At 49.8% G+C, this 115343-nt stretch carries 96 protein-coding genes and 1 tRNA gene (2 of these 97 cut by a window edge); 40 read left to right on the forward strand and 57 right to left on the reverse strand.

What is annotated here, in order from left to right; all coding sequences use genetic code 11:
* A protein-coding gene (locus ACN0YR_RS09785) for a PSD1 and planctomycete cytochrome C domain-containing protein (RefSeq protein WP_417849030.1) crosses the window boundary here: on the reverse strand, nt 1-615 show its beginning. It extends 2427 nt beyond the left edge of the window; 615 of the gene's 3042 nt are visible here — the first part of the coding sequence; it begins with the start codon at nt 613-615; its stop codon lies off the left edge, out of view.
* 543 nt (nt 616-1158) lie between these two features.
* On the opposite strand from ACN0YR_RS09785, the gene ACN0YR_RS09790 reads away from it, so the two are divergent.
* Together ACN0YR_RS09790 and ACN0YR_RS09795 are read left to right on the forward strand one after the other, a co-directional pair.
* Nucleotides 1159-1542 (forward strand): hypothetical protein, encoded by a 384-nt coding sequence (locus tag ACN0YR_RS09790; protein WP_417849031.1) that lies wholly within the window; start codon nt 1159-1161, stop codon nt 1540-1542.
* Nucleotides 1543-1695: 153 nt separating this feature from the next.
* A complete protein-coding gene (locus ACN0YR_RS09795) occupies nt 1696-3249 on the forward strand; it encodes a hypothetical protein (RefSeq protein WP_417849032.1) in 1554 nt (517 codons plus the stop codon).
* 103 nt (nt 3250-3352) lie between these two features.
* On the opposite strand, the gene ACN0YR_RS09800 is transcribed toward ACN0YR_RS09795, so the two are convergent.
* From ACN0YR_RS09800 to ACN0YR_RS09810, 3 genes are all read right to left on the reverse strand, one after another.
* Nucleotides 3353-4174 carry a polysaccharide deacetylase family protein gene (locus tag ACN0YR_RS09800; RefSeq protein ID WP_417849033.1) on the reverse strand — a complete coding sequence of 274 codons (822 nt, stop codon included), beginning with the start codon at nt 4172-4174 and terminating at the stop codon, nt 3353-3355.
* 148 nt (nt 4175-4322) lie between these two features.
* Complete coding sequence (locus ACN0YR_RS09805) at nt 4323-5213, reverse strand: sugar phosphate isomerase/epimerase family protein (protein WP_417849034.1); 891 nt, start codon at nt 5211-5213, stop codon at nt 4323-4325.
* Between the two features lie 144 nt (nt 5214-5357).
* A complete protein-coding gene (locus tag ACN0YR_RS09810) occupies nt 5358-7448 on the reverse strand; it encodes a spermidine synthase (RefSeq protein ID WP_417849035.1) in 2091 nt (696 codons plus the stop codon).
* Nucleotides 7449-8130: 682 nt separating this feature from the next.
* Between ACN0YR_RS09810 and tsf the strand changes: the two genes are divergently transcribed.
* Nucleotides 8131-8964 carry a translation elongation factor Ts gene (gene tsf, locus ACN0YR_RS09815; RefSeq protein WP_417849036.1) on the forward strand — a complete coding sequence of 278 codons (834 nt, stop codon included), beginning with the start codon at nt 8131-8133 and terminating at the stop codon, nt 8962-8964.
* A 279-nt stretch (nt 8965-9243) separates the two neighbouring features.
* Entirely contained in the window at nt 9244-9597 is a 354-nt protein-coding gene (locus ACN0YR_RS09820; RefSeq protein ID WP_417849037.1) for a Rieske (2Fe-2S) protein, read from the forward strand.
* A 100-nt stretch (nt 9598-9697) separates the two neighbouring features.
* Here ACN0YR_RS09820 and ACN0YR_RS09825 read toward each other — a convergent pair whose 3' ends face one another.
* Nucleotides 9698-10069 (reverse strand): STAS domain-containing protein, encoded by a 372-nt coding sequence (locus ACN0YR_RS09825; protein ID WP_417849038.1) that lies wholly within the window; start codon nt 10067-10069, stop codon nt 9698-9700.
* Nucleotides 10070-10413: 344 nt separating this feature from the next.
* A tRNA-His gene (locus tag ACN0YR_RS09830) sits at nt 10414-10487 on the reverse strand.
* Between the two features lie 73 nt (nt 10488-10560).
* On the opposite strand from ACN0YR_RS09830, the gene ACN0YR_RS09835 reads away from it, so the two are divergent.
* Nucleotides 10561-11250 carry a TrmH family RNA methyltransferase gene (locus ACN0YR_RS09835; RefSeq protein WP_417849039.1) on the forward strand — a complete coding sequence of 230 codons (690 nt, stop codon included), beginning with the start codon at nt 10561-10563 and terminating at the stop codon, nt 11248-11250.
* A 534-nt stretch (nt 11251-11784) separates the two neighbouring features.
* Here the strand turns inward: ACN0YR_RS09835 and ACN0YR_RS09840 are convergent.
* Nucleotides 11785-12273: a division/cell wall cluster transcriptional repressor MraZ gene (locus ACN0YR_RS09840; protein ID WP_417849040.1), complete on the reverse strand. Its 489-nt coding sequence runs from the start codon at nt 12271-12273 to the stop codon at nt 11785-11787.
* A 248-nt stretch (nt 12274-12521) separates the two neighbouring features.
* Between ACN0YR_RS09840 and ACN0YR_RS09845 the strand changes: the two genes are divergently transcribed.
* A complete protein-coding gene (locus ACN0YR_RS09845; protein WP_417849041.1) occupies nt 12522-13910 on the forward strand; it encodes a phage portal protein in 1389 nt (462 codons plus the stop codon).
* A 346-nt stretch (nt 13911-14256) separates the two neighbouring features.
* Here ACN0YR_RS09845 and ACN0YR_RS09850 read toward each other — a convergent pair whose 3' ends face one another.
* Nucleotides 14257-16197: an SHD1 domain-containing protein gene (locus ACN0YR_RS09850; protein WP_417849042.1), complete on the reverse strand. Its 1941-nt coding sequence runs from the start codon at nt 16195-16197 to the stop codon at nt 14257-14259.
* A 602-nt stretch (nt 16198-16799) separates the two neighbouring features.
* On the opposite strand from ACN0YR_RS09850, the gene ACN0YR_RS09855 reads away from it, so the two are divergent.
* Complete coding sequence (locus ACN0YR_RS09855) at nt 16800-17324, forward strand: hypothetical protein (RefSeq protein WP_417849043.1); 525 nt, start codon at nt 16800-16802, stop codon at nt 17322-17324.
* Nucleotides 17325-17575: 251 nt separating this feature from the next.
* Here the strand turns inward: ACN0YR_RS09855 and ACN0YR_RS09860 are convergent, their stop codons facing one another.
* The 3 genes from ACN0YR_RS09860 to ACN0YR_RS09870 form a co-directional block, all read right to left on the reverse strand.
* A complete protein-coding gene (locus tag ACN0YR_RS09860; RefSeq protein WP_417849044.1) occupies nt 17576-18571 on the reverse strand; it encodes a hypothetical protein in 996 nt (331 codons plus the stop codon).
* 181 nt (nt 18572-18752) lie between these two features.
* Nucleotides 18753-19310: a CinA family protein gene (locus ACN0YR_RS09865; RefSeq protein WP_417849045.1), complete on the reverse strand. Its 558-nt coding sequence runs from the start codon at nt 19308-19310 to the stop codon at nt 18753-18755.
* Nucleotides 19311-19497: 187 nt separating this feature from the next.
* Nucleotides 19498-20604, reverse strand: coding sequence for a DUF444 family protein (locus ACN0YR_RS09870; RefSeq protein ID WP_417849046.1), 1107 nt, complete (start codon nt 20602-20604; stop codon nt 19498-19500).
* 684 nt (nt 20605-21288) lie between these two features.
* Here ACN0YR_RS09870 and floA point away from each other — a divergent pair.
* The 5 genes from floA (at nt 21289) to mobA (ending at nt 26575) form a co-directional block, all read left to right on the forward strand.
* Nucleotides 21289-22200: a flotillin-like protein FloA gene (gene floA / locus ACN0YR_RS09875; RefSeq protein ID WP_417849144.1), complete on the forward strand. Its 912-nt coding sequence runs from the start codon at nt 21289-21291 to the stop codon at nt 22198-22200.
* A gap of 194 nt (nt 22201-22394) precedes the next feature.
* Nucleotides 22395-22613 carry a hypothetical protein gene (locus ACN0YR_RS09880; RefSeq protein ID WP_417849047.1) on the forward strand — a complete coding sequence of 73 codons (219 nt, stop codon included), beginning with the start codon at nt 22395-22397 and terminating at the stop codon, nt 22611-22613.
* Nucleotides 22614-23254: 641 nt separating this feature from the next.
* On the forward strand, nt 23255-24307 hold the full coding sequence (locus tag ACN0YR_RS09885) for a 3-oxoacyl-ACP synthase III (protein ID WP_417849048.1): 1053 nt from the start codon (nt 23255-23257) through the stop codon (nt 24305-24307).
* A 377-nt stretch (nt 24308-24684) separates the two neighbouring features.
* On the forward strand, nt 24685-25800 hold the full coding sequence (locus ACN0YR_RS09890) for an SPFH domain-containing protein (RefSeq protein WP_417849049.1): 1116 nt from the start codon (nt 24685-24687) through the stop codon (nt 25798-25800).
* Between the two features lie 127 nt (nt 25801-25927).
* The gene (mobA, locus tag ACN0YR_RS09895; RefSeq protein WP_417849050.1) at nt 25928-26575 is read left to right on the forward strand and encodes a molybdenum cofactor guanylyltransferase; all 648 of its coding nucleotides are present in this window, start codon (nt 25928-25930) and stop codon (nt 26573-26575) included.
* On the opposite strand, the gene ACN0YR_RS09900 is transcribed toward mobA, so the two are convergent.
* The 22 genes from ACN0YR_RS09900 to truD all read right to left on the reverse strand — a co-directional run bounded on the left by ACN0YR_RS09900 (nt 26544) and on the right by truD (nt 50730).
* Entirely contained in the window at nt 26544-28055 is a 1512-nt protein-coding gene (locus ACN0YR_RS09900) for a BBP7 family outer membrane beta-barrel protein (RefSeq protein ID WP_417849051.1), read from the reverse strand. The two genes, mobA and ACN0YR_RS09900, sit on opposite strands and share 32 nt — an antisense overlap.
* 322 nt (nt 28056-28377) lie before the next feature.
* Nucleotides 28378-29436, reverse strand: coding sequence for a hypothetical protein (locus tag ACN0YR_RS09905; protein ID WP_417849052.1), 1059 nt, complete (start codon nt 29434-29436; stop codon nt 28378-28380).
* A 148-nt stretch (nt 29437-29584) separates the two neighbouring features.
* A complete protein-coding gene (locus tag ACN0YR_RS09910; protein ID WP_417849053.1) occupies nt 29585-31546 on the reverse strand; it encodes a hypothetical protein in 1962 nt (653 codons plus the stop codon).
* A 156-nt stretch (nt 31547-31702) separates the two neighbouring features.
* A complete protein-coding gene (locus ACN0YR_RS09915; RefSeq protein ID WP_417849054.1) occupies nt 31703-32152 on the reverse strand; it encodes a hypothetical protein in 450 nt (149 codons plus the stop codon).
* Nucleotides 32153-32276: 124 nt separating this feature from the next.
* Nucleotides 32277-33140, reverse strand: a complete 864-nt coding sequence (locus tag ACN0YR_RS09920; protein ID WP_417849055.1) for a hypothetical protein — start codon at nt 33138-33140, stop codon at nt 32277-32279.
* A gap of 45 nt (nt 33141-33185) precedes the next feature.
* Nucleotides 33186-33689 carry a hypothetical protein gene (locus ACN0YR_RS09925; protein ID WP_417849056.1) on the reverse strand — a complete coding sequence of 168 codons (504 nt, stop codon included), beginning with the start codon at nt 33687-33689 and terminating at the stop codon, nt 33186-33188.
* A 63-nt stretch (nt 33690-33752) separates the two neighbouring features.
* On the reverse strand, nt 33753-34196 hold the full coding sequence (locus ACN0YR_RS09930; protein ID WP_417849057.1) for a hypothetical protein: 444 nt from the start codon (nt 34194-34196) through the stop codon (nt 33753-33755).
* A gap of 43 nt (nt 34197-34239) precedes the next feature.
* On the reverse strand, nt 34240-34662 hold the full coding sequence (locus ACN0YR_RS09935; protein WP_417849058.1) for a hypothetical protein: 423 nt from the start codon (nt 34660-34662) through the stop codon (nt 34240-34242).
* A 142-nt stretch (nt 34663-34804) separates the two neighbouring features.
* Nucleotides 34805-35164: a hypothetical protein gene (locus ACN0YR_RS09940; protein ID WP_417849059.1), complete on the reverse strand. Its 360-nt coding sequence runs from the start codon at nt 35162-35164 to the stop codon at nt 34805-34807.
* Nucleotides 35165-35241: 77 nt separating this feature from the next.
* Nucleotides 35242-35469, reverse strand: a complete 228-nt coding sequence (locus ACN0YR_RS09945; RefSeq protein WP_417849060.1) for a hypothetical protein — start codon at nt 35467-35469, stop codon at nt 35242-35244.
* Between the two features lie 162 nt (nt 35470-35631).
* The gene (locus tag ACN0YR_RS09950; protein WP_417849061.1) at nt 35632-35904 is read right to left on the reverse strand and encodes a hypothetical protein; all 273 of its coding nucleotides are present in this window, start codon (nt 35902-35904) and stop codon (nt 35632-35634) included.
* Nucleotides 35905-36083: 179 nt separating this feature from the next.
* Nucleotides 36084-36626: a hypothetical protein gene (locus tag ACN0YR_RS09955; protein ID WP_417849062.1), complete on the reverse strand. Its 543-nt coding sequence runs from the start codon at nt 36624-36626 to the stop codon at nt 36084-36086.
* 295 nt (nt 36627-36921) lie between these two features.
* Nucleotides 36922-38388 carry a tripartite tricarboxylate transporter permease gene (locus tag ACN0YR_RS09960; RefSeq protein ID WP_417849063.1) on the reverse strand — a complete coding sequence of 489 codons (1467 nt, stop codon included), beginning with the start codon at nt 38386-38388 and terminating at the stop codon, nt 36922-36924.
* Nucleotides 38389-38409: 21 nt separating this feature from the next.
* Nucleotides 38410-38925 carry a tripartite tricarboxylate transporter TctB family protein gene (locus tag ACN0YR_RS09965; protein ID WP_417849064.1) on the reverse strand — a complete coding sequence of 172 codons (516 nt, stop codon included), beginning with the start codon at nt 38923-38925 and terminating at the stop codon, nt 38410-38412.
* The gene (locus ACN0YR_RS09970) at nt 38922-39920 is read right to left on the reverse strand and encodes a tripartite tricarboxylate transporter substrate binding protein (protein WP_417849065.1); all 999 of its coding nucleotides are present in this window, start codon (nt 39918-39920) and stop codon (nt 38922-38924) included. Before ACN0YR_RS09970 ends, ACN0YR_RS09965 begins: the two co-directional genes overlap by 4 nt.
* Nucleotides 39921-40046: 126 nt before the next feature.
* Nucleotides 40047-41363, reverse strand: a complete 1317-nt coding sequence (locus tag ACN0YR_RS09975; RefSeq protein ID WP_417849066.1) for a DUF1552 domain-containing protein — start codon at nt 41361-41363, stop codon at nt 40047-40049.
* Nucleotides 41364-41396: 33 nt separating this feature from the next.
* Entirely contained in the window at nt 41397-43826 is a 2430-nt protein-coding gene (locus ACN0YR_RS09980; protein WP_417849067.1) for a DUF1592 domain-containing protein, read from the reverse strand.
* 189 nt (nt 43827-44015) lie between these two features.
* A complete protein-coding gene (locus tag ACN0YR_RS09985) occupies nt 44016-45383 on the reverse strand; it encodes a hypothetical protein (RefSeq protein WP_417849068.1) in 1368 nt (455 codons plus the stop codon).
* A gap of 156 nt (nt 45384-45539) precedes the next feature.
* Nucleotides 45540-45719, reverse strand: coding sequence for a hypothetical protein (locus tag ACN0YR_RS09990; protein WP_417849069.1), 180 nt, complete (start codon nt 45717-45719; stop codon nt 45540-45542).
* A 496-nt stretch (nt 45720-46215) separates the two neighbouring features.
* Nucleotides 46216-47202, reverse strand: a complete 987-nt coding sequence (locus tag ACN0YR_RS09995) for a prenyltransferase/squalene oxidase repeat-containing protein (protein ID WP_417849070.1) — start codon at nt 47200-47202, stop codon at nt 46216-46218.
* Nucleotides 47203-47499: 297 nt separating this feature from the next.
* Entirely contained in the window at nt 47500-49338 is a 1839-nt protein-coding gene (locus tag ACN0YR_RS10000; RefSeq protein WP_417849071.1) for a C45 family autoproteolytic acyltransferase/hydolase, read from the reverse strand.
* Nucleotides 49339-49647: 309 nt separating this feature from the next.
* Nucleotides 49648-50730 carry a tRNA pseudouridine(13) synthase TruD gene (truD, locus tag ACN0YR_RS10005; protein ID WP_417849072.1) on the reverse strand — a complete coding sequence of 361 codons (1083 nt, stop codon included), beginning with the start codon at nt 50728-50730 and terminating at the stop codon, nt 49648-49650.
* 500 nt (nt 50731-51230) lie between these two features.
* On the opposite strand from truD, the gene ACN0YR_RS10010 reads away from it, so the two are divergent.
* Nucleotides 51231-52412, forward strand: a complete 1182-nt coding sequence (locus ACN0YR_RS10010) for a hypothetical protein (RefSeq protein ID WP_417849073.1) — start codon at nt 51231-51233, stop codon at nt 52410-52412.
* Nucleotides 52413-52562: 150 nt separating this feature from the next.
* Here ACN0YR_RS10010 and ACN0YR_RS10015 read toward each other — a convergent pair whose 3' ends face one another.
* The 3 genes from ACN0YR_RS10015 to ACN0YR_RS10025 all read right to left on the reverse strand — a co-directional run bounded on the left by ACN0YR_RS10015 (nt 52563) and on the right by ACN0YR_RS10025 (nt 55014).
* Nucleotides 52563-53390, reverse strand: coding sequence for a PDZ domain-containing protein (locus tag ACN0YR_RS10015; protein ID WP_417849074.1), 828 nt, complete (start codon nt 53388-53390; stop codon nt 52563-52565).
* 323 nt (nt 53391-53713) lie between these two features.
* On the reverse strand, nt 53714-54460 hold the full coding sequence (locus ACN0YR_RS10020) for a hypothetical protein (RefSeq protein WP_417849075.1): 747 nt from the start codon (nt 54458-54460) through the stop codon (nt 53714-53716).
* Nucleotides 54457-55014, reverse strand: coding sequence for an RNA polymerase sigma factor (locus ACN0YR_RS10025; protein WP_417849076.1), 558 nt, complete (start codon nt 55012-55014; stop codon nt 54457-54459). Before ACN0YR_RS10025 ends, ACN0YR_RS10020 begins: the two co-directional genes overlap by 4 nt.
* Nucleotides 55015-55487: 473 nt before the next feature.
* Here ACN0YR_RS10025 and ACN0YR_RS10030 point away from each other — a divergent pair, with 473 nt between their 5' ends.
* The 5 genes from ACN0YR_RS10030 (at nt 55488) to ACN0YR_RS10050 (ending at nt 62066) form a co-directional block, all read left to right on the forward strand.
* Nucleotides 55488-57050, forward strand: coding sequence for a type II and III secretion system protein family protein (locus tag ACN0YR_RS10030; protein ID WP_417849077.1), 1563 nt, complete (start codon nt 55488-55490; stop codon nt 57048-57050).
* Between the two features lie 101 nt (nt 57051-57151).
* On the forward strand, nt 57152-57730 hold the full coding sequence (locus ACN0YR_RS10035) for a hypothetical protein (protein ID WP_417849078.1): 579 nt from the start codon (nt 57152-57154) through the stop codon (nt 57728-57730).
* Between the two features lie 125 nt (nt 57731-57855).
* Nucleotides 57856-58590 carry a tetratricopeptide repeat protein gene (locus ACN0YR_RS10040; protein WP_417849079.1) on the forward strand — a complete coding sequence of 245 codons (735 nt, stop codon included), beginning with the start codon at nt 57856-57858 and terminating at the stop codon, nt 58588-58590.
* 801 nt (nt 58591-59391) lie between these two features.
* On the forward strand, nt 59392-60396 hold the full coding sequence (nadA, locus tag ACN0YR_RS10045; RefSeq protein WP_417849080.1) for a quinolinate synthase NadA: 1005 nt from the start codon (nt 59392-59394) through the stop codon (nt 60394-60396).
* A gap of 386 nt (nt 60397-60782) precedes the next feature.
* Complete coding sequence (locus ACN0YR_RS10050) at nt 60783-62066, forward strand: citrate synthase (protein WP_417849081.1); 1284 nt, start codon at nt 60783-60785, stop codon at nt 62064-62066.
* 219 nt (nt 62067-62285) lie between these two features.
* On the opposite strand, the gene ACN0YR_RS10055 is transcribed toward ACN0YR_RS10050, so the two are convergent.
* The gene (locus ACN0YR_RS10055) at nt 62286-62684 is read right to left on the reverse strand and encodes a hypothetical protein (protein ID WP_417849082.1); all 399 of its coding nucleotides are present in this window, start codon (nt 62682-62684) and stop codon (nt 62286-62288) included.
* Between the two features lie 272 nt (nt 62685-62956).
* Here ACN0YR_RS10055 and ACN0YR_RS10060 point away from each other — a divergent pair, with 272 nt between their 5' ends.
* Nucleotides 62957-64936 (forward strand): AAA family ATPase, encoded by a 1980-nt coding sequence (locus ACN0YR_RS10060; RefSeq protein WP_417849083.1) that lies wholly within the window; start codon nt 62957-62959, stop codon nt 64934-64936.
* Nucleotides 64937-65208: 272 nt separating this feature from the next.
* Here the strand turns inward: ACN0YR_RS10060 and ACN0YR_RS10065 are convergent, their stop codons facing one another.
* On the reverse strand, nt 65209-65607 hold the full coding sequence (locus ACN0YR_RS10065; RefSeq protein WP_417849084.1) for a response regulator: 399 nt from the start codon (nt 65605-65607) through the stop codon (nt 65209-65211).
* Between the two features lie 491 nt (nt 65608-66098).
* On the opposite strand from ACN0YR_RS10065, the gene ACN0YR_RS10070 reads away from it, so the two are divergent.
* On the forward strand, nt 66099-67682 hold the full coding sequence (locus tag ACN0YR_RS10070; RefSeq protein ID WP_417849085.1) for an HD-GYP domain-containing protein: 1584 nt from the start codon (nt 66099-66101) through the stop codon (nt 67680-67682).
* Between the two features lie 156 nt (nt 67683-67838).
* On the opposite strand, the gene ACN0YR_RS10075 is transcribed toward ACN0YR_RS10070, so the two are convergent.
* From ACN0YR_RS10075 to ACN0YR_RS10090, 4 genes are all read right to left on the reverse strand, one after another.
* Nucleotides 67839-68276, reverse strand: a complete 438-nt coding sequence (locus ACN0YR_RS10075) for a GNAT family N-acetyltransferase (RefSeq protein WP_417849086.1) — start codon at nt 68274-68276, stop codon at nt 67839-67841.
* Nucleotides 68277-68461: 185 nt separating this feature from the next.
* Entirely contained in the window at nt 68462-72016 is a 3555-nt protein-coding gene (locus ACN0YR_RS10080; RefSeq protein WP_417849087.1) for a hypothetical protein, read from the reverse strand.
* Between the two features lie 145 nt (nt 72017-72161).
* Nucleotides 72162-73940 carry an Hsp70 family protein gene (locus ACN0YR_RS10085; protein ID WP_417849088.1) on the reverse strand — a complete coding sequence of 593 codons (1779 nt, stop codon included), beginning with the start codon at nt 73938-73940 and terminating at the stop codon, nt 72162-72164.
* A gap of 182 nt (nt 73941-74122) precedes the next feature.
* Nucleotides 74123-74665 carry a DUF2760 domain-containing protein gene (locus ACN0YR_RS10090; protein ID WP_417849089.1) on the reverse strand — a complete coding sequence of 181 codons (543 nt, stop codon included), beginning with the start codon at nt 74663-74665 and terminating at the stop codon, nt 74123-74125.
* A 145-nt stretch (nt 74666-74810) separates the two neighbouring features.
* Here ACN0YR_RS10090 and ACN0YR_RS10095 point away from each other — a divergent pair, with 145 nt between their 5' ends.
* From ACN0YR_RS10095 to ACN0YR_RS10105, 3 genes are all read left to right on the forward strand, one after another.
* Complete coding sequence (locus tag ACN0YR_RS10095) at nt 74811-75053, forward strand: hypothetical protein (protein ID WP_417849090.1); 243 nt, start codon at nt 74811-74813, stop codon at nt 75051-75053.
* A 604-nt stretch (nt 75054-75657) separates the two neighbouring features.
* Entirely contained in the window at nt 75658-76092 is a 435-nt protein-coding gene (locus ACN0YR_RS10100; protein WP_417849091.1) for an STAS domain-containing protein, read from the forward strand.
* Nucleotides 76093-76175: 83 nt separating this feature from the next.
* Entirely contained in the window at nt 76176-77462 is a 1287-nt protein-coding gene (locus ACN0YR_RS10105) for a GspE/PulE family protein (RefSeq protein WP_417849092.1), read from the forward strand.
* A gap of 141 nt (nt 77463-77603) precedes the next feature.
* On the opposite strand, the gene ACN0YR_RS10110 is transcribed toward ACN0YR_RS10105, so the two are convergent.
* Entirely contained in the window at nt 77604-80975 is a 3372-nt protein-coding gene (locus ACN0YR_RS10110; RefSeq protein ID WP_417849093.1) for a hypothetical protein, read from the reverse strand.
* A gap of 123 nt (nt 80976-81098) precedes the next feature.
* A complete protein-coding gene (locus ACN0YR_RS10115) occupies nt 81099-82367 on the reverse strand; it encodes an ArnT family glycosyltransferase (protein ID WP_417849094.1) in 1269 nt (422 codons plus the stop codon).
* 233 nt (nt 82368-82600) lie between these two features.
* Here ACN0YR_RS10115 and ACN0YR_RS10120 point away from each other — a divergent pair, with 233 nt between their 5' ends.
* The 4 genes from ACN0YR_RS10120 to queC all read left to right on the forward strand — a co-directional run bounded on the left by ACN0YR_RS10120 (nt 82601) and on the right by queC (nt 86600).
* Entirely contained in the window at nt 82601-83590 is a 990-nt protein-coding gene (locus ACN0YR_RS10120; RefSeq protein WP_417849095.1) for a malate dehydrogenase, read from the forward strand.
* Nucleotides 83591-83756: 166 nt separating this feature from the next.
* Nucleotides 83757-84755 (forward strand): YhdH/YhfP family quinone oxidoreductase, encoded by a 999-nt coding sequence (locus ACN0YR_RS10125; RefSeq protein WP_417849096.1) that lies wholly within the window; start codon nt 83757-83759, stop codon nt 84753-84755.
* Nucleotides 84756-84798: 43 nt separating this feature from the next.
* Complete coding sequence (locus ACN0YR_RS10130) at nt 84799-85821, forward strand: SMP-30/gluconolactonase/LRE family protein (RefSeq protein WP_417849097.1); 1023 nt, start codon at nt 84799-84801, stop codon at nt 85819-85821.
* Nucleotides 85822-85901: 80 nt separating this feature from the next.
* Nucleotides 85902-86600: a 7-cyano-7-deazaguanine synthase QueC gene (gene queC, locus ACN0YR_RS10135; protein WP_417849145.1), complete on the forward strand. Its 699-nt coding sequence runs from the start codon at nt 85902-85904 to the stop codon at nt 86598-86600.
* A gap of 64 nt (nt 86601-86664) precedes the next feature.
* Here queC and ACN0YR_RS10140 read toward each other — a convergent pair whose 3' ends face one another.
* Genes ACN0YR_RS10140 through ACN0YR_RS10155 form a run of 4 tightly spaced genes read right to left on the reverse strand, consistent with a single transcriptional unit; the run spans nt 86665 to nt 90657 of the window.
* Nucleotides 86665-87135 carry a hypothetical protein gene (locus ACN0YR_RS10140; protein WP_417849098.1) on the reverse strand — a complete coding sequence of 157 codons (471 nt, stop codon included), beginning with the start codon at nt 87133-87135 and terminating at the stop codon, nt 86665-86667.
* 29 nt (nt 87136-87164) lie between these two features.
* Complete coding sequence (locus tag ACN0YR_RS10145) at nt 87165-87956, reverse strand: hypothetical protein (RefSeq protein WP_417849099.1); 792 nt, start codon at nt 87954-87956, stop codon at nt 87165-87167.
* Nucleotides 87953-90376 carry a molybdopterin-dependent oxidoreductase gene (locus ACN0YR_RS10150; protein WP_417849100.1) on the reverse strand — a complete coding sequence of 808 codons (2424 nt, stop codon included), beginning with the start codon at nt 90374-90376 and terminating at the stop codon, nt 87953-87955. The genes ACN0YR_RS10145 and ACN0YR_RS10150 overlap by 4 nt, the downstream gene beginning before the upstream one ends.
* Complete coding sequence (locus tag ACN0YR_RS10155) at nt 90373-90657, reverse strand: chaperone NapD (protein WP_417849101.1); 285 nt, start codon at nt 90655-90657, stop codon at nt 90373-90375. The genes ACN0YR_RS10150 and ACN0YR_RS10155 overlap by 4 nt, the downstream gene beginning before the upstream one ends.
* Nucleotides 90658-90855: 198 nt before the next feature.
* On the opposite strand from ACN0YR_RS10155, the gene ACN0YR_RS10160 reads away from it, so the two are divergent.
* The 5 genes from ACN0YR_RS10160 (at nt 90856) to ACN0YR_RS10180 (ending at nt 95209) form a co-directional block, all read left to right on the forward strand.
* Nucleotides 90856-91260 (forward strand): RrF2 family transcriptional regulator, encoded by a 405-nt coding sequence (locus ACN0YR_RS10160; protein WP_417849102.1) that lies wholly within the window; start codon nt 90856-90858, stop codon nt 91258-91260.
* A gap of 143 nt (nt 91261-91403) precedes the next feature.
* Entirely contained in the window at nt 91404-92006 is a 603-nt protein-coding gene (locus ACN0YR_RS10165; protein WP_417849103.1) for a hypothetical protein, read from the forward strand.
* A complete protein-coding gene (locus ACN0YR_RS10170) occupies nt 92003-92977 on the forward strand; it encodes a 4Fe-4S dicluster domain-containing protein (RefSeq protein ID WP_417849104.1) in 975 nt (324 codons plus the stop codon). Before ACN0YR_RS10165 ends, ACN0YR_RS10170 begins: the two co-directional genes overlap by 4 nt.
* 2 nt (nt 92978-92979) lie before the next feature.
* Nucleotides 92980-94251: a sulfate reduction electron transfer complex DsrMKJOP subunit DsrP gene (gene dsrP / locus ACN0YR_RS10175; protein WP_417849105.1), complete on the forward strand. Its 1272-nt coding sequence runs from the start codon at nt 92980-92982 to the stop codon at nt 94249-94251.
* Between the two features lie 373 nt (nt 94252-94624).
* The gene (locus ACN0YR_RS10180; RefSeq protein WP_417849106.1) at nt 94625-95209 is read left to right on the forward strand and encodes a hypothetical protein; all 585 of its coding nucleotides are present in this window, start codon (nt 94625-94627) and stop codon (nt 95207-95209) included.
* A 40-nt stretch (nt 95210-95249) separates the two neighbouring features.
* Here ACN0YR_RS10180 and ACN0YR_RS10185 read toward each other — a convergent pair whose 3' ends face one another.
* The 3 genes from ACN0YR_RS10185 to ACN0YR_RS10195 all read right to left on the reverse strand — a co-directional run bounded on the left by ACN0YR_RS10185 (nt 95250) and on the right by ACN0YR_RS10195 (nt 96864).
* Nucleotides 95250-95759, reverse strand: a complete 510-nt coding sequence (locus ACN0YR_RS10185; RefSeq protein WP_417849107.1) for a phosphatidylglycerophosphatase A — start codon at nt 95757-95759, stop codon at nt 95250-95252.
* The gene (locus ACN0YR_RS10190) at nt 95756-96064 is read right to left on the reverse strand and encodes a Rieske (2Fe-2S) protein (protein ID WP_145200334.1); all 309 of its coding nucleotides are present in this window, start codon (nt 96062-96064) and stop codon (nt 95756-95758) included. Before ACN0YR_RS10190 ends, ACN0YR_RS10185 begins: the two co-directional genes overlap by 4 nt.
* Nucleotides 96065-96282: 218 nt before the next feature.
* Nucleotides 96283-96864 carry a glycosyltransferase family 2 protein gene (locus tag ACN0YR_RS10195; protein WP_417849108.1) on the reverse strand — a complete coding sequence of 194 codons (582 nt, stop codon included), beginning with the start codon at nt 96862-96864 and terminating at the stop codon, nt 96283-96285.
* 246 nt (nt 96865-97110) lie between these two features.
* Here ACN0YR_RS10195 and tdh point away from each other — a divergent pair, with 246 nt between their 5' ends.
* Both tdh and ACN0YR_RS10205 read left to right on the forward strand, forming a co-directional pair.
* Nucleotides 97111-98142 (forward strand): L-threonine 3-dehydrogenase, encoded by a 1032-nt coding sequence (tdh, locus tag ACN0YR_RS10200; RefSeq protein ID WP_417849109.1) that lies wholly within the window; start codon nt 97111-97113, stop codon nt 98140-98142.
* 141 nt (nt 98143-98283) lie between these two features.
* Nucleotides 98284-99309, forward strand: coding sequence for a threonine ammonia-lyase (locus ACN0YR_RS10205; protein WP_417849110.1), 1026 nt, complete (start codon nt 98284-98286; stop codon nt 99307-99309).
* An 82-nt stretch (nt 99310-99391) separates the two neighbouring features.
* Here ACN0YR_RS10205 and ACN0YR_RS10210 read toward each other — a convergent pair whose 3' ends face one another.
* Nucleotides 99392-100795 carry an MFS transporter gene (locus tag ACN0YR_RS10210; RefSeq protein WP_417849111.1) on the reverse strand — a complete coding sequence of 468 codons (1404 nt, stop codon included), beginning with the start codon at nt 100793-100795 and terminating at the stop codon, nt 99392-99394.
* A gap of 290 nt (nt 100796-101085) precedes the next feature.
* On the opposite strand from ACN0YR_RS10210, the gene ACN0YR_RS10215 reads away from it, so the two are divergent.
* The 3 genes from ACN0YR_RS10215 (at nt 101086) to ACN0YR_RS10225 (ending at nt 103773) form a co-directional block, all read left to right on the forward strand.
* Complete coding sequence (locus ACN0YR_RS10215) at nt 101086-102435, forward strand: ammonium transporter (protein ID WP_417849112.1); 1350 nt, start codon at nt 101086-101088, stop codon at nt 102433-102435.
* A gap of 201 nt (nt 102436-102636) precedes the next feature.
* A complete protein-coding gene (locus ACN0YR_RS10220; RefSeq protein ID WP_417849113.1) occupies nt 102637-102975 on the forward strand; it encodes a P-II family nitrogen regulator in 339 nt (112 codons plus the stop codon).
* Between the two features lie 459 nt (nt 102976-103434).
* Complete coding sequence (locus ACN0YR_RS10225; protein WP_417849114.1) at nt 103435-103773, forward strand: P-II family nitrogen regulator; 339 nt, start codon at nt 103435-103437, stop codon at nt 103771-103773.
* Between the two features lie 286 nt (nt 103774-104059).
* Here the strand turns inward: ACN0YR_RS10225 and trpS are convergent, their stop codons facing one another.
* The 3 genes from trpS to ACN0YR_RS10240 all read right to left on the reverse strand — a co-directional run bounded on the left by trpS (nt 104060) and on the right by ACN0YR_RS10240 (nt 107497).
* Nucleotides 104060-105022: a tryptophan--tRNA ligase gene (gene trpS / locus ACN0YR_RS10230; RefSeq protein ID WP_417849115.1), complete on the reverse strand. Its 963-nt coding sequence runs from the start codon at nt 105020-105022 to the stop codon at nt 104060-104062.
* A 77-nt stretch (nt 105023-105099) separates the two neighbouring features.
* A complete protein-coding gene (locus ACN0YR_RS10235) occupies nt 105100-106008 on the reverse strand; it encodes a dihydroorotate dehydrogenase (RefSeq protein ID WP_417849116.1) in 909 nt (302 codons plus the stop codon).
* 367 nt (nt 106009-106375) lie between these two features.
* Nucleotides 106376-107497 (reverse strand): mandelate racemase/muconate lactonizing enzyme family protein, encoded by a 1122-nt coding sequence (locus ACN0YR_RS10240; protein WP_417849117.1) that lies wholly within the window; start codon nt 107495-107497, stop codon nt 106376-106378.
* 76 nt (nt 107498-107573) lie between these two features.
* Here ACN0YR_RS10240 and ACN0YR_RS10245 point away from each other — a divergent pair, with 76 nt between their 5' ends.
* From ACN0YR_RS10245 to ACN0YR_RS10255, 3 genes are all read left to right on the forward strand, one after another.
* Nucleotides 107574-108923: a hypothetical protein gene (locus ACN0YR_RS10245; RefSeq protein ID WP_417849118.1), complete on the forward strand. Its 1350-nt coding sequence runs from the start codon at nt 107574-107576 to the stop codon at nt 108921-108923.
* 203 nt (nt 108924-109126) lie between these two features.
* Entirely contained in the window at nt 109127-110470 is a 1344-nt protein-coding gene (locus ACN0YR_RS10250) for an MFS transporter (protein ID WP_417849119.1), read from the forward strand.
* A gap of 74 nt (nt 110471-110544) precedes the next feature.
* Nucleotides 110545-111690 carry a succinylglutamate desuccinylase/aspartoacylase family protein gene (locus ACN0YR_RS10255; protein WP_417849120.1) on the forward strand — a complete coding sequence of 382 codons (1146 nt, stop codon included), beginning with the start codon at nt 110545-110547 and terminating at the stop codon, nt 111688-111690.
* A gap of 99 nt (nt 111691-111789) precedes the next feature.
* Here the strand turns inward: ACN0YR_RS10255 and ACN0YR_RS10260 are convergent, their stop codons facing one another.
* Nucleotides 111790-113196, reverse strand: coding sequence for a DUF1501 domain-containing protein (locus ACN0YR_RS10260; RefSeq protein ID WP_417849121.1), 1407 nt, complete (start codon nt 113194-113196; stop codon nt 111790-111792).
* A gap of 263 nt (nt 113197-113459) precedes the next feature.
* Nucleotides 113460-115343, reverse strand: partial view of a DUF1553 domain-containing protein gene (locus ACN0YR_RS10265; RefSeq protein ID WP_417849122.1) — the final stretch only. The gene runs 2133 nt beyond the window's last position; 1884 of the gene's 4017 nt are visible here — the last part of the coding sequence; its start codon lies beyond the right edge, outside the window; the stop codon is at nt 113460-113462.

Here is a 115343-nt window from a genome sequence, read left to right on the forward strand (position 1 = left end):
ATCCACCAGTTTTTCGTACGCATCTGGAGATTTATCGTTGAGAAACTCTTCAACTTCCTGTGGAGCTGGTGGAAGACCTGTGAGGTCCAAAGTGACACGCCTGATCAGCGTCGTCTTCTTCGCTTCGGGAGATGGAGTCAACTTCTCTTGTTCAAGCTTGCGACGAATAAAGGCATCGATCGCATTTCGAACCGGAATCTCAGCGAGGTCATCAACCTTCGGGACTTCTGGCGAGACAATCGGAGTCCATGACCAATGCCGCCCCCATTTTGCCCCTTGATCGATCCATTTCCCCAGACGTTCAATTTGCTCTGGTGTCAATTTCCGATTGGAATCAACAGGTGGCATCCTCAGGTCGTCGTCTCGCGAATTCACACGTACGAACAATTCGCTCTCATCGCGATCTCCGACAATGATCGATGACAATGCACCGTCGTGCTCATCCAATCGCAAATCCGCCTGCCGTTGTTCGGCGTCGGGACCGTGACAATGAAAGCAGTTTTCGGAAAGAATCGGCCGAATGTCACGATTAAAATCAACAACATCGTCAGCCACAACTGAGGGATCGTTGTTGGCAGCCATCGCGACGAACAGAAAACAGAAAAGCCAACGCATTTGCAAATCCGAAACGGGGAAGTTTTGTTCGAGTCTCGCAGCCAGTTTGCGATCCTCAAATTCGATGGAGTGTGTCTTATGGGATGCCTACGGAAGGAATGAAATTGTACCAGACAAGCTGAATAAGACGAAGAGAACTCGAAATCCGCCCAATGCTCTGGGACTCATTTCGAATTCAGGCTCTTATCGATACCACTCATTTTCTCTTATTAAATCATCAGAGGAACGCGGAGCGGATTCGTCAATTCGAAACTCATCTTGCGGCACGAGCGACGATTCAATCTATTGTATCCCTCCATCGATGCCGTTGTTGAATTAGAGACGTTGAATCAGAGTTCGCATCCGTATCATGAATGGTGCATTTCATCGAAAGCGGTAAAAGAAAGTCTTGCACCACTCGAAACTTCTGGCATGATAGCACGAACATCGATATCGAGTTGACGGTGAAGCTGACCTCGCAATTTCAATCAGCCTCAGCGAGTCCGGTTCAGATATTACAGCTAGCAAAAATCAATACACTCAGAATTTCAAAGAGATCAACAGATGACTAAACAAGTCAAGTTCATAATTCCCCTGATGGTGCTCCTCTCGATGTTAACGGTTCAGCTGACAGCCACAGGTCCGGCACTCGGGGCTGATGACGATTTGAACATCAAGAAGATCATGAAAGTCGCTTTCAAAGGTGATCTCGTCCGCAAGGTCGGGACAAATAAAGCGACAGCTCAAGAGAAAGAAGAGCTGTTGAAACTGGTCAAAGCGATGCAAGGTATGAAGCCTCCCAAAGGTGACTCGGAAAGCTGGACAGAAAAGTCTAAAGCCCTGGTTGATGCAGTTCAGGCTTCAGTCGATGGCAAAGAAGATGCAGCGATGTTACTGAAAAAAAGCACCAATTGTGCTGCATGCCATAAATCACACAAGCCAGAATAGAGCAGCACTTCTTCACGGGCACAGACTTCGCGGGGAATGAAGCGGACAAAGATTCTCAAAGCTGAAGCCATATGTGGAAAGCCTGAGAAACAGGAATTGCAGCAGCAAGCAGCTGGTTAACAGAGAATACTTGATACGAAAACGGAGTTGGTGATGAAGACTGTTCTAGCTTTTTGTTTGCTCACTTTGGTTTGCGCCAGTGCGGATGCACAGTCAAATCGAGACCAGAGAAAAGATTTCGTCGAAGGACTCCTGAAGTCTCTCATTGATTCTCAACTTGACAGGGGACGACCGAGCCCCGATCGCACTCCTCCGAATCTCCCGCCAAACGCTGACTTGCAGCAGGCTCAGGTCTTTCTGGATGCTCTCACAAATCAATCGGCACAATTAGTGAACCTGTTGAGAGTTGAAGAGCGGAGTATGCCGCAATTGCGTCCCCTGCTGGCCGATGCACTTACGATCCATGCGGATGCAAGAATGCTTCGTGATGATTCACGCTCCGTTCGTGATCAGAGAGCTTTGACGAACTCCGTTCGTGAATTTGATCGGAAGTGGCGGACACTCGCCCATCGCCTCAAGCAAATCCCGGAGCTGGGCCGAGCGAGCCTGCGTACAATCGATTCGATCACCGACCTTAACACCTCCCTGTCTCAACTTCTTGGAATCGATCCGCAGTTTGACCGAAATTCACTGCTGAGGTTGAGTTCGTCAGTCTCAACTTCGATGGGTCACTTGAATCAGGAACTCCGATACCAACTCCATCGAAACCCGATCCGGGATCAAATTCTCACTCAAGGATACCAACTCAGTTTGCAGGCCAGTCAGCTTGTCTCACTCGTGGATCGCTCAGACTATAAATCGATCGTTGCGAGCACGCAAAGTTTTCAGCAAGCGTGGAAAGTCTTTGCGGTCAGATTGCGTGAACTCAACTCCGAGAGAATTCAACGCGACATGCTTGAAATCGAACAATCCCTTCGCGACATCTCTGAAATTCTGTGGCTGACGGCTCCGATCGATAAAGCTCAGATTGTGCAACTCACACAAACCATTGAGCGTGAGTTCGATCTGTTTCTCGATAATGTTTCTCTCGCGCAGCTTATTCGGCTCAATCAAACGCAAAATTTGATTAAACAGTCGACACAGTTTCATGCGTCAGCTCATCTGTTTGCGGAAACTGCGGAACGGTCGCAAAATCTCAACGATTTATCTTGGGACTTTCAAGTTTTGGAAGTCGAGTGGAAGGAATTTCTTGTTGAAGCCAGAAGAGTCAATCTCCCTGCTGCTCAACAGCAAATTCAGATGATTCAGCGATCAATGAACATTCTTCAGAACATGCTAAATCTGCGTCCGCAACTCGATCGACGTGAGCTCCTTCCAGTTGTCGCCTCCGCTGATGATTTGAGTGACCGCTTACTCGGCACCGGAAAACGGATCATCGGCAATTCAGGAGCTTATCCAGGAACCTTCCGCATCAAATTTCTCAACGAACTGAATGAACTGCACGACTCAGCCCACCAGCTTCATGACGGGCTGATCCAAACGAAATCCGAAAGTGAGCTGCAGCGTGATGCGGAACACCTCATCGAGCACTGGAACGGGGTGAAGCAACTGGTGCCGCAACTTCGCCAACAGGACCAGCAGCAGATCATGCAAATCATGGCACAACTTGAACCGAACATGGTGAAGCTGCAAGTCATCTTTTACTGATTGTCCCCCGCACACACGCGAACAGACTCACAAACTGACCGTAGTTCCACACCACGTCCTGCACCACAGATCCACACCAAGATGTGGGGTTTGACACCAGAACTCACTTGAACAAGCCCCGTCTCCCTCCCCGCATTCGCATCGAAAATCCTAGCAAACCTTCAGTGCCGGAAACTTTGATGCGCGGGACTTGAAAAGGATCTGCGTAGGGACGTTTCGCAATCCCGGACTCAGTTGTCACAGCTCCCTGATACTCCGCTGCGGCAACCATTTGCAAATGTCTGGATTCATAAATTCCAAATGGGTATGCAAATGTTTGCGAATTGACCTGGAACTCAGCGTCTAATTCTTTCTTTGCTGCTGCGATTTCGTGCGTTGCTGCCTGATCTTCGATCGTCGCTAAATTTGCATGAGTGATGGTGTGCCCACCTAATTCCCAGCGGCCGGTCTTCACCATGCTGTGAATCTGTCCATCGGTCAGCTTCGGCTCCTCTTGAAGCTCATCATCCTTGTGATGTGCTTTCTTCTTGCTCGACCATCCGCCGTCTCGCTGAGTAACTAAATAAAGCGTGGCACAGGCTCCGTATTTCTCAAGCAGTGGGTCGGCGTTGGTCCAATTGTCTTCATACCCATCGTCGAACGTCAGGCAAACTGACCGTTCAGGGAGAGGTCCACTAGAAAAGAGTTGACTGGCAAACACGAAATGAAAGTCGCGAGCTTTCAGCCAGGCGAGTTGTTTCTCCAACTGTTCCGGTGGGACACGTAATTTATTAAATCGCGTGCCGGGACGATGCGAACGGACCATGTGATACATGAGCACTCGCGGTGCTGACCAGTCTACAACGGGACGCCACCAAGCGTATTGAGCACTGAAGTACCCCACGCCTCCCAAACAAAGACCGACTCCCAAAGCTTCGGCAATCATAATTCCTCTACAGCACTTTTCGAGTTGATGCCTTCACAAGCTCTCGAATGCCTCGATAGAAGCTCAGCGGTAAACATTCTCGAAAGATTCAGGATTGCGAGACTTATTTGTGCATTTCGCTTATCAGAGACACTCACTCACATTCCATTTACAGGTCGAGGAGTTGGTCCATCAGCTGGACAGTATCCTCCAATGATTTGTCGCCCCCTTCACGGGTCGCCCAGCCAGTGAACTTGATTTCGGCCAGTGCTTTGCGAACTTCCGGCCAATCAACATCCCCTTCACCAAGTCGGCAGAATCCGTTCGCTTGGCCCCAATCTTTCACATCGAGCTTCACGATACGATTGCCAAGCATGCGGATCCAGTCTTCCGGTTTTCCGAACTTGCGGACGTTGCCGATGTCGAAATAAGCCCCGACCCACTCACTATCAATCGCATCGATATAGTCGCGATATTCTTCAGGAGTTTCGCAGAACCCGTTCCAGACGTTCTCGATCAAAATTTTAACTTGATGCTTCTTAGCAACCGGAATCACTTTTCGGATTTCGATGATCGAGCGATTCCAAACATCATCATGAGTCTCTTCCGGACCAGTCACTCGCCCCGGAACCAAGAGGACCGATGTTCCTCCAATTTTTTTTGCATCTTTGACAGCTTGAGTCAAAGCAGCACGACCAATTTCCCGAACCGCTGGGTCTGGAGAGGAGAGTCGCTCCTTCCAATGGACCATGTCGACAACACCGTGCACAGGGAGATCGACCTGCTTAATGGCTTTATTCAATGCATCGAGATCGGGAATTCCGGGGCTGGCTCCTTCGATTCCATCAAAGCCAAGAGTTTTATACTGCTCAAGCTTGGTGACCATTCCGTCCAGGTCTTTGCCAATTCTGCCACCTTTATTCGCTTTGAAAATCTTCCCTTTGTTTTTGCGTTCTCGTGTTGCAGGTTCCGCTGCCAGAGTCCACTCCGCGCCAGAAATGGCAACTCCGGTAACGGCGGCCGCTGTTCCTAGAAACTGCCGACGTGACTGCTTCGACATCACCCTCTCCATCAATATTGCTGAACAACACAAGATCTTTCAGGACACAGGATGGACGATTGAAGGGGAAACATCAATGAACAGATGTCTGCATCTGTACTGCTGAATTCATCTCCGTCGAACAGGTTTCAATGAAAGAGCCAGTTACTTCAGCACCGAGTAGAGGTTACTGAAATCGTCGGTCCAGAGGACACGATCCTTCGGGGCGGTAATTGTCAGCTCAAGAAGCCCAGGATCGTCGAGGATGTCCTTGTCATGACTGGCAATCATCCAAAGACTTGAGACCTGCGATGTTGCGTCGTCACCATAGAATTTCGTGAGTCGAAATTCCATTCCAACCTGATCTGCCAGCGCTGTGGTCACCGAGGCCAAATCGAGGTGCAGATTTGAAACATGAAATGCAAGAACTCCCCGTTCGTTCAGATGGCTCATGTAAATCTTGACAGCCTCTTTGGTGAGCAAGTGGGTTGGCACAGAATCACCGGAGAAGGCGTCCAGAACCAGCAAGTCGTAACCTTGTGGGTCTTCCCGCTCAAGAACAAGTCTGGCATCGCCAACGATTGTTTCAGTTTTCGACGGGGAGCCTGAAAGAAAACGAAAGTTGTCTCGGGCAATCCGAACGACTGCCTCATTGATTTCGTAGTAACGGAAATGGTCGGATTTGCGACCGTATCCAGAGAGTGTCCCGATCCCCAAACCAACAACCCCCACTTTGATGGAAGGTCGAGACTCGTTGAGGGCTGAAAACGTGCGACCGATTCCGGAATCTGGTCCGAAATAAGTTGTTGGAATCATCATTTTCTCAGGCGACTGATATTGCACACCATGCAAAATCCGCCCGTGCCTCAAATTGAGAGTATGCTCCTCTGGATCGTGAGGGGACTGATCTTCAATACGTAAAACACCGTAGAAATTTCGTTCGATTCTTGTGGAATTTCGGATCGTCCCACGCGCTTGCGATTGCAAACTGATGGCAGTCACGATGACTGCGGCATATGCTCCGTAGTGAACCCACGCAGGAATTTGATTGGCCTCAGATCGTTTCCCGTTTTCATTGAGATAGACTCCGATTGCCAACGCAGAACAAAGGACGAGTGCAAAGTGCATCTCCAGGAGGAGCGGAAAGAAAGCTGGAGCAATGACGCCGACAAACACTCCACCACTGGCTCCACCGGCGGCCATAATGAGATAGAACGAAGTCAACCGAGCCGGTTCCGGCTTCAGCCGTGCCAATTCGCCGTGACAAATCATGCATACTGCAAAGAGAGCGGAAAAATAGATGAGAACCTCAACCACAAGTCCGATTGAAGGTGGCTGAGTCATGAGAAATGTCACCAGTGCCAGTGAGAAAGCACCACCGAGACCGAACCCCAAACGTGAATACCATTGTTCGCCATCGAAGCAAAGGATGAAGGACAATAGGTATAACGAAAGTGGAATCACCCACAAAAATGGGACGACTGCAACATCCTGGCATACCTGATTTGTACATGCTAACAGCATCACTGATGCCATCATCGATAAGCTAAACCATTGCCACCAGCTTCCAGCGGACTTCTCAACATTTGCCTCAACGTTCGTCTCTTGGGAAATGGGTTGCGAAGATTCAGCCGGTGTGGCATTTTCTGCTTCAGTTTGAAAGAAGACGGAGACCCATCCACAGAGACCGCACAGCAACGCCAGACCAAAAAATCCGATTGACCAGATCGAGGACTGCTGAGACATTCCGATTACTGGCTCGAAGAGAAACGGATAACTGACCAGCGCCAGCAGCGATCCGATATTCGACAACGCATACAATCGGTATGGTGAACGTCCGGGGAATGTTCTGCCGAACCACGACTGCAAGAGTGGTCCAGTTGTAGATAACACGAAGTACGGAAGTCCAACAGTGACTAGTAACAGCCCCAAAATTCGAATGACTGGTGCCTCATCTCCGGTCGGCTTCCAAGTTGCATCAGGCAAGATGCTGATGGTCGCCACAGCAGCGATCAGTAGCACAGAATGCACAGTCGCCTGCCAGCGTGGAGTCAATTTGCTTGTCAGCAAATGGGCATAAACATATCCACCGAACAGGACTGTCTGAAAAAAGAGCAGGCAGGTGGTCCAGACATTCGGAGTTCCCCCGAACCAGGGCAAAATCGCCTTGCTGATCAGCGGTTGAATCTGAAAAAGCAGAAACGCACTCACAAACACAGAAACTGCAAACAGAACTGAGACAAGTCGATTTTTCATGAGTGGCGGTCGAGGTTAGAGAACATCCGGGAAGCTGACATAATTCATCCAGAGGAACGTTAGCTCAAGCAAACCTGCATGTCGCCAAAAAGCAACAATATGTGAAGAGTCCCCACCCCGGTTATGACGTCTGTACGAAAACTGTTAGATCGCGCAATGGTTTTACCTTTTCGCCCCCTTTAAGATTTGTGCTCGAACCTCCTCACTGATTCACCTGTCCAGTTGTGCACAAAGGTGATTTTTCAGAGGCACGTAGAAAGATTCTCAGTTTTTGCTGAGTCGATCGATTCTGGTTGTGGTTCGATCCAATTTTCGCAACAATACCGCCGATGGAGCATTGATCTGCTTGAAAAGGCTGGTATGGAGATCGGTGACCGCGACAAAATCGCTGTCTTGTCCGTTCATTCGTGTCACCAAAGGGTTTCGATCCCCAATTTGCATAAGAACAACTGACGCGAAACGGGTTGAGGAGGCTTTCCTCAATAAAAAACCAATTTCAACAAGCTGATGGTTCAACAGGCTGAAGGTACTCAACTACTAAAAAGTTGAACCGACTCCATGGGCGATGAATCGCAATATCAAACAATGTGATGGTGAGGTGCCATCAAACGGCTGGCGAGTATTCCAGCAGATACGTAGACAAGAAAAACGACTTCAACTGGATTGAGAGAGGACTTCGGAGATGGCCGAAATTACAGCCGCAGCAGTCAAAGCATTGCGGGAAAAAACAGATTTGCCCATGATGGATTGCAAAAAAGCACTCGTGGCAGCAGACGGCGATGAAAATAAAGCCATCGAAATCTTGCGCGAGCAGTTCGAAAAAGTCATGGTCAAACGTGCCGACAACGCAACTGCCGAAGGTCGCATCTTCACGAAAACATCTGAAGATGGAGCGACCTCAGCTGCTGTCGTGATGCTTTGCGAATCTGCACCAGTTGCTGGCAGCGAAGGTCTCGCCGCTATCGGAAATGCCGCTGTTGAGCAACTCCTCACCGGTCCAGGAGCTGATTCTGGCGAAGCACTACTTCAACAAGACAATCCAGCTGGTGGAACGCTGAAAGACTTGTACGAAGAAACAATCAACAAAATTCGCGAGAAAATCGTCATCGGACAAGTTGCCAAAGTAACTGGTCCAGTCGGAATTTACGTTCACCACGATGGCAAAACAGGTGTTCTCTTCGAAGCTGAAGGCGAAGCCAAGAACGCTGATATTCTTCGTGATATCGCGATGCACATCGCTGCGATGCGACCTACAGTCGCGACCGTTGATAATGTCGACCCAGCTTTGGTCCAGGCTGAGCGAGATCGACTCACTGAAGAAGCCAAAGCGAGTGGTAAGCCAGACAATATCATCGAAAAAATTGTCGACGGCCGAATGAGCGTCTTCTACCGCGAAGAAGCTGGCGTTCTAACTGAACAACCATTCGCCAAAGATGATTCAAAAACTGTCAGTCAGGTTCTGGCAGAAAACGGATTAAAAGCGAAACGATTCACCCTGCTGACTGTTGGGAACTAATCGATTTCGTTCGAGTCAACGCTCGCGGCTGGTTCAGTCGCGAGCGTATTTTTTTATAGAACAGATCCTGCTTGAAGTCGTTCACTCCAGCTGAATTGCTGCAAAGTGATTGCTGCACTTAGTGACAATAGTGACACTTAATGAGTCGTCAACAGGTCTTCGACCTGGCGAGAGACGCGCTCCACGGACGCAGCCATTCGTAATGACACCTGTGACATCAGCGAATGTCAACGATTTCAGCAACACGGTTCTTGTAAGTGTCCCTTAGAGAAGAGTGGTATGTCAGAGTTTATTGCTGTGGCGAAAGTCGGCGACATCCCCGAAGGTGAAGGCCGCGCTTTTCCAGTCAACGGGCAAATGGTCGGGCTCTTTCTGGTGGATGGAGAATACCTGGCGATCAACGATTTCTGCCCGCACATGGGAGCATCCCTTTCTGCGGGATACGTCGAAGATGGGGCTGTCAGCTGCCCTTGGCACGCATGGCGATTTTGCTTGAAAGATGGTTCCTGGCTCGATAACCCGAAATCGAAATTAAAGACGGATTCGTACGAAGTCCAGATCCAAGGAGACGAAATCCTCGTCAAGGTTCCTGACCGACCAGATCTGACCGCTCCTGAGTCTCCAGCTGAATAAAACCTCAAACAGGTCAACGCCAAGCAAATGCCTGTTCGATGCACAGAATCCTGACCGGCGGCAACACATTGCGGAGTCTATCTTGATAGAGGGTCAGGATTTACGACTTATTCTCAGCTGAAGAAATCGCAGCGACCGCAGCATCAACATCGTCATAGATGGCCCAAATTGAGTCGAGGTTGGTCATCTGCAGGATTTCTCTACAGTAAGTTTGCAACCCCGTGATTCCGAACGCTCCGTTTTCACTACTCTTAATTCGATTCCAAATCCGGAAGAGTGTCTCAATAAATGAAGAGCCGTAGAATTCCACATATTGCATATTGATCACAATTTGCGGTGGGATGCTGGCAGCCAAATCAAAAAGTTTCTGGCTGATCTCTTCCAGATTCAGTTCATCGATGCTGAGAGCCTCGGTGCCAATAGTGAGCACTTGCACACCGTTGATTTCTTCATGTGTCACTGAAATTGCCATCGTCATCACCACATCTCAAGGCCGCACTGACACTCCGGTACTCGCCATCCAGAATATACTACTTATATCCTAATCGGCACTGGAGCGTTGTCAATTCGCTGTAACTCATTGAATCTATTGAATTTCAGCATCGTCGCAGCACGACTGAATGAACGGAGTGGGTGACGAGTTCTAGAAGAAAATCCCGCCTGCCAACCTGATCTCCGAAACGCCGATGAGCCGTACACAACCAACTTATTGTATTTCGACAGTTGCATGAAAAAAGCCAAACCAATAAGTATCGGTTTGGCATTTCGTTTTTAAATGGAGTTCCTTGATAGCCTTTTTGACTGTCTTTCGGAAAGGGTGAGTAACGGGATTTGAACCCGCGACCTCCTGGACCACAACCAGGCGCTCTAACCAACTGAGCTATACCCACCATCTATTCGCTCTCCAGTTTTGGTTTGCGAACGGAAAGAATAATCGACTTCACGCATTGAGACAAGCGTCCCATGACAGAATACGAACGAGCACTCCAGGAACACCTCCAACAGTTCCTGACACCAGAGCGTCAAGCGAAGTTCACAGCTACTTTAAGCAACCGAACTCGCCAGATCACAGTGGTACTCGTTGATCTATATCAGGAGCATAACGCGAGCGCAATTTTGAGAAGTTGCGAGGCTTTTGGCGTGCAGGATGTCTACGTAGTTGAATCGACGCATAAATTCTCTACGAAAAGAGATATCGCCATGGGAACGGATCGCTGGCTCACGCTGCACCGCTTCGAAGGAGAAAATAGTCTTGATCGGTGTTTTGCAGAACTTAGAGACCGCAATTTCCGCACAGCCGCAACAGTAGTGAATGAAAAAAGTCTTCCGGTCTCATCAATCGAGTTTCAGCAGGAAAAACCATTGGCTCTTTTTTTTGGTACAGAAAAAGAGGGGCTTCCCCCCGAAGTCATTGAGCGCGTTGATATTTGCACACACATCCCAATGTTTGGTTTCGTCGAGAGTTTTAACGTTTCTGTCGCTGCGGCACTCTCTCTGCACATTCTGACCGAGAAACTCAAACAGTCCGGAATCGAGTGGGAACTCCGCCCAAATGAGCTCGAAGACCTCTACCTGGAATGGACTAGAAAATCCGTCTCTAACTGTGCAGCCATCGAAAAACGCTTCAAAAGAGAATTGGAAGCGTCGAGTTAAGAACGGAGCAACGCTGGGCCACTCGCTCAGAGGGCATGCTCAAAATATGGTTGAGCCATCAGGTTTCGCTGGCAAAGGGACATCTTCGAAGCCCCGCAAAATTTGGGACTAGAGCAGTTTGCTCTACCGTTTGCCCGTGAAGAACGCATTTGTCTAGGAAAATGCTGTTCGCCACGAGGCAGAACCTGCAAACCAATTCGAAAGATGCTCCAATTCGCCAACAGCGGTTCTTTGACCTGGATTTATCAGTACGAACCTGGTCGACACTGATTTCTTCGACTGAGCTGAGTCGGAGCAGATTTCTTGATCATGCTCAATATGTTTGATTGCAAAAAAAATCGCATGTCCGGCAGTTGTGAGAAAGTGGCGTCCATGCCGAGTTTTCCATCCCTGAGAGCCTTGTGTGGGGGCTCCTGCAGCGTTGTTGAGTAGCTTTTCTTTCTCCCGCCCGCCAGACATGCGTTCAGGTTTGTGTGGGGATCTTAATTCTCTCGTTGTTGACGACCATGTCTTGAACTTTCTGATGAGAACGGTTTACCCGGAAAGGCTATTAAAGAGCTCACCAAATCCAGGCATATCTGCTCGAAGCTGTTCCAACCAAGCGTCGGGCCTCCAGATTTCAACACAAACGACAGCTCCCACGATCATCACATCGCCTCCCTTGTCCACTCCGAGAAATTCTCGGAAGCCTTCCGGGATTAAAACGCGAGACCGATTCGCAAGTTTAACTTCGGCAGAACGTGTCGACAAAAGCCGACCGAGCCGCTGGACCTCGGTCCATCTCTGTTCCATACGGCCGGTGCGGATCTTCTCGCGGAGTAAAGACAATCCGTCATCTACTCGCACTTGCCAGTCAGCTGCTTTCCACAAACTTAGACAACCATCGCGTTCCTTCGCGAGGATTGTCTGACCGGCACTGTCCGTCACTGAAGAAGCAAACTCAGCAGGTAGAGTCAGTCGAAATCGATCATCCATCGCCCTCCGGAATTCTCCAGTAATAAAGGCTTCAGGAGGAGTTGACATGATCAGATGACTCAGTGTTGGTAAACGTGAAACCAAATCCTAATGGGTTAATTCCCCACATGCAATCAAATTTTAAAAGATCTTTTGGGCGTGTTTCCCACAAAGAGGATACTAGTAGACAAATCTGGCCGGTCAATACGATTGTGCCGGTTTTATGGAAAATTTCATTGAACCACCGAGTCCGCGCAACTTGCTGAAGAGCATTTAAAGGGACCAGAGAACCTTCCATTCTTCATCAGGAACAGACAATGTGGCGTTACTTCCGCGATAAACTCTCGACCGCTCAGCTTCGAGCAAAGTACGAAAAGATTGTCCACGAGCGACTCGTCGAACTGACCGAGACGACACATGCTCAACCGGTTGCAAACGATCCGGGGGAATGGGCCCTCGTGGGGGGATCGAAGTTTTTGGGCACCGAGCCAGAGCGAACATCGACTCGTGACAAAGTGAGAAAGCTGGTGCTTGAAAATCCACACGCCTGTAACATTCTGCGGCTGATGGAAGCGTACGTCACAGGTCCAGGACTTCACTTGAGTCACAAGCTGCTCGACGGGCGAGAGGATGCATCACATCATGAAGACTTGATTCAAACAGCGAACCTGCTTTGGAAACAGTTTCGCACGAAGAACGCGTTGCATTATTCGTACAACGAACATGCCCGCAGAAGCTGGCGCGACGGAGAGGCCTTCATTCGTAAATTTTCCGGAGGTCACTGGCCACCTCATGTTCGCTTTGTCGACCCGGAAACAATCACGGCGACTGCTGAAGCTCCCGACTCGCAGGGAATCATCACCGCTCCACATGATGTTGAAACTCCGGTTGAGTATCTGCATTTGATTGCGCCGGGAACGAATCAGGTTGAACGGATTCCGACAGAAGAGATGTTGCAAACCCGAATCGGTGTCGACTCCAATGAAAAGCGAGGCATCTCGATCTTTGCTCCAATTGTGGGACCGCTGAACTGCTACGAACGCTGGCTGGAAACCGAACTCATGGCCCGTAAGCTGCAGTCTTCAATCGTACTCTGGCGGAAGGTTCAGGGTTCTCCGCAGATGGCAGAGACAGCTGCTAACCGAGCCGGAGATGGGACTGGGATCGGAGGAGCCCGACGGGAAAAGTTTGCCCCGGGGACGATCCTCACGACCAACCACGGAACGGACATTCAATTCTTACAGCCAAACACAAACTTCGGCGATGCAGTTTCTTTAGGAAGAATGCTGCTGCTCTCCATTGCTGCCGGGGCAGGTCTCCCCGAATTCATGCTTACTTCCGATGCATCGAATTCCAATTTTGCTTCGACGATGGTCGCGGAAGGGCCAGCTGTCAAATTCTTTCAGAGCGAACAAGAACGATTCGCAGACGAATTCACGCGGCTCTGGAAGTGGGTCATGCAAGATGCGATCGACCATGAACTGCTTCCGCAAGACTTCTTTGAACAGATCGATATCAAATGGTCGTTCCCACCACTCGTCAACCGCGACCGTTCTAAAGAACGCCTTGCGGATGCCCGACTAGTTGAGTCAGGGATTCTCTCCAGAGCAGAAGTTGCTCGCAGGGATGGCGTTGATCCAGAGATGATGAAGCGAGAGCGACAGGAAGAAGCTTCGGTGACAGCCCCTCAGCAATCCGAACGTTGATTACGTCGCGATCACGCCGCGAGCTCAACACCAGTATCCAGACATAAAAAGAGGCCGCCGAGTCATGCTCGGCGGCCTCTTTCACTGTTTAGAGCATCTTTCGAATTGGTTTGCAGGTTCTGCCTAGTGGCGAACAGCATTTTCACTATAGAAATGCGTTCTTCACGGGCACACGGTAGAGCAAACTGCTCTAGAACTGATCCTGAAACTTGAAATTGCTCTCTCAAACGTTGAGGAAAGCGGCTATTCCAGAGGTTTTCGGACTGGTTCTATAGCAAACGCAGTTCTCAGCAGGAGCACGTTTCAGTAGATGTTGTCCTCACAAGCTTTGGTATCGTGTGCATTGTTATCGGGGGCGTCCTGTGGGACGACGGCGCGTCGAGGTTGTCGGAACGACCTTGGAGCTACCAATTGTTTGTCCACCGGGTGCAGCGTTCAACTTGACGTCGCCAATCGGCTTTTGCACAAACTTTGGAAGGGCAACGTTATCATAGAATTGATAGGCAGGCTGCTTCGAAGCTTTGCTGAGGATGTCACCCAGATTTTCATTCGATCGAATATGTACGAAGTGTGGAATGTTGGTCCCAGTCTTCTTCCAGATTGTTTTCCCCTGGTAGATCAATTCGACAGTTGTTGTATAAATTTGAACGGTATAAGAACCGGAGCGAGTATAGGTCATTTCTTGTTGTTTCGGGCCGGAGACAGACGCCTTCAAAGTAACCGGTGCGGAGTCATCAACAGTAATTTCCAACTCGCTGAGTTTGTTTCTCAGACTCGCTTCGACTTTGGCCTGATGCGAACCGGGGATCTGTGATGCGTCGAGTTGAACATTCACTCCCTTGCGGAAAATGAACAGATCCGGTTCGTTCAGTGCTGCGTTCAACGCTTCACGAGCACCTTCATGAGGGAGCAAAGTTGGCATCAGGGCGCCAGGGGAGTTTTGGGGGCTCACCGAAAAGTAAGTTGTCCCGTCGATGGCCTGTACATCTTCTGCACCATGATAATCCCACAACTTAATCATACTCTCGAGTTCGACCAGATACCGTTTTCCTAGCAGCACGAAATTGTCATGTGAGTATTCCACTCCGGAGTTCAGAACAATTCCTTCAGGCACAAAGTCACGATAGATCTCTCCGGTTTCGAGTTCCCAAACCAGCAGGGAGTCAAAAGCAGTGCAGGCAAGCCTTTCTCCGGAAGGGCTAAAAGCAAAATTCGTGAAGTTGAGGCGACGAGGTGCCTTCTGAATCGCGATGACTTCATGCGATTTGGTCCCAAAGAGGCCAATGCGTTCATCTTTATAAAACGCGAGCATACTGCCGTCTGCGGACAAAGCGGGACGGCAGTTACCATCGATGGAAAAATGACAGACAGGCTGCAAAGTGGAGAGATCCCAAATGCTTACTAAGCCGCTTGAGTCTTTCAGCACGAACGAATTTTCATCGAGAAACTGTGCAAATTGAACTTCAGGGCTTCCGAATGTTCCTTCGCGAATTGGAGCAAATGTACGCTCTCGGGAGATTTGGTTGTTCGGCATTCTCCAGAGTTCTAAATTCGGTGAACCACGCTTCAGGTTCTTCATCAACAACAATTCACCATCCGGATGCAATGCCAGCGGAGCCATTTCAGCATACACAACCCCTTCCCCTCGCTCACGACCGGTCTTCAAATCGGACAGCACAAGGCGTGTTTGTGGAGCTTTGTTTTTCACTCCAAAATTCCACATATATCCCGCCACGGCTCGCTGAGCTTTCGGATGAATCACGACCCTCTGCAACTTCTCGAAAAAGTCGACTCGTTTCGGCAGCGACGCCGCTTTGGGGACGTAATCGAGTTCTTCAGGTGCAACGGGTACCACGTCCCACCCATCGCCATAAGAACTGATGTCAACCTCGCTGGAACGCCCCCAATCCACGTCCTGAGTGGCTCCCGGGTTTGCAGCCCCATTGCCGGAGCCAGCCTCTTTCTTTGCAGACATCCCCTCTTTCTTCGCAGGCATTGTCCCTTTGTCGTCATCATCCGTAGTCTTGAATGGATTGAGCTCAAGTTCTTTCAGATACTTCTGGTCTGCCTCACTCAACTTCGAGATGTCGATTTCAACAGACTTGCCGTCGGTTCGCTCCAGTTTGACTTTGCCATCTTTCTGGGAAACGAGCTTCGCCTCAATTTTGAATCGTCCGGTTGCGTCCGACCAGGTTCGAGCATCGTCGGCATCAGCAACCGCCCCAAGAGCCACCAGCAAAGCGAATGTGATGATGGGGAAAATATTCGAGTGGCGTATCAAGCTCATGAGGCTTCCTTTCGATGTCAACCGGTCTTAGTCATAAGTCCGCAATCATATGTACGGGGACTACTAACTTTCAATCGTAAGACTCGATAAGTGGGCTGTCAACCAGTTTCCCTTCAGAATGAACGTCCATCCGAGTCCGCTGTCATCGTTCATTTTCAGCATTTTGAGACGTCGGTTTCTCAAGCTTCTCTCGCAATGGCTGAAGCAGAATGTTATCCTTTTGTTTCACCTTCGAATCCGATTCACCAGTATAATTCGACTGTAGAGAGATCCCCTAAGACTCAGGAACTGAGACAGCAGAGACTGAGCAGCCTCGCAAAATGAGTCTGCTCATCGCGCAGCCGAAAACCTGGATTGATCTCTTATGAAGAGACAGAGACAATCCTTCATGATGGAGTTTTTCGGGGACTGATGAAATTCACTACAACACACAACGGAGCAGGTTCACTATTCAGCAAGTGGGTCAAAGACTTGATGTCCCAGTAAAGTCAACGTTAGCAATCTCAACATTGGTCTTCACGTTCAGCCTTGTGGCGAGCAGTCTATGAGGTCACGAAAGTGATCTTCACAGGCATGACAAGCATTCTGTTTTTGGAATGGCAATGAACTGTTACGACACTATCGATCACATTTTGTCGAACGATCACAAAGAGAGTTCGATCTCAAAGCTTGATGAGCATCTCCAGGCATGCCCCCGCTGTCGATCACTCGTCGAAGTGATTTCGCCGATGCTGAATGCGTCACTCGTCACAGAATCGAACGATGAGCGAGTTTCTGTCCCCACATGGTCTCCGCAAGAACTGACCGGGGGCGAGTCTGAAATCGCAATCGAATTCGCTCAGAAATCAGCAATGAGACTGGCACTCGCCACAAAGACACAAGGCGAGTCAAAGCTATCCCGACTCATCTCGCGTGAATCACGCTTCATGAACAAACTCAAATTCGCAGCAGCGTTTCTTGCTGGCGTTGCTGCCTCGTTCGGTGGGATTGCAGTGCTGCGTTCAGAGTCTGTGCCAAATGAAGCGCATATGAACTCGACCTGCTTACTCGGTTCCGACTTCGATGACTCAACATCTTCGGAAAAGCTGGTGCGATCGTGCATGGCATGTCACATCGCGTCGAACTAGAACCAGTCCGAAAATTTCTGGGATAGGCGTTTTCTCAACGCTTGAGAGAGAAATTTCAAGTTTCAGAATCAGTTCTAAAAACAGCAGCTGAGACGAGAGCGATTGTCCACTTCCTGAATGGTCATGGGCTCAAATTGCGAGAGAGCGAATTAGAGCATCTTTCGAATTGGTTTGCAGGTTCTGCCTCGTGCCGAAAAGCGTTTTTATTGATCAAACGCGTTCTTCACGGAGACACGGTAGAGCAAACTGCTCTAATCTTGCGATGACGACCTCAAGGCAAGTTCAATGAACTTATCAAGTCGATCTCCATCCTCTTTATTCCCGATCACTTCCTGAGCAAGAGCACCTAACCCTCCGCCCATTCGCTTGACCTCTTTCTCAAGGTGCTGTTTTACCTGAGCCAGTTTTGCCCGCTCGCGAGTCAACATGGCACGCTCTAACGAGACGGAAAGTTGGGCCTGTCGTAACTGATCTTCGAGTTGATCATGCAGTTCAACAAGCTTAGCGACAAGATCAGATGGAGCATTCGAGAGTTCACTCCAATCGACTGGTGGATAAGCTGCAGCTTCGGCATTCCTCAATCTTGAAATCAAGTACACGATATAAGAGTCACGATCAGTGACCGCTTCCAGCAACACAACGGGATCGTCAAACTCCACCAAAGGAGCTGGCATGTCCGCCAGTTCAGGCTCTTCATACCGAGGCCGTTCGTTTGACTGCGAATGTTTCTGGCCTGGAGAAAATCCAGCAGGAGTCACCGAATCCGATGATTCATTTGTTTCTGATTCGGATTGATCATTCGCAGCGGCTTCATCACCTAAAAGGCGAGCTTTGGTCGCTGCCCAGAAATCGTCATCGTTCGAGGAGTTCGTACTTTTTGAGGCGGGAGCGGACGACGCATCATTGCTGGATGTCGTTTTGGATTCAGCTTGCGAATTCGACGGCGAGGCGAAGTCGCCCGATGAAAGCATTTCGAGGATTTGTTCAATCCCCAACTCGATCCTCGTGAAATGGTCTTCAGGATCGAGCTCAGTGTAGGTTTCTAGAGCTTTCTCAACGTGATGAGCCAAACTCAATAGCGGTCGCGCTTGCGCGTCTCCAGGTTTCACCCCGGACCGCTTCAAGCGATCTAACTGGTCTGCCGTTCCTTCTAGACGTTCCGTCAGCGCAGCAATGATTTCGTTCTTGCTGGTGAGTTCTCGCTGAAGGGACTTCAGATTCAAATTGTCGTCCGTGGTATCACTCATCGGATCTTCATGTTCCGTGCCCAAGAATACATTTCCAAAGCTATGTCATGTAAACTTAGTTCACAATTTGCAACGTGACGGCAAAACGTAAAAGATTTAACAAGTTTCACGGAATCCATTTGAGCAGAAAGACTTACGCCGACTCAGTGAGAGTCCTCCCCACTATCAGTGAGGATTTCGTTCAACAATCGGCAGCCTGCCCAGAGCAAAGCGAGCTGTGAGTGAGAGCATTTCGCATCACCTGCAAAGCAGCATCAAACTGCCGGGTCTGTCGCAGACTGAGTCCCGCTTCGGGCTCTGAACGAAGCTCAAACTTGGTGACACTCGTCGAATCTGCACTTCGGGCTGCGATCCCAGAAAAAGCGATACCATCCCACTGCGGAGGAGCATCAGGTCCCAGATGTCCCGTCACTGAGACTGCAAGGTCCGCTTCGGGCGTTTTGTGAAGTGCTCCTTGTGCCATCTGGCGAGCTACGGTCTCCGAGACCGGACCAACTTCGGGAGCAGCGAGGTCTTCGTCCGACACCCCTAACCAAGAACTTTTCGAATCGTTTCGATAGGTAACGAACGAGCCACACAAAGAATTTGAGACTCCAGGAATTTTCGAAAGCGTGGCAGCCAGCAAACCCGAGGTGCAACTTTCCGCAAAAACAATTTTCACAGAACGTTTCCTCAGAGCTGAAACAAACATCTCAGCTGTCTCCTGCAACTCATCTTCCAGACTCAGCTGCTCACTCATCCCTGTCTCACAAGTTTCAATGAAATTTCTTCACGGGTACGGCAAGGACTGAAAACCTTCCTGGCTGATAGAATGGAAGATAGGGTTCCCCCCGGCTTCTTTGTCACTTCGCCCCACTTCTCTGCTAATTTCGCGGACGCCTGATCTGCTCAAGCGAATCACTTAACACTTTTTCATAGCCGTTAGCTTAGCGTCCTTTGCCAAGAAAAGTTTTAATGGAATCGTAGATCCCTTCCTTACTTTCGATTTCACTCAGGACCAGGTTCTCAAAATCAGCTTCAAGTTTTCGCAAGTCCTTAATGAACTCTCCGCTTCCGTATGGGCTTCGAACCTGACCGTAGCAGAAGAGGTTACAAACCTGTAACAAGTTCTCAACGAGGTAACGCGTCGACTCTTGGCTATCCTCTCCCCAGTTGTCCCCATCGGAAAATTGAAAGATATAGATGTTCCATTCAGCTGGCGGGAACTCACGCGAAATAATGGAGACCGCTTTTTCGTACGCCGACGAAATCCGAGTCCCACCCGACTCTCGAACCCGGTAAAAAGTATCTTCGTCAACTTCATGAGCAACGGCATCGTGAACAACGTACCGCCGTTGTACTCCCTGATACTGGCTGCGTAGCCATGTATCGATCCAAAAAGATTCGATGCGGACCAGTTCTTTTTGTTCATCCGTCATCGATCCGGAAACATCCATGATGTAGATAATCGCGGCGTTCGCTTGAGGCATCGGAACGGAAGTCCAGCTGCGGTAGCGTTCATCTTCGCGATCCGGGATGATCATCGGTCGATCCGGATTGTACGTCCCGCTTGAGATTTGTCTTTTGAGAGCCTGCTTGTAAGTCCTCTTGAAATGTCGGAGCGATCCAGGCCCCGTTCGCGAGATGGTGTTGTACTTGTCCTTCTTGGATAGAATCGAATCCTGGCCTTTGGGAAGAATGTTCGGCAATTCGAGTTCGGCACCGAGCATCTCCGCCAGTTCGTCTAGTGAAACTTCGACTTCACGAATGTGTCGCCCAGGCTCACTCCCAGCGATCCCGTGGCCATCCCCTTCATCTTGCCCACTCCCAATAGGTTGACCGACTTCCCCTTCGCCCTGCCCCGTTCCTCCCGACCCTTTGGAACCATGCTGGAAGTGAGGGATATCGATGTTCGGAACCGGAATGCTGACCGTCTCGCCGCCTTTGCGGCCCAGCATTTCACCGTGATTGACGTAGCGCTTCAAATCCTTGCGAATCCGACCGCGGACAATTTCATTGAAGCGTCGCAGGTTTCGTTCGATCACACGAGCCATGTCAACTCCTTTGGGGATTGATCCCTTTCTGGAATTCTATGACGAATACAACGAATAAGTCACCAGCGATTTTTTAGAACTGATCCTGAAACTTGAAATTGCTCTCTCTCACAAGGTTGAGAAAGCGGAGATGGTAGAACTGGTCTCAAAACTTTCTGTTCACTTATCTGGTATAGAGAAAGGTCGGATTCAAGAGGATTTGAGACTGCTTCCAGAAGTTTTCGGACTGGTTGACATTTCGGCCTCTGCGAAGGTCTCTGATGTGCGAATCATGCCTGCCAATCCTGGAATTCTCTCGACTTATTTCGAAGAAGTTCGGAAAGAAGAGTAGTCTGAGTGATCCGGGACATCTTTGAATTCGTTGCTTGAAGAGACTCAATGATGTTCACTCCTGAAATTGATTCCCGGAACCATTCTTTGAGTTGAATTTGCAATTTCGCTGTACAAGATTACAATCTCAACGGGTGTTTACACGTTTAGAGATAATGACTTAGGAACAAAGACGACAATCATTTCCCAGTGAAGGCTCATCGGGAAAACGCGATTGAACTTTGTTGCCTCTCAAATGACGACCTCCGTTTTAGAATTAATCCCCACGGGAGATCCCCAGTGAGACAACTCGAATTAGATGGAGTCTTCCTTCTTGCTCAAGAAGATGTTCCAGATCCTTGGGCTGTTGCGATAATGGTTGGCATCTTCCTGGTTGTGGTTCTAGGGCTGATTTCAATCTTTCTGCTCGGCAAATATTTCAATCTTTGGATTCGTGCTTTTGTCACACGTGCAAAAATTGATCCGTTCACGCTCGTGTTCATGTCGCTGAGAAAGGTCAATCCAAATACGATAGTGGATGCCAAAATCAGTGCTGTCCAGGCAGGCCTGACGGACATCCCAACACGCTCTTACGAGGCCCATTATCTTGCTGGAGGGAATATCCAGCGTGTTGTTCGCGCACTGATTGCTGCACACAGAGCCCGCATCGACCTCGATTGGGACACTGCTTCCGCGATTGATCTTGCTGGTCGCGATGTGCTTGAAGCTGTACGGACCAGTGTCGACCCGAAAGTGATCGATTGCCCAGATCCACGCCACGGTCGCACAACTTTAGATGGTGTTTCTAAAGACGGAATTCAACTGAAAGCCCGTGCTCGCGTCACCGTTCGAATGAATCTGAGCCAACTCGTCGGCGGAGCGACTGAAGAAACGGTCATTGCCCGTGTTGGGGAAGGGATCGTTTCTGCGATTGGATCATGCGACTCCCATACTCAAGTCCTTGCAAATCCAACGCTGATTGCCCAGACTGTACTGCGAAAAAGCTTGGATTCACAAACAGCATACGAAATTGTGTCCATTGACATTGCAGACATCGATGTTGGAGACAACATCGGAGCACGTCTTCAAGGAGATCAAGCTGAGGCAGATGTCCGTGTCGCGCGGGCGAAAGCCGAAAAACGTCGCGCCGAAGCTGTCGCATGGGAACAGGAAATGCAGTCAAAAACGCAAGAGAACCGTGCATTGGTTGTTCTTGCTGAAGCAGAGATTCCCAAAGCAATGGCTGAGGCATATCTGAATGGATCACTTAGAGCAAAAAATACATGACGGCAGGATTTGCCGGTTAGTTCGATTGCAAGTCGAAAACAAAAGATTGGAAAGGAAGCCCCTCAGTTATTACGATGTAGAAAGTGGCAACGCTGTCCAAACGTAGACGGACATTGCCTCACAATCAGCTGCTCACAACTTCTCGTGAAATCAGGGACGACGAATCGATATTTGTGTTGTGTAGCAGGATAACAATGAGCCCTGAAACTATGTCTGAACTCAATATTCAACTGACTCGAAAACAACAAGAGATGCTGCTCCGTGGATTGCGATATGTCCGCAGCTCCATCGCTTTGGACGCTCAAAACTGGAGCGAACAACTTGAAGAAGAGCGACATCAAAAGTATAGCGAAATCGCTGAACTTGAATCGCTCTTAAACGGCGCCAAAATTGTCGAAGCTGCCACAATTTAACAGCGCTGGTTAAGATCACTGACATATTCGGTATATGAACATGTCTTCCGAATTCGCCGTGATTCACTGAAACGATCGTTCTTCCAAATTTTGATAGAACGAACTGATCGCTTTGGAAAAATCAAGAGACTGCATAACACCCCGTGACAGGAATTTGATTCGTGTCACGGGGTGTTTATATTGCTCGATCGAGCATTGAGAGTCTTGATATTTTCGCGACAGACAATATCAGTCTCGTCAGAGAATTTTCAATGTTTGTTGTGGCTGCGATTGATGTGACAATGAAGTTCACTTTCATAACTTCGTGATCTGCTTGCCACGACACAGAACGTAAAGACCAATTTTGGATTTACTCTCGAATCACCAGAGCAGTTTGCTCTACCGCGTGCCCGTGAAAAACGCATTTCTCTAGAGGTGGTCCTGAAACTTGAAATTGCTCTCTCAAACGTTGAGAAAAGCGGCGATTTCAGAGGTTTTCGGACTGGTTCTAGTATAAATGCTGTTCGCCACGAGGCAGGTCCTGCAAACCAATTCGAAAGATGCTCTAAATCCCAATGAGATCCGAACAGCCAATCTCTCAACGATTCATCGTAGTCCTGATCCCTGAAATTCAATCCGCTTGAGATTCAAGCGAAAGCCTTATGCGTTATCAACATGTTTGCCTGGAAGCGATCGTCACCAATCCTCCCGAAGAGGTGGTGACCTCTGTAGAAATCGAATCGCGACTCGCTCCTGTCTATGAAAAACTTCGATTGCCGGAAGGCCGACTCGAACTCATGACAGGTATCCGGGAACGTCGGTTCTACCAGCGAGGGACCCTTCCAGGAACAATCAGCGCAGCCACTGTTCAAAAGGGACTCAACGCTGCCAAGATCGACCCCGAATTGTGTCAGGCATTAATTCACGGATCCGTTTGTCGTGATCAAATGGAACCAGCAACTGCAGCGGCTGTCCATGCTGCGGCAGGGTTGCCTAAAAATTCATTAGTGATTGACGTTAGCAATGCTTGCCTGGGCATCTTGAATGGAGCTGTGATCATTGCTGACATGATCGAGCTAGGGCGCATCAAAGCTGGAATTGTCGTCGGAACAGAAATTGGTCGACCACTTGTAGAAGCGACGATCGACAAACTCAACAACGATCCAAGCGTGACCCGAAAATCATTCAAACTTGATTTCGCATCATTAACAATCGGTTCAGGCTCCGCTGCGATTGTTTTGTGCCATGACTCCATCAGCAAAACGGGAAATCGGCTTCTAGGAGGAGCCTGCCGGGCTGACACGTCTCACGCCAACCTGTGTGAAGGAGGAGTCGATGCCGGTGAAACAAACGATCACCGGCCTCTGATGAGTACCGATTCCGAAGCACTCCTTTATGCAGGTGTCGATCTCGCCCAAGAGACGTGGGAAAAGACGAAATCTGTTCTCGGTTGGACGAACGACGACGTCACAAAAACATTTACTCACCAGGTTGGAAAAGCTCACCGTTCGCTGCTGCTGGAGAAACTGAACCTCTCTCCCGAACTCGACTTTCCAACCGTCGAGGTGATGGGAAATACGGGCTCTGCTGCCCTGCCCACAGCTGCTGCACTCGGGATTGAAGCAGGCTTTGTTTCTGCCGGAGACCGCATCGCATTACTCGGAATTGGCAGTGGCTTAAATTCGATCATGCTTGGCGTCGAGTGGAACTCATGAGGATCGCTGAGTTTTCTTGAAGTTTCTTTTCGGAAGGATTTTCTTTTGATCCGGTCTGAGTAGTTGAACGTTCGTTCCCTCAGAGGGTAGGATCAACTTCTGTCATTTGCTCCTCTCATACTCAGAATTGATGCAAAAAACAGGATGACATCTCTCAATCCCGGAGAGGCTCATTTCATGGTTTTCAGAGATGTACATTGCACCACAAACAAGGTTTCTAAAATCGTTCTGATTCACTGAAATTTCGAACACTGATTCAGTTTGTGTTAGAACCAGCCCGGAAACTTGTGGAATGAAGACTTCCCTCAGTGTTTGACAGAGCATATTCAGGTTTCAGGATCAGTTCTAAAGTTAGTTAATTCATAAAGGATCGTTGCATGGGACTCTTTGACAAACTCCGCGCCGAGTTAATTGACATTATCGAGTGGGTCGATGACTCTCGTCATACGATCGCCTGGCGTTTTCCTCGCTATCAGAATGAAATTAAAAACGGCGCACAGCTGATTGTCCGCCCCGGTCAGATGGCAGTCTTTGTTCATCGTGGGGAATTGGCGGACACATTTGGCCCCGGACACTATGAATTAAAAACTGACAACCTGCCTATCTTAAGTACGCTGGCAGGATGGAAGCATGGCTTCAACAGTGCGTACAAGGCGGAAGTTTACTTCGTCAACACGCGACAAATCACAGATCTGAAATGGGGAACTCCCAACCCGATCATGCTCCGCGATGCAGACTTCGGTCCAATTCGCCTGCGAGCTTTCGGAACGTACACGATGCAGGCTGTCGATCCGAAAGCATTGCTCAAAGAGCTGATCGGCACAGATTCGAGTTTTGAAATTGATGAAATCAACGAACTGATGCGTTCGATGATCGCCTCAACGTTTGCCGACATCATTGGCGAATCGAAGATCAGCGCACTCGACCTGGCTGCCAATTATCGCGAACTTTCTGAGGATTTGCGACAAAGTGTCGTCGAAAAAGTTGATGACGAATATGGGCTGAACCTCCCGCAATTATTTATTGTCAATGTCTCGCTTCCTGAGGAAGTCGAAAAAGCGATGGACACCCGCACAAGCATGGGTGTGATCGGAGACATGGGGCGCTTCCAGCAATTCCAGATGGGCAAAGCCATGACAGCCGCTGCCGAGAACCCGGCAGGTGGAGGAGCTTCCGAAGGAATGGGGCTGGGAATGGGCTTCGCAATGGCAAACCAGATGGTTCATGGCATGGGACAAGCTGCCGGTGCAGGTGGTGCAGCACCACCACCGCCTCCGATGGCAGCGACTTGGTACGTGGCTGTCAACGGAAAGTCTGAAGGCCCGTTTGACCTCAACCAGATGTCACAAGGAGCACAAGCAGGTCAGGTCAAGAAAGAGACGCTCGTCTGGTCTCAGGCAATCGGCGACTGGCAACCAGCTGGACAGGTTGGTGCGTTAGGAATGATCTTCGGGCCACCAACCCCTCCACCACTTCCACCAAGTGGATCATAACTCTCACTTTAAGAATCATGAGCACAGCCTCGTTCCCGCAAGTCTGCTTGCTGTGACGAGGCTGTTTGCATTCCCGAACTGTGCCAACTTGCATCCATGCATTGTGCCAACTTGCGAGCCCTGACTGATGACAACTTCCATTGAACTTGGTGCCATCGTGCTGTGCGGAGGAAAGAGTTCGCGCATGGGACAGCCGAAGCATCTTTTACCATTCGGGGATGAGCTTGTCCTACAACGAGTGGTTCGAAAGCTCAGCGACATCACCACAAAAATTGTGATCGTCGCAGCTCCCGATCAAGCGATCCCCGAGTTACCAGTAGAGTGTCAACTCGTCAGAGACAAGGTCACCTATCAGGGCCCGCTGTCTGGACTGATGTATGGCATGCAAGCACTGGAAGGTGATGTCGAAGCAGTCTATCTCTCAGGATGTGATGTTCCGCTGCTCAAGTCGGAATTTGTCAAAGAGATGGTTCGACAATTGAACACAGCAGAGATCGCGGTCCCGTACGAAGAGAAATTTCTACATCCGCTGGCGAGCGTCTATCGAACCGCATTACGAGTGCGAGTCGAAGAACTGATAGCAGCAGGAGAGCGTCGCCCCAGGCAACTGATCGAATCGTCAACAACACACCTCGTTTCAGTCGAGGACTTAAGGAGCGTCGATCAGAACCTGGATTCGCTTCGCAATATGAATACTCCAGAAGCCTATGCCGAGCTTCTGGAGATTGCTGGAATTTCAGCAATTACGGAAAGACGATTTCCCCACCCACAGTGAACGCCGAGACGTATCGACTGTTGACATTTTGATTGACTCCGAAGTCGAGCTGGCTCGGTGACATTGTCGGATCAGCTGCTGAAATCGAGTTGTAACGGATACTTGTATCCGCCGAGCCGAGTCGGCCCATCCAGGTCAAATTGTAACCGACTTTGAATTTGAGCCATTCCGTCACATCGTATTTGGCGTACAGATTCAATTCAGCAGAGGGAGCAAAGTCGAGTTCACGGTCGAAAGAGGTCGTTGAAGCTGGGTCATCAATCACCAGGTTTGGATCTCCCAGAAGGACCGAGAGATCGCCCGGTTCACGAGCGTTTTCTGTGTTTACTCGTGAACGGATCAAACCGACACCCAAAGCGACTTTTGGTTCCACGCCGACTGTGAATCGGTTTTGCTTCACTTCTGAACGGAATCCGAACTGAAGTGCATGTCGGAAGTTGTGAACCTTCGATTCGATGCGATTCGACTGTGGAGTCGTCAGCGGTCCAGTGATGGTGACATCATCGGTCGCATAGCCAGAGTTGTTGTTAAACGAGCCACCAAAGGAGAGGTTTTCCGAATACTCTTCATGTCGCCACCCGACAATCGATTGCAGAGACCAACCGTCGTGTGGAATTCTTAGGTCATAGACATAGTTCACATCCGCAGACCACAAATTCACTGAGTATTCGCTGAAGAAACTTTCGTCATACACAATCAATGGAACTGGAATCCCGTCGGGAGGCGTGTTCACCGCAACATCCCCAAGATTCCCCGGCTGATTGTCAATTGTGTAAGGGATCACGATAAACTGAATGGGTGGTCCGTAGAAGCCGTCGTTTAAGCTGGTTGGAGGGATCGACGGAACTCGCAACGACTCTGCTTGCTCTTGCAGTGACCAGACGGAGCCTTCCAACCACGAACGTGTGTCGATTGGAATCCCGAAGCTCCCTTTGATGCCGTTGTTGTCGTCCCAATCAACATTGTCGGTTGTCGGAGCAACTGCCGCTCCAGCAATCCCGGTCGTTGAATTCGGGTCAACCGAAGGGAGATCAAATCGCTCGCTGGTATTATCAATCAAATTTCCATTGATATCACCAATCGATGTTCCAAGAGACCGACCACCTCGGTGACCGATTTTCGCATGCCAGTATTCGAGTCGAATCCAGCTGTCCGGTAAGTGCGGAGCTACAGCTGTATGGAGAGGCATCCCCCCCGCAAACGGGTTGAAATTCTCTTCAGGGATGAGCTCTGCATAAACTCCCGAACCAGGCTGACATCCATAAAATCCTTCTTGTGGAGGAGAAGAATGCGGAGCTGGTAACGGTGGCCAGGGTTGAGCATTCACCTGCGTCGCCATTAAGGAAAACGCAAGAACGAAAAGCGACCATGCTGTCCGCTTTCCGGAAAGCATGGCAAGTCGATCACGTTTCGTCACAACAGCTTCGAACTTCTTGAGTCCTCGCATGCAATAACGAACAAGCAGTGCCTGCGTGTCCATGGATTCCCTTCCACCTTCATCTGTCGGCAATTTTCGCACTTGCCTCAACAATTAAGGCTCCACTCAGGAAGTCTCAGTATTGAGGCAATGCAATGGTCATCACGCGCAATATGTGCGGTATGAGATGTATCGGTCAGAAGGGGGTGTGAATCTGGGGAAAAAGTAACAATTCGTCCGTTTTTGCGGTTTCTAGCTATTCTGACGAACATTCCAAAAGGCTGAGTACCTTTTGAATTCAGCAAAAATGGCTCATTTTCATGAAAACACCCCACTCAAAGCAGGGCAGCCTGAATCAGGGCTGGAATTGCTGTCCCATCGAGACTTATGGATTTTCACGAAGATTCACTGGAATCTCCGGAAGCAGAAGTGGATTCGGTTTTCTGGCGGATTGAGCCTGAGTTCGGTCTGGCAGGTTGGCTGCATCTGACTTCCAGAAGTGCGGGCGGAAATCACGCATTGGACCGAGTCCCGGAGGAGTACGGTGATTTTGTTCCGAATAAAGTCCGCGAGTCCCCTCGCTCGCAGGACAACCAACATTCTCAAGAATCGACTTCGCTGCACTTTCAGCAGTCTGATAAGCGAAGAAATCATTCAGACGACTTTTCGGAGTCACGCTGATCAACTCCAAACCAGCCAATGAAATAGATTGTCGAGAGAGTCTCAAATACTGCGCGACTCGAAAGTAGTGAAAATCTGTTTGAATTGCTGAGTCGAAGGATTTTGATTCATCAAAGTGATACTGCGGTCCCAATGCAATCTCCCGGATCTCCTGCTTGCTGATCCCATGCTTTTCACAGCGTTTCAAAAATTCTCCAAGCAGCTCATTTTCAGAATATTCGAGTCCACACTCCCTGGCTCGTTGCAGAAATAACTTCGAAGGAGAAATCCCCATCTCACATCCAGCGAGATACAGTTTCCGGAAACCGAGTCGATAAGCGATGTGAATTGCCTGAATCATCGAATCTTGCCAGTCGGTGATGCGTGGCAAGCTCGCATCAGGAAACCCGGAGAATCCGGCGTCGCGGTTTCTGTCAAAAAAGATCGTAGAGGGAGACTCACAAACTTTATACGCTGATTCAGGAACAAGATTCATGGATCGGCAACGATGAACGAATTTGATCACCGAAGGGTCCATATAAATGGATCGATGAAAACGGGCCGTTGGATCGTAACTTGTCCAGAATGTGGGCCGTAGCAGTTGGCTGCCTGCCAGATTGATAGCAAATTTGGGAGACGGAGAGTTTTGAATCGCGTCAATCGGCAGCGAATTTAAAGAAGGACCACCACCGATAATCCAGCAGGAGCTTGATGTCGGCCCGGCATACATGTTTTGAATGTTGATCGAAACCTGAGTTCCATCTGTCTGTAAGCGAAAAAACATGCTTCATTCCCAAATCATATAACCAGAGATGTGTAAAGAACCCAGAAGAAAACTCAGTTCGTCATTTCATTCAGAGCGTCAACGTCCCCGATGAAATGCTGATTCTCCCGATCAAGGAGACAGTTCCCGAAGAGATTCACAGCGATTTTCACGGATCAGAACTCAGGTCAATAGTGCTCTCCCAGAACTCAGCTTCACTTGTGAACTCTGATTGCCCAGCGCCGCTCCACGATTCGAGCAGACCGGTCGTTGCCCCATCCGAACTCGATATCTCCGGCTCCCGCTCTGTCCCATTACTTCCAGAATTTGAAATTCCGGACTCCCCGCTCATCGACAATGCTCCTCCCAATGAGGATGTACTACCTTGAGACGAGGTTGATTGCTCACTTCTTGAAACCGAACTCGACATCGATGAAGCGCTCTGCTGTGATACTCCTGATTCTGTACCTGACAGGCTCTCCTCATTCTGCCCGCTTGAGGTAGAAGATTGTTGAGTATTTTCATTGAGACTTTGTTCACTTCCCGGTTCCGAATAGGACGAAGAGTTTCCATCAGATGTCTCGCCAAGGCTTTCCTGCGAACTCCAACCATTTGAAGTGCCTTGAGAGGAATACATCTCTGATGAAACTGGAGTCGAACTCTCTGAAGACTCAGCGACCGAAGAAGCCGAAACCGTAGAAGCGGAAATCGAATCACTCCCCAAAACCTCTCCGCTCTCTGATTCCGAATCTGAAGATGCACGACTCCAACCAGATGACGTGAAGTCGGAACTCGCCACTTCGGAGGAGTCGATATCGCTCGAATCGAGACTTGCTGAAATGAACGATGAAAGATAAGAGTCAGTCGGAGATGGGTGAACCGGCGGTTGAGGCGGAGGAGGATCACCCACTGGAATTGATGGTGGCAATGTGACGTCACCACCAGCTGAAGGCATTTGGTCTGGCAATTCCCATCGCTCATCATGTGGAGGCTCCGCCCAGAGCTCACGTGGATGAATCGGCCCAAGCTCCATTCGCATCCGTGGGGTGCCGTCAAAATAAACCCTCACTGTCTCTGCGTATGAAAACGTCAAGAGATCCCCTGATTGATCATAAACTGCGTATCGGCCTTCCCAAGGTTTGGAGAGTTGAGCAACGTTTGTTGTTTCAATCATGTAGCGGCTTTGTGGCTGCGAATAGGTCCGAAAGAATTCTTTCGCAAACGAGAATGAATCGTGTTGAGTCCGCATCCAGGGAAGCCAGATGCGAAAACGCCGCTCACCATGGGCTGCCCGGCTGATCGGTTCTACAAAGTTGCCACGCCACCGAAATGATCGGCGGGCAATTTCCTCCGATTGATCACGCTGATCATAGATGTAGTCGCCAGTCAGCAAGAGCCGATTGAAGAGGTGCTCGCGATCTCGAATCTCAATCAGCGAAGTAAGATCGACTCCTTCCCGGAATTGTGCGAGAGGTGTGTCGCGGCGGCGGAGAAAGAAAAACTCCCCCTGCTCATCAACGCCCCATGATGCCGATTGAGCGCGAACAGCAAGCTCTTTCAAAACGCTACGAACTGATTCTTCGCCACGGAACTTCAGGCTCGTCGCAGCCGCATTCTGCTCGGGGTATTCAACTTGCACGGGATGATACGTGATGTGAGTTTGGGGAGCGACGTATTGCTGCATGAGCAATTTCACGAGATCCACAGCGTCAGCAATGGAGTCGTATGTTTCCTGATCACGGTCAGGGTCATGCTGAAAAAGATCAGTGTTGGCATAACGATGTGGCTTCTGACCGTCCGCCCCCTCCCCGAATCCTCCCGGAAAAACTTCATTCAGTTCAATCGACATGCCTTCAAGTCGAAATCGTGTTTGAGCGGGACTCTCCGCCACACGTTCTTCAACACGCCCAAGATACCAGCGTTCGGAAGCTTTGTATTCAAAGCTGATCCAATCTCCGACATCGACCTGGTCGCGGTCAAAGAATTCATTCGCAAGTATCAGTTCCGCTGCTCCGCATCCTCCTTGCCGATTCAGTTCGAACCAGCATTTCTTCAATGCCTGCAGCGAAAGGACCACTGGAGTTCCAGCAGGAGTCGGACCGTGATGAAGGATTCGTCGTTCGAATGTCATGGTGAGTCTTCACATTTCACTAGAGCATCTTTCGAATTGGTGTACAGGGTCTGCCTCGTGGCGAACAGCAACTTTATTGATGGAACGCGTTCTTCACGGGCACACGGTAGAGCGAACTGCTCTAGCAAACCGATTCGTGCAGGACCGGGGTGATATTTATTCTGGCAACAGACCGGAATACAAATGCGGATCAGCGGCATGGATCATTGCAGAGAACGAATACAGGTGCTGATTCGAAAGATCGAATTCGAATTTCGTCGTCGTGCATGCCTTGAAGTATCGGTGATCTGGCGAGGAGTCATCTGCGAAGACAACGAGCGAGAAGGTCCCCACAGTTGCATTGACAGAAAGTGCGTCTCGCAACGTTTCCAGCACGGCAAACATCTCCGGTTCCGACACTTTGAGAGAACCTGAGTGTTGTCCAATTTGCCCCTCGATTGCGATGTCTGCCCCTTGCCGGGAGTGTCCCGTCAACTGGTCACCATCTCGCAAAGGGACTTTCATTTTTTCAAAATCCCAGGCATCACGAACTCGAAAGACCAGAATCGGACGCGGAAGCTCAACCTTGATTCCGCCTCTGGCAATCGCTGGATGAAACATCAACATGATTAACTTGCCTTCGTGAATTGATTTAAAAGGATGCGAGAAAAAAAATCTGCGGCGACAGAGTGAAGCCTCGTAGACTCGCGCTGCTTGATGCTCTGGGATCGTTGCCTTCAATCCGGGTGACTCACCCCTGGCGAATACGCCGCCCAATCCCCTGAAGCTCCAGATTGCGTAACAATGCCTCCGACTCAGCTGCTTCAGAGACCTCGATGGTGATGCCGCCAAAGTGGTTATTCGTCATTGAAGTTTGACTGAAGTCACGAGACTCGACTCTGCTTCTTACTCGACCCTGGATTTGTCCGTCACGACGTGTCGGCTTTGTTTGTGGACCTTGCAGGCTTGAGAGCGAAGAAGATGACTCTCGATGACCAAGACCAGCAACTTGCGGAGCGCCGCTACCAATAAATTCATTCCCATCGATTCGCACTCGATTCGGGACAGAGTTCAAAGCCTCCAGGAATCCAAGACCAAGGGCTTCAACAGCGGAACGATTGATGACATATTCCCCCGAGGTCAAGTTCGCTGGAACGCGATCAATTCCAGAACGCCCAGAGACGAGCCCCCCGCTCGCCATTCTTCGAGGCGTCTGACTGGGGACTCTTCCACCTCCCGGAAACGGAAGTGGAAGAGAGGCGGGACCGACTGAGGGAACCGAAGGAATCGCCTGAATGGCAGCGGCGGTTCGCTGTGCAGCTTGAGTTAATTGCTGCAGAGACTGCATTGCAGAGCTCACATTCAAAGTGATGGGTCGCTGAGAAATCGATTGTAATTGCTGACCGATTCTTGCGATGAGGTTGCTCACCTGCTGCAACGGTCCAATGGCCTGAGAGAGTCGGCTGAACGATGAACTGAACTGGCGCGCGGAGTTAGTCGACTCCGAAATCCGGCTCTTCAGATCATCGAATCGATTCAAGACAGAGTCGAGTTCGTGCTGAAGTTCTGAACTGTCACCCAGAATTCGAACCGTGAGAGACTCAGAAAAAGACATTGAACGACCTCACCAGAAAAGGGAAAAGAATAACTTCAATGACGCCTACAGCCGCGAAATTGTCGGTGCGGTTTGAAAGGCCTTGCCTGTAAAGGAAATGAGGTTTGTGTCATCACCTTCCGACATACTGAGTGATTCCCGATAGACTTTTTCGAAAACAACTTTCTCGCTGGCCACTCCGGCAGGATCAAGAATCGTGAACTCAAAGGTGAGAGTTTGTTGCTCACCAACGGCTGAAGTGCTACCAAGCCCAGCGTTCGGGTGGAAAGTCAATGTCTCATACAGTTGCAACGGATCAGCGGCATTGATTGCAGCTCCCAAAAGCTGAGTCCATTTTGCTGTGAACGAAATGGAAACCGATTCGTCGTCCCCGCTGCGGGTATGCCCCTTTGCAATTGACCCGCGGTCTTTCACTTCAATGGTGTTCTGTCGCTGAGTCCAGGTGAGATCGCCTTCATCAAGAAGAACGGTTAGAGCTCCAGCGAGTCCATTATCTTTAATCACAAGTTCGCCATCACGAAGATTTCGAGTGAGGTTTGAAACTGCCATGGAAAATTCCTGTCTGTCTGATTTGGGGAAGTGATGTTGGGAGAAAATTCTGAAAATCGTCGGCTATTCGCTAAGACCGATGGCGCGTGCGTGATAGGAGAGCAGCAAGTGCTGCATCGTGTTTACATCCCCGACGGTTTCAGAACGCGATAAATCACGCACAATCGGTTCCGAGAACCGTATCTTGCCAACGTCAGTTTCTAATGACGTTGAGACATAAATCGGGATTGATGCTGCCTGAAAAGTTTTCCGTACTGTGTCGGCAAGTTCGTTGATGGATCGCTTATTTCGCTCGCGAGAAAAGAGATGAACATCCACCAGAAGTTCGATTTGAACTGGAGCATCCGGCCGCCTGGGTCTCTCTTTGATTTGCCCGATCCAAAATTCCATCCAACGCTCTTGTTGGGAGACGTCGAGAGTCGTCCCAGAAAAGAGCGTGACCACTCCTTCAGGCCCATTCGCTGACCAAAATTTTTGCAGCGATGCTGTAAGATCGGAAATGTTCATTCGGAAATATCTCTCTGCGAAATGGGTGACGAGGCTTCTCTTATCAGGAGAGGTGAAACATGCTGCGGATACGCCCCAAGACTCCTGCCAGTGATTCACGCAGCATCGAGAATGGAGCCATGCGAGATGTGCCATATTCCAGATGAGTGATGTAAGGGACGTTGTTCGCGGCAGTCACAAGACTTGTCGTTCTGTCGCTGGCTGATGTCGCAGTCCCTTCACCGGAAGAGCCCCCCATCCCAGAGCTATGAGTGACTCCCGTAGATGTCCCAGAAACTTGTTCAGCGGCAGCTTCCCACCCGGAGCGACTGCGTCCGGTGTCGACCGGATTGCGTTGAGCTGTGTTCGCCAACACATCTTGAGCAATCTGTTGGACCATCTCTTGCCTGGCCTGAAGGATCGTTGACTCATTCAAGTCGCGAAGTTTCTGGCTAACAGTGTCTGTAATTTCAATTCGCATCGGCATGTGTCGAGGTCGATTTCAGGGGGAATAGGTCTTTAAACCTGATCTACGATTCGCGCTCTCAAACATTGAGAAAAGCGGCGATTCCAATCATTTTTCGGACCGGTTTTAATTCAGAGAGATACAACAGGACTTGAAAAGAATTTCAGAAGCCATCGGAAAAACATTCGAGAGCAACCGTCCCCGGCAGATGCGAATGAGAAATCAGCTCGACTTTGTAGGTCGATTCATCAAAGATCACGCGAGCAGTGTTCAAGTTGACGTTCAAAGGAAAATCATCGACTGCAACGATGAGGATCAATTTTTGAGTCGGAGCAATCGCCGCAGTGGCGGGTGAATGCCTAGACTGAACCTCGCCAGCGAGAACCGTAAGCGCGGAAGTAACGACCGACTCTTCCATCTGAGCCGTCTCAGGATCGTAATAGGACTGCACCTCTTCCAGAGTCGCTGCGACTCCCCAGTCTTTGAAAATTTGCAGAGTGTCCGATTTGAGAATGTCTAGCATGAGAGGCTCGTCAGTTCATGAAAATGAAGTAAGCAAAAAGGCACAACACCTGAAAAAATGGTCATGACTAAGCAGCGCTATGAGATCACCTTTCCGACAGCGACACTAAAAATGGCACCAAGAACAAAAGTCAGAACAGCGATGACAGGAGTCAGGTTATGTTTCCAGACTTCGATCTTTCGCAGACGCGTTTCATGATCTCCGAGAAGATCATTCATCGACGTCACGGAAACTCGCAGACTTTCGAGACTAATCTGAATTTGACAAAGTGATTCGAGAATGCGGTCAAGACTATCGTCGTGCATTATTAGCGACTCATACATTGGTGGAGTGACTCGAACATTTTGATTACCCGCCATGCCCTGAAGACCGTATTCACGGCTTCATAAAGTGGTTGCGGATTCCAGCGATTTCTCTGGTGAAATGCGTTTCAAACGGACACATGAACACAGGGAAAGAAAACTGCCCTAGTCGGTGAGCACCGCCTGCGAAGTGGACCAGGCGGGCAATGTGTTCAGAAGGTGTTGATAATGTGCTCGGGCAGTAAGCAACGCATTGAGATTCGCTGCACGGTCTGTCGATTGTCCAGCTTTCCCAGGGACTGAGTATTTCAGTGCAGAAAGTTTGCCTTCGCGAACAAGGTTAGTGATATCGAGATCAATTTGCTTCAGGATTCCTTGAATTTGTTGCGAGGTCAATTCGCTTCCTGAAACGGAATCAAGGTTGGTTAAGTCGGTCATAGCTTATCCTGATGTCACTTCGCAGTTCGATTCTTCGTAGAGTCGTATCGAATTAAACGCGAGTAAAGAAAGTTGATGAGAGTAGCCAAGCTCGTGAAACTGACTCGGCTCGATCCCGAATCGTTCACAGGTTCGCAGCACCCAGAATTCAATCGTGCGAGGCTGTTGCCAGTTCTTGTTCAGCTCGAACTGTTGACCGGCAGCGAAGAAAAATTTGCTTGCGCTTCCCGCAAATGACCATCCAGCATGTTGCTGATTCGACAAATTTCATTACAGAATGAAATAAGATCTCCAGGAGTAAACCCCGCTTGTTCGAGTTCTTGAAAGACAGTATCTGCGAAATCCCCCCAGCTGAGTCCGTTCGTTTCACCCACTTCTGGAGGGACGGTTGCAAAGCAGACACTGCTGTCGTTACGAAGAGCTTCAACGACAGCAAGAACAGCGACCCGTTGATGATAGAGTTCAGAATCGGAGAGGAACTCTGCGGAGTTTAAATCAGAATGAGTAACGACTTGCCCTGCGTGGTCTCGTATCGGTTTTCCAGTTGAATCACGAGAAATCTTGACTGGCGGAGCCGGGGGAATAATCCCTTTGTCGCGAAGTTTTTTCTGAAACCCGAGTGGGAGCGGGCTTAGTTGAAACGTCCAGTCTCTTCCATCTGGACGTTTCAACGAAAATGGTTGAAGAAATTTAAGTTCGAGGTCCTGGCCAAGAAGTTTCATCTGCGTCGTCTCGATATGTTAAAAACATGTTTGCAACGTATTCGCTCTAACTTCACCTGAATCCGAGTGGCATCGATGGAGAACATTTCTCAGCACATCGGTTTGCAAGTAGGCGATTAACCAAGACGAGCTGGTTGCGCAATCTGTTCAACGAGAGAGTTCTCCCAGGCCTTTTGTGCCCGTAAACTCGAAACGAGAGCATCTTTCGAATTGGTTTGCAGGTTCTGCCTCGTGGCGAACTGCAATTTTATTAGAGAAACGCGTTCTTCACGGGCACACGGTAGAGCAAACTGCTCTAGCGAGGCTGTTTTTTGAGCAGAGACCAGAGCGGTCGCAAAACAAAAGCAAGAACGAGCAGCAAAACGAGCGTGAGTGAGATCGGTCTTGTGAAGAACGGGACAATGCTGCCCTCACTCGCGATGAGCCCAGCGCGAAGTTTTTCTTCAACGAGTGGACCAAGAATCAGACCAAGAATCATTGGGACAACAGGGACTTTGCAAGCCTCTAAAAAGAATCCAATCACCCCGAAAGCGAGCATCACATAGACATCAAACATGCTGTTGTTGATCGCATAAGCTCCTACAGTAGAAAAGACGAGCACACCCGCCAGGACGATTCTTTTTGGGAGTTTTTGAATCAGGCCAAAAGCTCGAATCCCTGCCCATCCGCAGGGAACCAGCATGAATTGAGTCACAATCGCGATGGTGAAAATCGCGTTGACTTGCTCGCTTCCGTTCTCGAAAAGAAAGGGTCCGGGCTTAATTCCGTGAACCATTAAAACGCCGAGAACAATAGCAGTCACGGCATCGCCGGGAACTCCGAAGACAAGTGCGGGAATCCACGCCCCGGCGACAGCAGCATTATTGGCGCTCGTTGGAGCGACAACGCCTTCAGTCGTCCCCTTGCCAAAGTCTTCAGGATTCTTTGATGACGACTTGGCAATTCCATACGCCCCCCAGGCAGCGACGTCGGCTCCGGCTCCGGGTAAAGCTCCGATCAATGTTCCGACAAGAGCGGAGCGAAAGACGTTCCATTTCTGTCTCCAAACTTCCGGGAGAACAGAGAAAAATGTCGAGGTATCAGCCTGAGCGGACGGCTTACTCAGAGAGTTTTGCTGTCCCACATTTCTGAGAACTTCAGCAACGCCAAAGAGTCCAATCATCACTGGGATAAAATGAAGGCCGGCAAGCACGTCTACATTTCCAAACGTGTATCGTTGAGCGTTACTGACCACATCCTGACCGACTGCCGAAATAAAGACCCCCAGCGTGGCAGCTAGCAGTGCTTTGGAAGTTTTCCCCATGGTGACCATGGCACTCATCGAAAGCCCGAAAACTCCCAGCCAAAAATATTCATAATCGCCAAACATGAGTGCAAATCTAGCGAGTTGCGGTGCGATGAGTATGAGGGTCACCACGCCAATCACTCCGCCGATTGAGCTGCAAACCAGGTCGAGACCGAGTGCGTAATTTCCCTTCCCTTTTTTTGCCAGCTGAAAGCCATCGAGCGTCGCAGCGGCACTTGCGGGAGTCCCGGGAATGCGGAGCCAGGTAGCCGGAATATCACCGGCGAAGATCGCAGTAAAACTGACTCCGATAATCATCGCCAGTCCGGCATTTGCGGACATGTGAAAGCTGATCGGAACTATCAAGGCAACCGCCATCGTGGCGGTTAATCCCGGAGTTGCCCCAACAAAAATTCCCAGCAACATCGCCAGAAACCAGGGAATCAATACCGATGGCTGACAAAGTTCAACAAACACAAACGTGGACCTGGTTACTGATCAAAAGAGACTCCCCGCAGGCAGGGAGACCTGAAAGACCAATTGAAACAACACGTATACAAAGATAACGATAGCAGCAGCCGAAACGATCGCTTCGCCCCAACGACTTCCGAACAGTTTCAGAAGCGCAAGCAGAAATACCGTTGTGGATACGATGAACCCGACATAACTGAGGCTGATTACATAGAAGACAAGAGCGCATAAAGTGATTGCGACTCGCTTCGGAGATGCTGTCTCCGTCTCGGAATGAGTCTCTGTTTTTTTTGAAATCTGTTGAAGCAAATTCTCTTTGAAGATGGCTGCGAAAATTTGTGCAATCCCGCCCAGCAACAAGATGATTCCAGTCGCGACAGGAATCGCTTTGGGACCGGGATCATGGTTCCCGAAGTCGAAAGTTTCAATCTGTGTTGAAAAACACAAAATCGCTCCGCCCAGAACGAGAAGAAATATTCCAAATGCGGCAGTGCCAAAAGGAGTCAACTCCGATTGCTGGTCTTCGGTTTGTTCTGAACTCATTGTTTGGCATACCCAGCGAGTTCAATGACAGGCGTCCATAGCGATTCTTGCTCATCAAGAAACTTCGTGAACTCATCGGGGCCGCGGACCACGATGGCAAATCCGTTTTTGTTCATGAAATCCTTGAACTCATTAGAGGCCGCAATCGTTTCACATTCGCTGAGAAGTTTCTGAACAATTTCTGGGGGAGTCTCTTTGGGGACTGCAAGCCCACGCCAACCAACGGCAGACCAGTCGTACCCCTCCTCCTTCAGGGTCGGGATGTCGGGGAAGTCTGGGTGTCGCTGCTCATCCATGACTGTCAGTAGTCGAAGTTCACCAGCTTGAATTTGCGGCATCGCTTCAGGGACGCTGACAACAACGCCATCAATGTGCCCCCCCATCAACTGAACGAGTGCTGGCGCAGATCCTTTCGAAGGTACCCAAGTCACTAAATGATGCTCAATTCCAGCAGCGTTAAGCATCCCGACTCGGGCAAGATCCCAGATTCCCCCGCTCGCTGTTCCTGACATTTTCAGTTTCTCGTCAGAGGTCTTCACGTCAGCTAGAAACTCTTTGATGTTATTCCAGGGAGCATCTTTGCGCACGACGACAGCTGCCGAATCAGCGTTGATCTGCATTAAGCACTGATAGTCACGGTATGTTAAATCGCTGATTCCCATTTGCTTCATCATGCTGAGTTCAACGGTGATCATCCCAAGGGTATACCCGTCTGCTTTTGCACGTGAGACCGTTGAATGCCCAATCGCTCCACTGCCACCAGTGCGGTTCATGACGACAAATGGGTTATCAAACTTGGATTGTAATTGCTCTGCCCAAAATCTGGCACAACGATCCGTCCCCCCTCCAGCCGACCAGGGGCAAATCACAGTCGCTGTTTTATTGGGGTAGTCGTCAATGAGTGCCTGAGGATCTTTGGGACAACCTGAGCAGAGAAGAACTGCTGGGAGGGTCACACAAAGAACAACCCATCGATAATGAGATAGAATAGACAATCGACAACCTCTTGACGGAACGCAACGAGAATTCACAAATCTTTGAGAAAGCATCTTCTCAAGATGATGAAATTGTGCAAGAGACTGAATTGCGAAACTCGAACTCAACAAGCTTAATCAGTAATCTCAAACTGACTCCAGCCCTCGAATTCCAGCCCCAGTGCTACTACCAAAAGATTCAATTTCAATCCCCATTTGCTGAGCAAACGTAACGAGCATGTTCGCCATTGGCGTATTGTCATTGGCATCGTGAGCCGTATAAGCACCATGCTTGAATCCACCACCAGCAACGAGAATTGGAAGATTTTGTGCGCTGTGGCTGCTGGCATTTCCAAGATTGGAACCGAACATGACTGTCGTGTGATCGAGGAGCGATTTTCCTTTTTCACTGACGTTTCGGAGATTCGATAGAAAGCGATTAAAAGCCTCGAATTCAGCTTTCTCGATGATTTTCAGTTCGTCTATTTTTGCAGGATCTTTGCCGTGATGCGAAAGATTGTGCCAATCGTTCTGGACTCCCGGTATTTTGGGAACGGCATTCATTCCACTGATTTGAAAGGTGATCGTTCTCGTGGAATCCGACTGAAGAGCCAGACCAATCATGTCGTACATTAAATTTTGTCGGGCAATCGCATCTGTTTTCTCGGCAATATCTTTCGGTGGTACTGCTTCAGTTTCGGGTTTTGGTTTAGTCGCCCAACTGGAAGATTGTTTGAATCGGAATTCGAGATCACGAATCGCAGAGAAATATTCGTCGAGCTTTTCCTGATCGCGTTTCCCAAGTTTTCGATTGAGTTTTTTCGCTTCACCTTGAACAGTGTCGAGAATGCTCAGCCCTCGTTGCAGCCCGCGAACCTCATCAGCGATTTGATTTTTGGTGCCATCAATGAAGAGAGCTTTGAAAATTTCCGAGGGGCGGGTCTCTCCAGGAATTTCAACCCCGTTTGCATTCCACGACATCGAACGCCCACTTGTTGAGAGCGCAAGATAGGGAAAACGGGTATGAATCCCAACTTGCTCAGCGATGAGTTGATCGATCGATATTGTATTCTTGAAACCTGCCAAACCGGGACGTTGTGCAGATGTCAGCCAGGTCAATTCAGAGGCATGCCCATTGTTGCCCTGCTGCTCTGGATGTGAGAGCCCAGACAGAATCGTCAATTGATCTCGATGCTCTTTGAGGGTTTCCAGATAAGGGGTAAGCTCGTAATCGGAACCTTCCTTTTCAGGAAAGAGCGCGGGAGTATGCAATCCAAGCGTTGTGCAAGTTGCCAGAAATCGGTGTGGAGATTCGTCCGCTTTAGTTCCGTCAGCGAAGAGCCTGCTTCCAAAGCAGGGGAGCATTGCATCAAGAAACGGCAACGAGAGAGCAACTGCTCCGGTTCCCCTTAACAGATGACGGCGGTTGAGCGGCTTCGTTGAGGAGAAGAAAATTCTTTTCATGATGCTCTCTTTAGGTGAAGCGATGACTCGACATTATTTGTTTCTGAAAATTTCGCTTTGAATCACATCGTGGATGAGATCTCGAATTCCGTGCTGCTCTTTGATTGCCGTCTCAACGATTATCGCAATTTCGTTACGGTCTGAAAATCCGAGTTCTCGACCAGTCGCGAAGACGAGCAATTTCTTAACGAACGATTCCGTCAGTATGTACTCATCCTGGGCAAGATGATCTCTGAATTCCTGAAAACCAACGAACTTACGCCCATCACTGAATTCTCCACTGGCATCAACTTCAAGACCGACTCGGTATTGCGTCTTTCGACCGTGAACAATGAGATTCACTTTCTCACCATTTCCGATGCTGCGAAAGTTGTCTCGCCATCCACCAATCGGGTTGAAGCTCTCCAGAGCAAACCCGGGCGGGTCAATCATTTCATGACAAGTTCGGCAACTCTCGGAATTGCGATGCTTGGCAAGAATTTCACGAAGTGTGGACGCTCCACGAATGTCTGGTTCTACGCCTGATATTCCGGGAGGTGGCGGAGGAGCGTGCTTTCCCATGATTCTCTCAAGCACCCAGACTCCGCGAACAATGGGTGATGTATTCGTCCCATTTGCCGAGACCTTATGGATAGAGGCCTGCGAGAGGAAACCGCCACGAACGTGCCCAGGTGGAAGTTTGACTTTACGAATTTCCGGACCATGCACTCCATCGATTTGATAGTGATCAGCCAGGCGATTATTCAGCATGGCGAAATCGGACTTCACGATGGTTTCGATGGGCAGATTATTCTTGATTTGCTCAGCGAAGTAAGCACGGGTTTCCTTGATCATGGAGTCGAGGAGAAACGCATCGTACTCCGGAAAGAGATTTCGATCGGGTGTCGTAAAATCAATATCACGAAGATTCAGCCAGGCGTCTGTAAAATCGTCGATGAATCTTTCAGAGTGCCTCCCCTGCAAAAGTCGATCTGCCTGTTCCTGCAGTACGGTTGGGCTGGCAAGTTCTTTTTGACTCGCGCACAACCGCAATTCTTCATCAGGAGATGAACGAGAGAGGAAGTAGGAAAGACGATTAGCAAGAGCGAAATCGTCAAGCTCTCCTGAAGTTTCATTGAAGTACAGAAAATCGGGAGCGCAGAATATCGCGGTGGTCGCTGTGCGGAGAGCTTGTTCGAATGAATCACCACTTTCCGTTTCAGCAAGAAACAGTGAAACGTACGGCTCGACCTGATCCGCAGTGACAGGACGGCGGAAAGCATGTTCTGCAATTCGACGGAGGACCGCATGCGCATCTTCACCTGGCCTTGAAGAGCCGACTTCAAACTTCGGTTTGTACCACGATTTCTTTTTGTCATTCGGATTACGAGGCTCGAGTTCTTTGCGATCAAGTCCCGTAAAAAGCAATTTGTGCCCCGGACTCGGGAACTCGTTAATGAGTGGGCCTTCAAACTCAACAGACTGTATCGCCAGCCCGGGGCCGGTATAGTTTTCAATCCCTTTGCTCTTGATCTCGTATTTTTCGTCGTAGATTCCGAAAGGCCGGATGTCGAGCATATACCGATTCTCAATCCATGCGGTGAGCTCGATTGTTGTCGGCTTTCCGGGTGGCATAGAGAAATAACCGAACGTAGGTCGTTCCACTCCACGGACGAAAGTTGTCGCACCGACAGAAAATGTCACCGGCTCGTTCGACTGATATGCGTAACCCTTGACACGGATGCGGTACAATCCTGGACTGCGTGTCCCCGCCGATCGCAGCATTCCTGTCGGATAGCTGAAATCTTGAAAGAAGACAACGGCGCCATCTTTGGCCTTGAGCCATTTGTCTCCAATGAAGCGATCCCCTTCCGATGTTTCTGCGTAACCTGTTTTAATGAAGGTCGGCTCAGGAGGCGTAACCGTGCTTGCAATCGATGCATCGAGAACCGTATCCATCACATTGAGATATTGCCTCAGTTGCACCATCGACATACTGAGGGCATTCCCAACATTGTCGAATTCATGGGAGCGACCATCTGGAGGAAGCATGGCTGCGAGGCGAAGGTTAGTCCCAAAAAGATCATTGATCGTGTTCTCATACTCTCGCCCGTTAAGACGGCGGAGGACAGTCCCTTTTTTTAGTCGGTGAGCTGAGTCAAGTGCGTCCGATGTCGCTTTGACAAACGCTTGGCGCACAGTCGCTGGGACTGGTTCCGCAGCTTTGGGTGGCATCTCTCCAGCATCGACGCGATCATGAATTCGCACCCAAGATGCCATCGTCTGGGGATCGAGTAAATTCTTTCCCAGAGCAGACAAATCGAGCCCCCCCTCTTTGGTCGTCGCGTCATGGCAATCAAGACAATGTGAACGAAAGAATTCTTGAGCTCCCGATGGTGCTAACTCATCTGCGTCCGTCGACGATGTCACGACGAACAGGAACACCAGAAAAATTGACAACAGTTTGAAGGAGAGACGGTTCATCGTAGAGGTGCTTGTCTGAACTCAGAGGATTGGAAACCTTCTAGAGCTGGCCTCAAAACTTACTGTTCACTTCTCTGATACAGAGAAAGGTCGCAATTCCATAGGTTTTGAGACTGCTTGTAGACTTCTTACGAACGACACAACGCATTTGCACAGCCCATTGGTGAATCAGACTCCTGAGGAGTACGGTCAATCCTGAAGCAATTCTTTCATTGCATCCATGAGCACTTTTTCAACACCAGGAGCGACACGGGAAGCTCTAGCGCTCGCTTCGTAGCCTCCTTGAGTATAGGCAATTTCGGTTCCGATATACCCCGGAGCGTACTCACCATAGGCAGCCATGGCGACAAATTCGTCTGGAGCCATCTTTTGCGAAGCGAGTTGATACTCAACGAAGAGCTCTCCCGGCATGTGCAAAACATTGATTTCACCAATATTTAAACAGCTGATTTGAATCGGATCTTTTTCCTGACACCGTTTGAGCCAGATGAGATTTTTGGCAGCGGTGTAACGTTCTGCTGGTTTCGCCTCTGCGTTCTTGTAAGTTTTGACCAGTTCTTCTTCATTAAGATGCTCGGCGACGGGCAACAAGACGTTGGTTGTTTTCCAGCGAATGTCGGCAGTCGTGACTAGTTGCTTTGTTGTAGATTCCCACGCCTTCTTCATTCCCTCAGCCACGCGGTCTGCAAGAACCTGACGATTTTCTTTCGAGCCATCGTTCCATTTTCCTGCTCCGATATTTCCGCCGGCACCGTTAAAGTGAATGTGTGGAATTTTCAAACTTTTCTCGCGTGAGTTTCTAGCCATGCCTGGGAAGTCTGGATTGGCCAAACCGGTTCGGTAGTAGCTTTGCGGATGGGTCGCATAATAAGTGAGTACAGCGACTGGTGTCTCTCCATTCCAGAAGCTGACCGATTTCAAAACGGGATCGATGATACCCGCTGGAAAGGCACGAATTTTAGGATCTCGTGTGGCAGTGAATCGCGTGTACTTCACCTTCCCATCTTCACCAAGAATCCGACGGTTAGAGGCAACCTTCTCAACAACTCCAGCACCTTGACCAACATGAGTGATCGGGACCGCATTCTTGATCGCCTCTTCAATTGCTTTGGAAGCTGCAACCACAACACTTCGAGCGTGGCGTGCATCAAAGCCGGAATTTTCAAGTCCTTCATCTGCGAGTAATTCGTCAGCAGAGAAATCACAACGAGGAGCATCGTGCTGGTGGAGCGAATGAACCACAACACGCGAAACGTCTGTCTTCGCAGCTTTGGCTAGAGATTCTCTGAAAACAGTTTGACCGCCGTTGGAAATTCCAATCCAGTCGACGGCACAGAGAACAATCGGTTTCTGGTCGCTAAGAATGACGACACCGCGACAACTCAATGGTGACTGAACTCCGATCGTGGAATCGTAAGCTAACGGGCTGCCAACGGGAGTCGAAGCATCGACGTTGAAGCTTGCAACGCGAACGGAATCCGCAGCTTGAACCAGTGAACACGAGATCACGAAAAGTGAGAACGCGCAGAAAGCCCTTGGTAACAACTTGCCTGCCATGAACAACCTTCCCGGAGTCTTAAACTTGTTTATAAAATCCACATTGAATGTAGATTCAGTTTAAACAAGAGTTGCCCGGGAATGTAGGCAAGAACAGCTTGAGCGAGAGAATGCTCGGCGGCAACACGCCTGGGTGTACCTCGCCACGACAGAATTTCAGACTGTCGTTGGACAACGTGATTCTTGAAAGAGTTCATCCTCGAGAATGTGACAGGCTGCTTTCAGCAATTCTCGGCGCAGGTGTACAGATTTCGACGAGTCCGCTTGCAGCGCAAGTTTGTCGACGCAATTCGTACGTCGATCTGCGGTGATGTCTTCCTGCTTTGTATCCGACACTTAAGCTCCTCCATGAGTTCTCGAAGTATCGATATCGACTCAGAAGAATGTCAGCGATGCAGAGACCGAGCGGAATCAGCAATCGCTTTGACGAATCGGACACGCGAGGCGGAAGTGTCGCTGTAATCGTTAAAGTTTCACATGCAGCGTCATTTGTTTGAGATCGTAAAGAAGTCGTGTTTTGTCGTACTCATTCTCATTCGATAACGGAGGTTCAGATCTTCCGATGATCCCCCAGAGGCTGAAGGACCAGTCGGCCACAGTCTTCAGCCGCAAAAATGCTTAGGAACAAGCTGAGGATGCCACGTTTTGCTGCGTTAAACGGATACCGAAACCTGCACCTGATCTCTCAATCACTGAGAACGTGGTCATTCCATGAGTTTCAGGAATGGCTCAAGAGCATCTTTCGAATTGGTTTGCAGGTTCTGCCTCGTGGCGAACAGCCTTTTTACCAGAGAAATGCGTCCTTCACGGGCAAACGGTAGAGCAAACTGCTCTAGTTTTGGGTTTCCAACAGACCAATCACAGCCCAGGCTGTTCCCCAATAGATTGCGGTCGGGGTCACCTGTTTTTGATGTTTTGCTTTGGTACTTCGAACAAGCCATGAGCCGTCTTCGGTTTGTGTTTCCACCAAAAACTGGACAGCCCTGTTGACCACCTCGACCTGTTGAGTTGTCTCAACACGTCCCAGTGCATAAATCGCAATTCCGGTCCCGAATGCATCGCTCTCTTCATCGATTAACCAGCCCCAGCCCCCATCTTCATTTTGAAAGCTAACGAGCTTCTCCGTCAGTTCACGAACCCTCGCGGGATCGTTTCTCTGCTTGGAGAGAAGAAGTTGAGCTGCCCACCACTCAGTACTTTTCCCGTCTTTTAAAATGTTGTGCGTGATTTTCTCGACGGGAACCTTGAGGTCCGATTCCTTCCCCTGTTGCATCAAAGCAAGTGCCGTCCAGGTTGTGGTGGCATCTGTCGTTTCCTCTTTCGACCGTTTTTGAAACGGAAGTTGCCCGCACGGTTTCCACGTTCCATTTTCGTTCTGGGACACAATTAGATAATCAGCAAATTTTTGCTGCCAATTGGAATCGGGAACATGTTCACTTTTTCCCAGAGCGAGGAGAAGATGAGTCATCGTGTCGATATTGGCCTCTGCCTGGTCCGATTCGGTGCGGTCGAGTCGATTCTTGGGGTTGTCGAAGTTCTCAATTTGAGTTGACCAAACTTTGAGCTTTGCGAGTCGATCTTTATCGACTTCAAATCCGTGAGAAGCAGCAGCGTCGAGGCTCCAGACCATGTACGGCACTTGATGACACGAAATACAACCTCGTTGATCAATCCAAGCCTGGCCTTCCTTCCAAAGGAAAGGAAGACTCCGAGTGATTGCGTCTCTCGCTTGAGTATTGAGAGTGTCTTCCCCGCTGTTGGCCTCCGAGACGAATGCGAACAGACTGAGCCCCACTAAGAAAAGCTTTCTCAAGGTCATGACCGAATCCCCAACGAATACATTTTCAATGCGTGCCGTCCTTGTGAGGGGCACACTTGCATCACCTTACAGGCTGGACGCGACGAGGCAGAACGAAAAGACCAATGTTAAATTTGCTCAAGAAGGAAAATTGTAGTTTCAGCAGTCTCACTGGACGCTCTGATTCAACTCAGCTTGGTGTCATTAAATTATGATACCACGAACACAACGTAACCGTAGTGCAATCTCTCTTTTCACTTCCGCTGTCTTCTGAAATCTAGCGCGGAAGTGAAACGAATTTTCAAAATTTTGCTGAGGTCAATCCTTATTCGAAACGGCTCGCTGTTGAACGCTTGATTGTAAGAGTTCCTTGAGATTCAGCTTCACATAGGGGCGTTCGGCGGCGGGATGTTTATGATCTGCGTTGGCGACATAGAGAATTCCATCCTCGGGGACGAAGAGTGCGTTGTGTAAATTTGACTTCATCGCAACCGGCCGACTCATCAGCCAGATGGCAGTTTCTGCATCGATTTTGCCATGTTTTTCCAAAACCCGTTCGCGAAGTTTTTCGAGTCGGCTCCCTGCGGAGAGAACGACGGAATCCTTGATCCCTTCGCCCAGACGTTCATGCCCTTGCCCCGGTTGAATGAACTCGATCGCTTCAGGAGTCGCAGCGACGCCAACCGCTTCGTTCGTTTTCCCGTCTGCAAAAACGTAATAGTATTCACATGTTCTGGGACTTGTTTCCCATAGCGTCATGACCTCTTGAAGTGTTGAACATTCTTCGAGTGCGCGACGCATCAGGGTTGCCATCGGGACGCCATCCCATTGCCCTTCTCCTCGACCACCCATTTCACCAAGCGAGATCGACTTTGTATTCATGCCTGTGACACTACCGATGAATCCCGCATACCCGACATTAGCAAACGGAATTTTTCCGTCCACGGAAACAATAAAAGTCGTCGCAGCATCCTGAAGTCCAATGGTGGTCATATAGTCGAGGACACGTCCGTGATACAGTTTTCCATCAGCTGTCGCGCTGCCGAAGACAGCAAATCCGGAACAGTGAAACAATTCAGGAAAGACGTTGATCGTTTGAGCGAGGTGCTCGTCGATTTCCAAAGCGGTTGCGAGAGCCTTCGTCTCCTGCTTGTGACGTCCTGGAATATGAGGAGCCAAACGCTTGTACGCATTGTTGAGATCGTGGTGAAACCAGGTTCCGGTGCGAATCGTATTAACCGTTCCGAACGTATAGAGAACAGAGTCAATCGTCTTCAAAGCCTCTTCTTTCAGAAGTTGACCATGTGCCAGGCCAACTTGTTCTGGAGTTCCGGAGAGAATGCAAACTCTCTGCCCTTCAACCCAGCGAAGTTCCCCGTTCTCAACTTTCCGCGAATTGTGCGGTGGTTTGATGAGGCGACTTGCTGGAGCAAGAATTTCGGTTGCACGCCGGACACCACGGACAAGTTGTCTTTCGATCTCGTCGCGAGGAAGTTCAGTGATTTTGAAATCCTTGGGAACTGACCACACCAACGAGTTTTTGTCAAACTCGTGAGTCAGCTTCACATCGATCTCAATCTCCTGACTACTGAGCTTGCAGTGTTTGCCTTCTTCCGAAAAACCAGCTGTGACTTTATCACCGAATCTCCAAAGATTGGCCTCTGTATCAAGTTCGGGCTTCAGTAATAATCCGATCAGAGACGCGAAGGCTTCCGGATTGGCATTCAGGACAAGAGTGACATACTTCGAAGCAGTCGAATCGCTTGAAACCAGCCGGCCAGAAATCCCCTTCGCAGCAAGATGGTCTTCCTGAGGTGATTCTCCAGTACCGACAAAAGCAACTTTGTGGTGCGGAAGAGCAAAAGTGGTTTGATCTTGAACTCGCTGGAGTACAAAAGAATAGTCTTTGTGAGTCCCCTCGAATTCATAGTCGCCGTTGGCCAACTTTCGCAGACGAAGAACAACCTTCTGCTGCTCGCCATCAATCGGAAGGTTCGCATCGACTGACAACTCAAACTCATCCGCTCCACCAGAGAGGAGACTCGCAAACGGAGTCAATTCTCGCTGCAAGAGCTGAACAGGCTTTTCCGCAGCGAGTGCCGAGAAACTCCCGCACATTAAGAAGGTGAAAGTTAAAACAGTGTGAAATTGTGTCATTTTCAAAACCTGTTGAATTCCGCCGTGTCAGTAAGATATCAGGAATGTTTTCGAGTACCTTCAATACTTGTCAGGCCTGTGAAGTCGCAATTGAAATGAAGCGGTACACAGTGGCTACGGGTCAAGTCTTCAATCCCTGACAGACAAGTGAACACCCTGAATGCCGGGTGGAATGTTGTGACTCGAAAAATTGCTTTCAGTCTCTCAATCCCGGAGAAAAAAGTTCATCGCCTCATTCGCCGGTCAGGCTCTAATACTACCGTAGAGAGCCAAAAGTTTCATGAGTTTCAGAAAAAAGAGCGGCTGTGCTTATCGGGAATCAGCAGCTGCGGCTGCAGCTGACTTCAGGAATTCTTCCATCACGATTGTTGCGTAAGCCCCAGTCGGGAGTTCAAATTGAAACTGCAATCCGTCGTCAACCTCTTCGACATTCAGTTCATCAAGCCAGAGGAGGCAAGGACGGCGTGCTCCCGGTGTCAGCTTTTTGAATTTGCCAAAGACTTCCGGTGACAACTCAAATTGATCGAGTATTGCGAATTCCCAACCGTAGACGTCTCCTGCCGGTTCTTTCATCTTCGGACCAAAGAGCGGTCCTGTGGTGACAATCTCTCTCGCCTCGAATCGACGTTGATCCGTCCGTGGATCATCCGAAACGAATGGCCCTCCCGAAGCGACGACTTGCAAGACATCTCCAAGTTGCACTTTATGCGAAAGGCCAAGCTTGGTTCGTTCAGACAAGAGCCTGTTAAACAACGCCGACTGAACGGCGGAGAGCGCAAGCCGTGTAAGAAATTTTCTGCGTTGATAGGGAATTTTCTGAGGATCGAGTTCTCCACTGAGAAGCTTCTGCCCTGTTTGCAATGTTTCTCCATCGATTCCGAATCGTTGTGTCCCAAAGTAGTTCGGGAGACCACGACTCAGGATCACTTGGCGAATTGATTCAGCATCCGCCTTTGCTTCCGGGGAAACTTCTCGAACGATTAAAGTAAAACGATTTCCACGCAGATGCCCTGTCTTCAGCTTGTTTGTGTGTCGATTTGAATCGAGCACACGAATCTGATCCGAGTCAACCTTTGAGAGATTCGCTTCTGCACTGCCTGGGACTGAGACCCATTGCCGAGTGATCGCCCGACGATCTTTCATGCCTGCGACGCCGACGTCATTCCGGTGAATCTGGAGAGTCTTGGCGAGATGCTGAAGCAGGAACTCGGCAGAAATATCTTCCTTTTCGATCCACAGGTAAAGGTGTTCTCCTTCGCCAGACGGTGTGTAGATCGGAATCTCTTCAACTCGAAAGTCTGCGGGCTCGCTCTTGAGAGTTCCGCCAATTTTCATGTTTCGATCGGTGAAATACTCGTGTGGAGTTTTCAAAAGTTCTGTCAGTTCGGGCATGACCTACACGTTTTCATTTCGAGCATTGTCGCTTCAATCAACGATGGCTCTATGATGCTCTCTATTATATTGTGACCGATGTGACCGAATGACACTGCCGCTTCAACAATTTGGAGACAGAATCACCAGTGGCCTTAATGAATTGAGCCAATCGATTCCCTGCATTCTGTCTGCGTTGCGAGAGTCTAAGAATTTGAGGGCATCAAGAACAGGAGGAAACGAAGAGAACAGAGAATTCTGTTTGTGGATGATTGGTAGATGAAAAGTGAATCAACAGCTGCGGCATGTGAATGAATTGCTGCGGGCTGATCTGCAAATCAGGTGTTGCATCCTGTTTTCGGTTTCATCAATATCTGCTGAATAATTGAGAATTCTATGATCCTTCATATGACAACACTCGTTGCCCAAGAGCCGTTTTAAAAAGATGTACGTGCCTGCCTCGGAGCGAGCAGTCTATGAAGTCATGAAAGTGACCTTCACGTGCATGGCAAGCAATAATAATGCTCCAGCAACGAGGCATTTCATTCATCAACTACTCTATTATCAATCACGGTGAACTCCCAATGACTGAGCCGCCTCCAATCCCAGGTCAGGTAATACATGAAGGCCAAGGGCGGATTTTTCCCTGCGAAGAATGTGGCGCGGACCTGAAGTTTCACATTGGAGATCAAAAACTGAAATGCCCCTATTGTGGAGCCGTGAAGGAGATTGAACTCAAGGATGATGCTGAAATCCGTGAGCAGAACTTTAATGAAATGCTCGAAGTTCTCCAAAAACGCAGAGAAAGTCAGGAAGAGGTACCAGCAGAGCACAATGAAGTTCGTTGTGAATCTTGCGGATCGAACGTCTTATTTCAAGGAACGCTGACATCAACCGAGTGCCCTTATTGCGGGTCTCCACTACAGAGAGAAAAAATCCACCGGGGCGGGTTTCGAATCCCGGTGGATGCGGTGCTTCCATTCAAAGTCGACTCCAGAAAAGTCGAAGTCAAGATTGTAGAATGGGTGAAGTCTCGGTGGTTTGCTCCGAATGATTTTAAGAAGCGTGGAGCTGAGGGCCGGGTCAACGGAGCGTATCTTCCATTTTGGACTTTTGACACTCTGACATTTACAGCTTACACCGGCGAACGTGGAGAAAACTACACTGAGACAGTCGGAATCGGCGACAAGAAACGGACAGTCACCAAAACTCGCTGGTACTCCGCAGATGGGAAATTTCAACGATTTTTTGACGACGTGCTGATCAATGGATCTCGATCAATGGTCGACACGCATATCGACGAATTAAGCCCATGGCCGCTTCAAGACTGTTTGCCATTCACACCAGAAGTGTTGGCGGGGCATTTTGCCAGGACTTACGACATCGAACTTGCAGAGGCATTCCCAATTGCGAAGAAAATTATCGACAGTGCAATTTACTCTGACTGCAAAAATCGAATCGGGGGTGATGAACAACGTGTTCACTCTGTGAAAAGCCGATACGATGCGATCACATTCAAACATGTGCTGCTACCGGTTTACACAATGGTCTATCGTTACAAAGAAAAGAGTTATGGTGTCATGGTGAACGCCGCAACTGGAGCCGTTCATGGTTCCCGACCATACAGTTGGGTGAAGATTACCCTCACCCTGCTTTCGGTCATAGCACTCGGTTTGACGTTTGCAGCCATCGCAAATTCATAGAACACTCTCAAACGTTTTGGGTGCCGGTGCAGAGTGATCTGATGAGATCGAAGACTGCTCGCCTCCAGACAGAATGGAATGAGGATTCCCGTAGAAATTTGAGCCGAACACTTGCTGTATCTGACTAAGATTCAATAGATCAAGTTGAGTCTATTTCTTTTTCAACTCAGCCTGAAGTGCCTCCAGTTTTTTGAGCATCAACTTCTGATGAGCTTTAAATTCTTCACGAAGTTTGTGGATGTCGGACTGCAGCGCGTGGTTTTGAGGTTTTGCCGGCATCCAAAGAATCCCAGGATGATTTGGAGGAGTGAGTAACGGATGTTGAAAACTTTCCAGTGGAAGACTCAAAGGTTCCTGTAGAAAGAGCATGCGGAAATCGTCATTCATTTGGTCCCATGCTTTCGGCGTGACGGTGATGTCAAGCAGTTCCTGCTTTCGGCGAATCGACAATGTGATCTGTTTATCTTTGTTCTTCCGAACTTCAGTCTTAAAATCAGTTGGAGAGGAGATCGGTTCTCCGTTGAGTTTGAGCAGGAGGTCAAACTTCTGAATCCCCGCCTCGTTGGCAGGGCTTTTTTCAAGAACTTTAGAAATCAACAATCCTTCATTTTCAGCGATCCCAATCAAACCGTGATAGCCTTCAGGGATGGATTCGAGCGTCACTCCAATGAAAAACTGGTTCTCAAGAATCTCCTGCGATTCTTCTGGCGTTTTGGAGTTTGGAAGACCATGAGGGATTGTGACGGGATTCCCCATTGGAATTCTGTGCTCTTTACCGTCGGGGCCGATGAGAATAATTTCTTTTCGCATGATGGTCTTCTGCTGACCATCAGTTTCTTGTCCTGATTGCACACCTGATGGCTTCGACTTTGCTGAAGGCTGACCATCCTGAGCCATGCTTTGACTGGCGAAGAGCGACAAAGCAACGATCAACGCCAAACTTCCAGTTAATGACAGCCATGTTGACGCCTTGATCATGCTCTTCTCCGATATAGTTTTGATCTTGAACGGGTGCTAAAGATTCGACTGCAACATGTTCCACAGTGGTCTCGAATGAAACTATTGATTGGAACGAGTCGGCAAAAATATGGTTCGTACTGATCTGGTTGTGCCATAAACGCAGTAGATCGCAGTCATAAAATTTCTCTGTAAAATCTTACGCGACCAATCGACCGAATTTAGAACCAGTCCGAAAACCTCTGGAATAGCCGCTTTTCTCAACGTTTGAGAGAGCAATTTCAAGTTTCAGGATCAGTTCTAGAGTATTCCAGCGAGTTTCGATGTGAAACGACTGAAACCGATCAGTGGACAGAATGACGGATCAGAATTGTTTCTGCCGGGACAACAACCTCCTGACCGTTTCCGACAGGGACACTCCGAGAACCTTGACTCCTTTCGATTGTATAACCTTTCTGACGAAGTTCTTGCAAAAATTTTCGTTGATGCGTCCAATCTGAATTGGAGCCATCGATATCCGAAAATCTGTAATCGGAAGAAACGGCCGCCTGAGCGACCGGTCTGTTTTGGTTCGGCTCATTCTGATATGGCCCGAGATGATTCGGATTGTTTTGAGCAAGCTGGTCCACTCGATGACGTCCTGAGTCTCTCGTCGCTGGCTCAATTCTCGTTGGGGCATTTTCAATCACGGGAGAGTTCGCTTCCGAGAATGGTGGAACAGAGCGCTGATCTACGATTGAATTCGCATTAGGAATTGAACCGAAATGCCTTGCTCCAAACCCGAGGAACGCTCCTATTGTCACTGCAGCAGCCAGTGAGAAGAGAGGACGGAAATTGTGTCGCTTTCTCGACTCCGAAGCCTCGGTCGAGGAGGACTGAGTATCGTAAACGGCAACGGGTTCATTCTCTTCAGTGGAGAAGTAGGAAGCCAGGATCTGATTCTCAACAAACCCTAGAGACAGCTTTCTCCATACGTCGTCATCCGCATGCTCGTCGAGAGAACGCAGGAAGTTGACCTGCGCCTTTTCATCGAGTTCACCGTCGACACAGCGTTGAATCTGTAATTCGAAATCGATCTCATTCTCACTCATCGTTCATCCTCGGAATCCAGCTGTTTCAAGAGTCTCTGCAATTGTCGCTTCGCTTTCAGAAGTCGATGCTCGATCGTGTTGGTACTCACCCCTAAGCGATCTGCAAGTTGTTTGTACGTCCACTTCTCTGCATGTTTCAGTATTAAGATTTCCCGATCCGATTCACTGAGTTGCTCCATGACTTTGCGAATCGATTCGCTACGTTCGGTTCGGAGAATCAGAGCCATCGGATCCGTACCAGATTGCTCATTCGGGAGAACACGTTCTTGTTGACCACGAATCAGTTTTCTGTATCTGCCTGCCTTTCTCCGAAACTGAAGAACCTGTCGAATCGCCACTTGATAGAGCCACGCTTCGGCTTTAGCAGGATCAGTTGGACGTAAGTCCGCTTTGGCAACTGCCAGACCGACTTCCTGGAAGACATCATCAACTTCATCTGCGTTTTCAAGCCGGTTCCGTAGAATCTTCCGTAACCAACTCTCGTTCTCGCTCAAGGTTTGAACCCAGAACGAATCGTCCGTCAGTTCTAGTTGATTCTTTGATGTCGACGTCATGAGCTCGCACGCACCGTATTACTGTTGCCGGTCATCCGCATGACCGGAAAAGTTCTCACTCGAAATTAAGATTTTTGCGAAATTCATTTTTAACGCATTTCATCCCCCAGCGGCAGTATCTGCCATTGAGAGTGACCTTTTCGACTCCATGATGGCAAATAGGCCCAATCGAGAATCTCCACGGCAAAATGTGCCGGTATCGTCGAACGCTACCTTAAGAATTCTCGCCAGAACAGAATCACAAACAACGCCACAAGACCTTACAGGCAAATGGCTTACAACGAACGCCGAATCTGCATGTTAAACTGAAACGGTTAGCAGTAACGATTCTGCGGGAAAAACGACCTTGCGTTCACTCAATGTAAGGTTCTCTCGCGTCAAGTGACGATCATAAACGTGGCGAAGTGCAGGAGCACGTACTTTGTCACATTAGATTCTATTCGTGCCAAGCAGACCCAGTTGATGGAACGATCATGGCATTATCAAAACTCTCATTAATCCCGCGAAAACTTGCCCTATTGGCCATCCTGGCAAGTCCTTTCATGAATTTGGTTCAGGTCGAAGCACAGGAACCAAAGCAAAAGGTGTCGGGTCTCGTAGAAGAGATCGTGACAGCTGAGGTCGAGCTTGAGGTAAGCATGCGGCGTTCGAAGATTCTTCGAATGCGGAAGGATGTTTTTCGGGCCGCTGTTGCTGACCCGAGCATCCTTGAATTTGTGGCCTTCGGCTCGAAAGAGATCGAAATTATCGGAAAGCAAACCGGTAGCACGACAGTCACCATGTGGCTCGGAAATGAGCAAGACGCTGAACTCCTCAGCATGCTCGTAACTGTTGTCAAAGATGACGGTGTCGATGCACAACGACGGTTTGAGTACAGCGAATTGCAGGCCATGGTGAATGAAATGTTCCCCAACAGCCGAATTCAGCTCATCCCAATCGCTGACAAAGTCATTCTTCGTGGACAAGCCCGCGACGAAGAAGAGGCTGTCGAAATCACTTCGATCGTCGGTGAGCAAATGGGCAACAACAATTACAATAATGGTGGAAATCTTCTGGGGAACATCACTGCCTCAGAACCGTTTCCCGATGCCTCCACACTACCCCAAGCTCGTTTAATTAACTTGCTTGATATTCCAGGAGCGAAGCAGGTCCTTCTGAAAGTTCGTATTGCAGAACTACAACGTTCTGCAAGTCGTGAACTCGGAGCTGACTTCAAAGGGAACTTTAAAGAGTTTGCGTTCGCCAATGGTTTAACCGGTGCCGGAAACGCCCTTTTGACTGGAACGTTTTCTGAGGGTGGATTTGATGTCGTTCTCAAAGCGTTAGTTGGGAACGGTTCAGCAAAAATTCTTTCAGAACCGAACCTTGTCGTCTTGAGTGGTGAATCTGCAACCTTCCTGTCAGGGGGAGAGTTCGCTGTCCCGACAGTTGTGGGGGTCGGTGGAGCCCAAGCCGCGACCACAAGCTTCCGAGGATTTGGAACGTCGGTCGACTTCTCACCGACCGTACTCGATAAAGATCGTATCCGATTGCGAGTCGCTCCTTCGTTCACCACATTGAATAAGTCAAACTCTGTCAACGGAATTCCTGGTGTCGACAGTCGATCAACCAGCACTGTTGTCGAGATGCGAGAAGGACAAACCTTTGCGATCGCCGGACTTATTCAAGAGCAGCAAGCGAGTGAATCGTCACGGTTGCCGTTCCTCGGTGAAGTGCCCGGCCTGAACGTCCTGACGGAAAGTAAATCAGTTTCACGAGATGAGTCGGAACTCCTGATTCTTGTCTCACCGGAACTTGTCCATCCACTTGAGCCAGATCAGGCTCCACAGATTCTGCCTGGCATGGAAGTGACTGAACCGAACGACCTTGACTTCTTCCTGTTCGGAGATCTCGAAGGCCGAGCAGAAAGCCATCACCGCAGCACTGTCTGGCCTTTGTACAAAAGCCGGATGAAGCGATGCGGGTACTACGAAATGGACAAAAACCACAAGTCCAAGAAGTACTATCTGAATGGATCTCACGGATTCAGCGAATAGTCGAAACTTGTTACGCGACCCACATCTACTCATCCACAAGTTCAAACGACCTGACTCCCCCGACAAAATCTGTCTGGGGCCTAAATAAGGGGGACAATTCCATGTTACGTTTACTTCGCCAAGGAGCATTGTTATCCGCAGTGACCTGCACAGGCTTGCTGGTCGGATGCACACAATGCGAAAAGTGCGCATACATGGGTGACATTACTCCTCATCCACTCGGCACAATTTCGGACCCTGTCTGGCAACAGCAGGAAACGAATGCGGAAGCTTCTGATTTCGTAATTCACGAACATGAGTGGAACGGAAACACAGTTGATCTGAACCTGGCTGGTAAAGATCACGTGAAGCAAATTGCCGCACGACTTGAATCGACACCGTTTCCAGTCTTGATCGAACGAAGCTCAATGAGCGTTGATCCAGACTCACGGTTCAAATACCCCGTCAACAACGATGCTGAACTCGACCTTGCGAGAAGAAAACTCGTAATTTCCGCTCTTCAAGAAATGGGCATCTACGACGCCGAAGAGCGAGTGGTCGTTTCTCCAGCGTTGACTCCCGGCTACACCGGATTCCAGGCACAGGGAGCTTACGCTCGTGGCATGGGAATCCGCAGTGGTGGCGGCGGAGGCTTCGGCGGAGGTGGCGGCGGAGGAGGAGGTGGAGGCGTCGGTTTCTAAGCCAGCGCTTCGAGCCTGATCGAATACGAAAACCCGAAATTCTCGAGCTGTTTTTCAGCTCGAGAATTTCGGCAATGAGACTGAGGGTGAAAACGTTTTCTGTGATTGCTAAGGGAGCAAGGATTATGTCCAAGGATCGGACGACAAGTTTGCTAGCGGCTTCATTGTGTGCCGTCATCGTGCTGGCAAGCGGATGTGCTTCGAGGGGAATTCCTTTGACAGCCTCCGCTAAGAAGACAACGGCCAAAGATCTCGAGATGAAGTACAGTATGGCGCGAGCACATGAGCAGGAAGGAAAGCTCGCTGAAGCGCATCAGATGTACGAGTCAATCTATCAGACCGACCCGGAAAGAGCCGATGTGTGTCACCGGTTAGGAGTCGTCAAAGTCCGGATCGGCGAAACGGCTGAAGGTATTACCTACCTGATGGAAGCCGATGCTCTCTCTCCGAAAAATTCGAAAATCAAGAGCGATTTGGGGTATGCTCATATTCTTCAAGGAGAATTTGACATCGCTGAAGAGTTCTTAAGAGAATCGCTCAACTTGAACCCAGCCGACATGAAGTCAGTCAACAACCTCGCATTGGCGGTTGGACATCAAGGTCGAATGGATGAAAGCTATACAATCTACCGGTCAGTCATGAGCGACGCTGAAGCACATGCGAACATCGGATTTGTCTACTCCGAACAAGGCAATGCCGAAATGGCAATGCGCCACTACGACATCGCATTAGACAAAGACCCATCACTGAAGTCAGCTGCCGAAGCACTTGTTCAGATGAACGAAATTCAAACTCAAGTGATCGCATCACAAAAGAAGGCTAACGAAAGTGGGATTCAACTCACAAACGGAGAGATGTGAGAGAATGACCGCCTCTTCACGATGAACAAAGCGTTTTTCGGAAATGGTATCTGCGATCTGCCTGGTGGAGTTCAGCGTTCTCCCTGAGAGAATCGTTGCTTCACGGGCACTGGAACCACGAAAGTGCTAAGAGCATCTCACTTTCCTGGGCCGTTGTTGGACAAAGTTTCCCGAAACGGAGCCACACCTCTAAAGAGCGTAGCCACTTGAGGTCCGTACCAACCTAAGTTCCCGGTTGGATGGAATCAGGACTCGCATCCGAGCATCTTTCGAATTGGTGTACAGGTTTTGCCTCGTGGCGAAGAGCAGTTTTATTGCTGAAACGCGTTCTACACGGGCACACGGTAGAGCAAACGACTCTAGTCGGACTCAATACTCCGCTCTCATTTTTGACACACGACATTCTCCACGCAGAAATTGTGAAGGAGACCACTTCGCAAGACAAGCTCCTCTGGCGACCCACCGAGGAAGTACGATTAAACGTCGAAGTGAGCTGTGAAATTCCGGCACAAATCTAAATCCAGCCTGAAAACCTCAACGCATTCAGTTTTCTCCATATTTGAGAGAGCTAATTCAGGTTTCAGGATCCGCTTTAATTTTTGCCTCAACTTACTTCCTGATGGCGAAAAGTCTACGAAGGCCCAAAAGTAGCCTTCACGAGGATGACAAGCTCTCAAAGCGGACACTTCTAAAATCTGAAACCGCCGGGAAGACTCAATTCCAGAGAATCTGGAAGACCTGCTTTCATTGCCCCGTGACGAGAAAAATTCCTCCGCTATACTTTGTTATGGAGGAAAACCCATGAGAGAAAATAATTTATTGCCCATCGCTGGCGAAGAGACAGGGATTTACGAAGATCCCCTCGACTTGATGGATGAGATTGATCGGCTCAAAGTCGCAAAAGATGCCACGATTCTCGCCCACTATTATGTTGACGGTGAAGTACAGGATATTGCTGACTTCACCGGGGATTCTCTGCAACTGGCAAGAGATGCGGTCAATGTGACAACATCGACGATCGTCTTTGCTGGTGTTCACTTTATGGCTGAGACCGCCAAAATGCTGAACCCGGAGAAGACCGTCCTGCTACCGGATCTCCAGGCAGGATGTTCCTTGTCTGAAAGCTGTCCTGCGGACAAACTGGCTGCTTATCAGGCAGATCTACGGGCGAAAGGTCATGACATTGTGACTGTCGCCTACATTAACACCTCTGCGGCAGTAAAAAGCTTGTGTGACTGGATTGTCACCAGCGGAAACGCACGTGATGTTGTAGAAAACCGTGTTCCCAAGGACAAAGAAATTCTGTTCGTCCCCGATCAGCACCTCGGACGGTATCTCATGGAAGTGACCGGTCGCGAGATGATTCTGTGGCCCGGATCGTGCATGGTTCACGAAGTCTTTAGTTTGCAGGATTTAATCCGCGCGAAAAAGAATAATCCGGAATCCCTCGTCATCTCGCATCCAGAATGCCCTCAAAATATTCTCGATGTTTCCGATTTTGTGGGTGGTACGGAAAAAATGCGTCAGCATGTCGCATCGATTCAAGAGCCGAAAACATTCCTGGTTGCAACCGAAGCGAACATGATTCACCCGCTGGAAGCCATTGCTCCACAGCATGAATTCATACCCGTCCCCGGGATTATGACTGACACCGGTGAAACCTGTGCCTGTAACCGTTGTCCGCACATGGCTAGGAACACACTTCAAAAAGTGCGTGATTGCCTGAAACGCGGAAAACCCGAAATTCTCTGGCAACCCTACTTCGACAAAGCCAAAGAAGTTGTCTCCAGAAGTTTGCTGCAATAGACCCTTTTCATGCTCTTTCATGCCTGCAAAGATACCGGACGGCAAGTGAAAAGCGACTTTTCCGGTTATTGAGCCTGTTGCGGATTCGAAAATTGCTGACGATTCAATGGGCAAGTTTGAATCGTCAGCAAACATCGATAGAATGCGGGTTGCATTCAAATGTTCCGTTCTGTTTTCGCTGAGCTCAGCAAAAAAATCGGGACTGACTTGAGTGCAGCATTTTGTTTGTCATCATGCAATCCTGCCGAAGAATCGACACCTACGAAATGTCCTGTCGGACTTGAAGTGACACGTGACTCGATGTGTTGTGCAGGCTCGTTGGCCGACTCATCACACGTTGCGGGTCGTCATTTCAGCTAAAAATGAACCAGTAGTAAGAAACAATTATGCCTGAGACTCTGACAGTTACCGACAATCGCACTGGGAAGACTTTTGAGATTCCTGTCACGAATGACACGATTCGAGCACTCGATCTTCGGCAAATTAAGGTCAAGGACGATGATTTCGGGATGATGACGTATGATCCGGGCTATACGAACACATCATCGTGCATAAGTAGAGTGACCTATATCGATGGCGAAAAGGGAATTCTGGAGTACCGAGGATATCCCATTGAACAGCTTGCTGAGAAAAGTTCGTTCATGGAAGTCGCCTACCTGCTCTTAAATGGTGAGCTCCCCAAAAAAGCCGAACTTTCCGGTTGGGAAGAAGAGATCCATCACCACACGGTCGTTCACGAGAATATCAAACGACAGATGGAATCGTTCCGCTACGATGCCCATCCGATGGGAATGATTATCAGCACAGTCGCTGCGCTCTCTACATTTTACCCAGAAGCGAAAAACGTTCGCTGTGCAGAAAATCGCAGACTGCAGATCAAACGACTGATTGCGAAAGTGCCGACGATTGCAGCCTTCACATTTCGGCATAGCCAAGGGCATCCGTATGTGTACCCGAACAACAAGCTCAGCTACACCGAAAACTTCCTGACGATGATGTTCCGGATGGTTGGAAATGATTACGAGCCAAATCCAGCGATCGTGAAAGCGCTCGACGTTTTATTCACATTACATGCGGATCATGAGCAAAACTGCTCCGCGAGTGTGATGCGAGCGATTGGGTCATCGGAAGCCGATCCTTACTCTGCATGGGCAGGAGCTGCAGCAGCCCTGTACGGTCCACTTCATGGAGGAGCGAATGAAGCGGTACTACGAATGCTGAGCGAGATCGGCGACGTGAGCAAAGTCCCGGAGTACATGAAAAAGTGTAAGAACGGGGAGTTGCGTTTGATGGGCTTCGGCCATCGCGTTTACAAAAACTACGATCCTCGGGCGCGCATTATCAAGAAATGTGCTGATGACGTGTTCGAAGTGACAGGGCGAAACCCACTACTGGATGTGGCCTTGGAGCTCGAACGGATTGCTCTTGAAGACGAATACTTCGTCAAACGAAAACTCTACCCCAATGTCGATTTCTACTCAGGCTTAATTTACCAGGCAATCGGCTTGCCGGTTACGATGTTCCCAGTCCTGTTTGCCATCCCGCGAACCATCGGCTGGCTTGCTCAATGGGCGGAATCACTCGAAGACAAAGAACAACGCATCCAACGTCCACGACAGGTGTTCCTGGGCGAACGAGAAAGAGACTACGTTCCGATGGAACAGCGTTAGACTCTCGTGTCCACTGGGCAATGATGAGCTGAGCGATTTTCTCAGTCATTGAGAACTCAAGATCAGAATCCCGAACCAATTCTCAATGAGACACCACTTTGGATCGACAGTTTGCTCGATCCAGTGCCCATGTAAAAGCGAACACGAATTCGAAAATTACTCTCGAAATGTTCAAACTTCAGTTTCGCATCAGGCTTATAGCCAGTTGCGAAACTTTTTTTATGGACTGATAAAGTGCTGGCGCAGAGACCACAAAATCCGCCGGGAGAACTGCTCGAATTCTGATTTTTTCCACGCACGGGATTGCGGGACAATTGTGACATCGACTTGCGAGCAGGCAATCCCAGGAAGTCGCAGCGATTCTTTGATTGAATCTTCTTGATCGACCTCTTGTCGAATATGCAGAGTGATCTCCACTGGTCGCTCTTTTGAACATCGGTAGAAGAAACGCTCCAGGAAGGTGTTTCCAACACGAAGTTTCAAATGATTCTCAGCCACATCGAGAATTCTGGCGTGGTGATCTTCGATAAAGCCTAATGCTTTAAGCAGCAGAAGGTCTCCGAGGTTCGTGGTATAAAATCGATCTTCCACGGCTAACGCAGATTGGTTGAATGGCATTGTTCTTTGAATCAGTATGAGAAGAAATAGCGTTCATTCTCTACTGGGGCGGATTGCGTGCCGACAAAGATTTTTTTGGATCTCCGGTTGAGGGAGAGTGTCGTTTCTCGTTTCACATCAACATGTTAAAGATCGTTGCAGGACGAAACTGTTGCTATGATGCATCGACGAAACGTTGAGAAAACACAACAACCAGAGTTGCAAAATGGCATCATTTGCGACCATTTGACCAAAGTTGATCACACTTAAAACGCTGCTGCGGAAGGTTTCCCATGAGCACTGCGGACACTCTTGAAGATCTCAGCTCTCGGATATTGGCGGGCTATCCAATTCTGTTGCTGCAAACTTATGAAGAGCAGCGATGGGAAGAAGACATCGCAGAACTGGCGATGGAAATCGACCGTGGTCTCGTATCCTGGTCAGTCACATCCGGAGCACGTCCCCCGATAAAGAATGACTCGAACTCACTTCTCGGAACAATTGCATTTCTCGACCAGGTCGTGAACGACTACCCGGGAGATCATATTTTCCTGCTTAAAGATTTTCATCGCTTATTGGATGACTACGAAGTAGTCCGCAAAATCAGAGACATTCTTCCAGAACTCGTGCAACAACGAAAGACCTTGTTGTTCATGTCTCCAATAGATGAACTTCCGCTTGAGCTAATGAAAGACGTCGCAGTTCTCGAATTACCACTTCCGGGGCCGGATCAGATTCGTGGTTTGATCTCTCAAATTTTCGCTGAGCAACAGGCAGAAATTCCCGCTCACATTAATGACAAGCAAGAGGACCATCTGATCAAGGCTGTACTGGGACTGACATACGAGGAAGCACGAAAGTCGATCACGCAGGCATTGCGAGGCCGGGAAGAAATCAACGACGAAGTCTACGCCTCATTGGTGGGCGAAAAACGCAGGATGGTTCAAGGTTCAAACCTGCTGGAGTTCTTTGATCTCGAAGAGGGACTCGAAGATGTGGGTGGTCTCGAAGGCTTGAAAGAATGGGTCTTGCAACGTGCCGAAGCGTTCAGCACGGATGCGCAAGCACGGGGAATTTCGAATCCCAAAGGTGTGCTCCTCGCAGGAGTTCAAGGATGTGGAAAAAGCTTAAGTGCCAAGGCGATTGCCCGACTGCTTGGTTTTCCATTAGTACGTATGGATTTGGGAAATCTACTGGAGTCGAGTCGCGGAGTTTCAGAACAGAACTTGCGGGATGTCTTGCGTGTGATGGAAACGATTTCTCCAGCAGTATTATGGTTGGAGGAAATCGACAAGGCCTTCGCAGGATTCGAAGGGGATGGTCAAGGTGATGCGACCGTCTCTCGTGTCTTGGGACGATTTTTAACTTGGCTTCAAGAACACCGAGAGCCAGTCTTCGTCGTGGCGACTGCAAATCAGGTTTCGAGCCTTCCGCCTGAACTGCTTCGCCGAGGACGCTTCGACGACCTCTTCTTTGTCGATCTACCAAACTATGAAGAGCGGCAGTCGATTTTTGAAATCCATCTCTCAAAGAGAGGCTGGAAGCCAGAGAAATTTGATATTGAAGACTTGGCAAACCAAACTGATGGCTACAGCGGAGCAGAAATCGAAACAATCGTGAACTCCGCCATGATTGAATCTTATGCTGCAGGCCGAATGCCGACTCAGGAAGATTTGCATGAAGCAAGAGAGCGAACTGTCCCCCTCTCGATCACAATGGAAGATGAAATTTTTCAGTTACGTGAATGGGCTCGAACACGATGTCGCCCCGCGACACTTGATCATCGGGTGATGCGGATCATGGAAGAAGAGACGCGTCGTGGTGAGGCCCCCGAAGAAGAGGATGTCGTTGTCCCAAAGTGGCAACAACTCGCAGAACATGGTCAGCTGGGACCAGCGATTATCGAGCAGATCCGATACCACGACCACCTTCATTGGGATCGCTTGTTGAGTGACCTCGGGAATTTTTTTGAGGTGTCCGGAAACTATGGGCTGGTCATTAAAGCGAATCCCAAAGTTGTCATCTGGACAAGAATGAGCCGAGAAATTGTCGACACGATATCAGGATTCATTTCAGGAAAACGAATCTATCTGCATGAGACTGACATTGAGAACTATGCAGCAGCGAAACGCCTCAATCTCCCAATGACTCCCGAATTACCCGAAGAACGAGTTGTCACACCGGTCTGGCTGCCGACAAAATTTCGGCTGTTACCACCTGAGCAGGGAAGCGGACGCTTCGCGCGCGTCGCAAGAATCAAGATGGGATCTTAACGCAGCCAAGCCAGTTCGATGGACCCGTTGAGTAGAAAATACAAAGCGTTAGAACGGCCGAAGATCGACTTAGAGCAGTTTGCTCTACCGTTTGCCCGTGAAGAACGCATTCCTCTAGTAAAAAGGCTATTCGCCACGAGGCAGAACCTGCAAACCAATTCGAAAGATGCTCTAGAGTAACATCAAACGAAATCGGATTCGATCAGTTAGGAGAAAACATCATTCTCACAGAGGGAACGCGTTCTCCACGTGCACACAGTCGAGAAAATTATCTAGGAGATTAACGGAGTTGGAGAAAGTGTCCGTTTAACAGTCTCAACAATTTGGCGAGGACTGAATGGCTTGTAAATCACAGCAGCGATCCCCACTTCGCGCTTCAAGCCTGGAACATCAATTTCGAAGCCTTTAGCCGAAACGAGAATGACAGGGATGTCGGCATTCAGTGGACATTGCCGAAGTAGCCGGCAAAGTTCATCCCCTTCCATCTCTGGCATTTGAAAATCGGTCAGCAGCAGATCGAACGGTTCTTCACATAACCGTTCCCAAGCAAGAAGTCCATTTTCCGCGACTTCAGCTTCAAAACCTGCGCGAGCTAAATTCAATTGCATCACTTTCGCCATCACGCGGCTGTCTTCCGCGATCAAGACTCGCTGTTTCATTTCAGAAATCATAGTCCTCGATCCTACACAACATTTTTAAAATGGTCATAAGGTTCTGGCGATCACAAAACGTCTTCATAAATCGGTTTGGAAGTTCGTCGAAATTGTTCTTAAGACCCGTGCTGTGAAAAATTGGACGCGTTTGGTGTTACGATTTCAGAAATTGAGTTGTCGCTGGTGGATGGGTGATCTGACAAGCCTTTGTGTAAAACATTGCAAACCACAGTCGTGGCTGACAGATCTTGCAAATAGGAAAACATGGGGGGCAAAACGCTTGCAGTGAAAAACTCTGCTGAAAGTTAGGTCACAGTCATCGGGAGGCAATGAAAATTTGACGTTTTTTCTAAGCAAGGCATCCAGATCTCTTATCGTGACGTAGAATTTCACTGCAAAAACACGATTTGATTGGAATCTCCTAAAACTGATGACGTTCGTGGCCATACTCCTTCAGCTTGAAATTCGTTGATTGGACGCTACGTGTCACTTCCACTTTGAATTTCTCAATGATAATCAATACCAGAAAGAGTTCGATTTTAGGGAAAGTGATTGAGCTCTCCTCAAAATCGATGGGAATCACGTTCTCGCAAATTCCGTCTCAACTATCACCACGAGGAACCGAAAGATCAGGTTCGGTGAAGGTGCATGTAGAGAATCTGGAATCCAGCTTTGAAGTGACGTTCTCATTTCGTGATGGTGATGATGGAAACCCGGTCTCCATTTCCGGGATCATCTACTCGCGCGAGGAGGAACTTGTCCGAAGACTTTCAGAAACAACCGCCGAGTTGATTCAGAAAGATATCCAAATCCAGGATCATGAATCTTCTCTCGACGATTACGCGTCTCAAATCAGCCGTGATTTTGAAGAGCTCGTCTGGACGCGAGAACTGGCGAATCACATTCAGCAAACCGATTTGAGAAACCCCCTCTTCGAACTTGTCGATCAAATTTTCCCGACTCTCCTGGATACGATTCAGGCCTCACAACTTTCACTGATCCAGTATGGCTCGCCGGTCATCCCTTCGGGCGAGAATGATTCGTTCCCGCCTGGACAGTTATCGTTTCGTCATGTTGGCAATGAAATCCTTGATCAAGATTCGATTCAATCTCTTTTGAAGCGATATTCTCATCAGGCTCGCCAACATCCCGTTGTCAAAAACCAATGTTCAACTTCTCAAATTGGTCAATTGCGAAGTTTCATTCTGGTACCGATCCATTCAAGAAATGAAGAATTCGGCTGGGTGCTTGCCATCAACAGGACGGATTCAGCGGACGTTCTGCCGTCATATTCTGATGTGAGAAAACATGACCGACATCAGCCAGAGTTCGGAACATTCGAAGCAGGGCTAATGCAGTCGTCAGCTTCCTTCATTGCTTCGCATGCAAAAAACTCAACACTGTTTCTAGAACAGAAAGACCTGCTGGTTGGCATCGTTCGAGTCATGATCAACACTGTCGACGCAAAAGATCATTACACTTGCGGTCATAGCGATCGAGTTGCTGCGATCTCTCGAGTCATTGCCACGAATCTGCAACTTTGCGAGCGTGAATGTGAAGAAATCTATCTGTCCGGCCTACTGCACGACGTCGGTAAAATTGGAATCCCGGACCACATCCTAAAAAAGACAAATCGCCTGACGCAAAAAGAATTTCATCTTCTCAAACAGCACCCTGTGATCGGTGCTCGAGTTCTGAAACACCTCAGTCAAATTTCTTATGTGTTACCGGGGGTCTTGTACCATCACGAGCAGATCAACGGTTCCGGATACCCTGAAGGGCTTGTTGGTGAGCAAATCCCATTAGCTGCGAGGATTATTTCTGTCGCCGATTCGTTTGATGCGATGACTAGCGATCGCCCTTACCGCAAAGGGATGAGTCCAGAAGCAGCACGAAGCATTCTCCAGAAAAACGAAGGCCCACAATGGGATGAGGCTGTCCTCAATGCCTTCTTTAATGCCTGGGAAGAAATTCAAAAAATCTGCCTGGATAGTTCGCTGAGTAAAGCCAGTTTACAAACGACCGTCCCTGCGGATCTCATCTCCCGGGCGGTGGAAATGACTCACACCGGAATTGGAGTTGAGTCAGTCTGATTCGTTTTGTGAAAGTCGTGGAGCGTGAGAACTTCAGAACTGAACTCACCGGACAGAATCTTCAACATTTTCAGCATGAACCAAAGCGGTTCCGTGCTCTCATCGACTCACCCATTCTTTTCGAGCCAGTCGCTCGATTGACACTCAAAAAGTTGCTCAGGCTGGTAGAAGAATTTTCTCCATGCGGATATGTGGAATCCCGACACTCAAGAATTGCTCGCCGACACACCTGTACCCCAGTTTTTCATAAAACGGGATCGCCGGCACACGAGCTGCCATCTGAATGAAAGAGACTCCATCATTCAGCAAGAAGCGTTCGACCTGTTGCACTAAGAATCGGCCGATACCTTGAGCCCGGAACTCGGGCGCGACGCACATCTGTCGGAGAGTCACTCCTGTTGAATCTTCAGGAACAATTAAAACGTACGCGACGAGTTGCTCATCGACAATGGTTCCGAAATGCAGGTATTGAGCTTCCCGACTCAGATCTTCTTCGAACAGGTCCAGACCGATTGGACGTCTTAAGGTCTCGTTTCGCAACGCGAGTGCGTGTGAGTACCATTTCGAATCGATTTTGAAGTTGAGGAACTGCATGCGGAGTCAACCTGGCGATGCGGATCGACAATCGCTGAAAATGAAGTCGGCTTGGCAAAAGCTATGGCTGTCTGAATTTCGGTTAAAAGGAAGAGCAATTATTGGGCATCATCGGTGCCTCGTGGTTGCCACTTCATGATGTCATGCGAGTGAATTCCACGAGTACATCGAGATTTGAATAAGCTCTATTGGCCTGCCGAAATCACTCGAACCGGCTCTTCGCGATTAATTGCTTCTTCGTAGTCATCGGAGATAAGTGCGACTTTCACTTTCTTTTCCCCGACCTCAGCTGCGGTCAACACGATGTCGTAAGTCTTTTCGGTGTTCGTCGCCATCTGCAAGACGGGCTGGAAGATGACTCGGCTCCCTTGAACATCGTAATCACTTGGTCCCGAAGCTGTGCTGAATGTCAGACCAGCTGGAATTTCGAAAGCAGCCTGCACGTTGGTCGCCGATGCTGTACCGTCGTTCTTCAGTTTCAGACGGAGCGACACCTGTTCGCCAACCTCGACTGTCTTGTTCTCGCCGTGGACCACCGCTTCAAGTTCTGCAAACCCTTTAACGCTCAATGGAGTAGCGACTTCTGCTCGATTGCCGCTGAGGTCTTGAGCAATCAGTTTTCCAGTCAATTCCCCAGCTTGTTTCGGAATGACATCTGTCACGATCTGTTTCGTCTGTCCGGGCATCAAGCTTGGGATACTTCGTTGAATCACACGACGTTCTGGATCCCAGCCTGCATCCGGATTGACAGGTTCAACGGAAACGGGAAGTTGCTCGACAATGGAAATGTCAGTCAGTTGACTACTTGAATCGTTAGTGATTTCAGTAATGAATTGTGCCGGGCGACCAACGAATCTTCGTTTTGGTCCAGTCCGAGTGATGCGAAGTCGTGATTCCAGAATGTGCAAGTCAGCGCGGTTTTCTGCATGATTTTTCCCATCCATCCAGATCAAGACTTTCGGAGTGGACACACCAACTTCATCTGCGACAACAACAAGTTCGACCGTTTTAGATTTCCCGGCTTCGATCTCGTTCAAGTCTGCTTCAATATCGTTGCCGTTTGGATGCTTCAGCGAGGGTGGTAAAATGGCTCGCAACACAACATCTTTGGCGTTCCCTTGTCCCGTATTTCGAACGGTAAACTTGTATGGGACGTTTTTCCCAAGCAGCGCTTCTGTGGGACCATCGATTTCAACCGAAAGTTCTGGAGCTGTGACTCGAATACTGGTTGTGACTGAGGCCTCAAATGAGACCGTCGCGACCGATCCGATATTCCCCGACTCCAGCGGAGTGACTTTCAACTGAATTGTTCTTTCTTCTCCAGCCGGGATGACTCCCAACTCCCACGAAAGTTTATCCTGAGTTTGAACAGCCTGCGGAATTGTTCCTTCAAGTCGAGTTCCTCGAGGAATTCGATCTTCAACAACGACAGAGCGTGCTGTGCTTTGACCGACATTCCGGATTCGAATTGAATAAATCAGAGGCTCTCCGATGGAAGCTTCTGAAGGGGCGATTTTTTCGATTTTCAATTCTGGTGACTGTGGACCTGACCCAATTGTGGGGTCGATCGTCCCGTTCCCGACAAGATCATTCGTGGGCTTCGACTTCGCGAGAGTTGGCTCAGAAGTTGTGTTGGACAACTTCTCCAACTGAGGTCGCTCATTCCCTGACATCTGCCCGCTTTGCCCTAACGGGAAGACTCCACTCTCTGAAGCAGCTGGAGTTGGTTGGCGTTCCGTAGGGATCGATGAGTTCGGAAACCCTCTCGGTTCGACTGATCCACCTGCTTCGGGGATCGATGAGAGTGAATTGTTCACCTTCAACGGAGTCGCTTCCGGCAAGCTTGATTTCTCAGCAAAGGGAGAAGCTGAGCTTGGTGAAGCGGCTTTGACCGGGGTTGATGTGGTGGGGCCAGGTGTTTCAGTGAAATAGGGATTTCTGAACGAACCCGTAGTGCTGTCCGCAGCGGGAGCGATTTCTGAATTGGTTCGGTTCGTTGAATTCAGCGGAAGCCCCCCCGGCTGACTTCCAACCGTCAAAGAGTTGGAACTTTGCGTTGATGGACGGATTTCAGGAAGATTGTCTCTTCCAACGGGATTTAATTTTCCTGGCAACACGAGTGAGTCACCAGACTCTGATGGCGACTCAGCTGGTGCTGACGTCAGTGGAATTGGCTCTTTCTTTGACAGAGGCAACAGCGGTTGCGGTTCGAGCATGCGAGGAGGCTGCTCGTCATTGAGTTTCGGTGCTGTTCGTGGAATAGAGCTCGTTCCAGGATTCGGCGGGAGCGGTAATCCGGGTAACGTCGTTCTGCTTGGTGGAGCAGAATTGAATTCTGCAGGTGGAAGTAAATCTTCTGGCACGGCATCCGCGCCGTTTTCTTCTGGTTGTGAGCCGGGAAGAACGGCTGTCTTCAAGCCTGGAGAAAATGGATCGTTAGAGGCTTCCGGAACTGATGGCAAAGGAGCTGGTCTGTTGAAACCGGCGTCAGCGGGAGGAAGTGGCTTGAACTTATTCTCCCCCATGACTTCATTTTGTTTTTTCGCGAACGGATTTGGTCCCAGCGATGATGGAACGACGGGCTCATCATTAACTGGAGCGTTCTGTCGGGATGCGAATGGATTGCTTGCTTCTCCACTGGCAGGTGCGATCGGTGATTGTCCCAGTTCCTCTTCGTCAGCTTCCTGACCGAGAGCAGTCACAACTCCGCTCGGACTCGGTTTTGGACTTGGAAGATTTCTGCTGAGCCCGAGAGTCGGCAGTGCTTCTGGCGAGAGAAGAATTGGACCTGGCTGCGATGCTGGCAAACGTGTTAGCCCAGCTGGGAGTTGATCGTTGTTTGCAGCGAGTTCGTCTTCGGTTGCCTCGGGTGCGGGCTGTTTTGGGAGCGCAGGAAACGGAGCAGTCAACTTCGGTGAATTGTTTTCGGAAGCATTGTTTCCTGATGGGTTGCTCGCTGAATCATTCGTCGCTGAAACATTGTTTGCTGAAGGTCCAAAAGGATGTGAAGACGGTTTCTCTTCAGGCTCTGAATTCCCTCCCGGTGCGACTTCGAATGAAGCGAGTGCAATTTCAGGTGCTTCTTTCTCGTCGGGAGCTTCCGCTGAAACCGGAACAATTTTGTTTTCGGGGAGATCAGGAGTTTCTGGTTTGTCATCCAGCATGGCGACGGAAGGAATTTTTTTTCCGGAAGCCGAATAAAAACTGAGCGGCATCACAGGATTTGCGCTCTGCGGTTCCAATTTTGAGTCAGCATTCGATTCGGGAGATTGCTCCGGAAGTTCCGTGAGCCCTTCAGGAGGGGCACTATCTTCGATCGGTCGAGCGTTGTGATTCTCGGCGATTGCAGGAAATCTTTGGGGAGCCGTGTCAGCTGTCGTTTTTTTTTGTTCACTCAGCTTGGGAGTGAATTCCATTGGTCTGGCGACAGTCGGTTGAGGCCCACTCTCCGTGCCGTGAGAATGACTTGCGACGCGCGGCGCGCTATCGTTGATCAGAGGTTTTTCTTGAGTATCAAGAGTGATTTCCTTGAATCCGAGATCGGCACTGGACTCATCGGATTGCGGAACCAAGCCATCAGTCTCACCCTCTTGGCCTTCAGCCGATTCGAGTGACTTAAACTGATTCGGATCCGTTTCGACGGTCGTGCTCTGGAGGCTTTCGTGAGCTTGCCAAACCATGAAGCAACTGCCGCCAATCACGCCGATCAGAACCAAAGATTTCAGGAACAGGTTCTGCATTGGGGGAATCCTTTCCCTAACTCAAAAAAGCCTGCATTCAAGCAGGAGATTACAAAATCCATTTTGGAAAGTGGAGTCATAGCAAAATTTTCAAAACGGAGTAAAGATGAATCCGGTCAGACAATCATGCCAAATACCGCAAAAATCAGGACTCATCGTCACGAACACTGAATTCCAGCTTCCACTTTTGGTCTGAATTGACTCCTACGCACCAGAGTTCGAAGACACCAAGTTCGGTGATTCGGGATTGAAACCGAACCGGAACTGAATAGCCATCTTCGCTTTCCTCTGAGGAAAGCGTCGCTTCAAGAGAATCTGTTTCGACAAGTTCATCCGGAGCCCAGCGAGCTAAAATCTCTCCCGGTTTGTCCTCCTTGCGAACGGCCGAGCTAAAGAAGCGGAACTGTGCTGGCTCGCCGACAATCAGTCCTATTTCCGAGGAGGGAACATCTGTTTCAGTCCCTTCTTCCATCCCTCTCGGGACCACACACAACGCATTCAATGGACGCGCCAGTCCCGGGACTGCGAGGCCTGCTGTCTCGACCCCGATGTAATAAGAACGAGCGGTCCCGCCTCGAATTCGCACGCCTTGATGCTCCTTCGTCCAGCCATAGTACGCTGCTCCCCGCGCGACAGCGTTATCGAGATCACGTTCTCCGACAAGAATTTTAGGTGGATTCTCCGGAAACCAGCCTTCAAGGACTGAAAGGAGCCGATTCGACAACTCAGCAGCCTTGAATACTCCACCGTTTACGAGCAGGTCCGTTGGCTGAACCGGCGAGTCTCCGTCTGCATGTTGGCTCAGGAATTCTGCAATATGACGAGTAATTCCGGTCTCTGACTCGTATGGGAGCCCGAGTTGTTGAAATCCCGATGCTCGCTGCTTATGAGCCTGTTCACTCAGATCACACTCAGGCAGGAAGCCGTCGAGAAGCAAAGACTGGACTTCGCTTTTCTGCAAATCAATTGAGACCGAGCCACCAATCAGCTTCTTCCCTCGCCCAGCGACCGAGATCGATTGCGTTTCAGGACCATCCTCTTTGAGGAGCAATTCTTTTGCTGCTCGACAAGAGTGCCAAAGCGAAACTGATTGCCAGGGATCGAGTTGGGTCCCCTGCTCCGCGAATCGTGTCGAGGCCAGATGAGCCAAAGCGAGATCCATATTGTCCCCCCCAACGAGGAGGTGATTTCCGACAGCGACTCTCTTTAATTCAAGTTCACCTTCGCTTTCAGAGACCGTCACCAAAGTGAGGTCGGTCGTCCCGCCACCGACATCCACCACGAGGACGGCATCTCCAACGTTGAGGATTTTGCGCCATTGGTTTCCAGTTTCGTTTAACCAGGAATACAACGCCGCTTGCGGTTCTTCCAAAAGAACAAATTCTTCCGGAAGACCAGCCTCTTGGGCAGCTTCACGAGTCAGTTCTCGCGCACTGGCATCGAAGGAGGCCGGCACTGTGAGAACAACTTGCTGATCAGCGAGTTTGCTGTTCGGGAACTGATGATTCCAGGCTGCGACGATGTGCTGCAAGTAGGCAGTTGCCGCCTCAACAGGTGAAATTTTGGTCACATCATCCGGAGCATTCCATGGCAATATTGCTGATCGGCGATCCACTTTGTGGTAAGCCAACCAGGATTTCGCACCGCCAACCGTGCGGTCAGGAACATCTGCCGACTGTCTTCTCGCAAATTCGCCAATGACAAATTGCGGAGACTGATTCCACGGAAGCTCAAACCCCTTATCGTCTTTGAGTGGAAGATAGATAAAAGACGGGAGAGACGTGCGATTTTCGATCGTCCCCGGTGCAACCGTTTGCGGGATTTCCAGAAGTGAAATCTCAAAAGATTCATCCCCGTAAGGAACATAAGCAACAACAGAATTTGTCGTCCCTAAATCGATTCCGATAATATATTCGGCAGACATAAATTGCTCTACAAGCATTAACAAAAATTGATCCGACGACTTATCATTGTTCTCTCAAACGCTGAGAAAACTTCCCCTGAGGTCACTCTCGGATCGCTACTGTGTACACATCCTACGTGGGAGAGATTGTAAATCGAGTCAGCAATTCGAACAAAAACTGAGCTTCGCAGGCACAAACAGCTTTAAGAGATCTCGACTTCTGCAGGCGCCAGAATGTTTTTGTTTTGCTCTTTGCCGACCCAGTCCGGGAGGGCACATTTCGCTGCTTTCCAGCCAGAGTGGACGAGAGTTCCAGAAACGGGACGAGTTTCGACCACGTTTCCGATCAGGCGGACTTGAGACGCATCGGTGTCCTCCGTGACTTCAATTGTCACACCTTCTTCTTGATCGAGACAAGCCTGCAGGCTGAAGTAGCGATCAAAGACTTCACGGCAACCACGGTGAACGTCACGTACGGCAGCACCGACTTGTGCATCCTGATATGTACTGAGATCCTCTTGAATGAAATCGAGCAAGCGGGCTTCTCGCTGTAATGCTTCGAGGAGGGTCAAAGCTCCGTTTCTCGGTTCTGGCTTCGGCTTTGCGGGCGGTTCCTGAGGCTTGGGGGCTGGTTGTTCGATTTTCGATCGAGCAGAACCTTCAGCGATCTCGTCTAACTGCTTTGCAAAGTCCGCATTTCCAAGAACTTTGAAAAAGGTCTTGAATGCAAGAATGAAACGTCCCATCGGGAAAAGTCCTTGAGATAGATCCAGAAAACTTCGATGAACTTCCTGGGTATTTTGGTAATTCAAAAAACGTAAATTGAATTCGTAGTGACCGGCCAAGCGTCGAGAGTACGACACTGAAACAGCCTGGCGACGATATTAGTCAATGATGGACTCGATTTCACTTCTCGAAGTATGGATTCCAACTTCCGAAATGTATGAACGTTTGATCTCCGAAAGTCCTGACGGACTAGGATCGAGTCGAGACGCCAAGACACCGCTGCAACCACGTGACATGTTCATCAAACGTGACTGGAAGCCCAATCGGCTTCAACGCACCGCAGATGGTACTAAGGAGCGATTCCTGAGGTTGAACATCTTGGCAGTAAAAAAAGGGGAATTGTCCTGAAATCGTATCCTGCCGAGGGACATCTGACGATATCTGAAATTCAGGGAAGCCAACCGGAACAGAGAGACATTGAAAGTGGATGGTGGGTAGGGAGAATGAATAGCGGTCCCGCCTTTCTTCCTGCCCACTCTTTTCTCGGGAAGAGTCACTTCCCTGTGAAGTAATCCTGTTGCAAAAGTTGGTTCAACAAGGAAACTCTGCACTTGAGCTGTTGACCAGAGAGTTTGGGATAACGCTTCAGTCACAGCAATTTTTTTGATGAACCGCGTTCTTCACGGGAACACGGTTGAGCAAACTGCTTTAAAAGCAGTCTCAGAACCTCTGGAATCGCAACCTTTCTCTGTACCAGAGAAGTGAACAGAAAGTTTTGAGACCAGTTCTAAAAGAGTTTCGCCCCACAAAGCGCCTCTGTCCCCTGAACTTCCTGCATCGCCAAAGTGAATCACGATGCTGCTCAGCAAGTCGATATCTGGGTTGCGTTCCGGAAACGAATCCCGGACAGTACAATTCTATCGATGTTCTTGTAAAAAAACGGGGTATCTTGTTGTTGTCATCGACCGTGCCGTATCAACTTTCTGTTTACCAGACTCATATCGAGGTCACGATGAACCCCCTCATCGCTGATGGGTCGTGGGCAGATATCCAGAAGCTCGGCGATGAAGTGACACGTGAAACTCAGCAACAAAAATGCCCAACCTGCTTGATGGATCTCTCTTCTCTGGATTACATGGGAAGCTCACTTGTGGCTCTTCTGGTTCGGATCTGGAAAGATGTGAAGGAGAGAAAAGGAGAGATGGTGATCGTCGCTCAACACCCTCTCATTCGTGAAACGATCGTCCTGGCTGGACTGGACAAGCTCTGGGCAGTTTATGGTGATATCGACGCCGCCTATCAGGCAATTGGTGTGCCGCTGAAGAATAGCGACACCCCAGGAAACTTAACGTCGATGCTGAGTCAGCGAAAATTTACTGTCGGGATTGTCGTGCTTGTCATTCTCGTTCTAAGTGTGGCACTCTTTGCGATCAACCAACAACCGTAGCGCACTCAGTCCGTCGAAATGCGTTGAGCTGACAGATGGAGTGCTGACAAACGCAGTGTTATTGAACCGAATAAAGGGAAAAGATGGCAGACGAAGCAAACTCTGATGTTTCGGCAAGCAAGATCGAAGTCAAAAATCAAAAGAACGACCCAGCTATCCCTCCCGAAGCACGTCAGCGAGCCTTACAAGAGGAGTTAAGCAGTCTGATCGACCTGGTTGGCGTCGAACCGTTGGTCGACATGCTATTGGAGCGGGCCTTTCAACTCGGTGCGACTGACATTCATCTCGACCCACAACCTTCGGGATTGAACCTGCGTCTTCGCCTCGATGGGATTCTGCATGACATTCTTCACCTGAAAGCGGACTATGCGCCGCATATGATTTCTCGCATCAAACTGATCTCGGGGATGAACATCACCGAGAAGCGACAAGCACAAGATGGCCGCATCTCAAACGCGATGTTGAACCAGGCTCGCGACATTCGTGTTGGAACGGGGCCCACAATTTATGGCGAGAGAATCGTCATGCGGCTGATGCCTGACCATACTCAGTTTACATCACTCGATGAACTCGGGATGCATGCCAAACAAATTGAAGCGGTCAACAAAGCAATTCGAACTCCTCATGGAATGATCTTGAGCGTGGGACCGGTCGGGTCCGGAAAGAGTACGACAACATATAGTTGTCTGGAAGCGATCAATTCACCAGAACAATCGCTGGTCACGATCGAAGATCCGGTCGAGCGTCGTATTGCAGGAGTGAATCAGATTCAGATCGACAATAAAATCAAATTTGGTTTTGTCGAAGCGCTTCGTGGAGTTCTGCGACAAGATCCAGACGTCATCATGGTCGGCGAGATTCGAGACGCGGAGACGGCCCACATCGCGGTCCGGGCCGGGTTGATGGGGACACAGGTCCTCAGCACGTTGCACGCGGGAGACACTGGTTCAACGCTCGATATGTTTCGTGAGTTTCAAATTCCACGAATGTTTCTGTCGGACGCCATCAACTGCATTATCGCCCAGCGACTTCTTCGAAAGATCTGCCCCAAGAGCAGAGAAACTTACACACCTGACAGTTCTGCCTGCCAAATGCTTGGCATCGATCCGCAACGAGCCAGCCACACGCAACTTGTCCGTGGAGTCCCCTCGGATGAAAACTTCCACACTGGCTACTTCGGTCGTACTGGCGTGTTTGAAGTGATGGCGGTCGATAACGAATTGAAACAGCTCATTCTCTCCGGAAAATCAGGTCGTCAGGTTTACGAACTTGCACGGGAGAAAGGAATGGCAACTCTCGAACAGAGCGCCCGAGAAAAAGTCCTCTCCGGAATCACAACAGTTGAAGAACTGATTCGTGTCACTGTTTGACAACGGGTCGAGCATCATGTCCCCGTGAACTTCACCCGTATCGCTTCAGTGACTGCTTTCCACATTGCAGAACAACAAGTCAAATAGCCCGGCATTCGCTGTGGCCGTGTGGCACGATGACATTCGAAGCTCAACGGAGGCTTATCGCACTGGTGATCGTTGAGAAGGAGGGCGGAACGTTTGGCCTTTCTCGATCGCTTCCGTGAATTCACGAAACGCATCATCCAACGGACCGATTCGAGGTTGTACAACAGCGACAGGTTCGCTGACTGTCCCCATGACCTGAACTCGAATCCAGTTGTTTCCGAGAATTTTGGTGAGAGGCCTTAAGATACGAACGCTGGTATTGGGGCGAGAGTCAAACGAAAGATTAATCAACGATTGCCCTCCTCCGGCAAAGCCGACGAACCCTTTACCAATCAGGTTCAGAGCATCTCCTCGCAATTCAATTCTCGAGAAATCCAGGAGCTCATTTTGAATGTCGAACTCGCCGTATGAATAATTGAATGCGGTATCACCAACCGGTCGAAAATTGATCAGCGAGAACATTTGAGCAAATGCTGGAAGATCCATGATCGCTGCCGGAACGATTTGCACCCACCCCTTTCCGACCATTGCTTTCGCAGAGGGTCCCATACCTCGCATCGAAATCAATCCATTCACCTTCCCCTTCAGGTTGCGAGCATTCTTGAACTGATCAGCTGCCCAGGTTGCGAGTTCAACATCGTTGATATTCACTTCGGCTTGATACTGAGTAAGCTCTGGGCGATCAGCGAGTAGAATCGCTGCATCGAAACCGATTTGACCGTCATACAAATCAGCCCGAAGCTGCTTGTTTGCATAGGGATTCGCCACGGTGAACTGCACGGGAGGATTGATAAATTTGGGTTTTCCAACCACAAGTCGACTCTCTTCCAAATGGAACGGAGACCGTACGTTTGAAAATGGAATTCCCATCGCGATTGCGTATTCGAGATCAATGGCCCCCTCCATACGCAGCTTCTGGCCATCCCATAATCCGTCCGTGATATCGACTTTTCCGGTGACGTTTTTCAGCGGAACCCCTGCGATCAGAGAGTTGTTTTTGAGGATTGCTTGAAGGTTCCACCGTGCGGTCACGATCTCTTCATCAGAGACCCAGCCACGCATATCGACGGTGAGATGGACGTTAACATTTCCTTGCAAATCCATCGCTTTCAGCGGAGCAGAAATCGCTTCCGGTAATGCTCGTTCGAGTTCGTCATCGAACTTTGCCTGAACCAGCTTCAAGTCTCCAAAATGAACTTCCCAGGCAACTTCACCCGTAGGAGGGACTGCCACAAACGCTGGCCATTTTGGATCAGCCCCGTTGATTTCCAGATATGATGATCCGTGCCAACCGTGCAGTGAATGAATATTGAGTCGCTGCCCATCCCAGTCCAATGCTCCGACAACATCGGTCCACTTGTATGGAAACGACGCGGGAGTAATCGTTCCATCTTTCCACTGAATTCCATTGAGAGTGACGGCAGTGGGAGTGCCCGGACTCCACGCAAGAGCGATTTTATCAATATCAATTGTTCCACCGAGAGCGAAATCGTCCCAGACCGTCGAGATGTGCGGAGCACTGACCAGCGACGCTTTTTTCAAATCCCCATCAATCGGGACTCGAACTGCACGAAGATCCAACGACAGTTGTCCGGGCGACTTTTGAGAATCAAATCTTCCACTCCCGTTCAGGTGAGCATGTCCGTGGCGTGCCTTCAAATCACTGAAGTACCAGACATCCCCCTTGAGACCATCAAACGATAGGTCCCCACTAAAATTTTCCAGTTCATAGGGAAAGCCAACGAAGTTCAGCGACGACTCTCGGACGTTGCCGACGAGCTGCATTTCAAACTTATTCTGTGTGGTCTCGTCTCGAACGAATCGAGCCGACAAATCGACGACCCCTTTCATTCGCAATGATTCGATTGCCGATTTTACGCCCGCCTGTTCGCGACGACCAAACGCATTGATGAACATATCATCAATCGGAACGTTGTTGACCACAATCGAAAACTCTGCGTCTCTATTTTGTGTTCCATCTCCAAAACTTCCGGTCAGCTGAAGCGGATTCCCCGCAGCCTGTCCATTCATTCGAATTTGGAACCCGCCTCGCTGATGAACAATCTCTCCCGAAACCTGCTCAACAGGATAGCGAAAGTAATCATGAACAATTCGACAATCACGAGCTGTGAATTTCCGTAACTTTCCCGACCAGTCTTTCCCCGCCAACTGAGAGACATCGACATCGAGGTCAAAAATCCCCGACGGGCTGAGTAATTGATAAAGACGCAACAGGTCGTTCGGTAAAACCGATTGAATTCGCTGATCAATTTTTAAATGAGTCGCTTTCACCACGAAATTTTTTGACCAGTCCAGTCCGACTCTTTGAGCGACCCCATCAATAAAAAGCGAGCTTTGATTATTTGAAGCTTTAAAGTTTTCGATCTTCAGCGTATTCGGAGTCGCTTCGATTTTCGCTCGCACATCGTATAGCGGAATGGGAAGAAACAGATCGGAAAGCTGCCCATGTTCAATTTCTGCTTGAACAGAATAATCGAGAGGGGCATCTTTACTTGTTCGACCTGCAGAAAATTGAAGTTTCAGATCTGCACGAATGAAGGACTCCCCACCTTGAGGTGTCCCCTCAGGAGCAATCGCTAACGGGATTCCCTGAGCATTTGACGAGACCGTTCTGAGCTGCTGGTTTTGCCGCACCCGTTCTTGGCGGGCAAGATATTGTGGAGTCTGGTGAAGTTCAGCGAGCTTTGCTCCGACCTCGGGTATCCAGAGTCCTGTCTTCTCCAGCATCGGTTCATTGATGCGAATTGTGCCCGCACTCCCAGCGAGTTTCCATTCTCCAGTCTGAGCGTCCAAAAGGCCATTCAGCGTCACCGGCCCCAGTGAGTCCGCCACAGCTCTTCCTACGATTTCATAACGTTGGCGAGCCTCTGGCGAAATTTGTAATTCGATCCCCTGACACAAAATCGAATGCACCGGCCCATTGGGAATTGATTGCAGCCCAATCCGAATCTGCCCGTTCTTGATGACGACTGCAGGGGAATACTCTTGCTTTGGCTTTGGTGGTGTCAGCTCTTGCCAATTCCAGAGTCCCTCTGCATTCCGTGTGGCGAATAGCTGCGGAGAGTTCAACTCAATCCGTTTGACCAGAATTCGCCGCGAATCCTGTAGCAGTTTACCATCGACAGTCACTGTCAACTGAGGGACTTTTGCCAGAGGGGTGCCACTCTTTTGTGATTGAATGTTCAACTCAGTGATCACGAGTTGCGAACCGTTGACCAGATTCGCACTTTGAAAACTGACGTCACAATCAACAAAAATTGTCTCGATCGCTTTTGTGACCGCATTATGGATCAGCACATCTTTTTGCGACCAAAAGTGCAAACCGACAGCGCCAGCTGCGATGACAGTCACCAGCAGCAGCATCAGCATCCATTGCAGTGTTCCTCGGATTCCGTCCCAAGTCACAAGTTCGATCCGTCTAGAGCATCTTCGAAAAAAATGTTCGCATTCTGTCTCGTAGAAATGAGCGATTCACCAGATGCAAATCACTCTTCACGAAGACAAAAAACACGAAAGTGGCCTAAAACATTAATCCGTTCGCCGCTTCGATCCTTCATTCAACTTTCCACAAATCGACAAAATGCCAATCGCTGAAAGCACCAGCAACGGGGCTTCTGCGGGGAGTCGATAACGTAATGAGCTGACGAAAATCATATGTAAGCCCGCGAAGTAGAATATCGGGCCGACACAAACGGCAATAGACCAGTTTTCCCCCCAAATCTTCCAAGACCCCCAGGCTGCCAATAAAAACACAGGGATTGTGTACAAACAAAGACCAATCCGTATGAATGCTTTATCGAACTGTGCGGCATTTGGCCACGGCTTCCAATATCGCCACAACTTCGCCCCCGCCAGAATGACGACTTTTGATGGATTCGCTCTAGCGAACTCCCACGACCTCCGTTGGTACTCTTTGTCGACTTCATACTCCGTCATTTCGTTGGGCAACTGATCGACATCGAAAAATCGCATGTCACTCGCCCCCGTCGCTTGCGGATTGAGTCCATCATACAAACTCGGTCCCATCCAAAATGTTGTCAGCTTGAAGTGTCCAGAAACAATTTGATTCCGAACTCCCCAAGGGAGCAAGACGAGAATCATCCCCAACGTCACCAGAACCGCAGCGATGCCACTGTTCCGACGTGGTGAAATGAACACAAGCATCAGGAATCCCAGAAGAGGACCGGCCAAAAGCCAACTTGGTTTCATGTAAACGCCAAGCCCGATCAGAATTCCAGTCAAGAGTGCCCACCAGCAAACCTGCGAAACCGCCGCCTTATCCTGAGTCAGTTTCTCAATCAGCGAAACGACTCCAAGCAGGGACAACAACATCACAAAACCGAAGAGTGTCTCAGAAAGAATCACCCCCGAAAACCCAATCGATGCCGGGGAAATCGCTAAGAGGGCAGCCGCGATCAACCCTGCTGCAGACGAGTGAATTCGCTTCCCAAGCAAATAAAGCAATCCGCACGAGAGGGCTCCCAATGTTGCCAACACAAGACGAGCAGCGAATCGGCTCTCGCCAAAGACTGAAATCGAGATCGCCAAAACTGCGGGAAGTCCCGGCATGCGATGAACAGACCGTGGCGGAGAATGGATCGCATAGTCTTCCCCGTTAACGATTGTCTTCGCCAGATCCCAATAACCTTCTGCATCTCCTGAGATCAAATAATCTCGCCCCGTTGCATCGAGGCGTTCCTGCAGCCAGACAACGAATCCGACTCTCAGCACGAGTGCAACCAGAAGAATCAGCAATAGCCATCGACGATCATATTGAGAGTGACACGCCGATTTCATAGGGAGTCTGCTTTGTGATTCAATTTCAATAATGAAAAGTGGATGAATTTGAGGGAAACCCGGTTTCAGTCTATCTCACGCGAGTAGATTTTGAACAGCATGATTTTCTCACTTTCAGACGATCCTGCTGTTACGTTTGCCCCATGTTTGTGAAAACGATAAAAGGGTTGAATGGAGTTCTTGAGAAGACTTCGACAGGAATTTGTTTGTACAAACATGAGATGGTGAGTGAGATGGCAAGTCCGATTCGAGTGGCAGTGACCGGGGCAGCTGGGAACATTGGGTATGCGTTGGCGTTTCGACTGGCGAGCGGTGAGGTTTTTGGTCCTGACCAGCCAGTGCATCTGAATTTGATTGAAATCCCCCCCGCAATTTCTGCTCTGGATGGAGTGGAAATGGAACTCGACGACTGTGCATTCTCCACACTCGCAGGTGTCACGAAAGTTGACAGCGACCACCTTGAAGAGGGTTTTGGCGACTGCAATTTTGTGTTGTGCGTCGGAAGTGTCCCACGCGGAAAAGGAATGGAACGTGGAGACCTGATTCGAATCAACGGCCCGATTTTCACAAACACCGGAAAAGCGATTCAAGCAGCCGCTGCGAAAGATGTTCGAGTTGTCGTGATCGGAAATCCTTGTAACACGAACTGCCTGATCGCAATGAACAACGCTCCCGACATCCCACGGGACCGCTGGTACGCAATGATGATGCTCGACCAAAATCGTGCGAAAACACAACTCGCTCAAAAGTCGGGACAACCTGTCTCGTCGGTTTCAAAAATGACGATCTGGGGAAACCACTCCGCGACACAGTTCCCCGATTATTTTCACGCAGAAATCGGCGGCAAGCCTGCTCCTGAAGTAATCAAGGATGATGCCTGGTTGCAGAATGATTTCATTCCCATCGTTCAAAAACGTGGTGCAGCTGTGATCAACGCTCGTGGTGCAAGTAGTGCCGCATCCGCCGCGAACGCTGCATTGGACACAGTTAAGTCGATCATTTCTGTAACTCCAGAGAACGAAACATTCAGTGCAGCCGTATGCAGCGATGGCTCTTACGGCGTCGATGAAGGTCTCATCTTCGGATTCCCGCTCCAGAGCGATGGTACAACAAGTAAGATTGTCCAAGGACAGGAACACAACGAATTCGCACAACAAAAAATCGATGCGACACTGAAAGAGCTTCGCGAAGAACGAGACACCGTCAAGGATCTCTTGAACTAACGGACGACGTCATCGCTCTACGAAGTGAAGTTGTCAGACTTATGCTGACTTCTTGAATTCACAATCCAGAGGCACCGGACGAGCACGAACATTCCGTGTTCGTCCGACTGCCATCTGCCGTCTGCTCAGACGGTTGGACCACCAGGCCCTTTGATCGAATTCCACAATGACAATTAAAACGACGAACTGCTTTCTTGTCGAAAAATCCGGTGACGAAATCCACTCGCGATTGTCGGCGGCACCTCTACCGGAATTGCGTTCGGGTGATGTTGTCGTTGAAGTGAGCCACTCATCCTTAAATTACAAGGACGCGATGGCAGCGACTGGTCACCCGGGAATTGTGAAGAATTTCCCGCACGTTCCCGGAGTCGATGCTGTGGGAACTGTTGTCGAGAGTCAGGACAAACGCTACCAGCCCGGCGATCAAGTCATCGCGACTGGTCACGAGTTGGGCGTCGAACGTTGGGGAGGCTGGGCGTCGCATCTCATTGCTCCGGCAGATTGGCTGGTCAAATTGCCAGCAGGCCTCACCCCTGAAGAGAGTATGACTCTCGGAACGGCTGGGTTCACAGCGGCTCAAAGTGTGGCAGCACTCCTGAAACATGGCCGAGTTCCAGAAGATGGAAAAGTGATTGTCAGCGGAGCGACGGGTGGAGTCGGATCAATTTCAGTCATGCTTCTCGCCAAACTCGGTTTTGAGGTGGTCGCGATCACTGGAAAAACTGATCGACACGAATGGCTGAAAGAACTCGGAGCGACAACCGTCGCAGGTCGAGAAGAGTTATCAGGCAATGAAAAGCGGCCACTGCTCAAAGGAGAGTTTGCCGCCGGAATCGACACCGTTGGTGGCGGCGTCTTGGCAACCATGTTGAAGAAAATTGAACACCGAGGTTGTGTCGCCTGTTGCGGCGTGACAGGTGGTGGCGAACTGCCGACGACAGTTTACCCATTCATCCTTAGAGGAATCGCACTCTTCGGAATCGATTCCGCTTGGTGCCCCGACGATCTCCGTAAGGAAATCTGGAACAAACTGGCGACAGACTGGAAGCTTGATCAGCTTCTGGATGCAAAAATTGACCTCTCACTCACGACTGTCTCCGCAGCCGTGGAACAAATTCTCGACGGAAAATTTGCCGGTCGGGGTGTGATTCATCTCAGCGAGTGAGATATGCTTCACTCTCCCCTGATGCAGCTTCACAGGAGATTTGATGATGCTGATCGTGTCCCGCTGGTTGTTGACGCTCTCCCTGTTCTTGATTTTGAAGAGCACCACCTTTGCAGACGAATTGCGTGCTCCGACTGGAGACCCCGCGATCATTCCTGCAGGAGCAAAGCTTGAAGAGCTCTGGAAAGATGGCGTCTTCACAGAAGGGGTCGCAGCAGCTCCCGATGGTCGGATCTACTTCAGCGACATCTCAGCAGGTGATCGCCCCGGACGCATCTTACGGTTCGATCCGTCGACAAAGATAACCGAGATCTATTGCGCTGACAGCGGTCAAAGTAACGGATTGATGTTTGACCGGACTGGCAATTTGATCGCTGCCTGTGGAGCGAACGGTGGAAAGATTGCGCTGTGCCGAATCGGGGAAGACAGAACCCTGAAAGTCCTTGCCTCCAAATTCGAAGGAAAAGCCCTCAACTCTCCGAATGACCTGGTGATTCACCCAGATGGTTCCATCTTCTTCAGCGACCCCCGCTATGTTGGTTCGGAGCCGACGGAACTTGATCACATGAGCGTTTTTCGTTTCGATCCAAAAACGCAAAAATTGACACGAATGACGACGGACATCACCAAACCCAACGGTGTCATTCTGTCTCCCAATGGCAGCACACTTTACGTCGCTGAAACGAACCGGGGAACGACCGATGCATCGAAAGCGAAAAATCCGAATTCCCAAAAACGAATGACCCTGAACGCGTTTCACATCAAAAAAGATGGCACGCTCGGAAAACGAAAAATCCTGCACGACTTTGGAGACCAACTCGGCATCGATGGAATGACTGTCGACACGAACGGGAACATCTATGCAGCCGTTCGTAGCGCCGAACGACATGGCATCATTGTTTTCAGTCCTGCAGGAAATGAAAAAGCGTACATCCCTACACCTGATCTTCCAACCAATTGCTGCTTCGGCACGGGCGAAGGAAAGCACACTCTCTATCTGACAGTTGGCAAAGGCTTGTACCGTATCAAGCTGAAAAGTACCGGATACCATCCGGCAACTTCCTGACTTTTTCACTCTCAAATGAAGTACGGAGATTGCGGAGAAAATCACAACGCTGAAATCTCCGTGATTCTTTTCAACAAAAAATTATGTCACACTCCAAACGTGCAGTCGTCCTCTTAAGCGGCGGACTGGACTCCGCAACAGTTCTCGCAATTGCCAAGAGCGAAGGCTACGAATGTTACGCCCTCTCCTTCGACTATGGGCAACGACATCAGTTTGAACTGCAAGCTGCCAAAAAGCTCTGCCAGAAATTCGACGTCCAAAAACATGTCACCATTGAAATCGACCTCCGCAAGTTTGGCGGTTCGGCTTTGACAGAGGAAATCGAAGTCCCGAAAGATCGAGATGACGCTCTCATGGCGACCGGCATTCCGATCACTTACGTCCCCGCCAGAAACACAGTCTTTCTCTCGATTGCTCTCGGCTGGGCAGAAGTGCTAGGTGCGTTTGACCTGTTCATCGGTGTGAACGCGGTCGACTACAGTGGGTACCCTGACTGCCGACCGGAATTTATCCAACAGTTCGCAAAACTCGCAAATCTGGCGACAAAAGCAGGCGTCGACGGGAACGGAGAGTTCAATATTCACACTCCCCTCATCGACCTCACAAAGGCACAAATCATTCAAAAAGGGATCACCCTCGGCGTCGACTACAGCCAAACGCATACCTGCTATGATCCGAATGAAGCAGGCATTAGCTGCGGGCATTGCGACGCCTGCCAACTCCGTCAACGCGGTTTTGAAAATGCAGGCTTGACTGATCCGATTCAGTACCAAACTTGAATCACTTGCGTCACATTGAGTCTCACCGAATCGCGAAACCGACTGGCCCGACCAGCCGGAGATTTCAACTCGATGCGCGTCCCGGCCTGTTTGCCGGATTGTGTGCGATACGGATCAGACGGACATCTGCTTCGCGACGCTCCAGTGTGTCGATCCAATTGGAGTCTTCCCACTTGTAGCGGATTTGGACACGTGGAACGGCACCAGACAAGAGGGTCTCCAAAGCCGTGCGAAGTTGGTCAGCTGTGGTTGCTCGAGAGGCAGAAGCTCGTTGCGATCGAGCCGATCGTTGCATCAGTAGAATGTCCGCCCCGAGTGCCTGAATATCGGAGAAGAGCTGACGAACCTCCTCTTCAGAGAGACTCGCTTCTCGCATCGGGGGGAGTTCGGAGAGGTCCATCCCATCATGGTTCACAGGCTCTTCGATCGGTTGCAGAGCACGCGATTCTTCCCCGACAAGATGATCCTGACGATTCCCTGCGTTTTCAGACTCTGTGCGTTGCGGTCTCAGGCGAAACCATTCACGCCGCGTCATTTTATTGCTCTCTGTCATGATCGTCTAACTCATTCCTGTTTCAACTTCGGGCCTGGCAGAAACTGAGGCTGCTCAGCTAAAAGAGTTTGGTTCTGGCTGGCCGATGGAGTATGGCATTGCTGACAATTGCTCCTCCAAGGGTGAGTCGTTCGAATGCCCTGCAATCCAGCGTAGCCATGGCAACTCATGCAGTCAGATCTCATCCATGTGGTATGCGGAATTTGAGGAGGAGCCCCTTTGAATGACCGTGGTCCTTCGGTCGGTGCTGGCAAACCTGCAAAATCGTTTTCACGAAACTCTTTTGCCGCCATGTGTTGTGAACTGCCTTCAACATGACACTGAGTGCAGTTCAGCAGCAGTTCGTGTGACATACGCGGGATTCGCAAGGACTTTGTGATCGCTCCCTCTTTGTGACAGGCAAGACAGGAGACATCCGATCTTTGGTCGATCGGATGAGGGATCGTCGGGGGCGCTCCGTTGAAGGCTCTGTTCTGTTCACGTTTCAGGAGAGCTGCAAGCTTCTCCTCCGGAGCAATCTTAATTTCGGCGAGAGGATCAAATGTTGACTTCAAACTTGTCAGTCGAGTTTGGTAGCGATGGTTGCGCGTCACCTCAGACATGCTGGAATACCGAGTCGCAGGAATCACACCTTCTTCGATGGGCGTCGTCCCTTTCAGTATTTTTTCACCTCCGGGGAGAGGAACTGACTCGGTTAACGGCGGCATCGGTGACTGCAAGCCTGTGAAGTAACCGACCACAGCAATTGAGATCGCTACGAAGCCGATGAGTGGTGTGACTCTTGACGTCTGCTTCGCGCTCATCCCGACACCTTACTGATGCGAACCGCCGACTTTTTGTAGTCCGGCTGTTTTGAGAATGGGTCAAGAGCATCAAGGGTCAAGTCGTTGACAAGCAGTGTTTCATCAAAGAAAGGAATGAAAACGGTTCCACTTGGTGGTTGACCTCGACCGTCGATCCATACCGGAAGAACCAGCGATCCGCGACGCGATTCAACTTTGACCCGATCTCCGTTTCGAAGCTCGTAGGTCGCTGCATCTTTGGCACTGATCTCAAGATATGCTCCCGGCATGGCTCGGCTGAGTTCCGGGATTCGACGTGTCATCGACCCAGAGTGCCAGTGTTCGAGAACTCGTCCGGTGCAGAGCATCAGCGGATAGTCTTCATCAGGAACTTCTGCGGGCGGAATCCACGGGTGGAACCAGATTTGAGCGCGGTCGTCATGAGTCGAAGAGTGATAGAACTGAATCTCTTCACCCTCTTTCACGTATGGATCATACCCTTCCGAGAATCGAAAGTGGGTCTCGTGCCAGATTCCGTCACGTTCGACGACAGGCCAACGGAGTCCCCGAGCTTTGACATACTCGGAATAAGGAGCGAGGTCTTTATGCTTGAGCCGACTGAACTGGCGGTACTCCTCAAACAAATGTTCGTCGACATTGACGTCGTAATAATGTTCCCACTCCCAAATCGGGACAGGCGCATCATCCTTCTTGATTTCAAACAGGAAGCGACCATCCCGATCCTTCATTCCTTCCATTCCACGGTCAAACAATTCGCGAGCGACAGCGATCGTCTGCCAGCAGTCATCGCGAGAATCACCGGGCGGATCGACCATTTTGAACCACTGCTGCGTGCGACGTTCCGAGTTGCCGACCACGCCATTCTTTTCGACCCACATTGCCGATGGCAAAATTAAATCAGCCAATCGTGTTGTCGCGGTCGGGTAGACATCGCTGACAATGAGGAACTTGTCCTCCAGACCAGCCTTGTTGTCCCCTTTTGGATTGAAGAGTTTGTTCAGATTCGGAAGCGTCTGACCGGGGTTGGTCACCTGCACCCAGATCACCCCGATGTCGCCACCCTGATCAGTCGGCGTGCAGAAACTCTCCCACATCTGGACAGTGTGATATCCAGGCTTTGGATTGATGCGGTCAGCCGGGACATTCCAAAATCCCTCAGACTGTTGCCGGTGCTCTTCGTTGTCAACAACACGTCCGCCAGGAAGTGCATGTGCCAAAGTCCCGACTTCGCGGACTGTTCCACAAGCTGAAGGTTGTCCTGTGAGACTGGTGGGGGCATTCCCGGGCGTCCCAAAATGACCACTCAGTAGATGAATTCCGTGAACCATCGAGTTGATGGCAGTCCCACGAGTGTGCTGGTTCATCCCCATGCACCAAAGCGAAGTAATCTTCAGGTCAGGATTTCCGAAGACATCGCCCAGCATCCGGATCTGAGCGGCGGGAACACCAGAGAGTTCTTCAACGTACTCGGGTGTGTAAGGTTCGAGCTGCTTTTTGTATTCCTCAAAGGAAATTGCTTTGCCGTGCAGGTTCGGGTTCTCGTCGTCTGGAGCTTTGAAGTTACAGAAAGATTCGACGAATTTCCGAGAGTAAGTCCCATTCTTAATCAGCAGATGCGCGATCCCGTTGGCGATCGCCATATCGCCGTGGCCTTTCATTTCGAGATAATGCTGACACGACTCGGTCGTTCGCGTTCGCCTCGTGCCGATATCGATCAGCGTGACTTTCTCGCCTCGACTGCGACGGTCTACGACTCGAGAAAACAGGACAGGATGCATTTCTGCCGGGTTGTTCCCCCACATGATGAGGACGTCGCACGCATCGAGATCGTCGTAACAACCTGCTGGTTCATCGACACCGTAAGTTGCGAGAAACCCGGTCACCGCCGATGACATGCAGAGACGAGCGTTCGGATCGATATGGTTGTTCGACAGCCCACCCTTCATAAACTTCTGAGCTGCGTAACCTTCCGGAATGGTCCACTGGCCTGAACCGTAAAATGCAAACCGCTCAGGAGCCGCCTCAATTCGATCAGCAATGGTTTTGATCGCCTCTTCCCACGTGATTTCCCGATAGCTGTCGCCATCACGCAAAAGCGGTTTCGTCAGACGGTCTTTTCCGTACAAAGCTGATCCGACGTGATAACCTTTGACGCAAAGAAGCCCCTTGTTGACTTCCGCGTTTCTGTCGCCTGCGACTGCAACGACCTTGCCATCCTGCACGCCGACCTGGACATGACAACCGGTTCCGCAGAATCGGCAAGGCGCCTTGTCCCACTCAACCCCATCGCTGGGCTCGTCCGCCAGGATCGGAAGTGAGTAACTGGTTCCGCCAGCCACAGCTGTCGCCGCTGCCATTGCGGACGCTTTGATAAACTGTCGACGCTGGAGTGTGCCCATTTGTGGCATGTTGTCCTTCATGATTCGTTCGCTTCTTTCGGGGAGGCCACTGAGTTTTGCTCCCGGTCGTCTTCAAAATGGACAAATACAACATCGACAAACGCCACGCCGAAGCATCCTTGAATTCGCCGAGTCGTCTCTTCCAACGCATCTGGCACGGGTGAATCGATCATCACCGGAATTCGAGTTGCGTCACTGCCAAACTCTCCAATCTCGACATTGGACAACTTCCGGATTTCGTCAACGACGTCCTGCACCGGGCCTTCGCGATCTTCAAGCGTGACCACAACACTAGCGATCATGATTGGCCTTCATTAATAATAGGGAGTCGGTCACGATCTATTGAAACGAACGGTACTGAGAGGACAGCAGACAAGACCCCTAAAAGAGAGATTGTCTCCCTGTCCAAAAGACTGGATTCTAAGTTGCAGTGAGTTTGTAAAAAATGACTCACATCTTCCGTATTGCTAATGTAGACATAAAAGTCTACATTCATTACCATGATCTCGTCAACAGCTACGTATGCACTTCGAGCCACTGTGTTTCTGGCCAACCAGCCAGATCAGTACGTCAACCGCGCGATCATTTCAGAAGCGACCCATGTTCCTTACGAGTACCTGCTGAAAGTCTTGAACCTTCTCGACGAGGCGGGATTTATTGAATCAAGACCAGGGCCGGGAGGCGGATATCGATTGAGCCGACCTGCGGAAGAAATCACAACACTCGATATCGTCCTGGCTGTCGACACGATCCCAAGAATCACTGAGTGCCCGCTGGGAATTGCGGCCCATGAACAGTTGTGTCCGTTGCACCAACTCCTTGACGACGCAAGCAGGCTTGTCGAAGAGGCGTTTGCGAAGACAAAAATCTCCGACCTGTTGCCCCGAAAGTGTTCGCAAAAGTGAGTCTCCCCCAGCAAAATCCTGAACCTTGTGCTGATCACAGCAGCAATCGAACGCGCAAGGGTTCAGTGCTGCTTTGGCTCTGCCTCATCGGAGTGGCGTCCGCCGCAATTGCCGGTGCCACTATAATCGGAGTCACGACTGCCATGTCGAACTCTGGCGCTGACCAGGAAGGAAGTCCCTCAAAGTCGACCGCAAAGCAGTCTGTTCAAAAGACCGAAAAAATAGACTCTCGCAAATCGCCTGCGGGCTCAGCAAAGAAATTTGCAGTTTCAATTCGAAAACCTTCGGGGCCACCACGTGTCGCAACTGGGCTCAGCGATCTTCATGGAAACGCAGTCACCGTCGCCTGCTCAACATGTCACACAACTCGCCCGCCGAACCCTCTAAATAAAACTGCTCAAGACCTCGACGAGTTCCACAACGGAATGCCATTTTCACATGGAACCGTGAGTTGCCTCTCCTGTCATAACGATCAGGATTACGACGCCTTGAAACTCGCAGACGGTCGTCGTGTTGAATTCACTGAAGTCATGACTCTTTGTGCCCAATGCCATGGACCTCAAATGACTGCCTACGAGCATGGGGCACATGGCGGAATGACCGGTTTCTGGGACCGGAATCGTGGCCCCCAGTCGAAGAACAACTGCATCGACTGCCACGATCCCCATGCACCGCAATTCCCCAAGATGAAGCCCACATTCAAACCGCAAGATCGCTTTCTCGATCAACCGAGGACGGAACATTGACTGTCGACGACACATCCTCACCTGATCCACAACAGGGAGGCTTCAGCGGTGGATTACTCCCGATTCTGAATCAGCCTTCGACCCGTCGAACCGCATTAAAAGCTGCCGGTGCGGCACTTGGATTGGCAGCCTTTGGAAGGGCGGTCTCTCCACTCTGGAGTATTCCTGAGAACGTCTCGGTCGATGAGTTTCTTCAGCAACATTACAAGGAACTCTCGGAGAACGACAAGAAAAAAGTCTTTGAACGGCTCGAAGCAGAGACCAAAGAAAACTACGGGGCAGACGTCACGATTTCTGACCCGAAACCGATTCCTGGTGTCCGTTATGGTTACGCCATCAATCTCAGCAAATGCAACGGGAATGGGGCGTGCATGGAAGCATGCAACAAAGAAAACAACCATCACCGAGGCGTTGACCAGTCGTACATCCGCGTGCTGGAAATGTCGAAGGGATCGATGGATATGGAGCACGGCACAACGACCTACGACCATACCGTTCCTCAGGACGATAAATATTACATGCCGGTTCAGTGCCAACAGTGTGAAAATCCGCCCTGCGTTTCCGCCTGTCCGATTGAAGCGACCTGGCAAGAAGACGATGGGATTGTTGTTGTCGACTACAACTGGTGCATCGGCTGTCGTTATTGCGAAGCTGCCTGCCCTTACCATGCAAGACGATTCAATTGGGAAGAACCTGAAATTCCCGCTGAGGAGGTTAACCCGGATCAAGGTTACCTCTCCAATCGAATCAGACCACAAGGCACAATGGAGAAGTGCCACTTCTGTCTGCATCGAACACGCGAAGGGAGAGCACCTGCTTGCCTGGAAGCCTGTCCAACCGGAGCACGCGTTTTTGGCGATTTGAATGATCCAGACTCAGACATCAACTGGATCCTCAAACACAAACGCGTTTTTGTGCTGAAAGAGGAACTCGGTACGAAACCCAACTTCTTTTACTTTTTTGATTCATAAACATGTCCTCCATCACAGCCCAAAATCAATCACGCAAAGAGTCTGCGGGCTCAGTTCGAAGCTACCCGGGTTTTCTTTGGTGGGGTCTAGGTGAAGCCACCAATGGCGGGCTGCAGTTCTATGTCTGGATGTTTATCCTGACCGCGATTTCACTCGTCGGCGCGAATGCATGGGCGCACCAGGTGGCGGAGGGAATGATCCTCACTAACATGACCGACCATGTCAGTTGGGGGCTTTATATTGCGAACTTCACTTTCTGCGTCGGACTTGCAGCAGGTGGTGTGATGATGGTCATTCCAGCGTATCTGTATGACGACGAGGAGATGCATAAGGTCGTCATCATTGGAGAAGCCGTCGCCATCGCTGCGATTGTCATGGCGACTTTAAGTGTGCTGGTCGACCTCGGACGACCAGATCGCTTCTGGCATCTGATCCCGCTCATCGGTCGCGTGAACTGGCCTGTCTCAATGTTGACCTGGGACGTGATCGTACTGAATGGCTACCTGTTGATCAATTTGCATATCGTGGGCTATTTACTCTACATGCGTTATCTCGGCCGAAAACCGAACCCCAAGTTATATGTCCCGTTTGTCTTCCTCTCGATTGTCTGGGCGATCAGCATTCACACCGTCACCGCTTTTCTCTACTGCGGTCTCGGTGGACGATCCTTCTGGAACACCGCATTACTGGCCCCTCGATTTCTCGCTTCTGCCTTTGTGAGTGGTCCGGCGTTTATCATCATCGTAATGAGAATCCTACGAGTCACGACCGGCCACGCAGCGGCTCCCGGACCGGCTCGAACACTGATCCAGATCATTCGAGTCTCGATGATCATTAATCTTCTGATGCTTGCGAGTGAAATCTTCACATTATTCTATACTGGTGGCTCACATGGAGCATCAGCTCAATACCTGTTCTTCGGAAGCCATGGTCATTACGGACTGGTCCCGTGGATTTGGACATCCATCGTCCTCAACCTGATTGGCACAGTCCTGTTTTTCTTGCCTTCAGCTCTTGAACGTGGAACAACCCGGATTGTTGCGTGCGTGCTTTGCATCGTCGGGATTTGGATTGAAAAAGGGATGGGTCTGATCATTCCCGGATTTATCCCATCGACTCTTCATGAAATCGTTGAGTACTCGCCCAGTCTCGTGGAATGGAAAGTCACCGCTGGAATCTGGGCCTTCGGTTTTCTCTTACTCACTGTGTTGCTGAAACTCATCGACACTGTCTTTACGGAAGAGCAGAACGCGACGACCTCACAGCAGACGTAGTTCTCCGATCGACATGAGTACGTCTTGCATAGAATTTTTCGGACTAACACTTGCTTCCGCCTCGAGGCGAACAGCAATTTCACAGGAAGAAGAACTCCCGCGACACGTCCGCGCGTGTCGAACAAACGGCTCTCTCCTGCTGGCTCGACAGACGGTCTCAGCACCTTTTGTCACGAGATTCACTCGGGTCGTTATTACCGTTTCAGGCCGCACCAATTGCTTCAACTCCCCTGATTGACATCTTGCTTCGGTCGATCGGCACTTCTTGCGCAAATTCTCCAAAATCTCAACGCACCAACGTCGATAAGCTGAACAGGAACGGCGGTCTGTGAATCAATTAACCGTACAGAAATCGAAGTGTTGGAAAAGTGCGATGGTGGAAAAATCCCAATCTGTGATGCGAGTGGTCTCGTTGGTCCTTTTTACGATGATCTTCGCAGGGGCGTGGGCGAATGACCGCCCACGTGAGGTTCTGGCACAAAAGGAGATGCCAAAGCCCTCTGCCAGTATTAGCCAGGAGGCTGATGCAGGAACCACCGCACTTGCCGGGGCTGTTTCTGAAGAGGCTACTCCAGAAGTAGTCGTCCCTGAACATGTGATGCCCAAGCCGGTACTGGAAGATATCACGCCATCTGAATTTGGAATGACGATGTCGATTTCAGTCGAGACGGAAGGTTTGACAATCAACGGCAAAACTGTTGAGCAGCACATTCAGAAACTGCCCCTTGGAATTGCAAATGGTGATTACCTGATGGTTGACCCTGAAGGTGGAGTCGGTTGGTTGCGAATTCGTGGACAGCAAAAACGTGATGATCGAACAATCACGCTCTCCACACAGATCGGCGAAGCAACAGTTCGGTACATGCGAGTTTCCCCCGTCGATGCCAGCCTGCCTGTTGAGAAGATGGTTCCGGTTCCGCTTCAGTATGCAGCCGAAGAATCAAAAGTCATTCGATAAATCTTTGGTCGATCATTCTGACTGCCTCAGACAGACCGCCTCAAAAAGCTCCGAGGAGCAACCAGAGAGCAGTCAACACCAGACCAGCGAAGATGCCAGCGATTGTATCATCTGACATCACTCCCCATGGGCCGGGGAGTTTTTCGAAGCGGTTGATTGGCCAGAGCTTTGAGATATCGAAGATTCGAAACAGTACGAATCCTGCAACAGCAGTTCCCCAAGTGACTGGGACGAAGAGATACACGAACGGGAACGCTGCGATCTCGTCATAAACGACATGCTTGGGGTCACCTGTTTGATAGTACCGAATTCCGGCAGCACAAATCGGAATACCAATCACATACAGAACGATCCCATAGAGCAACATCATCGCGGGGTGCCCATTGATGCACTGCAAACCGAGTGCAAGCAGCGGTCCCCAAAGACTCCCAACGGTCCCCGGTGCCTTGCGGGCTGCTCCCAGTCCAAGACCAATCGACAATAAGAATAACACTCGTTCGAGAATCGTCGAAGGTGGAGCGGCAATCGGTTTCCCTTTGATTTCACTCACGACATTTCCACCAGGACTGAGTCTCCTTCGACTTTGACCGGAAACGATTCCAGCCGTATCTGATCATTCAGGCACATGGCCCCGGTTGAAACGTCATATTGCCAACCATGCCACGGACAGGTGACGATACACCCGGAGAGCTCGCCATCCCCAACGGGTCCGCCAGCGTGGGCACAGATCCCATCAATCGCATGGAACTGTCCATCGACATTGAACAACGCGACAATGCGATCACCGACCGTCAATTCCTTACCGCTGCCGACTGCAACATCTGCAACCTTCGCGATTTCAATCCAGTTTGACATATTGAACTGTTCGTATTCTCGAGCTGATCCAGAGACCTGAAATTGAACTCTCAAACATTGAGAAAAGCGACTATAGCATTTTTCGAATTGGTGTTCGGGTTCTGCCTCGTGGAGAAGTCTGATTTCCCACATAAAAGTCACGCTGCACGCAAACGAGAAACGTGTAAGTGATCAAGTCAAGTTCGTGATAATTCTCAGGCGTGATGATCGAGTAAAGATCACACATGTTGACCAATCAGGATGGGAAGATAGTTGAATTTCGGTTGATGTGTCATCAGTTTCATGAGCCATTCGTAATCATTTGAAATCTTCGCCACCTCCGATTCCCAAGGCTCTTTTCTCGCCAAGGTCGTTTCGACACACAGACACATCGTATCAATATCACCTAAGCGAAACTCTCCTCTCCAATTTCTTGGAATCACCACACTTCCCGGACTTTTTCGAAATCGATGCCGAGTCCGGACAATCCCGATCTCAGCGTTTTGAACAGCTGCGAATAAACTGACCAGAGCGTGTGGCTCGAAGATGTTATCATCATCCCAGAAGCAGACATAGCGACCGTAAGCCTGTGTAATCCCGAGATCCTTCGCGACTGCTCCCCACTGACCTGCGGGCGAGTTTAGCTCAAAATATCTTGCCCCGGCCCGCTCAGCGAGAAATTTTGCATGACCGTCTGGACCATCCGAAATGACGAGATGTTCACATTCGAGTCCACCCCGCGACTGCTGGGCAAACTGATGCAGGCAATGCGAAAGAAATTCTGGGCGCTGACAAGTGGCGGTAATGACAGAGAGGTCCATTGTGTTCACAACTTGAAATCAGGATTATTAGGGAACTGATATTTTCTGTAAGGTTGCGCTTTGTCGCTCGGTTATGTTCGAGTACAAACTAGTAATTCATCCCACCTGACGACACAGGGGGCGCGGTAACCAGGTGAATCACTGCGTCTCCAGAATTTATGTCAGGACTCCGAAGCGTGCGGGCAGAAGCGATTTTACCGTTCAATTGTTCGTCCAAAAATTTAATCCTCAACGTTCAGTGACCCTATGAAGGCTCTTGTTAAACGTAAATCTGAAGTCGGTCTCTGGCTGGAAGACGCTCCAATGCCGACCGTCGACTCGAACGAAGTCCTTGTTCGAATCGAGAAGACTGGTATTTGTGGGACTGATTTACACATCTACAACTGGGACGAGTGGGCCCAAAAGACGATCCCTGTCCCGATGGTTGTCGGACATGAATTTGTTGGCGAGATCGTTGAAGTCGGAGCGAATGTTCGCGACTTTTATCCGGGAGAGATCGTCAGTGGTGAAGGGCATGTTGTTTGTGGACATTGCCGAAACTGTCTTGCCGGAAGACGACACCTCTGTGCAGAAACTTCGGGGATCGGTGTGAATCGTCCCGGAGCGTTCGCTGAGTATATCTCGATTCCACAAACGAACGTCTGGCATCACGCTGAAGGAATCGATCGTGAAATTGCCTCGATCTTCGACCCCTTCGGAAATGCAGTTCATACAGCTCTTTCGTTTGATGTCCTGGGAGAAGATGTTCTGATCACCGGCGCAGGGCCTATTGGATGTATGGCAGCAGCCGTGGTGAAATACGCCGGCGCGAGGTTCGTCGTCGTGACCGACGTAAACCCGTGGCGACTGGAACTTGCCCAAAAAATGGGCGCCACGCGAGTGATCGATGTGAGAAACGAATCGATTGAAAACGTCCAGAAAGAATTGGGAATGAAAGAAGGCTTTGACGTCGGACTCGAAATGTCGGGCAATGAATCGGCGTTTCAAGGAATGCTGAAAAACATGTGTCACGGTGGGAAAATTGCAATGCTCGGAATTCCCCCGAAGCCGATCGCCATCGACTGGAATATCGTGATCTTCAACATGCTGACGATCAAAGGGATCTACGGACGTGAAATGTACGAGACGTGGTACAAAATGACCGTCATGCTTCAAGGAGGCCTCGACATCTCTCCAGTCGTAACGCATCGTTTCCCTGTCGACGATTTCGAAAAAGGGTTCGAAGTGATGAACTCCGGTCAGTCCGGTAAAGTGATCCTGGATTGGAAATCGACTTAGAGCCGGTCCGAGAACCTCTGGAATCCCGTTTTCTCAACGATTGAGAGAGCAATTCCGAGGTTTATTTTTCCGGAGAGCTTGAGCCTCTGGCGAAAACGGAGAAAACATTGAACAACACAATTTCAGTCAGGGAAACAGCTGATGTCAAATTCAATTCAAGTTGCCACGATTGAGGATGTTCGCCGAGCAGAGCCGGTGATTCATCAACACATCAGCCCTGCTCCGCTGATCCGTTCTTATGGGCTCGAAAAGATACTCGAACTCTCGGATGATCGACGCGTTTGGATCAAAGATTATGGGTGGACGCCGGTCGGTTCCTTTAAATTGATGGGAGCGTTGAACTGGATGGCGAACCACGCAGACGAAATTGGAGATCGCCCCGTTGCTGCTCACTCTTCCGGAAACTTTGCTTCCGGAATCTCCTTCGCAGGCATGAAGTACGGCAAGAAAGTCATCGTCGTCATGCCTGAAGATGCTCCGCAGGTCAAATTCGATCTCACTGAGTCGTTCGGCGCTGTAATTCGAACCTATGACAAATCGACAGACCACTTAACTGGAGCACGTGACAAGCTGACAAAGCAAATCGCTGAAGTGGAAAATGCAGTTCAAGCATCTCCTTATGACGATAACGACGTCATTGCCGGAAACGGTGTTGGCGGACTGGAAATCGTGGAAGAACTCAAACGGCAAGATCGCAAGATCTCACACTTTTTTTGTCAGGTCAGCGGGGGTGGCCTCATGGCGGGTCATGCACTCGCCATAGCTGACGGGTTCCCCGAAGCGAAAATCATTGGCGTCGAGCCAACCGAAGCGGACGACTTCCGCCGCTCACTCGCCGCTGGTGAACGTCTTCGCGTTGAAGAACCCAAAAGCATCTGTGACGGCCTGCTCTCGTACGATGTCGGAGACCATAACTGGCCGATTCTGAAAGAATTGATTTCTGAGTCCGTTTGCGTTCCTGACGAGGAAACCATCACCTGTATGGAATGGCTGTACGACACACATGGCTTACGGACGGAGCCCTCTGGAGCGATTGCCACAGCCGCTGCAATGATGAGAAAAGCATCTCTGGAAGGAGATGGAGATATCGTCCTCGTACTCAGTGGCCGGAATGTCGACGACCGAACGTTCCACCAATGGATTGAAGATGGATTGGAATCGCCGTAAATCGAGAAGCAGCTGATCGACAAGTGGCGTCGATCCGCGAAGTAGACCTCACATTCGATTTCGAATATCGCCCAAAGGCGAATTATTCCATCAATTCCTGACCGCTTGTTTCTTTCGCAAAGAAAACAACCACAACTCCGACGAGATACAAAGGGGCGAGTAGCAACGCTTTGTTTTCATCAGTGATGGCCACCGCACCGAAGCCGAAGAAGGCGGCTGCTGTGGCAAGGCGCCCCATATTAAAACAGAACCCGGCTCCTGTTCCGCGCAACCTCGTCGGATAAAGCTCAGGGAAATAGACTGCATAACCTGCGTGCATCCCCAGCGTAAAGAACCCGAACACCGGAAGTGTTAACGCCAGAACTGTTTGTGAAGCATGATTGGCGATGAGCACTTTGAACATCACCAACATCATGACGAAGGCAGCGACGTGATAGAGAATAAACGCTCCTTTGCGACCTAATCGATTCGAAATCGTGCCGAACAGCAACAAGCCGAGACCGCCGCCGATAGTATTGAGTGCCATGCTCAACATCTCGGCACGCTTAATTGGTGTCTCATGCTTCTTAAACGCAGCTTGCCGCTCCGCTTTGTATTCCTCTTTCGTCAATCCAGTCTCTTCGGAATTCGTGATCGGAACGTGTTCCGCCTGAAGTGCTTCGGTTTGTGCACCACGCAGCAATGCATTCTTACCGTAAATATGCCCGCCCCAGAACGTGACGAGACCAATCGACGCGAGGCTTACACCTACGATTGTATTGCGAAGGTTGGTTCCCTCAAACAGCTCAGAGAGTCGACCTGTTTTCTGAGTGGCATCAGCTGCGGCCTTTTCTCTGGCTCTGACCCATTGTTCAGGTTCATGCAATGACCAGCGAATCCACAGCGTCAACAAGGCGGGCAATGCCCCAATCGCAAACCCCCATCGCCAGGCGCTTTCTCCCAGTGTGATGATAAAGGCCCCTGCTGCTGCAGCTAGGAGAGTTCCGAAGACACTGGAAGCATGGAATATGGAACTCATCACCGCACGGGATCTTTGCGGCATGACCTCGGCTACCATGGCTGAGGCCACAGCCCATTCTCCGCCAACTCCCATCGCAACGAAGAACCTCAAGATCACCATCTGCCAAGCAGACTGGGCGAACGCAGTCACGCAAGTGAAGAGAGAATAAAAGAGTATTGTCACAATCATCGTTTTGGAGCGTCCGACGCGGTCGCTCATCATGCCGAAGAACACACCACCGATCGCCCCACCAAGCAGGAAGCTTCCGAAACTCATGTCGTTCCAGCGTGCCACGGCAGGATCATCTGCAACGACACCAAGCAGCGCCGGCATTGCGTCGCGCATACTCGCCACAAAAATTTGCCCTTCGAAAATATCGAAGACCCAGCCCAGCGAAGCGATCAGTAAAACGAGCCATTGATACCGGGTGATTCCCTGATACCACTTCAGGTTGGAATCGGCATTCTGTTCGATGATGTCACTCACGGAAACTCCGTCAATTCTCAGATAAGTCAGACTCTATTAGTAAAGACGCACTATGGCAAAAGCCCAGACATTCGCAACCCTGTGGACGAGAGATTTGGTGCAACCCTGAGCAGTTCGCGACAGATTGATTAAGTTTGTGGCACAACCATTGCTTTACATTCCGGAGTTGAGACGTCGTCCACAATCGACGAAGTTGTGCCTGCTGAACTTCTGAACCAGGATTTCAATTTCCATTGCTGCCGAGAACTCAGGAAAACCACAATAATCTCTTATTGCTCAAGGGGTTACAGATGAAAAGTCAGTTTGTGACAGCGGCTTTGATGACCACTGTTTTACTATTAGGCATTGGAAACTCAGCTTTCGCGGAAGAAGTCGGAGCCCCCCCTGAAGCTGCTGCTGTGGTTGAACTGGATTCCGGCAACACTGCCTGGATGCTTACATGTTCAGCACTAGTGCTCATGATGACAGCACCTGGGCTTGCTTTGTTCTATGGTGGGTTGGTTCGGAAAAAAAATATCCTCAGCGTCATGATGCAGTGCGTTTTCCTGATGGGAATGATGACGATCCTATGGGCTATTTGCGGGTATAGCTTTGCTTTCGGAGGTTCCAACCCATATTTCGGTGGGACCGATTACTTATTCATGAAAGGGATTCTTCCTGACGGTCAGTCTGGAGATCAGGCTTGGGCCAACGAACTCATCACTTTTGTCTTTCAGGGAATGTTTTTCATTATCACCCCTGGATTAATTTGTGGAGCCTTCGCTGAACGCATGAAGTTCAACACGATGTGCGTTTTTTCAGCGCTATGGGGGCTCCTGGTTTATTGCCCTGTCTGCCATTGGGTTTGGTCAGGTTCTGGCTGGTTATCGTCAACTGGTAGTTTTCACGCATACGATTTCGCAGGTGGGACAGTCGTCCATATCAGTTCCGGCGTCTCCGCTCTTGTTTGTGCAATTCTGATTGGAAAAAGGCTTGGATATGGTCAAGAACCGATGCCGCCACACAATTTGACGTACACCTGTATTGGAACCGCACTTCTTTGGGTAGGCTGGTTTGGATTTAACGCCGGAAGTGCCGGTGCTGCCGACGCCGCTGCCGTGAACGCATTCGTCGCGACGCACCTGGCTGCCGCAGCCGGTGTGATTGCCTGGTCAATTATGGAATGGGTGAAACATGGTCATCCCAGCTTGCTTGGAGCATGTTCTGGAGCTGTTGCAGGCCTTGTCTGCATCACCCCTGCTGCAGGAGCTGTGAACCCGATGCATGGAATCATTCTTGGATTTGCAGCTGGTGTTGTCTGCTTCTTTGGATGCACATTCGTGAAAAACAAATTTGGATACGATGACACACTCGACGCCTTCGGAATTCATGGTATTGGGGGAATCCTCGGAGCCGTCCTGACTGGAGTCTTTGCAACCGAGAAACTCGGCGCAACAGGGGGTTTAATCGAAACAGGATTGATTTCACAAACTATGAACCAAGTCATCAGTGTGGTCGCAACAGCAGCCCTCGCGATTGTTGTTACATTCATTCTCTTAAAGATTCTTGACGCTACGATGGGTCTTCGAGTCGCTCAGGAGGAAGAACTTCGAGGTCTCGACGTGACTCAGCATGGGGAAGAAGGTTATATTTTCCTTTAAAGCATATTCGTGCTATTTGTTCTCGTGAAGAAACGGTTCATAGAGAGAACCCAAAATTTTACGAGGCAAATCGCACAACCGATTTCCTAAGATGCTCTGTGTCTGATGATTGTCATCCGACACTCTGAATTCGAAATTAAAATAGTAGAAGAACTCTGGGCAAGAGCTTGGAGAAATCTTCACTTTTACAAGGATAGAGCGATGAAGAAAATTGAGGCAATCATCCGGCACTTCAAACTTGAAGAAGTTAAGGATGCCCTCACCGAGGCAGGCATCTCTGGGATGACGGTCTCGGAAGTGAAAGGATTTGGCCGACAGAAAGGCCATAAAGAACAGTACCGCGGCGCCGAATACACTGTCGATTTTGTCCCCAAAGTGAAAATGGAAATCGTCGTCTCCGATGAAGATGCTCAAAAAGCGATCGACGCCATTTTAACCACAGCCAGAACGGGGCAAATCGGCGACGGAAAAATCTTCGTGAGTGAACTCTCCGAGGCAGTCCGTATCCGAACTGGCGAAACAGGTGGTGAGTCTTTGTAACATCAGACTTTCATCGACACGGAAAGGGGCTGATTTTTTCCGACAAACTCTTTCCGCAACTGATCAGGCACAACGTGGCAATGTCCAGAGCATTTTTCAAATTGGTGTTCGGGTTCTGCGTCGTGGCGAACAGTAATTTTCACTAGAGCTGATCCAGAAACCCGAATTCGCTCTCTCAGAGACTGAGAGAGGTGGCCATTCCAAAAGTTTCCGGGTGGTTCTAGTGAATCACGTTTTCCACGTGCACACGGTAGAGCAAATTGTTCTAGAGCATCTTTCGAATTGGTTTGCAGGTTCTGCCTCGTGGCGAAAAGCATTTTTACTAGGGAAATGCGTTCTTCACGGGCAAACGGTAGAGCAAACTGCTCTAGTGATCGATCTTCGGAATTTCATGTTGCGACCATCAAGGTGGTCGCTGTCCGGTTCCTTCATTGATTCGGCTGCCCCAGGATTTCAACCATGCAAAAAATTGAAGCAATCATTCGCCACTACAAGTTAGAGGACGTCAAAGCGGCCCTGACTGAGCAGGGGATCATCGGCATGACCGTCAGCGAGGTCCGCGGATTTGGACGCCAGCGAGGTCATAAAGAACAGTACCGGGGTGCGGAATATACCGTCGACTTCCTCCCGAAGGTTCGACTCGAACTCGTTTTGAACGATGATCAAGTTCAAAACGCAATCGAGATCATCTCAGAATCCGCCAAGACAGGCCGCGTTGGTGATGGAAAGATTTTCATCTCTTCCATCTCAGATGTGATTCGAATTCGGACAGGCGAGACCGGTGCAGAAGCGATCTGACATCGTGAATTTCCTGAAACAAATCTGAACTTGGTCTTTATGCTTTGCCTCATGACGAGCAGCCCATGAAGTCATGGAAGTGGACTTCACGGGCACAACAAGCATTGAAAATGCTCAGGACAGGATGGGAATGCTCGAGAGAAATTTTCGCTCTTTGCTATGAAGCCAGGCTGATTGTCCTGGCTGAGAGCATCTTTCGAATTGGTTTGCAGGATCTGCCTCGTGGCGCACAGCATTCTTACTGGAGAAATATGTTCTTCACGGGCAAACGGTAGAGCAAACTGCTTTAGAGCCCGCATGCTTCCCGAGCACGATCTAAAACTTCGCGAGCTTTCTCACGTGCTTTTTTTGCTCCAGCTTGCAGGATATCTTCCACGTCGCTGAGGTTTTGTTCGAGTTTCTCTCGGCGCTCTCTCGCCTCGGCGAAGTGCTCCATCGCTTTCTCGTATAACGTCTGCTTTGCTTCTCCATAGCCCATGCCGCCGGCGCGGTAGCGTTCTGCGAGTGCCTGTTGCTCTTCGTCATTTGCGAAAAGTTTGTAGAGTCCGAAAACAGAGCAAGTCTCCGGTTCTTTCGAATCTTCGACCGGCGTCGAGTCAGTTTTGATCGACATGAATTTCTTGCGAAGTTTCTTCGGAGCTTCAAAGATGCCGATGGTGTTGTTGTAACTCTTCGACATCTTCTCACCGTCGGTTCCGGGAACCTTGGATGTCTCTTTGAGTACATGTCCTTCGGGAAGAACAAAGACTTCCTGCTCGTAGATGTGATTAAATCGCTGAGCGATATCTCGCGTCACTTCTAAGTGTTGCACCTGATCTTGTCCGACGGGGACCAGATTGCTGTCGTAAGCCAGAATGTCGGCAGCCATCAGCACTGGATAAGTGAACAGCCCGGCATCGGCTGCCAGGCCTTTCGCAATTTTATCTTTATAGGCGTGACATTTTTCGAGCAGACTCATCTGTGTGACGGTCATTAACAACCAGGTCAATTCGGTCACTTCAGGGACATCCGATTGCTGGTAGAGCGTCGCCTGTTCGGGATCGAGACCGAGAGCCAACAAGTCGAGAGCTGCATCCTGAGTCAGTTCTCGCAGTTGTTTCTTGTCACGAATCGTCGTTAATGCATGCAGATCGGCGATGAAATAAAATGCCTGATCATGATGTTGCAATTCGATGTATTGACGGATCGCACCGAAATAATTGCCGAGATGAAAACGACCGGTCGGTTGAATTCCGGAGAGAACACGCATTTGTGAATTCTTTATTGATGCAAAGGATGAAGGTTAAGGGACCAGCGAAGTATTCCTCGAGTCCGGTCCATAAGCTCTTATCGACGAAGACTACCGATGATTTCCGTCACGGAAGAGCAGCCTTCGCTCTCGACAATTTGATCAAGCTCATCGACCAATCTGGCTGAGACTCCGGGATCATAGAAATTTGCTGTTCCGATTTGAACGGCACTCGCCCCCGCAATGAGAAATTCCATCACATCGTCGATCGTAGCAATGCCTCCAACACCGATGATCGGGATGTCGATTGCGTTTGCGACCTGATAAACAGCTCGCAATGCTAACGGTTTGATAGCTGGGCCAGACAATCCTCCAAGAACGTTCCCGAGGATCGGTTTCCGTTTTCGCCAGTCAATTGCCATTCCTTGAAATGTATTCACGCAGGAAACCGCATCGGCTCCCCCCTCTGCAGCTCCCGCAGCGATCTTGGTGATGTCGGTGACGTTCGGTGTCAGCTTCGCAATGATCGGAAACGGACAGACATCCCGAACTGCTCGGACGACGTCTCTGGCTGAGTCCGCGTTTGTTCCGAAATCGACTCCACCAGAAACGTTCGGGCAAGAAATATTCAGTTCCAAAGCTGCGATTCCCGAACAATTCGCTAGCTTGCCAGCAAGCGTCGCAAAGTCTTCAACCGTTCGCCCTGCGATATTCGCAATCAAAGCTGTGTCCAACCCGGTCAGGTATGGGACATGCTTTTCGATGAAGGTATCAATGCCGTCGTTGTCGAGTCCGATTGAGTTGAGCATTCCGGAAGTTGTTTCAACCGTTCGCGGAGGAGCATTTCCGATTCGAGGCTCACCGGTCACCGTCTTCGGAACAATCCCTCCCAGCTTCGAAAAATCAACAAACGCCGACATTTCCTTCGCATACCCAAACGTCCCGGACGCGACCAGGATCGGGTTACGAAGTTTCAAACGATTCAGTTGAACATGAAGATCAGACATAAGTTTTTCAGTGAATTAGCTAAGCGTGATTTTTTTGAGGAAGGATAACAACGAGTCCCCTAAATTGACGATGGAGCCGCAAATTTTTCTTCGCTCCGAAAAACTGCAAGTTCGTCGTAGATCGAGCCCCTTCGTCAGAGACCATTGTCCCAAACGAGCCAGACAAGGCAATGGTCTTCAAATGAGTGAAGCTTGATCTTTCCTGACCATCTGTCAGCAACAGCTTCAGTCATCGAAATCCGAGTCAAAGAGCACAAATCCTGTCGGATGATGAGTGTTTCTCACTAGAACCAGTCCGAAAACCTCTGGAATAGCCGCTTTCCTCAACCTTTGAGAGAGCAATTTCAAGTTTCAGGATCAGTTCTAATTAGCGTGACATGAGATGTGCTTCGACAATTCCCCAATCGACGTCAACTCCCAAACCGGGGCGGTCACTCAGTGTGATGAACGGTCCCTCGATTTCAAGTGGTTGTTTGACGATTCTCGCGGAATGGTAAATCGGCCCCATGATGTCGCCTGGGTATTTTTCAACATTCATATTTTCGTGAGCTAGCACCAGATGACACATCGCAGCTGAAGCAATATCCAGCTCTAAATTTGATCCAATCGAACAGGCAACACCATGCTCAGCAGCCAGTTTTACGATCTCCATTGATTTACGAAGTCCCCCATTCTTCCCGGGGTAAACACTGATGACATCGCAGGCTTGATGGCGAATGCACTGCATGGCGTGCGACGCATCAAAACAGATGTCGTCTGCCATCACTTCCGCAGCGATTGAATTTCGCACCTCTGCGAGTCCATGATAATCATCTCGTGGTGTTGGCTGTTCGAAGAGCGTAACGTTGCAGTCTTTCAGTGCGTTTGCAGCTTCGATTGCTGTTGCCACATCGAACCCGCAATTTGCATCGATGACGATATCGTAATCAGGACCAATGGTTTCCCGAACGATCCGGACTCGTTCAATGTCTTCTTTTAAAACCGTGCCGACTTTGACTTTGATTGTCGTAAATCCGAGGTCGATCAGTTCTTTCGCGCGGCGACGAGCACGTTCAGGATCGTAAGCTCCCATGGAAAAACGACAGCGAATCTTCGGAGAACGGACTGGACCACCCAACAATCTGTAAACCGGTTTTCCCTGATCTTTTCCTTGAATGTCCCAGCAAGCCATTTCGATTGCCGACTTCGCAAACCAGTTCCCTTGTGCCGCCTGATCCATCACCAAATCGATGCCTTCAATATCGTACGGATCTTTCCCAATCAGCAAAGGAGCAAAGACTTCATCAATGATCGATTGAGCACTCCAAACAGTTTCCCCGCTCCAGCGTGGAATCACTGTCGCCTCGCCGACACCGTCGATATCGGAGTCGGTTTCAATACGAATAATCGGGTACAACGAGACTTCGTGTTTCCCCAAAGCGGAGACCATTCGGAACTCCGGCTTCAAAGGAATCCGAACTGGAAATGTTTTGATGGCTGTGATTTTCATCAACACTCTCTGTAGAATTTGAAACGATGTTCCAAGTTTCGAAACGATGATTCTTCAAAATGAGTGTGAGTAGTTCATGAGCAATCCGCAAGCGGGCGTCGGAAGAGTCTCTCTCACCCCTTTCTGGGGAGTCGAACTGACCGGTTGGGGATATTACCTGGAACGAACATGGCTCGACATTCACGACCCACTCCATGCGACAGCGATTGTAATTGAGAATGATCATGATCGATTAGCAGTCGTCTCTCTCGATCTCATGGTCATCAGCGATCAGTTCGCAAAGCTGGTTCGAGAGGCTGCCTCTGAAGAAACGGGAATCCCAACTCAAAACATTCTCGTGAGTTGCACTCATACTCACAATGCTCCCGCTTCGGGTGGGCTGTTAGGCGTTGGTGAAGTCGATCCGCTCTATGAAGCCTGGGCTGCGAAGCAGGCAGCGACCGCGATTATTCAAGCCTGGCGATCCAGAACCGCTGCGAAGTTCTCCGCGACTACAACTCAAGTCAACGACCTGACTTTCAACCGGACCCGAGAGAAAGGTCCGGTCGATCCGAATCTGACTCTGCTGGTCATCGAGAATGATCGCGATGTCCCCATAGGAATCTTAGTCGGATTTCAGGCCCATCCAACTGTTTCGACAGTTGTGAATCCACGCTCCGTCAGCCGAGACGTTCCCGGAGAAGTTTGTGAGCGAATCGAAACCGCCTTCCCGGGATGCCTGGCGATGTACATTCAAGGAGCATGCGGCGACGTGAATTTCCATCGCACATTTTCTACTCAAGAGAAGTGTGCAGAGCCTGCCAGGCTGTTGACTGATGCTGCCTTGAAAGCACTCGAGGACCGGCAACACCTCAATGCCAATCAACTCGGTGCTGCGGCGAAGGAGGTGACTCTTCCAACTCGCCGATGGAAACTCGACGAACTTGAGAATGATCGAATTGAAGCGACACAGCGTCTTCGAGATCACGACATGGAAGGCTGGCGGGATACCATTGGGCGAGTCATGACGAATCAGCCCGACGATATGATCTCTCGGCATGGCGGAGATGAATGGAAAGCGGTCGCTGCGATGTGCCGTTTCAATGTCGAATGGACGGACAGAATGCTGCTCGATTTGGAGACTCGTCCCGAAACCTTAAGGACTGAAATCCAGGCACTGCGATTCGGAGAGTTCGGGATTGTCAGCAACGCTTCAGAGTTTTTCACAACGCTGGCGATGCAAGTACGAGAACAAATCGACCTGCCGCACTTGGTGCTTTCATGTTACAGCAACGGGAGAATCGGTTATCTGCCGGACGCTCATGACATCGAAAGAAAAACGTACGCAGCTTATCAATCTCCGAAATACTGCAACCAGTTTCCGTTCATCGAAAAATCTGGACTGACCATGGCTGATGAGATGTCGTCACTCCTGAATTCGATCTAACGAATCCGCTATTGGTCTTGATGTTCCCCCTCGATGTGAGCAGTTTATTAAGCACGGTGAGAACAGCCATTTTATGAATACGAGAGCATGAAAACATTTGCCTGAACAGTCCGCTGACGACTTCTCACAGTGGTGAGCTCGCTCCTTGAGAATCATCACCACAGAACGACTGATGTACCTTCCAACAGAAAGACAGCAAAACGATGGACTCAAACAGCACAGTGCCAACGAACCGACGTCACCTCGTTTTTTGGCTGGCGTCGGCAACATCGTTTTTTCTGTACACACATCGCTATGCCTGGAACTTAATTCGCCCGGAATTGCAAAAAGAATACGGCCTGAGCAACACGGCACTCGAAGGACTCGGTACGGCGTTCTATGCGACATACACTCTCGGTTCGATTCCAAGTGGAGTCGTCATCGATATGTTCGGTCCGCACATCTTTTTGTTTGTCATTATCCTGATCTGGTCAATCACACTGCCGCTGCACGGAGTCACGGGAAATTTGCTGGGGTTGGGGAGTGTCCGTTTACTCTTCGGAGCTGCACAAACGGGTACTTATCCTGCTTTGGGACAAGTCACCCGAACATGGTTTCCACGATCGGGGCGAACACAAATTCAGGGCTGGGTCGCAAGCTTCTTCGGTCGAGGCGGAGCGGCGTTCTCGTCAATATTGATGGGTACAATCTTAATGGGTTTCTGCGGCTTCTCATGGAGAATGGCACTCGTCCTGATGTCGATCCCCGGAATCGTGTTTGCCGGTCTCTTTCTCTATTACTTCAGGAACACTCCAGAGGACGATCCTCATACGAATGAAGCGGAACGGAATTTGATTCGTGGAGATGAAAAAGTTTCGACAAGCTCACGAAACGTCATTTCAGCCAAGGTCGCTTTGAAGAATCTCAGCTTGCGGATCATGGTTGTCCAGCAGTTCATGAATGCCGGCGCAGACGTCGTTTACACCTTGATTCTTGGAAGCTTCTTCAAATCGCTGGGCGTTGAAAAGATGACGGACCTGGGTTGGATGGTGAGTCTCCCATTGATCGGCGGAGCTGTTGGCGGAGTCGTTGGTGGAATCCTGAACGACTGGTTGATCCCTCGTCTGGGCAGCCGCTGGGGGCGTTCGCTGGTTGGGTTTGTTGCGAAGTCTCTGGCTGCGGCAGCTCTGTTTGTTGCGATCAGTCAACCGACTCCCGAACGTGTGGCTGTCGGCTTGTTCTTTGTGAAGTTCTTTACTGACTGGACGCAGCCGACCGTCTGGGGGACTGCGACCGATATTGGTGGTCGATTTTCTGCGACTGTTTTCAGCATTATCAATACAGCTGGAAACGCAGGCGGATTCATCATGCCGCTCATCTTCGGGCCGCTCCTTGATATTTACTCCACGAACACCATCGTCAATGGAGAAGCAGTCACCCACACAAACTTCACTCCGATGTTCATCATTGTCGGCGTGTTTTACATCGGAGCCGGGATCTGCTGGCTCTTGGTTGATTGCACTAAAAGCGTTGATGTTCCTGATGAAATCAAACCTACTGAAGCCTAGAGCAGTTTGCTCTACCGTTTGCCCGTGAATAACGCATTTCTCTAGTAAAAATGCTGTTCGCCACGAGGCAGATCATGCAAACCAATTCGAAAGATGCTCTAAGCAATGAGACTCGCAGGAGGCCGGGCCTGTTCTTACCTCCTGAGGCTGAATTTGACATACTCAAAATTGATTATCACGACAAAACAGTTCAACCTGAAAGAACGAAAATGGTTATCAACACGCTCGACTTCGAAGCTCCGGGAAAGCAACAGAGTTTCCTTCGTGTCCCGTACTCACATAACCTCGGAGGCTGGGCCAATGTAATGATCCCCATCACGACGGTCGCTTCTGGAGAAGGTCCGACTGTCCTTGTGATGGGCGGAAATCACGGCGATGAATATCAGGGACAAATCGCAGCGATGAAACTCGCTCGCGAACTCACTCCTGAAATGGTGACTGGTCGAATCATTATCATTCCATCACTGAATTTTCCTGCAGCGCGGGCTGCAACCCGCCTCTCTCCACTGGATGGGAAGAATCTAAATCGCTCCTTTCCCGGAGAACCTGAGGGGAGCGTCACCAGCCAGATTGCTCATCATTTGACAACTGTGTTATTCCCGATGAGCGATGTCGTCATTGATCTTCATTCCGGGGGGCGGAGCATGGAATTCGAACCGTGTGCCCATATGCACCTGGTGGACGACAAGGAACAGCGAAAGAAGATGCTCGCTGCCATGCTCGCCTGGAACACAGACTTCGCATTTCTTTACGCCGACATCGCCGGTACTGGCCTGCTCCCGGTCGAGGCGGAGAATCAGGGCAAGCTCGTGGTTACAACAGAACTTGGAGGAGGTGAGGCGGTCCCGGCGCACATTCATCAGATTGCAGAATCGGGCCTGAAGAATGTGCTGATCCACGTAGGAGCCATTCATGGAGAAGAGCAAACCCGAGAAAGCCTCGGTAAGCCTCCCACAATTCTCACCCAGGCACTCGACGCTGAAGATTACATTCTCGCTCCCGAGTCGGGCATTTTTGAAGTGAAATTTGAGCTGGGAACCAAAGTTCAAAAAGGAGACTGCGTCGGCCTGATTCATCACATGGAACGCCCTGATCGCGAGCCTGAGCAACTCATCGCTCGCAGCACAGGATATTTGATGACCATGCGTTCTCCCTGCTTAACCCAGCAAGGAGATTGCGTGATTGTCGTAGCACAAGAGGTCGACATCAATTCGCTGTAGAGCTGCTATCGAAATTGAATTCGGGATCTGCCTCGTGGATAATCGCTATTTCATTGACGAAACTCGTTATCCACGGGGACGACAATCATTGAAAATGTTCTATGCAAGAATCTCGTGAATCACGTGACCATGGACGTCGGTAAGGCGAACATCCCGGCCACTGTAACGGTAAGTCAGTTGTTCATGGTCGACTCCCATCTGATGCAGGACTGTCGCCCAGAGGTCGTAGATGGTCCGTTTTTGTCCGACCACATGGTAACCGTATTCGTCCGTCGCTCCATGAATTGTGCCCCCCTTGATTCCTCCACCAGCCATCCAGACTGTAAACCCGAGTGAGTTATGGTCCCGACCATCCGAGCCTTGTGAGAATGGAGTTCGTCCGAATTCTCCGGCCCAGATCACGATCGTCTGATCCAGTAAGCCACGTGATTTGAGATCCTTCAACAGCCCACCAATCGGCTGATCGACCTGCATCGCCATGTTGCGATGCCCCACTTCCAATCCGCCATGTTGATCCCAGGGGTTGGCAGCCTGACTTCCACCTGGAGTTTGCGGCAAGCAAGTCAGTTCGACAAATCGCACTCCGCTTTCAACCAACTTTCTGGCGAGCAGACACTGCTTTCCATAACCAGCAGTTTGCGAATTGTCCGAAAAAATGCCGTACATCTCCTGTGTCGACTTTGATTCTGTCGACAAGTCAACGAGTTCGGGAATCGCAGTCTGCATCTGATACGCGGTTTCATAATTGCGGATGGCTGCTTCGACTTGTGGATCGTGCGCGACTCGCTTGGAGAACTGATTGTCCAGATTCGAGATCAGCGACAGACGCTCTCGTTGAATGACGTCTGCTTCGCGAGGACGAATGTTGGCGACCGCCTCAGCTCCATCGATCTGAACAATTGATGCCTGGTGCTGGGCTGGAAGATATCCACTGCTCCACTGCCCGACTCCTCCATGAGGAACACCCGATCCTCCACTTTTGAGAACGACATAACCGGGGACATTTTTGTTTTCCGTACCGAGTCCATAGTTAATCCACGCTCCAGCGCTTGCGTGTCCGATAAAAGGAAATCCGGTATGAAAGAAGAAATTTCCTTGAGCGTGCTCATTCACAGTACTCGTCATTGAGCGGATGATCGCAAGTTCGTCGACCGACTCTGCGACATGGGGAAACATCGAACTCACAGGAATCCCGGACTCTCCGTACTGTTTAAACGAAAACGGACTCGGAAAAATGTTGCCGTTGTTGTTGAACTGCGTTCGTTCAACTTTCACTGGCATCGGCTTGCCAGCTTCTTTCTGCAAGCGTGGCTTCGGGTCAAACGTATCGATGTGCGAAGCCCCGCCGGACATGTAGCACAAAATGACATTCTTCGCTGTCGCTGGATGATGACTTCCCTGAACTTCGGCTGCGCAGGATTCATGCAAGAGTTGCGACATCGCCAGCCATCCAAAACCGGATGAGCCCGCTTGCAAGATCTGACGCCGAGAGATTTGTGAAAACATGTTGAACTCGCTCTCGCAATTCGTAAATACTGGATCGTGGTTTCAATAGAGCATTTTTAATGCTTGCCTTGCCCGTAAAGGCCACTTTTATGACGACATGAACTTCTCTCTACGAGGCAGAACCAGACCACCAATTTGAAATGGTTAGAACTGATCCTGAAACCTGAATTCTCTCTCTCAAATGGTGAGAAAGCGGCTATTTCAAAGGTTTTCGGACTGGTTCTAAAAGATGGTTTCTCGGCTTTCCCTCGCTCTTCTGTTTTCTACTGGATGTACAGGAATTCTTTGAGATTGAATAAAGCATGTGCAAAGTCTGCCCATTCCTGATCTGGTTCTGGTGACTTACCGAGTTGAGACAATTCCGTTTTCAATTGCTCGAGCTGCTTCTGAGAATCTTGAACTGTTCCAAGTTCTTGAGAAGAAAGAGCTGCGAGAACTTCACGGTCAGAAACGTAACCGGTGTTCCCATTAGCAATCGCTTGGACTTCATCTGGATTTAAAGCTCGGTCGTACAATCTCGCCACCAGAATTTTCCCTGAAAGCAATCGATTTCCACCGGGATTGCCGTGACGCAGACCGAAGAGGACCTGGGATTTGCCGGCTTGATATTGGTATGCATCACTTTTCCGATACGATTTTCCATAAGGAGTTCCATTTCGGAAGCCCTGAATTGTCCCATCCTCGGCATAGGTGATGGCAATATGAACTGGTTGTTTGGCGGCTTCTGTTTCCGCTGTCGCAGCGAACGGAAGCGTCCTGGCGAAATTGTTTGACCCCGCAAGCCAGTGTCGGGCCTTCTGTTCCCCGAACACGATGGCATCAAAGTATGTCCCGGAAAGATCTTGAATCGAAACAAGTCCGCCGCCACGTTGGTCGAGGTTCGAGAGTTGGACAACTGCTTCCAGAGTTTTCGCTTTGATCGGCACTTCGATTGGAGCTGTAGCAACATGACTCTGCCCATCGAGAATGAGAGCTCCATCCTCAATTTTCGCCCGTCCTTTTGCTTCACCATGTAGATTCCCAATACTGTCCTGAAAATCTTTCTCAAAAGTCCATTCAGCAATCGGGGCGCCAATCGGAATCGCCGACTGGAGACTCTTTTGCTTTGCTGCAGCCAGCCGTTTTCGAGTCGGTTCCAGGATTGAAGAAATCTTCTGGGAAACAAAATTCACTTCATTTTCTATTGTCTGTTGCCGCGCAACGGCCTCCTGATAGAGCCCCCGTGAACGCTTCAGATATTTTTCAGCTGAGCTCAATTCTGTTTCACTCGGAGGACGGCCGAGAGCCGCGAGAGTCAATTTTTCGATGTTCACTCGGTCAGAGTCTGACTTAGAAAGAGTTCGTGCCGCGAACTGCTTTGCTGCGGCGATCACAAATGGATCATTCAAAAGGGTGAGTGACTGGGCGGGGACATTTGTAATATCGCGACGCCCTTTCGTGGCGAAAGGGACTGGGAAATCGAACGTCTCTAAAAATGGATTGAGCGAATTTCGACGAACGGACAAATACAGACTTCGTCGCGGGATATTCGTGGCATTGCCAACTGGTGGTCCGAACATTTTGTTGTCGAGAATTCCAGAGACTGACAAAAGTGAATCTCGCAGCACCTCAGCTTCGAGTCGCCGAATGTTGGCGTGTGAAAGCAACCGGTTCTCTGGATCAATATCTTGTGACTTCGCTGTCGGCAAGGAGTCCAATTGCCATGTTTTTGTGAGGACGATTTCACGTATCAACGATTTGATTGACCATCCGTCATTTTGAAATCGAATCGCCAGTTCATCGAGCAACTCGGGATGCGAAGGCTTTTCTCCCAACTGACCGAAGTTGTCGACCGTCCGTACAAGTCCAGCACCAAAAAGATAATGCCAGATACGATTCACAGCGACCCGACGCGTGAGAGGATTGTCCGCCCGAACGAGATCGTCCGCCAGTTGAAGCCGTCCGCTCAGTTCGGTTTCGTAGGGTGTCGAGTCGATCGCTTCCAGAAACCGTCGGGCGACGACCGCCCCCGGTTGATGATGATTACCAAGAATGAACAGCGCTTGGTCGGCGGCGTCCGCTTCAAGTAGCCCCGGTACACGATTCGGAAGAGGAATCGACTCTTCAAGTTGTTGATATTTGCGTAGAAGTGCTTCGAGTTGTGAATC

This window comes from Thalassoglobus sp. (assembly GCF_048270125.1).
Classification (GTDB): Bacteria; Planctomycetota; Planctomycetia; order Planctomycetales; family Planctomycetaceae; genus Thalassoglobus.

Excerpts from the sequence above, each read along its gene's own strand:
- ACN0YR_RS09790 (WP_417849031.1), top strand. The coding sequence starts at position 1,159 with ATGACTAAACAAGTCAAGTTCATAATTCCCCTGATGGTGCTCCTCTCG.
- ACN0YR_RS09795 (WP_417849032.1), top strand. The coding sequence starts at position 1,696 with ATGAAGACTGTTCTAGCTTTTTGTTTGCTCACTTTGGTTTGCGCCAGT.
- ACN0YR_RS09800 (WP_417849033.1), bottom strand. The coding sequence starts at position 4,174 with ATGATTGCCGAAGCTTTGGGAGTCGGTCTTTGTTTGGGAGGCGTGGGG.
- ACN0YR_RS09805 (WP_417849034.1), bottom strand. The coding sequence starts at position 5,213 with ATGTCGAAGCAGTCACGTCGGCAGTTTCTAGGAACAGCGGCCGCCGTT.
- ACN0YR_RS09810 (WP_417849035.1), bottom strand. The coding sequence starts at position 7,448 with ATGAAAAATCGACTTGTCTCAGTTCTGTTTGCAGTTTCTGTGTTTGTG.
- tsf (WP_417849036.1), top strand. The coding sequence starts at position 8,131 with ATGGCCGAAATTACAGCCGCAGCAGTCAAAGCATTGCGGGAAAAAACA.
- ACN0YR_RS09820 (WP_417849037.1), top strand. The coding sequence starts at position 9,244 with ATGTCAGAGTTTATTGCTGTGGCGAAAGTCGGCGACATCCCCGAAGGT.
- ACN0YR_RS09825 (WP_417849038.1), bottom strand. The coding sequence starts at position 10,069 with ATGGCAATTTCAGTGACACATGAAGAAATCAACGGTGTGCAAGTGCTC.
- ACN0YR_RS09835 (WP_417849039.1), top strand. The coding sequence starts at position 10,561 with ATGACAGAATACGAACGAGCACTCCAGGAACACCTCCAACAGTTCCTG.
- ACN0YR_RS09840 (WP_417849040.1), bottom strand. The coding sequence starts at position 12,273 with ATGTCAACTCCTCCTGAAGCCTTTATTACTGGAGAATTCCGGAGGGCG.
- ACN0YR_RS09845 (WP_417849041.1), top strand. The coding sequence starts at position 12,522 with ATGTGGCGTTACTTCCGCGATAAACTCTCGACCGCTCAGCTTCGAGCA.
- ACN0YR_RS09850 (WP_417849042.1), bottom strand. The coding sequence starts at position 16,197 with ATGAGCTTGATACGCCACTCGAATATTTTCCCCATCATCACATTCGCT.
- ACN0YR_RS09855 (WP_417849043.1), top strand. The coding sequence starts at position 16,800 with ATGAACTGTTACGACACTATCGATCACATTTTGTCGAACGATCACAAA.
- ACN0YR_RS09860 (WP_417849044.1), bottom strand. The coding sequence starts at position 18,571 with ATGAGTGATACCACGGACGACAATTTGAATCTGAAGTCCCTTCAGCGA.
- ACN0YR_RS09865 (WP_417849045.1), bottom strand. The coding sequence starts at position 19,310 with ATGAGTGAGCAGCTGAGTCTGGAAGATGAGTTGCAGGAGACAGCTGAG.
- ACN0YR_RS09870 (WP_417849046.1), bottom strand. The coding sequence starts at position 20,604 with ATGGCTCGTGTGATCGAACGAAACCTGCGACGCTTCAATGAAATTGTC.
- floA (WP_417849144.1), top strand. The coding sequence starts at position 21,289 with ATGGTTGGCATCTTCCTGGTTGTGGTTCTAGGGCTGATTTCAATCTTT.
- ACN0YR_RS09880 (WP_417849047.1), top strand. The coding sequence starts at position 22,395 with ATGAGCCCTGAAACTATGTCTGAACTCAATATTCAACTGACTCGAAAA.
- ACN0YR_RS09885 (WP_417849048.1), top strand. The coding sequence starts at position 23,255 with ATGCGTTATCAACATGTTTGCCTGGAAGCGATCGTCACCAATCCTCCC.
- ACN0YR_RS09890 (WP_417849049.1), top strand. The coding sequence starts at position 24,685 with ATGGGACTCTTTGACAAACTCCGCGCCGAGTTAATTGACATTATCGAG.
- mobA (WP_417849050.1), top strand. The coding sequence starts at position 25,928 with ATGACAACTTCCATTGAACTTGGTGCCATCGTGCTGTGCGGAGGAAAG.
- ACN0YR_RS09900 (WP_417849051.1), bottom strand. The coding sequence starts at position 28,055 with ATGGACACGCAGGCACTGCTTGTTCGTTATTGCATGCGAGGACTCAAG.
- ACN0YR_RS09905 (WP_417849052.1), bottom strand. The coding sequence starts at position 29,436 with ATGTTTTTTCGCTTACAGACAGATGGAACTCAGGTTTCGATCAACATT.
- ACN0YR_RS09910 (WP_417849053.1), bottom strand. The coding sequence starts at position 31,546 with ATGACATTCGAACGACGAATCCTTCATCACGGTCCGACTCCTGCTGGA.
- ACN0YR_RS09915 (WP_417849054.1), bottom strand. The coding sequence starts at position 32,152 with ATGTTGATGTTTCATCCAGCGATTGCCAGAGGCGGAATCAAGGTTGAG.
- ACN0YR_RS09920 (WP_417849055.1), bottom strand. The coding sequence starts at position 33,140 with ATGTCTTTTTCTGAGTCTCTCACGGTTCGAATTCTGGGTGACAGTTCA.
- ACN0YR_RS09925 (WP_417849056.1), bottom strand. The coding sequence starts at position 33,689 with ATGGCAGTTTCAAACCTCACTCGAAATCTTCGTGATGGCGAACTTGTG.
- ACN0YR_RS09930 (WP_417849057.1), bottom strand. The coding sequence starts at position 34,196 with ATGAACATTTCCGATCTTACAGCATCGCTGCAAAAATTTTGGTCAGCG.
- ACN0YR_RS09935 (WP_417849058.1), bottom strand. The coding sequence starts at position 34,662 with ATGCCGATGCGAATTGAAATTACAGACACTGTTAGCCAGAAACTTCGC.
- ACN0YR_RS09940 (WP_417849059.1), bottom strand. The coding sequence starts at position 35,164 with ATGCTAGACATTCTCAAATCGGACACTCTGCAAATTTTCAAAGACTGG.
- ACN0YR_RS09945 (WP_417849060.1), bottom strand. The coding sequence starts at position 35,469 with ATGCACGACGATAGTCTTGACCGCATTCTCGAATCACTTTGTCAAATT.
- ACN0YR_RS09950 (WP_417849061.1), bottom strand. The coding sequence starts at position 35,904 with ATGACCGACTTAACCAACCTTGATTCCGTTTCAGGAAGCGAATTGACC.
- ACN0YR_RS09955 (WP_417849062.1), bottom strand. The coding sequence starts at position 36,626 with ATGAAACTTCTTGGCCAGGACCTCGAACTTAAATTTCTTCAACCATTT.
- ACN0YR_RS09965 (WP_417849064.1), bottom strand. The coding sequence starts at position 38,925 with ATGAGTTCAGAACAAACCGAAGACCAGCAATCGGAGTTGACTCCTTTT.
- ACN0YR_RS09975 (WP_417849066.1), bottom strand. The coding sequence starts at position 41,363 with ATGAAAAGAATTTTCTTCTCCTCAACGAAGCCGCTCAACCGCCGTCAT.
- ACN0YR_RS09980 (WP_417849067.1), bottom strand. The coding sequence starts at position 43,826 with ATGAACCGTCTCTCCTTCAAACTGTTGTCAATTTTTCTGGTGTTCCTG.
- ACN0YR_RS09985 (WP_417849068.1), bottom strand. The coding sequence starts at position 45,383 with ATGGCAGGCAAGTTGTTACCAAGGGCTTTCTGCGCGTTCTCACTTTTC.
- ACN0YR_RS09995 (WP_417849070.1), bottom strand. The coding sequence starts at position 47,202 with ATGACCTTGAGAAAGCTTTTCTTAGTGGGGCTCAGTCTGTTCGCATTC.
- ACN0YR_RS10000 (WP_417849071.1), bottom strand. The coding sequence starts at position 49,338 with ATGACACAATTTCACACTGTTTTAACTTTCACCTTCTTAATGTGCGGG.
- truD (WP_417849072.1), bottom strand. The coding sequence starts at position 50,730 with ATGCCCGAACTGACAGAACTTTTGAAAACTCCACACGAGTATTTCACC.
- ACN0YR_RS10010 (WP_417849073.1), top strand. The coding sequence starts at position 51,231 with ATGCTCCAGCAACGAGGCATTTCATTCATCAACTACTCTATTATCAAT.
- ACN0YR_RS10015 (WP_417849074.1), bottom strand. The coding sequence starts at position 53,390 with ATGATCAAGGCGTCAACATGGCTGTCATTAACTGGAAGTTTGGCGTTG.
- ACN0YR_RS10020 (WP_417849075.1), bottom strand. The coding sequence starts at position 54,460 with ATGAGTGAGAATGAGATCGATTTCGAATTACAGATTCAACGCTGTGTC.
- ACN0YR_RS10025 (WP_417849076.1), bottom strand. The coding sequence starts at position 55,014 with ATGACGTCGACATCAAAGAATCAACTAGAACTGACGGACGATTCGTTC.
- ACN0YR_RS10030 (WP_417849077.1), top strand. The coding sequence starts at position 55,488 with ATGGCATTATCAAAACTCTCATTAATCCCGCGAAAACTTGCCCTATTG.
- ACN0YR_RS10035 (WP_417849078.1), top strand. The coding sequence starts at position 57,152 with ATGTTACGTTTACTTCGCCAAGGAGCATTGTTATCCGCAGTGACCTGC.
- ACN0YR_RS10040 (WP_417849079.1), top strand. The coding sequence starts at position 57,856 with ATGTCCAAGGATCGGACGACAAGTTTGCTAGCGGCTTCATTGTGTGCC.
- nadA (WP_417849080.1), top strand. The coding sequence starts at position 59,392 with ATGAGAGAAAATAATTTATTGCCCATCGCTGGCGAAGAGACAGGGATT.
- ACN0YR_RS10050 (WP_417849081.1), top strand. The coding sequence starts at position 60,783 with ATGCCTGAGACTCTGACAGTTACCGACAATCGCACTGGGAAGACTTTT.
- ACN0YR_RS10055 (WP_417849082.1), bottom strand. The coding sequence starts at position 62,684 with ATGCCATTCAACCAATCTGCGTTAGCCGTGGAAGATCGATTTTATACC.
- ACN0YR_RS10060 (WP_417849083.1), top strand. The coding sequence starts at position 62,957 with ATGAGCACTGCGGACACTCTTGAAGATCTCAGCTCTCGGATATTGGCG.
- ACN0YR_RS10065 (WP_417849084.1), bottom strand. The coding sequence starts at position 65,607 with ATGATTTCTGAAATGAAACAGCGAGTCTTGATCGCGGAAGACAGCCGC.
- ACN0YR_RS10070 (WP_417849085.1), top strand. The coding sequence starts at position 66,099 with ATGATAATCAATACCAGAAAGAGTTCGATTTTAGGGAAAGTGATTGAG.
- ACN0YR_RS10075 (WP_417849086.1), bottom strand. The coding sequence starts at position 68,276 with ATGCAGTTCCTCAACTTCAAAATCGATTCGAAATGGTACTCACACGCA.
- ACN0YR_RS10080 (WP_417849087.1), bottom strand. The coding sequence starts at position 72,016 with ATGCAGAACCTGTTCCTGAAATCTTTGGTTCTGATCGGCGTGATTGGC.
- ACN0YR_RS10085 (WP_417849088.1), bottom strand. The coding sequence starts at position 73,940 with ATGTCTGCCGAATATATTATCGGAATCGATTTAGGGACGACAAATTCT.
- ACN0YR_RS10090 (WP_417849089.1), bottom strand. The coding sequence starts at position 74,665 with ATGGGACGTTTCATTCTTGCATTCAAGACCTTTTTCAAAGTTCTTGGA.
- ACN0YR_RS10095 (WP_417849090.1), top strand. The coding sequence starts at position 74,811 with ATGATGGACTCGATTTCACTTCTCGAAGTATGGATTCCAACTTCCGAA.
- ACN0YR_RS10100 (WP_417849091.1), top strand. The coding sequence starts at position 75,658 with ATGAACCCCCTCATCGCTGATGGGTCGTGGGCAGATATCCAGAAGCTC.
- ACN0YR_RS10105 (WP_417849092.1), top strand. The coding sequence starts at position 76,176 with ATGGCAGACGAAGCAAACTCTGATGTTTCGGCAAGCAAGATCGAAGTC.
- ACN0YR_RS10115 (WP_417849094.1), bottom strand. The coding sequence starts at position 82,367 with ATGAAATCGGCGTGTCACTCTCAATATGATCGTCGATGGCTATTGCTG.
- ACN0YR_RS10120 (WP_417849095.1), top strand. The coding sequence starts at position 82,601 with ATGGCAAGTCCGATTCGAGTGGCAGTGACCGGGGCAGCTGGGAACATT.
- ACN0YR_RS10125 (WP_417849096.1), top strand. The coding sequence starts at position 83,757 with ATGACAATTAAAACGACGAACTGCTTTCTTGTCGAAAAATCCGGTGAC.
- ACN0YR_RS10130 (WP_417849097.1), top strand. The coding sequence starts at position 84,799 with ATGATGCTGATCGTGTCCCGCTGGTTGTTGACGCTCTCCCTGTTCTTG.
- ACN0YR_RS10140 (WP_417849098.1), bottom strand. The coding sequence starts at position 87,135 with ATGACGCGGCGTGAATGGTTTCGCCTGAGACCGCAACGCACAGAGTCT.
- ACN0YR_RS10145 (WP_417849099.1), bottom strand. The coding sequence starts at position 87,956 with ATGAGCGCGAAGCAGACGTCAAGAGTCACACCACTCATCGGCTTCGTA.
- ACN0YR_RS10150 (WP_417849100.1), bottom strand. The coding sequence starts at position 90,376 with ATGAAGGACAACATGCCACAAATGGGCACACTCCAGCGTCGACAGTTT.
- ACN0YR_RS10155 (WP_417849101.1), bottom strand. The coding sequence starts at position 90,657 with ATGATCGCTAGTGTTGTGGTCACGCTTGAAGATCGCGAAGGCCCGGTG.
- ACN0YR_RS10160 (WP_417849102.1), top strand. The coding sequence starts at position 90,856 with ATGATCTCGTCAACAGCTACGTATGCACTTCGAGCCACTGTGTTTCTG.
- ACN0YR_RS10165 (WP_417849103.1), top strand. The coding sequence starts at position 91,404 with ATGTCGAACTCTGGCGCTGACCAGGAAGGAAGTCCCTCAAAGTCGACC.
- dsrP (WP_417849105.1), top strand. The coding sequence starts at position 92,980 with ATGTCCTCCATCACAGCCCAAAATCAATCACGCAAAGAGTCTGCGGGC.
- ACN0YR_RS10180 (WP_417849106.1), top strand. The coding sequence starts at position 94,625 with ATGGTGGAAAAATCCCAATCTGTGATGCGAGTGGTCTCGTTGGTCCTT.
- ACN0YR_RS10190 (WP_145200334.1), bottom strand. The coding sequence starts at position 96,064 with ATGTCAAACTGGATTGAAATCGCGAAGGTTGCAGATGTTGCAGTCGGC.
- ACN0YR_RS10195 (WP_417849108.1), bottom strand. The coding sequence starts at position 96,864 with ATGGACCTCTCTGTCATTACCGCCACTTGTCAGCGCCCAGAATTTCTT.
- tdh (WP_417849109.1), top strand. The coding sequence starts at position 97,111 with ATGAAGGCTCTTGTTAAACGTAAATCTGAAGTCGGTCTCTGGCTGGAA.
- ACN0YR_RS10205 (WP_417849110.1), top strand. The coding sequence starts at position 98,284 with ATGTCAAATTCAATTCAAGTTGCCACGATTGAGGATGTTCGCCGAGCA.
- ACN0YR_RS10215 (WP_417849112.1), top strand. The coding sequence starts at position 101,086 with ATGAAAAGTCAGTTTGTGACAGCGGCTTTGATGACCACTGTTTTACTA.
- ACN0YR_RS10220 (WP_417849113.1), top strand. The coding sequence starts at position 102,637 with ATGAAGAAAATTGAGGCAATCATCCGGCACTTCAAACTTGAAGAAGTT.
- ACN0YR_RS10225 (WP_417849114.1), top strand. The coding sequence starts at position 103,435 with ATGCAAAAAATTGAAGCAATCATTCGCCACTACAAGTTAGAGGACGTC.
- trpS (WP_417849115.1), bottom strand. The coding sequence starts at position 105,022 with ATGCGTGTTCTCTCCGGAATTCAACCGACCGGTCGTTTTCATCTCGGC.
- ACN0YR_RS10235 (WP_417849116.1), bottom strand. The coding sequence starts at position 106,008 with ATGTCTGATCTTCATGTTCAACTGAATCGTTTGAAACTTCGTAACCCG.
- ACN0YR_RS10240 (WP_417849117.1), bottom strand. The coding sequence starts at position 107,497 with ATGAAAATCACAGCCATCAAAACATTTCCAGTTCGGATTCCTTTGAAG.
- ACN0YR_RS10245 (WP_417849118.1), top strand. The coding sequence starts at position 107,574 with ATGAGCAATCCGCAAGCGGGCGTCGGAAGAGTCTCTCTCACCCCTTTC.
- ACN0YR_RS10250 (WP_417849119.1), top strand. The coding sequence starts at position 109,127 with ATGGACTCAAACAGCACAGTGCCAACGAACCGACGTCACCTCGTTTTT.
- ACN0YR_RS10255 (WP_417849120.1), top strand. The coding sequence starts at position 110,545 with ATGCAAACCAATTCGAAAGATGCTCTAAGCAATGAGACTCGCAGGAGG.
- ACN0YR_RS10260 (WP_417849121.1), bottom strand. The coding sequence starts at position 113,196 with ATGTTTTCACAAATCTCTCGGCGTCAGATCTTGCAAGCGGGCTCATCC.